Annotated in this window: 92 protein-coding genes, 1 rRNA gene, 1 pseudogene and 1 riboswitch (1 of these 95 running past the window's edge); of the genes and pseudogenes, 17 read left to right on the plus strand and 77 right to left on the minus strand. The window is 45.4% G+C overall.

Annotated features, from left to right (window positions below; translation table 11 throughout):
• A 16S ribosomal RNA gene (locus tag M1K58_RS11720) occupies positions 1 to 116 on the minus strand; the annotation flags it as partial.
• A gap of 674 nt (positions 117 to 790) precedes the next feature.
• Between M1K58_RS11720 and M1K58_RS11725 the strand changes: the two genes are divergently transcribed.
• Together M1K58_RS11725 and M1K58_RS11730 are read left to right on the plus strand one after the other, a co-directional pair.
• The gene (locus M1K58_RS11725; RefSeq protein ID WP_256759047.1) at positions 791 to 1,207 is read left to right on the plus strand and encodes a DUF4395 domain-containing protein; all 417 of its coding nucleotides are present in this window, start codon (positions 791 to 793) and stop codon (positions 1,205 to 1,207) included.
• 103 nt (positions 1,208 to 1,310) lie between these two features.
• Positions 1,311 to 1,736, plus strand: a complete 426-nt coding sequence (locus M1K58_RS11730) for a lipoprotein (protein WP_256759048.1) — start codon at positions 1,311 to 1,313, stop codon at positions 1,734 to 1,736.
• A 324-nt stretch (positions 1,737 to 2,060) separates the two neighbouring features.
• Here M1K58_RS11730 and ligA read toward each other — a convergent pair whose 3' ends face one another.
• Complete coding sequence (gene ligA, locus M1K58_RS11735; RefSeq protein WP_256759049.1) at positions 2,061 to 4,088, minus strand: NAD-dependent DNA ligase LigA; 2,028 nt, start codon at positions 4,086 to 4,088, stop codon at positions 2,061 to 2,063.
• 172 nt (positions 4,089 to 4,260) lie between these two features.
• Here ligA and M1K58_RS11740 point away from each other — a divergent pair, with 172 nt between their 5' ends.
• Complete coding sequence (locus tag M1K58_RS11740; RefSeq protein WP_256759050.1) at positions 4,261 to 4,635, plus strand: hypothetical protein; 375 nt, start codon at positions 4,261 to 4,263, stop codon at positions 4,633 to 4,635.
• A 57-nt stretch (positions 4,636 to 4,692) separates the two neighbouring features.
• On the opposite strand, the gene pcrA is transcribed toward M1K58_RS11740, so the two are convergent.
• From pcrA to M1K58_RS11800, 12 genes are all read right to left on the minus strand, one after another.
• Entirely contained in the window at positions 4,693 to 7,086 is a 2,394-nt protein-coding gene (gene pcrA / locus M1K58_RS11745) for a DNA helicase PcrA (protein ID WP_256759051.1), read from the minus strand.
• Positions 7,076 to 7,795 carry a heptaprenylglyceryl phosphate synthase gene (gene pcrB / locus M1K58_RS11750; RefSeq protein ID WP_256759052.1) on the minus strand — a complete coding sequence of 240 codons (720 nt, stop codon included), beginning with the start codon at positions 7,793 to 7,795 and terminating at the stop codon, positions 7,076 to 7,078. The genes pcrA and pcrB overlap by 11 nt, the downstream gene beginning before the upstream one ends.
• A gap of 215 nt (positions 7,796 to 8,010) precedes the next feature.
• Positions 8,011 to 8,889, minus strand: coding sequence for a UTP--glucose-1-phosphate uridylyltransferase GalU (galU, locus tag M1K58_RS11755; RefSeq protein ID WP_306220374.1), 879 nt, complete (start codon positions 8,887 to 8,889; stop codon positions 8,011 to 8,013).
• A 14-nt stretch (positions 8,890 to 8,903) separates the two neighbouring features.
• A complete protein-coding gene (locus tag M1K58_RS11760; protein WP_256759053.1) occupies positions 8,904 to 10,265 on the minus strand; it encodes a UDP-glucose dehydrogenase family protein in 1,362 nt (453 codons plus the stop codon).
• A 212-nt stretch (positions 10,266 to 10,477) separates the two neighbouring features.
• Entirely contained in the window at positions 10,478 to 13,000 is a 2,523-nt protein-coding gene (locus M1K58_RS11765; protein WP_256759054.1) for a U32 family peptidase, read from the minus strand.
• A 73-nt stretch (positions 13,001 to 13,073) separates the two neighbouring features.
• Positions 13,074 to 14,360: an ABC transporter substrate-binding protein gene (locus M1K58_RS11770; protein WP_256759055.1), complete on the minus strand. Its 1,287-nt coding sequence runs from the start codon at positions 14,358 to 14,360 to the stop codon at positions 13,074 to 13,076.
• Between the two features lie 33 nt (positions 14,361 to 14,393).
• Complete coding sequence (locus M1K58_RS11775) at positions 14,394 to 15,950, minus strand: response regulator transcription factor (RefSeq protein WP_256759056.1); 1,557 nt, start codon at positions 15,948 to 15,950, stop codon at positions 14,394 to 14,396.
• A gap of 5 nt (positions 15,951 to 15,955) precedes the next feature.
• Positions 15,956 to 17,731, minus strand: a complete 1,776-nt coding sequence (locus M1K58_RS11780) for a sensor histidine kinase (protein ID WP_256759057.1) — start codon at positions 17,729 to 17,731, stop codon at positions 15,956 to 15,958.
• A gap of 38 nt (positions 17,732 to 17,769) precedes the next feature.
• Positions 17,770 to 18,594, minus strand: coding sequence for a carbohydrate ABC transporter permease (locus M1K58_RS11785; RefSeq protein ID WP_256759058.1), 825 nt, complete (start codon positions 18,592 to 18,594; stop codon positions 17,770 to 17,772).
• Positions 18,591 to 19,472 carry a carbohydrate ABC transporter permease gene (locus tag M1K58_RS11790; protein ID WP_256759059.1) on the minus strand — a complete coding sequence of 294 codons (882 nt, stop codon included), beginning with the start codon at positions 19,470 to 19,472 and terminating at the stop codon, positions 18,591 to 18,593. Before M1K58_RS11790 ends, M1K58_RS11785 begins: the two co-directional genes overlap by 4 nt.
• A 107-nt stretch (positions 19,473 to 19,579) precedes the next feature.
• Positions 19,580 to 20,905, minus strand: coding sequence for an ABC transporter substrate-binding protein (locus tag M1K58_RS11795; RefSeq protein ID WP_256759060.1), 1,326 nt, complete (start codon positions 20,903 to 20,905; stop codon positions 19,580 to 19,582).
• Between the two features lie 194 nt (positions 20,906 to 21,099).
• Positions 21,100 to 21,309 (minus strand): hypothetical protein, encoded by a 210-nt coding sequence (locus tag M1K58_RS11800; protein WP_256759061.1) that lies wholly within the window; start codon positions 21,307 to 21,309, stop codon positions 21,100 to 21,102.
• A gap of 295 nt (positions 21,310 to 21,604) precedes the next feature.
• Here M1K58_RS11800 and M1K58_RS11805 point away from each other — a divergent pair, with 295 nt between their 5' ends.
• Both M1K58_RS11805 and M1K58_RS11810 read left to right on the plus strand, forming a co-directional pair.
• Positions 21,605 to 21,754, plus strand: a complete 150-nt coding sequence (locus tag M1K58_RS11805; RefSeq protein ID WP_256759062.1) for a hypothetical protein — start codon at positions 21,605 to 21,607, stop codon at positions 21,752 to 21,754.
• Positions 21,755 to 21,829: 75 nt separating this feature from the next.
• The gene (locus M1K58_RS11810) at positions 21,830 to 22,366 is read left to right on the plus strand and encodes a hypothetical protein (RefSeq protein ID WP_256759063.1); all 537 of its coding nucleotides are present in this window, start codon (positions 21,830 to 21,832) and stop codon (positions 22,364 to 22,366) included.
• 98 nt (positions 22,367 to 22,464) lie between these two features.
• Here M1K58_RS11810 and M1K58_RS11815 read toward each other — a convergent pair whose 3' ends face one another.
• From M1K58_RS11815 to uvrB, 4 genes are all read right to left on the minus strand, one after another.
• The gene (locus tag M1K58_RS11815) at positions 22,465 to 23,394 is read right to left on the minus strand and encodes a hypothetical protein (protein ID WP_256759064.1); all 930 of its coding nucleotides are present in this window, start codon (positions 23,392 to 23,394) and stop codon (positions 22,465 to 22,467) included.
• Positions 23,395 to 23,442: 48 nt separating this feature from the next.
• The gene (uvrA, locus tag M1K58_RS11820; protein WP_256759065.1) at positions 23,443 to 26,301 is read right to left on the minus strand and encodes an excinuclease ABC subunit UvrA; all 2,859 of its coding nucleotides are present in this window, start codon (positions 26,299 to 26,301) and stop codon (positions 23,443 to 23,445) included.
• 152 nt (positions 26,302 to 26,453) lie between these two features.
• On the minus strand, positions 26,454 to 27,437 hold the full coding sequence (locus M1K58_RS11825) for a diaminopimelate dehydrogenase (protein ID WP_256759066.1): 984 nt from the start codon (positions 27,435 to 27,437) through the stop codon (positions 26,454 to 26,456).
• Between the two features lie 107 nt (positions 27,438 to 27,544).
• Positions 27,545 to 29,545 carry an excinuclease ABC subunit UvrB gene (gene uvrB, locus M1K58_RS11830; RefSeq protein WP_256759067.1) on the minus strand — a complete coding sequence of 667 codons (2,001 nt, stop codon included), beginning with the start codon at positions 29,543 to 29,545 and terminating at the stop codon, positions 27,545 to 27,547.
• Positions 29,546 to 29,866: 321 nt separating this feature from the next.
• Here uvrB and M1K58_RS11835 point away from each other — a divergent pair, with 321 nt between their 5' ends.
• The 5 genes from M1K58_RS11835 (at position 29,867) to M1K58_RS11855 (ending at position 34,904) form a co-directional block, all read left to right on the plus strand.
• On the plus strand, positions 29,867 to 30,889 hold the full coding sequence (locus M1K58_RS11835) for an SPFH domain-containing protein (protein WP_256759068.1): 1,023 nt from the start codon (positions 29,867 to 29,869) through the stop codon (positions 30,887 to 30,889).
• 12 nt (positions 30,890 to 30,901) lie between these two features.
• The gene (locus tag M1K58_RS11840; RefSeq protein ID WP_256759069.1) at positions 30,902 to 32,017 is read left to right on the plus strand and encodes a hypothetical protein; all 1,116 of its coding nucleotides are present in this window, start codon (positions 30,902 to 30,904) and stop codon (positions 32,015 to 32,017) included.
• A 195-nt stretch (positions 32,018 to 32,212) separates the two neighbouring features.
• Positions 32,213 to 32,497: an autorepressor SdpR family transcription factor gene (locus M1K58_RS11845; RefSeq protein WP_256759070.1), complete on the plus strand. Its 285-nt coding sequence runs from the start codon at positions 32,213 to 32,215 to the stop codon at positions 32,495 to 32,497.
• Positions 32,484 to 33,173: an SdpI family protein gene (locus M1K58_RS11850; protein ID WP_256759071.1), complete on the plus strand. Its 690-nt coding sequence runs from the start codon at positions 32,484 to 32,486 to the stop codon at positions 33,171 to 33,173. The genes M1K58_RS11845 and M1K58_RS11850 overlap by 14 nt, the downstream gene beginning before the upstream one ends.
• A gap of 36 nt (positions 33,174 to 33,209) precedes the next feature.
• Entirely contained in the window at positions 33,210 to 34,904 is a 1,695-nt protein-coding gene (locus M1K58_RS11855; RefSeq protein WP_256759072.1) for an alpha/beta fold hydrolase, read from the plus strand.
• Positions 34,905 to 34,926: 22 nt separating this feature from the next.
• On the opposite strand, the gene M1K58_RS11860 is transcribed toward M1K58_RS11855, so the two are convergent.
• The 7 genes from M1K58_RS11860 to ftsE form a co-directional block, all read right to left on the minus strand.
• The gene (locus tag M1K58_RS11860; protein ID WP_256759073.1) at positions 34,927 to 35,244 is read right to left on the minus strand and encodes a DMT family transporter; all 318 of its coding nucleotides are present in this window, start codon (positions 35,242 to 35,244) and stop codon (positions 34,927 to 34,929) included.
• Positions 35,244 to 35,582: a DMT family transporter gene (locus M1K58_RS11865; RefSeq protein WP_256759074.1), complete on the minus strand. Its 339-nt coding sequence runs from the start codon at positions 35,580 to 35,582 to the stop codon at positions 35,244 to 35,246. The genes M1K58_RS11860 and M1K58_RS11865 overlap by 1 nt, the downstream gene beginning before the upstream one ends.
• A 154-nt stretch (positions 35,583 to 35,736) precedes the next feature.
• Positions 35,737 to 35,850, minus strand: a riboswitch (guanidine-I (ykkC/yxkD leader).
• A gap of 42 nt (positions 35,851 to 35,892) precedes the next feature.
• The gene (locus tag M1K58_RS11870; RefSeq protein WP_256759075.1) at positions 35,893 to 37,332 is read right to left on the minus strand and encodes a PDZ domain-containing protein; all 1,440 of its coding nucleotides are present in this window, start codon (positions 37,330 to 37,332) and stop codon (positions 35,893 to 35,895) included.
• Between the two features lie 121 nt (positions 37,333 to 37,453).
• Entirely contained in the window at positions 37,454 to 38,932 is a 1,479-nt protein-coding gene (locus tag M1K58_RS11875) for a S41 family peptidase (protein ID WP_256759076.1), read from the minus strand.
• 136 nt (positions 38,933 to 39,068) lie between these two features.
• Positions 39,069 to 40,238: a murein hydrolase activator EnvC family protein gene (locus tag M1K58_RS11880; RefSeq protein ID WP_256759077.1), complete on the minus strand. Its 1,170-nt coding sequence runs from the start codon at positions 40,236 to 40,238 to the stop codon at positions 39,069 to 39,071.
• Positions 40,239 to 40,293: 55 nt separating this feature from the next.
• Positions 40,294 to 41,211, minus strand: a complete 918-nt coding sequence (gene ftsX / locus M1K58_RS11885) for a permease-like cell division protein FtsX (protein ID WP_256759078.1) — start codon at positions 41,209 to 41,211, stop codon at positions 40,294 to 40,296.
• Positions 41,201 to 41,887, minus strand: coding sequence for a cell division ATP-binding protein FtsE (ftsE, locus tag M1K58_RS11890; protein ID WP_256759079.1), 687 nt, complete (start codon positions 41,885 to 41,887; stop codon positions 41,201 to 41,203). The genes ftsX and ftsE overlap by 11 nt, the downstream gene beginning before the upstream one ends.
• Positions 41,888 to 42,132: 245 nt before the next feature.
• Between ftsE and M1K58_RS11895 the strand changes: the two genes are divergently transcribed.
• Positions 42,133 to 43,659, plus strand: coding sequence for a VanW family protein (locus M1K58_RS11895; RefSeq protein ID WP_256759080.1), 1,527 nt, complete (start codon positions 42,133 to 42,135; stop codon positions 43,657 to 43,659).
• Positions 43,660 to 43,776: 117 nt separating this feature from the next.
• Here M1K58_RS11895 and M1K58_RS11900 read toward each other — a convergent pair whose 3' ends face one another.
• The 6 genes from M1K58_RS11900 to M1K58_RS11925 all read right to left on the minus strand — a co-directional run bounded on the left by M1K58_RS11900 (position 43,777) and on the right by M1K58_RS11925 (position 56,217).
• Entirely contained in the window at positions 43,777 to 46,845 is a 3,069-nt protein-coding gene (locus M1K58_RS11900) for a glycosyl hydrolase (protein ID WP_256759081.1), read from the minus strand.
• The gene (locus M1K58_RS11905; RefSeq protein ID WP_256759082.1) at positions 46,832 to 48,808 is read right to left on the minus strand and encodes a DUF4838 domain-containing protein; all 1,977 of its coding nucleotides are present in this window, start codon (positions 48,806 to 48,808) and stop codon (positions 46,832 to 46,834) included. Before M1K58_RS11905 ends, M1K58_RS11900 begins: the two co-directional genes overlap by 14 nt.
• A 78-nt stretch (positions 48,809 to 48,886) precedes the next feature.
• On the minus strand, positions 48,887 to 53,041 hold the full coding sequence (locus M1K58_RS11910; protein ID WP_256759083.1) for a DUF4082 domain-containing protein: 4,155 nt from the start codon (positions 53,039 to 53,041) through the stop codon (positions 48,887 to 48,889).
• Positions 53,042 to 53,084: 43 nt separating this feature from the next.
• Positions 53,085 to 53,951, minus strand: coding sequence for a carbohydrate ABC transporter permease (locus M1K58_RS11915; protein WP_256759084.1), 867 nt, complete (start codon positions 53,949 to 53,951; stop codon positions 53,085 to 53,087).
• 1 nt (position 53,952) lies between these two features.
• Positions 53,953 to 54,822, minus strand: a complete 870-nt coding sequence (locus M1K58_RS11920; protein ID WP_256759085.1) for a carbohydrate ABC transporter permease — start codon at positions 54,820 to 54,822, stop codon at positions 53,953 to 53,955.
• Positions 54,823 to 54,906: 84 nt separating this feature from the next.
• The gene (locus M1K58_RS11925; protein ID WP_256759086.1) at positions 54,907 to 56,217 is read right to left on the minus strand and encodes an ABC transporter substrate-binding protein; all 1,311 of its coding nucleotides are present in this window, start codon (positions 56,215 to 56,217) and stop codon (positions 54,907 to 54,909) included.
• A 232-nt stretch (positions 56,218 to 56,449) separates the two neighbouring features.
• Here M1K58_RS11925 and M1K58_RS11930 point away from each other — a divergent pair, with 232 nt between their 5' ends.
• Together M1K58_RS11930 and M1K58_RS11935 are read left to right on the plus strand one after the other, a co-directional pair.
• Positions 56,450 to 58,255 (plus strand): cache domain-containing sensor histidine kinase, encoded by a 1,806-nt coding sequence (locus tag M1K58_RS11930; protein ID WP_256759087.1) that lies wholly within the window; start codon positions 56,450 to 56,452, stop codon positions 58,253 to 58,255.
• A gap of 13 nt (positions 58,256 to 58,268) precedes the next feature.
• Positions 58,269 to 59,807, plus strand: coding sequence for a response regulator transcription factor (locus tag M1K58_RS11935; RefSeq protein ID WP_256759088.1), 1,539 nt, complete (start codon positions 58,269 to 58,271; stop codon positions 59,805 to 59,807).
• A 97-nt stretch (positions 59,808 to 59,904) separates the two neighbouring features.
• On the opposite strand, the gene argH is transcribed toward M1K58_RS11935, so the two are convergent.
• From argH to M1K58_RS12005, 14 genes and pseudogenes are all read right to left on the minus strand, one after another.
• Positions 59,905 to 61,320, minus strand: a complete 1,416-nt coding sequence (argH, locus tag M1K58_RS11940; protein ID WP_256759089.1) for an argininosuccinate lyase — start codon at positions 61,318 to 61,320, stop codon at positions 59,905 to 59,907.
• Between the two features lie 139 nt (positions 61,321 to 61,459).
• Positions 61,460 to 62,704, minus strand: a complete 1,245-nt coding sequence (locus M1K58_RS11945; protein WP_256759090.1) for an argininosuccinate synthase — start codon at positions 62,702 to 62,704, stop codon at positions 61,460 to 61,462.
• Positions 62,705 to 62,743: 39 nt separating this feature from the next.
• The gene (gene argF, locus M1K58_RS11950; RefSeq protein WP_256759091.1) at positions 62,744 to 63,703 is read right to left on the minus strand and encodes an ornithine carbamoyltransferase; all 960 of its coding nucleotides are present in this window, start codon (positions 63,701 to 63,703) and stop codon (positions 62,744 to 62,746) included.
• 10 nt (positions 63,704 to 63,713) lie between these two features.
• A complete protein-coding gene (locus M1K58_RS11955) occupies positions 63,714 to 64,904 on the minus strand; it encodes an acetylornithine transaminase (protein WP_256759092.1) in 1,191 nt (396 codons plus the stop codon).
• 50 nt (positions 64,905 to 64,954) lie between these two features.
• Complete coding sequence (argB, locus tag M1K58_RS11960) at positions 64,955 to 65,746, minus strand: acetylglutamate kinase (protein ID WP_256759093.1); 792 nt, start codon at positions 65,744 to 65,746, stop codon at positions 64,955 to 64,957.
• Between the two features lie 15 nt (positions 65,747 to 65,761).
• The gene (gene argJ, locus M1K58_RS11965; protein WP_256759094.1) at positions 65,762 to 66,991 is read right to left on the minus strand and encodes a bifunctional ornithine acetyltransferase/N-acetylglutamate synthase; all 1,230 of its coding nucleotides are present in this window, start codon (positions 66,989 to 66,991) and stop codon (positions 65,762 to 65,764) included.
• Between the two features lie 30 nt (positions 66,992 to 67,021).
• A complete protein-coding gene (argC, locus tag M1K58_RS11970; protein WP_256759095.1) occupies positions 67,022 to 68,074 on the minus strand; it encodes an N-acetyl-gamma-glutamyl-phosphate reductase in 1,053 nt (350 codons plus the stop codon).
• A gap of 278 nt (positions 68,075 to 68,352) precedes the next feature.
• Positions 68,353 to 69,231 carry a YitT family protein gene (locus tag M1K58_RS11975; RefSeq protein ID WP_372339159.1) on the minus strand — a complete coding sequence of 293 codons (879 nt, stop codon included), beginning with the start codon at positions 69,229 to 69,231 and terminating at the stop codon, positions 68,353 to 68,355.
• A 62-nt stretch (positions 69,232 to 69,293) separates the two neighbouring features.
• Positions 69,294 to 70,100, minus strand: coding sequence for a hypothetical protein (locus M1K58_RS11980; RefSeq protein WP_256759096.1), 807 nt, complete (start codon positions 70,098 to 70,100; stop codon positions 69,294 to 69,296).
• Between the two features lie 98 nt (positions 70,101 to 70,198).
• Positions 70,199 to 71,318, minus strand: a protein-coding gene (prfB, locus tag M1K58_RS11985; RefSeq protein WP_256759097.1) for a peptide chain release factor 2 whose coding sequence is annotated in 2 segments (ribosomal slippage) — positions 70,199 to 71,239 and positions 71,241 to 71,318 — 1,119 coding nt in all. Because the reading frame shifts where the segments join, the coding sequence is not laid out codon by codon here.
• Between the two features lie 54 nt (positions 71,319 to 71,372).
• Positions 71,373 to 73,886 (minus strand): preprotein translocase subunit SecA, encoded by a 2,514-nt coding sequence (gene secA / locus M1K58_RS11990; RefSeq protein ID WP_256759098.1) that lies wholly within the window; start codon positions 73,884 to 73,886, stop codon positions 71,373 to 71,375.
• A gap of 171 nt (positions 73,887 to 74,057) precedes the next feature.
• Positions 74,058 to 74,378 (minus strand): annotated as a pseudogene (locus M1K58_RS11995) (DegT/DnrJ/EryC1/StrS family aminotransferase); the annotation flags it as partial.
• Between the two features lie 176 nt (positions 74,379 to 74,554).
• Positions 74,555 to 75,118, minus strand: a complete 564-nt coding sequence (hpf, locus tag M1K58_RS12000) for a ribosome hibernation-promoting factor, HPF/YfiA family (protein ID WP_256759099.1) — start codon at positions 75,116 to 75,118, stop codon at positions 74,555 to 74,557.
• A 226-nt stretch (positions 75,119 to 75,344) separates the two neighbouring features.
• Positions 75,345 to 75,542: a cold shock domain-containing protein gene (locus M1K58_RS12005; protein ID WP_256759100.1), complete on the minus strand. Its 198-nt coding sequence runs from the start codon at positions 75,540 to 75,542 to the stop codon at positions 75,345 to 75,347.
• 643 nt (positions 75,543 to 76,185) lie between these two features.
• On the opposite strand from M1K58_RS12005, the gene M1K58_RS12010 reads away from it, so the two are divergent.
• Positions 76,186 to 76,353: an IS3 family transposase gene (locus M1K58_RS12010; RefSeq protein ID WP_256759101.1), complete on the plus strand. Its 168-nt coding sequence runs from the start codon at positions 76,186 to 76,188 to the stop codon at positions 76,351 to 76,353.
• Positions 76,354 to 76,401: 48 nt separating this feature from the next.
• Here the strand turns inward: M1K58_RS12010 and M1K58_RS12015 are convergent, their stop codons facing one another.
• The 3 genes from M1K58_RS12015 to fliB form a co-directional block, all read right to left on the minus strand.
• Positions 76,402 to 79,116 carry a methyltransferase domain-containing protein gene (locus M1K58_RS12015; protein ID WP_256759102.1) on the minus strand — a complete coding sequence of 905 codons (2,715 nt, stop codon included), beginning with the start codon at positions 79,114 to 79,116 and terminating at the stop codon, positions 76,402 to 76,404.
• 31 nt (positions 79,117 to 79,147) lie between these two features.
• On the minus strand, positions 79,148 to 80,860 hold the full coding sequence (locus tag M1K58_RS12020) for a glycosyltransferase (RefSeq protein ID WP_256759103.1): 1,713 nt from the start codon (positions 80,858 to 80,860) through the stop codon (positions 79,148 to 79,150).
• 104 nt (positions 80,861 to 80,964) lie between these two features.
• The gene (gene fliB / locus M1K58_RS12025) at positions 80,965 to 82,188 is read right to left on the minus strand and encodes a flagellin lysine-N-methylase (protein WP_256759104.1); all 1,224 of its coding nucleotides are present in this window, start codon (positions 82,186 to 82,188) and stop codon (positions 80,965 to 80,967) included.
• 106 nt (positions 82,189 to 82,294) lie between these two features.
• Here fliB and M1K58_RS12030 point away from each other — a divergent pair, with 106 nt between their 5' ends.
• On the plus strand, positions 82,295 to 84,166 hold the full coding sequence (locus tag M1K58_RS12030) for a tetratricopeptide repeat-containing glycosyltransferase family 2 protein (protein ID WP_256759105.1): 1,872 nt from the start codon (positions 82,295 to 82,297) through the stop codon (positions 84,164 to 84,166).
• Positions 84,167 to 84,226: 60 nt separating this feature from the next.
• Positions 84,227 to 86,188 carry a glycosyltransferase gene (locus M1K58_RS12035; RefSeq protein WP_256759106.1) on the plus strand — a complete coding sequence of 654 codons (1,962 nt, stop codon included), beginning with the start codon at positions 84,227 to 84,229 and terminating at the stop codon, positions 86,186 to 86,188.
• A gap of 17 nt (positions 86,189 to 86,205) precedes the next feature.
• Here the strand turns inward: M1K58_RS12035 and M1K58_RS12040 are convergent, their stop codons facing one another.
• The 21 genes from M1K58_RS12040 to M1K58_RS12140 all read right to left on the minus strand — a co-directional run bounded on the left by M1K58_RS12040 (position 86,206) and on the right by M1K58_RS12140 (position 103,405).
• Positions 86,206 to 86,574 (minus strand): hypothetical protein, encoded by a 369-nt coding sequence (locus tag M1K58_RS12040; RefSeq protein ID WP_256759107.1) that lies wholly within the window; start codon positions 86,572 to 86,574, stop codon positions 86,206 to 86,208.
• Positions 86,571 to 86,960, minus strand: a complete 390-nt coding sequence (gene fliS, locus M1K58_RS12045) for a flagellar export chaperone FliS (protein WP_256759108.1) — start codon at positions 86,958 to 86,960, stop codon at positions 86,571 to 86,573. The genes M1K58_RS12040 and fliS overlap by 4 nt, the downstream gene beginning before the upstream one ends.
• A gap of 8 nt (positions 86,961 to 86,968) precedes the next feature.
• Positions 86,969 to 87,349 (minus strand): flagellar protein FlaG, encoded by a 381-nt coding sequence (locus tag M1K58_RS12050; protein WP_256759109.1) that lies wholly within the window; start codon positions 87,347 to 87,349, stop codon positions 86,969 to 86,971.
• Between the two features lie 28 nt (positions 87,350 to 87,377).
• A complete protein-coding gene (gene fliD / locus M1K58_RS12055) occupies positions 87,378 to 89,162 on the minus strand; it encodes a flagellar filament capping protein FliD (protein ID WP_256759110.1) in 1,785 nt (594 codons plus the stop codon).
• A 74-nt stretch (positions 89,163 to 89,236) separates the two neighbouring features.
• Positions 89,237 to 90,283, minus strand: a complete 1,047-nt coding sequence (locus M1K58_RS12060; protein WP_256759111.1) for a glycosyltransferase — start codon at positions 90,281 to 90,283, stop codon at positions 89,237 to 89,239.
• 66 nt (positions 90,284 to 90,349) lie between these two features.
• Positions 90,350 to 91,165, minus strand: a complete 816-nt coding sequence (locus M1K58_RS12065) for a flagellin N-terminal helical domain-containing protein (protein ID WP_256759112.1) — start codon at positions 91,163 to 91,165, stop codon at positions 90,350 to 90,352.
• A 181-nt stretch (positions 91,166 to 91,346) separates the two neighbouring features.
• Positions 91,347 to 92,162, minus strand: a complete 816-nt coding sequence (locus M1K58_RS12070) for a flagellin N-terminal helical domain-containing protein (protein ID WP_256759113.1) — start codon at positions 92,160 to 92,162, stop codon at positions 91,347 to 91,349.
• Between the two features lie 182 nt (positions 92,163 to 92,344).
• Entirely contained in the window at positions 92,345 to 93,160 is an 816-nt protein-coding gene (locus M1K58_RS12075; RefSeq protein WP_256759114.1) for a flagellin N-terminal helical domain-containing protein, read from the minus strand.
• 193 nt (positions 93,161 to 93,353) lie between these two features.
• Entirely contained in the window at positions 93,354 to 93,605 is a 252-nt protein-coding gene (gene csrA, locus M1K58_RS12080; protein ID WP_256759115.1) for a carbon storage regulator CsrA, read from the minus strand.
• Positions 93,599 to 94,039 carry a flagellar assembly protein FliW gene (gene fliW / locus M1K58_RS12085; RefSeq protein WP_256759116.1) on the minus strand — a complete coding sequence of 147 codons (441 nt, stop codon included), beginning with the start codon at positions 94,037 to 94,039 and terminating at the stop codon, positions 93,599 to 93,601. Before fliW ends, csrA begins: the two co-directional genes overlap by 7 nt.
• Positions 94,040 to 94,101: 62 nt before the next feature.
• Complete coding sequence (locus M1K58_RS12090; protein ID WP_256759117.1) at positions 94,102 to 94,671, minus strand: DUF6470 family protein; 570 nt, start codon at positions 94,669 to 94,671, stop codon at positions 94,102 to 94,104.
• A 29-nt stretch (positions 94,672 to 94,700) separates the two neighbouring features.
• The gene (gene flgL, locus M1K58_RS12095) at positions 94,701 to 95,597 is read right to left on the minus strand and encodes a flagellar hook-associated protein FlgL (protein ID WP_256759118.1); all 897 of its coding nucleotides are present in this window, start codon (positions 95,595 to 95,597) and stop codon (positions 94,701 to 94,703) included.
• A gap of 26 nt (positions 95,598 to 95,623) precedes the next feature.
• Positions 95,624 to 97,180 carry a flagellar hook-associated protein FlgK gene (gene flgK / locus M1K58_RS12100; RefSeq protein ID WP_256759119.1) on the minus strand — a complete coding sequence of 519 codons (1,557 nt, stop codon included), beginning with the start codon at positions 97,178 to 97,180 and terminating at the stop codon, positions 95,624 to 95,626.
• 28 nt (positions 97,181 to 97,208) lie between these two features.
• The gene (locus tag M1K58_RS12105) at positions 97,209 to 97,706 is read right to left on the minus strand and encodes a flagellar protein FlgN (protein ID WP_256759120.1); all 498 of its coding nucleotides are present in this window, start codon (positions 97,704 to 97,706) and stop codon (positions 97,209 to 97,211) included.
• Between the two features lie 11 nt (positions 97,707 to 97,717).
• Entirely contained in the window at positions 97,718 to 97,999 is a 282-nt protein-coding gene (gene flgM, locus M1K58_RS29675) for a flagellar biosynthesis anti-sigma factor FlgM (protein ID WP_256759121.1), read from the minus strand.
• Positions 98,000 to 98,084: 85 nt separating this feature from the next.
• Positions 98,085 to 98,501 (minus strand): flagellar protein, encoded by a 417-nt coding sequence (locus M1K58_RS12115; RefSeq protein WP_256759122.1) that lies wholly within the window; start codon positions 98,499 to 98,501, stop codon positions 98,085 to 98,087.
• An 86-nt stretch (positions 98,502 to 98,587) separates the two neighbouring features.
• Entirely contained in the window at positions 98,588 to 99,778 is a 1,191-nt protein-coding gene (locus M1K58_RS12120; protein ID WP_256759123.1) for an acyltransferase, read from the minus strand.
• 171 nt (positions 99,779 to 99,949) lie between these two features.
• The gene (locus M1K58_RS12125) at positions 99,950 to 100,375 is read right to left on the minus strand and encodes a ComF family protein (RefSeq protein ID WP_256759124.1); all 426 of its coding nucleotides are present in this window, start codon (positions 100,373 to 100,375) and stop codon (positions 99,950 to 99,952) included.
• A gap of 41 nt (positions 100,376 to 100,416) precedes the next feature.
• Positions 100,417 to 100,647: a hypothetical protein gene (locus tag M1K58_RS12130; protein WP_256759125.1), complete on the minus strand. Its 231-nt coding sequence runs from the start codon at positions 100,645 to 100,647 to the stop codon at positions 100,417 to 100,419.
• Positions 100,648 to 100,818: 171 nt separating this feature from the next.
• Positions 100,819 to 102,801, minus strand: a complete 1,983-nt coding sequence (locus tag M1K58_RS12135; protein WP_256759126.1) for an ATP-dependent helicase ComFA — start codon at positions 102,799 to 102,801, stop codon at positions 100,819 to 100,821.
• A 181-nt stretch (positions 102,802 to 102,982) separates the two neighbouring features.
• The gene (locus tag M1K58_RS12140; protein ID WP_256759127.1) at positions 102,983 to 103,405 is read right to left on the minus strand and encodes a hypothetical protein; all 423 of its coding nucleotides are present in this window, start codon (positions 103,403 to 103,405) and stop codon (positions 102,983 to 102,985) included.
• A gap of 276 nt (positions 103,406 to 103,681) precedes the next feature.
• Here M1K58_RS12140 and M1K58_RS12145 point away from each other — a divergent pair, with 276 nt between their 5' ends.
• Positions 103,682 to 104,284: a DNA-binding response regulator gene (locus M1K58_RS12145; protein WP_256759128.1), complete on the plus strand. Its 603-nt coding sequence runs from the start codon at positions 103,682 to 103,684 to the stop codon at positions 104,282 to 104,284.
• 100 nt (positions 104,285 to 104,384) lie between these two features.
• Here M1K58_RS12145 and M1K58_RS12150 read toward each other — a convergent pair whose 3' ends face one another.
• The 8 genes from M1K58_RS12150 to M1K58_RS12185 form a co-directional block, all read right to left on the minus strand.
• Positions 104,385 to 104,594: a hypothetical protein gene (locus M1K58_RS12150; protein ID WP_256759129.1), complete on the minus strand. Its 210-nt coding sequence runs from the start codon at positions 104,592 to 104,594 to the stop codon at positions 104,385 to 104,387.
• A 379-nt stretch (positions 104,595 to 104,973) separates the two neighbouring features.
• Positions 104,974 to 106,470: an ArnT family glycosyltransferase gene (locus M1K58_RS12155; RefSeq protein WP_256759130.1), complete on the minus strand. Its 1,497-nt coding sequence runs from the start codon at positions 106,468 to 106,470 to the stop codon at positions 104,974 to 104,976.
• A gap of 154 nt (positions 106,471 to 106,624) precedes the next feature.
• Positions 106,625 to 107,569, minus strand: a complete 945-nt coding sequence (locus M1K58_RS12160; RefSeq protein WP_256759131.1) for a hypothetical protein — start codon at positions 107,567 to 107,569, stop codon at positions 106,625 to 106,627.
• A gap of 444 nt (positions 107,570 to 108,013) precedes the next feature.
• The gene (locus M1K58_RS12165; RefSeq protein WP_256759132.1) at positions 108,014 to 108,736 is read right to left on the minus strand and encodes a response regulator; all 723 of its coding nucleotides are present in this window, start codon (positions 108,734 to 108,736) and stop codon (positions 108,014 to 108,016) included.
• Complete coding sequence (locus M1K58_RS12170) at positions 108,726 to 109,901, minus strand: sensor histidine kinase (protein WP_256759133.1); 1,176 nt, start codon at positions 109,899 to 109,901, stop codon at positions 108,726 to 108,728. Before M1K58_RS12170 ends, M1K58_RS12165 begins: the two co-directional genes overlap by 11 nt.
• Before the next feature lie 149 nt (positions 109,902 to 110,050).
• Positions 110,051 to 112,753, minus strand: a complete 2,703-nt coding sequence (locus tag M1K58_RS12175; RefSeq protein ID WP_256759134.1) for a stalk domain-containing protein — start codon at positions 112,751 to 112,753, stop codon at positions 110,051 to 110,053.
• Positions 112,754 to 112,944: 191 nt separating this feature from the next.
• Complete coding sequence (locus tag M1K58_RS12180; protein WP_256759135.1) at positions 112,945 to 113,298, minus strand: MmcQ/YjbR family DNA-binding protein; 354 nt, start codon at positions 113,296 to 113,298, stop codon at positions 112,945 to 112,947.
• A protein-coding gene (locus tag M1K58_RS12185; protein WP_256759136.1) for a SwmB domain-containing protein crosses the window boundary here: on the minus strand, positions 113,295 to 115,343 show its 3' portion. The gene runs 1,998 nt beyond the window's last position; only the last 2,049 of its 4,047 coding nucleotides appear in the window; the start codon falls outside the window, past its right edge; it ends in the stop codon at positions 113,295 to 113,297. Before M1K58_RS12185 ends, M1K58_RS12180 begins: the two co-directional genes overlap by 4 nt.

Genomic DNA, 115,343 nt, shown 5'->3' on the forward strand with positions numbered 1-115,343 from the left:
TCACCCGTCCGCCACTAACCTCATCAGGAGCAAGCTCCATCAGAGATTCGTTCGACTTGCATGTATTAGGCACGCCGCCAGCGTTCGTCCTGAGCCAGGATCAAACTCTCCATAATAGTGAAGCCGAAGCTTCGTATTAAAGAGCCTTGAAGGCTCAATCTTTACAACTGGTTTGTCTTCCGACAGCCGAAGCCATCTTCCGACGTTTTGTTCGTTTTCTTACGCTCGATGTTCAGTTTTCAAAGAACAATTTGTGATTCGTTCGACTCGCTATTTGTCGGCTTGTCGTGCGCCCTCTTGAAGCGGCTTAAATAATATATCACAGCCACCTAGACGATTGCAACTGTTTTTATTGAGGAAATTTAATACAGTTAACATTGCATATAGCTAATTACTTTCTTTGAATGTCATCGCTATTCCACTCTAATGAAGCTATTATTCCTGAACTATCTATTTAACAGCGTAATGGTATTAAACAATCGTTGTCAGGCCTAAGAATAATTGTTTCTGTGCTATATATGCGTGAAACGCTAACTCAGATGGAATTAAACCGCTCCCAGCGGCTTAGTGCTCATCATTTCTCGACTTTCGCCCCTGCAGTTTTGAACCCGCCTATTCTAGACTTCCGGGTCATTAGTCCACTTCAGTCGGCTGAGAGTGGATTGCGTGATTTAGGCGAACACCATTCTTAAGAGATTATCCTACTTACAGCTACAATACCTATTGCCTTCCCTGTCAATTTGAATTACATTTAATACAAGTAAACTCATCGACATTGAGGTGATTCAATATGCGCGAAGTTCCAATGAGGTATGTAAAGGCGAATCAGACAGGAATCGTTATTACCGTTATTCTCTCCTTTCTATTCCACCAACCATGGATTCTGGCAGCTTTATGGGTTGTGCAGCTTGCTGGGATATTGACTGAGGGTCGTTTCAATCTATTCATACTTATTGGTAAGCTTGTTCTCAAGGGAAAGGGCGAGGAGATGCAAGCCCTTGAACTCCAACGCTTTAACAACGTGTTAGCTGTTCTATTCCTAACCCTTGCACTCCTCTCGTTTGCTTTCGAATGGCAAATTGCAGCATATGCATTCTCTGCGATGTTACTTCTCGCCGCAAGCGCAGCATTGCTAGGCTACTGTATCGGATGTACGGTATATTTCTGGATCAAGCAAATTCGTGCAGGAAGATTTACTCGAACATAATCCATCATTAAACAGGGTCACTTCCCTACTGGAGGTGACCTTTTTCATACGCAACATTACTGTCCCCCCACACGTCTTCTTACATAATAAGGAGGAATGACAATTGAAAAGAATTCGAGTGTGGATACTAGTTGCGTTAGCTATCTTCTTATTATCAGGGTGTAACACTTCTACTCCAGAGATAGATAACCCAGAGCCGTATATCATAGTAGAAATAAGCAAACCAACTTCAAACGAAATGTCCTATCAGACATACAAAACAATTAAGGATGCTGCCAAAGCTATAGAAATCAAACTCATCTTGAAGCAGGCGGCGGAGAGCAATGTAATGGTATCCATGTCACGGAATCCGGATTACAAGATAACCATCAGCAGCATTGATCCAACCGCTTCCTCTGAACCACAGATCTATGGGATTTGGCATTCTCCAAGATCAAAGCTTGTTGAAGTTGTAAGCGAAGGCTCTGGCGGAGGTTATATTCAACTGAACTCGAAAGATAGTAAGATTGTACGGGCTGCACTGGATTAAGTCCTCTGTTCGTGTAGGAAGTAACAAGCAAGCTTCACACCATAACATTATATAATTATATGAAAATATACAGATGAGTTGGGCTCACAATTCGAGTTATTACGAGTAGTTATAACGGGTACAAGCATAAACGACTAACGCCGACCTTGGGGATGGCGTTAGTCGTTTATGTCGGAGACGATTCAGTTACGGATAGCGGATTTTATACTTTCTGAATCGTGAAACAAAGGAGCTATCTCTCAAGGTCGACATAGACCCAAGAGATAGCTCCACAATAAATCATCTTATGATTTTCATGTACGCTCAATAACTAATCGGTAATCGTTAGCTCGTTCCGCCTAGTAGCCTCAGTAATTCCGACTCTTCCTCTAGAACTGGAACCCCTAGATCGCGAGCCTTTGTCAGCTTGCTTCCCGCACTTTCGCCCGCAATAACAAGATCCGTTTTCTTAGAAACGCTTCCTGATACTTTAGCTCCTAGTGCCTCTAGCTTTTGCGCTGCTTCGTCGCGTGTCATAACCGAGAGTGTACCGGTTAATACTACGGTTTTCCCATACAAAGGATGGTTTGCATCTGCGCTTGCGGCTGCAGATACTACTGCTTCTGCTTTCACGCCTCGCTCTCGCATCCGAGCGATACTTTCCAGCGCAAGTGGATCACGGAAGTAACTATAGATGCTCTCCGCAACAATACCACCAACATCCGATAACCCAACAAGTTCATCTATTTCCGCAACCATTAAGCGATCCAAATCCCCAAAGTGTTCCGCAAGCATTTTGGTCGTAGCCTTGCCCGTGTTAGGAATACCAAGAGCATTTAGGAACTGAGCAAGCTCCCGCGACTTGGATTTCTCTAATGCAGCGAGTAAGTTAGTCGCTTTCTTCTCGCCGAATCGTTGCAGCTTAACGAGGTCATCGAAGCTCAGACTGTACAAATCCGCTGGTTCACGAACATTTAATTCATCGTACAACTGTTCAGCCGTCTTCCCGCTGAAGGTCTCGATATCCATGCAATCTCGGGAAGCAAAATGCGTAATCCGTCCGATAATTTGCGGTTTGCAGCCAAGACGATTGTTACAAAACAGATGTGCCCCTCGCATTTCGAGTGGTGAGCCACAACCCGGACATGCTATTGGAACCACGATCGTACTACCTTCCTCGTCATCCGCTTTGCCGAGAATTTCAGGAATAACATCATTGGAGCGGCGAATAAATACGCGCGTTCCAAGAGCATGAGACAGATTCTTCCGTTCAATATCCCCGACATTGTTAAGTGTGCAATTCTGAACCGTCACACCAGAAAGCTCGACGGCTTCAACGCGTGCGAGTGGAGTAACCTTGCCCGTTCTGCCTAACTCCCAAGATACGGATTCCAACACAGTTGTCGTTTCTTCCGCTTCAAATTTGAAAGCGACCGCCCACCGAGGAAATTTGTCCGTGTAACCGAGAGCATTACGCGTTCTCATATCGGTCAGCTTAATCACGGCCCCATCTATGAGGTAATCTAAGCTGTCGCGCCGCTCCACAATCGAATCTAGTTCAACGATAAGATCTTCTATTTTAGAAAAATAAGCAGTGTAAGGGTTCACCGGGAACTTATTGTCGCGTAGGAAAGCAATCATCTGTCTGTGGTTCTCGAACTCAATACCTTCTGCATAACCAACATTATAGAAAAAGGCATCCAGCTTACGCGAAGCCGTAACCCGTGGATCCAGATTGCGAAGTGCTCCAGCTGCACCATTGCGCGCATTCTTGAGTGGTTCTGATGCCGTAGTGTTGTATGTCTCTAGCACAGATAAGCGCATGAAGCCTTCACCTTGCACTTCAATCGTTCCGCCGGTATACCCAATCGTCAGCGGAACAGTTCGGATCGTACGAGCCTGAGCCAGTATACCTTCCCCGATCTCCCCATTCCCCCGTGTTGCGGATTGTGAAAGCTCGCCATCCCCATAGGTCAGGTTCAAAGATAACCCATCAAATTTCAGCTCTAACACAAATTCAGGAGGAGGAAGTAGCTCATCCGGATTTTTGGCATTGTAGTCCGTAATAAGACGATTAACTCGGGCTACCCATGCGTTCAAATCCTCGATATTTTGCGCCTTATCTAAACTCCATAGCCTAGATAAATGACGATGCGGTTCGAATCCCTTAAGAATATCTCCCCCGACCCTACGTGTAGGAGAATTCGGCAATACCGTCCCACTTACCGCTTCCAAGCCGGTCAATTCATCATAAAGCACATCATATTCTTTATCGCTGATCGTAGGATTATCTTCTGTGTAGTAACGATGGCTATGCGCGTTGAGTTCAGCGACGAGCCCTTTCATCCGTTCTAGGGCTTCCGTATGCGCCATACTTACTCGACCTCACTTTATTATAATAGTAGCTAGCTTTTCCCCTAGTCTATTTTAGCGCTATACCTGTGTCAAATCGAGTGTCAGAGCCCCGTTCAAGCAGTTTGTTTGTTTCATATCACTTTCTCCCCGTTTAATGATGAATAGTCACATAAACTTGGAGGTGAGGAGTATGGATAAAGAGCGTTATTACGCTTCCGTCTCGGCAAGTATCGTAAGCAAGGAGCCCTTGTTGACGGATCAGCTTACCATTATGGCAACGGAGGAAGAACGCGATCATTTGCTCGAGCTGTTGAATCAAGAGCAAAAGGCGATAGAACAAACCTATCTACGTGCCCATCTTCCGTACAAATCGGCCGATCACGATAAATCAACAAATCAATATAACGATAAATTGATTGAAATCTACCGTTATATTTATAAGATTGGCACCATAGAGACAAAACGGCATATCGAGTATATGGATATTTTACAGGAGTTACGTACCACAGATTATTACCATCCAGGCTATGGACATCAAGATATCAACAGCCTTGACCCCAAATGAAGAAACGGGCTCTGAACGAGCCCGTAGCAGACCTCCGTGATTGATACGGAGGTTTTCTTATATCTTGGTTACTGGAGCGAATGCAGCAAGCAGTCTTTTAACGCCAGTTGGTGCGGGAAAAGCAATCTGCAATTCAGCATCGTTGCCTGTCCCCTTGACGGAAACGATCGTTCCCACACCCCATTTGGCGTGTTGCACTTTATCACCGGCAACAACTGCCATGCCTTCACCAGCAGGACTAGAGGCAGATACCGTCGCCGGACGGACAACCGCCCCACTATTCATTGGAGCTATTGTCGGACGAGCACCAAATCCGGATGGCGCATAACCCCCAGCACTAGATGCAGCAGGTCGTGCTCCGAAACCACCCGTACTGTTACTGCCACTACCGCTTCCACTAACCCGAGAGCCGTATCCTCCATAAGAACCGGAACGTCCACCACCGCTAGCTGTCTCAACGGCTTCCTTCAGCTCACTCGGAATTTCCTCAAGGAAACGTGAAGGTGCATTTTGACTCGTCCGACCATAGAGCAGTCTCATGCGCGCACAAGTTAAGTATAGCTTTTTCTCCGCTCTTGTAATCCCTACATAAGCAAGTCTACGCTCTTCTTCCATCTCCGCATTATCCATGAAGGATCGGCTACTCGGGAATAAGCCCTCTTCCACACCTACGATGAATACAATCGGGAACTCCAACCCTTTGGAGCTATGCATCGTCATCAGGACGACGGCATCACCACCATCTTCATCGTCGTCATCCATCGAGTCAATATCCGCTACCAATGCCAATTCCGTCAAGAAAGAGATCAGTGACTTATCTTCGTTACGCTTCTCGAATTCTTGTGTTACGGATAGAAACTCTTCAATATTCTCAAGCCTAGACTTAGATTCAAGTGTATTTTCCCGTTGCAGCTCCAAGCGGTATTCGGTCATCTCAAGCAGCTTCTCCGTCAGTTCGGTTACTGACAAGTATTCGACCATTGCACTTAAGTTATTGATGAGGTCTCGGAATTGGGATAAAGCCGCTTTGGCACGATTCTGAATATCCAAGTGAAACAGACCATCTCCAAGCAACCCATCTCCTTCATTCAGAAAACGGAGCATGGATACTCCTTTACGAGTCGCCTCACCCTGAACCTTAGCCATCGTTGTATCGCCTAAGCTCCGTTTCGGTACGTTAACTATCCGATTCAAGCTGTTATCATCATCTGGATTGGATAGTAAGCGCAGATAGGAAAGGATGTCTTTGATCTCTTTACGATCGTAGAACTTGATGCCCCCTACGATCTGATAAGGGATCTCAGATTTAATAAGGACCTCCTCCACTACCCGTGATTGCGCATTCGTCCGGTACAAAATGGCATGATCACTATAGCGACGAGCATTTTGACGGTTTTTGCGAATTTCACCAGCGATGAAATAACCTTCCTCATGCTCGGAATCGCCTTGATATACCGTGATTTTGTCCCCACCGTCTTGGTCCGTCCATAGATTTTTCACTTTGCGACCCACGTTGTTCTTAATAACCGCATTCGCCGCATCTAGGATATTCGATGTCGAACGATAATTTTGCTCCAGCAAAATACTATGAGCTTCAGGGTAATCGGCCTCGAAATTAAGAATATTCGTAATATCCGCGCCCCTCCAGCGATAGATCGACTGATCGCTATCCCCAACTACGCAGATGTTATGGTGCTTCTCAGCTAACATTTTGCACAGTGTATATTGCGCTTTATTCGTATCCTGATACTCATCGACATGAATATATTTGAATTTGTTCTGGTAAAACTCCAGCACTTCAGGAACATCCTTGAACAACTGGATCGTCAACAACAAAAGGTCATCAAAGTCTAAGGAGTTGTTCGCTTTCAGTCTCCGTTGATACTGTGTGTATACTTTGGCTACAATTGCTTGGAAATAATCACCCTGCTGCTGCTCATACTGAGTCGGATTCAACAGCTCATTTTTCGCCGCGCCAATCGCCCCTTGAACTGCTTTAGGTTCAATTTTCTTCGTATCAATATTGTTATCCTTCATCACATTCCGAATAACAGATAGCTGATCGGTAGAATCCAGAATACTGAAGTTGGAACCGAATCCTATCCGTTCAATATCTTTACGTAATATGCGAACACACATGGAGTGAAAGGTGCTAACCCAAATATCTCGGCCACTAGGACCTACGAGCTTAGAAACCCGATCCTGCATTTCACGAGCCGCTTTATTCGTAAAAGTAATTGCAAGGATGCTCCAAGGAGGAGCATAACGTTTAGAAATCAAGTTCGCGATTCGATGCGTAAGCACCCGCGTCTTTCCACTTCCCGCTCCTGCCATAATCAATAGCGGCCCGTTCGTCGAGATAGCCGCTTCCTTCTGCTTCGGATTCAGCTTGTTAATAGAGGCCTCAATATCTAATGAGTTCGTAGTGTTCGTATCCCGTTCAAAGAACATGATCTCGCTCCTTTATCGAAAGGTTAACCGCGCCCACCGTTGATAGAGCGGCATCCAAATTTTCATATATAATATTTCCTACAACAACCGTATCCGCTGCGAGTGCGGCTTGCGCTGCTCTCTCGGGACCATCGATTCCACCGCCATAGAACAAATGCGCTTGCTTCAAATTCGCCTTGATGCTCTTGAGTAATTCCATGTCACCGAAAGTCCCGCTATATTCCACATAGAGAATAGGCATGTTCCATAGCCTGTCCGCAACTTGGCTAAAGGCGATAGCATCACCATTGGAAATCCCCGCATCCGCCCCTGTTAGAGTAGCAACAGTAGAATCCGGGTTAAGGACAAGATAGGCTTCACCAACAATCATATCCCATGGGAGCAAATGTCCGAAATCCCTTAGTGCATCCACATGATAGCCGATTAACCACTCGGATTTCTTCGTATTCAGCACCGTTGGAATGAAGTAACCATCAAAGCCAGGCACGCCACAAGCAGGATCTGATAACTCGAATGCACATGGCACCTCGTACCTACGGATCCTCGACATTAAATCTACCGTATTATCAAATGTAACTCCACTGGAGCCACCGACCAATATCGCATCTGTTCCCGAGGTGCAAATCGCATCCAGTGTTGCATCATCAATTGGTCTTTCTGGGTCAAGCTTAAAGACATGTTTCCATGTGTTATAAAAGGAAGGGAGCATATAGCCTCCATGATTATTCTAGAGTTTATTACTTAGTTTACAGGAATTCGGCGCGTCTTCCAAGAAGGAATGAAAGGGAGTTTTGATCGTTACCCGTTCTTCCTTACGAGAAAAATAAAACGCCACCTGCTCCTAAAGAGATAAGTGGCGTGTACTTCACACAAGCATTCAAGTCGCTGATGAGCTTTCGATGATTTCTTGATCTAACACGATCATTACCGACCTAGCTTCTCTTCCAAATACGCACGTACTTCATCCTTCAAGTCAGTACGCTCGAGAGCAAAGTCAATGATCGTCTTCAAGTAACCAAGCTTTTCCCCCGTATCATAACGAGTGCCTTCGAATTGATATGCATAGACTGATTCTTGACGCATCAAACGATAGATCGCATCCGTTAATTGGATCTCTCCACCGGCACCAATGTCTTGTGTTTCTAGTATATCAAAGATAGCTGGGGTTAAAATATATCGTCCAATAATAGCAATATTAGAGGGGGCACGTTCGGGAGCAGGCTTCTCCACAACCCCGCGTACTTTCACCATACGATCACCATCGCCACCTGATGGGTCAGGATCCACGATCCCATATCGCGACACTTCTTCATTCGGTACATTTTTCACAGCGAGCACGGAGCCCTGAACTTTATCATAGACATCCATCATCTGCCTAAGACACGGAACATCATCGGATTGAACAATATCATCTCCGAGGAGTACCGCGAACGGTTCGTTGCCGATAAACTTGCGTGCACACCAAATGGCATGTCCAAGTCCACGTGGCTCCTTCTGACGTATGTAGTGAATATCGATCAGATCCGACGGCTTCTGAACTTCCGATAGGAGATCAAGCTTCCCCTTCTGGAGCAAGCTCTGCTCCAATTCATAAGAGCTATCGAAATGATCCTCTATCGCGCGTTTCCCTTTACCCGTTACGATAATAATGTCCTCAATACCAGATGCAACTGCTTCCTCAACGATGTATTGTATTCCTGGTTTATCAATGATTGGAAGCATTTCCTTAGGCATTGCTTTCGTAGCTGGAAGAAACCGAGTTCCCATTCCCGCTGCAGGTATAATGGCCTTACGAATCCTCATGATTGGCATCCTCTCTAGACTTTCGGTACATGCTCACCTGCATTTCGTACAAACTCCTTCGGAACAACAGGCAAACGTCCGACTCCAATACATACGACACCTTGGGAGTTAAGACCAGCTGCATCGAGTGTATTTCTTCCATCCATAATTATAGGGCGATTCATCCAATTTTTAAAGTCATCTGCCTGAATTTGTCGGAATTCACGCCATTCCGTCACAATGATTGCTGCATCCGTACCCGTCAAAGCTTCTTCGGCAGAATCACATATTATAACAGATGGTGGCAACAGCTTGCGAGCGACTGAGTTCGCCTCAGGGTCATATGCGGTTATTGTAATACCTGGATGACGACGGTTCAACTCCGCAACCAATCGCAAGGACGGCGCTTCACGCATATTGTCAGTACCAGGCTTAAAGGAAAGTCCAAGCAGCGCCACCTTACGGCGTGCTGGGTCAGATAGTGCCGCCTCCAGCTTACGGATCATCCGGAGTGGAATCATCGCATTCGCGCGAACGGCTGCTTCTACAAGTGTCTGAGGGGCACCTGCCTCATCCGCCATTCTAACGAGTGCCCGAGCATCCTTCGGTAAGCTGGTCCCGCCAAATCCGAGACCTGCACTAAGAAAATGGGGACCAATTCTAGGATCTAATCCTAACGAATGCGCTACGGAAGGAAAATCTGCACCCGTCTGTTCCGCTAATGCAGCGATCTCATTAGAGAAGGAGATTTTCACTGCAAGGAACGCGTTGGCTGCTAGCTTAGTTAGCTCTGCACTTCGGCAATCCGTTGACATAATAGGCCCAGGTAGCCTCTGATAGATCTGAGTTAGCCTCTCCGACGCTTCGGCCGATGCACTTCCTATCACAATTCGGGTCGGTTCGAAGAAGTCCCGGACCGCACTTCCTTCACGCATAAATTCAGGCACGGAGACTACGTCTACTGAGCAATGTTCTGGAAGTCTCCCCCTAATCCTTGATTGCACTCGTTCCGCTGTCCCTACTGGAACGGAGCTCTTGATCGCGATCATTTTTCTCATCTCAGATGAAGGCCACGGCTCCAGTTGGTCGATCACCGACCAGAGAGCAGCTAATGACATTTCATCTGCATCATCCGAAGGAGTATCCACCGTTAAGAATATAAGCTCTACATCTTGTAGTAGCCTAGATGGATCATGTCCAAAGGTAAGTCGACCAGCAGACGTATTCCTTGTAACTAATGCTTCCAATCCCGGCTCGTGATAGGGAATGATCCCCCGACATAATTGAGCGATCTTCCCTGTATCGATATCCACGCATTGTACGGTATGTCCTAAATCCGCAAACCCTGCGCCTGTTGTCAGCCCCACAATTCCCGCTCCAACGACTGCCATTTTCATAGTCTGCGCTCTCCTCTATATCGACCGCTCTCTAACTGCGGAATCGCTTTTCTCCGATTGTAGCATCGGAATGAAAACAAACTTCCTTGTTTATGTTAGAGGAACGTAAATTATCAGAAGGTTAAGAGCTACTACAAACTTTTCTACGCGTACAAAAAGCCCCACCTCCTATATCAAATAAATAGGAAATGAGGCTTCCACCACGATTACATTTATTTCACCAATTGTCCGCGAGTAACACCAAGCTGATTAATCGCTTTAAGCTTACGCCATACTTCCGATCCACCGATCTTCCCATCAATAGCTGCACGGTAGAGCGTGAGCACCTCACGTACTTTATCGGCATTTTCCTCAAGGAACTCCACTCGATAAGAACGTACGCCTAGCTCCATGAACATACTCAAATATTCAGCACCGGATTGCTCGATCGCATTGTAAACCGTGTTACGACAGCCTTCATCTACGCGAACGGGATGCGACATGCCGATACGATCCTGTAAGGAAGCCCGCTTCTCTTCACAAGGGCGACCACAGTTCGTGTAATTCGTTCCTTCGCTCATAAAGGTACAGTATACGCAATGCTCTGTATGGAACATTGGCATATGCTGATGGATGACCATCTCCAACCGAGAGGTGTCCGCACGGCTAAGCATATCAATCATCTGCTGGATATTCAGATCATAGGATGGGGTCACCCAATCACAGCCCGCTTCGCGGAAAAGGTCGACCGTCTTATGGTTCGCAACATTCAGCGAAAAATCGCCGATCAGAAGCGGATGAATTTCATCAGGCTTCTCCATGCGTTCCTTCAAATAATAGTAGAGAGCGCCTGTGTTGCGGACAAGCACGGCATCTGGCTTCAGGTTCAGGATATTGCGATGATACCCATTCTCTCCAGGCATATGAATACGTGGTGTAGCAAGAGCGATACGTTTGCCAGCTTCACGACACACTTTAATGGCATCTGGGAATTGCTTAATGAATTCAAAATCTGCATACACGAGTGATACATCCGACTTCACAACTTCTTTAACCTGCTCCAGTGTACGACAGAGAGCTGTCAGCTCAACCTCGCCTGACTGTACAGAGACGTCTTCCTTCGCAATGAAAGAATCCGCGTATTCATCTACTTGCCGCTTAATATATTGCGGTGGCTGCTCGCGAAGAATTTCCAGCTGTTCGGCAGCCTCACGACGCATCCGGTTCAATTCACGCATCGGCACGATAACTTCACCCTTAAGTGCGACCTCTAATTGATCCAAATAGTATAGTGTTCCACCTAAGCGGCCTAGTTGCTCCTGCAATACCTCATGGCCAAGAGGACGCTTCTCCGCGCGTTCTAACGGAATTTCCGATTCGATAGCTACCGTTGTTCCCTTGCCGACATCTGTCCAGATTGTACGCATTGGAACGCCTTCTTGTCCAAATACAGACACAGCGAGTGGGAAAGTACGATAAGGCTTATCTGTCTCATAGCTGCTACGAAGACGTCTGTCCAAAGCCGGGTCACTTGTTTTCCAGATCCGATCGCCTTCATGAATTCGGTTCAGATCCACATCATTGCGACCTGGGACGATTTCAATTAGCTCACCTTCAGCCGCTTCGCTTTCCAACTTCATTCCTGAGCTGCGCACATCATAAACGCGTCCGCCCTCTTCCTTCTTGGTTGGATCGCCAGCGTCGAATACGATACCATCTCCCCGCTTAAGCGGAGCTTCCAAACGGCATAGCACCGCATCACGAAGGATCTTCTCCACCTTGCCCAGGTAAACGCCACGACTCTTAGGGAAAGTGCCCTCCACGAGTTGCTTATTGTTCGTACCGTCGAGGAAGCCATGTGTGAAGCCACGCGAGAAGCTTTGCTGAAGCTCCCGCACTTCTTCCTTAGAAGGCTCTGATTCATCCCCACTGAAATACTTGTCGATTTCCTTGCCATATTTGCTTACTACGTTAGCTACATACTCAGGGCTCTTGAGCCGTCCTTCGATCTTAAAGGAGGTAACCCCGGCATCTATTAATTCTGGAACGATATCGATTGCTGCCAAATCCTTAGGAGAGAGCAAATATGCGATGTCCCCCATCGGTTGGTGCACGCCATCGACCATCAGATCGTAAGGCAAGCGACAAGCTTGAGCGCATTCCCCACGGTTCGCGGAGCGACCACCCCATACCTCTGAGGTCAGACATTGTCCGGAGTAAGATACGCAGAGAGCGCCATGCACGAATACTTCCATTGGAAGCTTCGCTTGTTCCCCGATTTTCTCAATTTGCTTTAAGTTATTTTCCCGTCCAAGAACGACCCTCTCTAATGCGAAAGGCTTAGTAAACTCAACCGCCTCCGGGGAGGTAATCGTCATCTGCGTCGAACCGTGAATCGGAAAGTCAGGGGATATTTCCCTTATCATCTTAACAAGCCCTAAATCTTGTACGATGACTGCATCCACACCCGCATCAATACAAGCCTCTATGAGCTTACGTGCTTCTGGTAGCTCATTCTCAAATACGAGTATATTAAAGGTAAGAAAGCCTTTCGCTCCGTACTTATGCAAGAAAGCCATAATCTCTGGAAGCTCATTCGTCTGGAAGTTATGTGCACGAGCCCTCGCATTAAACTTCTCAACGCCGAAGAAAACCGCATTAGCCCCGTTCGCTACCGCAGCCCGCATACACTCCCAATCTCCTGCTGGTGCTAACAATTCAATATCTTCACGCCGTAAGGCGACCTTATCATTCATCTTTACAAATCCCTCCAAGCCGCATCAAGCACGGCATTCGCTGTTCTCATTATTGCGTTAACGGCATTGGAGGTCAACTGTTTTTGTCCCAGGTGTTATCTATGTTCTCCAACATTTCTTTTGGTGTTAATGCATTTAAATAGACACCTTGCGCAGATTTGGAAATCTCGGTCGCTGTCACGTCCCCTGCGCTTGACCATCCTTGATTCAAGAAGCGATAGCTTTTACTCTTCGACAATGCTGCCGAAATTTTCGTGAAAGCCGGTGCCACGTCATTATTGCCATCCTTAATTGTCAGGAATGCCCCTTGGCTACGGGTCCATAGAGAAAGATTCTCTTCCTTGGACCAGAACTCCAGATACTTCTTAGCCGCCTGTGCATGTTTGGATTTCTTGTTAATTACCCAAGCGGTTCCAACGTCCGCAGAGACGATTAATTCTTCACCCTTGTTGTTTGCGGGCATTGGAAACATGCCGACACGAATGTCATCATTCATCTTCTGTATTCCGGCAAGCGACCAGCTCCCGTTAATCATCATCGCCGATTGCTCCGTAGCGAAATCCCTGACCGCTTGCTCTTGGCTTATTCCAACACTATCAGGAGTCAAGTATTTTAGCTTATCTAGCGAGAACCATCTATCGAGCATCTCGTCCCAAGTACCTGAAAAGTGAACTTCGCCACTCAATAACTTCCTATCATAATCAGGATCCTTAGCATAAATCATACTCGGAGCCATTGTGAATAGCGCTGCAAGGGTCATCCAACCATCATTGTTGCCGATCGCTATCGGATTAATTCCTGCTTCTTTAAGAGACTTGCAAACAGCAAGAAAAGCATCCCAATCTTGCGGAATTTGGATGCCAAGCTTATCGAATATCAATTGATTATAGTATACACCTAGTATAACCATATCATTGGGGGTGCCATACACTTGACCCTCATAGGATACCGCTTTCAATGCGTCCGGAGTAAAGCCGTTAAGCCAATCCTCATCTCCGATATCCATTAAGAAGCCAGCTTTCGCATATCTAGACATTTCTGCTCCGCTATGCAACATAACGACGTCTGCAGCATCACCGGCTGCGAACCGGGTCTCGATATAGGTATTGTATAAATTGCCGGGCATGCCCTCGTAAATGACTTTGATCCCTGGATTTTCTCGCATGAATTTGTCATTTAGCTCAGGAATCGTCCCTAGCTCGCTTCCCGACTTAAAGCCGGAAATATTAAGAACCTCCTGGGCTTCCTGCGAAGAAACCGCATTTACCGGCATTTGCGATTCCGTCTTCGGCGCACAACCGCCAACTAGGAGCAATAGGCTTACCGCTACAAGCGAGCCTATTCTAATCACTCTTTTCATGGAGTCCACCTCTGAATAAAACGGGATGTTAGATCATTTGTTGGACTTATCTCGATATTCGGTCGGAGTAGAGCCACATAGGCGACCAAACAATGTACTGAAATATTTAGGATTCGTATACCCAATCTTCAAGGCAATCTCATAAGTTTTAAGATTCGTCTCTTTTAGAAGCAGCTTAGCTGCCGCCATTCTCTTATCCGTTAAATAATCGATAAAGTTATTGCCTGTTACTTGCTTGAATAACTCGCTTAAATAATTCGTATTCATATATACAAGCCCTGCCAAAACCTCTAGTCTAAGATCGGGATCACCGTAGTGGTCATTAATGTATTGCTTAACCACTTCAATTACGCGCCTTGTTTCCGGCTTTTGTCCGGAGGAGTGCTGCTTAAGCCTCAATGCGAATTGGTCAATCGTCCCCGCGAAGGAAGCTAAGGAATAGGGGGGATAGATTCTAGAAAGCAGCCATGGGATTTCCTCTTGTAAGCTTGCGCTTAGGCTCGTATGTATTTTAGCTAAAACAGGACCTAAGACCAAAGAGAAAAAATGGAAAAAATGTAATGGATTAAATGCCGGATGGCCATTATTTGAAGGAGCACACTCCTCAGCCCAACGCTTCAATATCGCAACAACACTTGTATAATCGTTGATTTCAATCGCCTTGATTAGCCGTTCCTCGCGGTCACCCACATTAAACTGTTCTAAGAAAACGCCTTTCCGCTCTGTCCCTCCGTCTTGGACGAATAGACTAAACATCGTTTGGCGATAAGCTTCAGGCATCCTTTCGAGCTCTCGAAAAGATTCCGAGCAGCCTAGCACAAGGGAGTCGCCCCCTTCATTCCTATTCCACACGGGAATCTGGTCACACAGCCATTGCTTCATCTGCGCTTGATCGAGATTAGCGTTTCCTTGCATCAAAATCAGGCCTTGATTAGCAGAAATCTTAACTCCACAGGTTTGTTCAATATTTAGATTCCCTTCTAGGACAGCGTTACGCAAAGCGTTCATATGTCGTAGGAGCGATCCTTCCCCTTTCCCTTCGCCCCCCATCATGAGAATGACGGCATGATCCCCTAATAGATCTCTCCAGCCTATCTTACGGAGTTCGGTCTTCAGCAATACGGTATCTTTATTTTCCCCCGACAACAAATCAGTGACAGCCCTCTGAAGCAACAGGTCACTCCGTAGCATCTCCTCGCGGACGCTTTCTTCACGTAAGAGAATGTCTCGCTCCAGCTTATCCAAGCTCTGCACCAATTCTTTGCGCTGCAAGGGTTTAAGTAAATAATCATTAACTCCGTAACGCATCGCGCTCTGGGCATAGGAGAAGGAATTATGCCCTGTTAAGATGATTTTGTGGATTTGCGGATGCCGTTCCATTAAGTTGTGGCATAGCTCCAATCCATCCATTCCTGGCATGGAAATATCAATAATCATCAAATCAGGTTGAACGGAATTCACCTTATTCAAAGCTTCAACACCGTCTTCCAATAACCCAACAATTTCCCATCGAGGCGCTAGTCGTTCTACAGCTAGTCGCAAGCCTTGGCGGATAGTTTCCTCGTCGTCAACGATCATCATGGTGGGCATCCTGCTCACTCCTTGCCGAGATATTTGATGCTAATCTCCACGCACGTACCGCTTTCCGGGTCACCGGAAACCTTCAAACCGTAAGGATAGCCAAAGGAAAGCCGGATGCGATCATGCACGTTCTTCAACCCGATATGGGAAGTTTCAGCCGAAGCCTCCGACTCCAAATGTGAGCGTACCTTTTCAAGGTTTTCTAGAGAAATACCTACTCCGTCATCGACGACTCGGATAAGCACGTTCTCTCCCTCCAAAGCTCCTTTAATCAGGATTGAGCCTTCGCCCTTATAAGGAGCTAAGCCATGAACGATCGCATTTTCCACCAAAGGCTGAATAATCCAAGGTAATGTATAGGAGAGTAGCACTTCATTCGGTAATTCTATGGAAAACTCCATCTTAGGGAAACGTATTTTCTGAAGCTCGATATAGACACGAATATAATCGATTTCTTGCGAAAATGGTATTCGCTCTCGGCTAACGTTCATCGACTTGCGAAACAGATCCCCGAGCGAAGAAACCATCTCCGCCACCTCGTAATCTCTGTTCATTTCCGCCTTCATATTGATAGATTCCAGTGTATTAAAAAGAAAGTGAGGGTTGATCTGGCTTTGAAGAGCCTTGAAGTCAGCATCCTTCTTGAGAAGATTTGCGGCCATGACGTTATTCACGAGCTCATTGATCTTCTGAATCATTACGTTAAAGCTATGACCAACCTGGCCAACCTCGCTTCTGGATGGGGAAGGATACCTTACCTTGTAATCCCCCTCTTCCACTCGCCTCATCAAAGCTCTGATTTTCTTCAAGGGTCTAATCATATAAGAAGTCAAAATCGCCGAAAGACTGACTGATATTAACAAGGTCACTACCGCTAGCGTCCACAATAAGTTTCGAATGATGTTAAGATCATCCGTCAGCTCATGGATCGGGACGAGACCAACGACTTTCCAACCAGAGCTGGGAGAAGTGACATAGTTGATCATCATCGATACATCGTCTATATTAGCGGAGAAGCTGTCCTCTGTTTGTGATAATGCATAGGAGAACTTATTAGCAATTCGTTTGCTATCGGGATGGTACAGGATTTGGCCATTCGCATCCGTAACGAATAATTGCCCTCCCTTTTCCCGATTGACGTTACTCAGCACATTGGCGATTCCGTCCAAAGCCACGTCCATCATGAGAATGCCCATCGCTTCATTGTTCTCCACGTCGATTAAGCTTCTAGCATAGGAAAGGGCGTAGATCGATTTGCTGTCACTACTTCGCACGAGGTGTGAAGGGACAATCATCGGTTGTCCTGCAGCCGCCAGTACGTCTTTAAACCAAGGCTCTCCGGCTACATCGTCGTATTGTATTGGATTACCAGTACCATATTCAGTGTAGTAAACGCTTCCATCTGCTTTAAATAAATAAGCGCCCACGATATCCTTCATGGGCGATAAGAACAAATTCCTTAGCGCCTTGTCTATGTACAGCTTCTCTTGGTATTTCGTTGACGGCGTGTAGGCTTTATTTTTAAGTGCTTCTTTAAGATTATCATCCATGTAGATAGTAAGCGAGATCCGGTCCAGCTCTTCCAAGTAATTGTCTAAGTTCTTGCCGATCTGACCTAGTAGCTGAATGTCGAAGTTCGCAACCTTTGCCTTCAGGTTCTGGTTATATTTCTGAAACCCGACGAGAGTAACTGCCAATACCGGCAGCAAAATCATCAGCGTATAAGTAAAAATTAATTGCTTGCTCATGTTCCAGTGCCTGAAAGCAATCCACTTATTTCTTATGCCCATCGCCTTTTTCCCCTTGGTGCCGTAGTCTCCTCAGTATATCATTCTTTGACTGCACCCGAAGCCATGCCTTTGATAATACTAGATTGCAGGAAAAAATATAAAATAAGGATCGGTAGCATCGCCATAACGAGAGATGGGAAGATGACTCCCCAATCATTCGTGTTCTGACCAACAAAAGAGTACACGCTTAGGTTAATTGTCTGTAAATGCGATTTCTGTAAGAACAGTAACGATATAATAAAGTCATTCCATACATTTAATGAGGTAATAATAACGACCGTTGCAGTCACCGGCTTCATGATCGGGAACAAAATGGACCAGAAGGTGCGATAGATCGAGCAGCCGTCAATGCTAGCCGCATCTACCAACTCGCGAGATACGGTCCTAAGAAATCCCGTATATAAGAAAATCGTCAATGATAGATTAAAAGCAGCATTCACGATCATGACACCAAGGTGGGAGTTAACGATATGAAATACTTTCCCTACCTGATAGAGCGAGATCATTCCCATCTGAAAGGGAAGCATCGTACCCGCCAAGAACAATAGATAAATGGCCTTTGATCCTTTGGAATCGCTACGCGACAATGGAAATGCTGCCATCGCCCCGGTTAACACCAGCAATAACACGGAGCCTGCAGTAATGATCCCGGAATTAGTGAAAGCAAGCAGCAGCTTCGCTTCGGAGAAGGCATGGCTGAAGTTAGCAAAGGAAAGAGCAGAAGGCAACGCCAACGGGCTCAACGAGATTTCTTCCGCTGACTTAAACGCGGTGTTGATCATCGATAATACCGGATAAATATAAATCAGTCCTAATACCCACAGCAAAGTCTCCAACAAATAGTTTCTATTACGGGCCATCATTGTGCATTCATCTCCCGTCTACGCAAGTAAGCAAGCAGGGGTAAGGATATTAAGAGAATCAGCAGGAACAACACAATGGATGTCGCAGAACCGAAGCCTGCCTTGTTGCTGCGAAAGCCTTGTTCGAATAGCCGGAAGGTAACCGACTCCGTTGCATAGAACGGTCCGCCCTTCGTCATCAGAAATATCGGATCGAAGATCTTCATTGATCCTATCGCCGATAAAAGCAGGTTGATTGTAAGCGATGGGGCGAGCAGCGGGAACGTGACATTGAAAAAGCGTTGCACCGCATTCGCCCCATCGATAGCAGCTGCTTCTTTCAGCGACTCTGGGATCGTTTGCAAATTCGCTAAATAAATAACCATTGAATAGCCGATAAACTGCCAAACTGACATGACCACGATGGACATAAACGCCATTTTCGCGTCACCTAACCACACTTGCTTCAGCCCATCTAGATGGACCAATTCTAGTACGGCATTAATAACGCCCGAAGGATCGAGCATCCGTAACCATAGGTAGGACACAACTAATGAGCTCAGAATAACCGGTGTAAAGAAGATCATTCTCAGCACTTTCCGTGAACGAATATTCATATCTAATAATACGGCAAGCAGCAATCCAAGTACGTTCTGGATGACAGTGATCAGAAAAGCATATAACAATGTGTTCTTAATTGCCTTTAGGGAAGCGGAGTCGTTAAAAAAGGCTACGAAATTGTCCAACCCGATAAAGACAGGCTTTGTAATACCGTTCCATTCCGTCAAGCTATAGTAGGAGCTACTCAGGATGGGATAGAGCAGGAACGTGATGTAAATAAATAAGGCAGGCAACAAAAAAACCGAGAAGTAAGTTAGCTTATGAACATAATTTCGCATAGGTAGTCGCTTCCTTTCCCTTAAACTCGCTCCTTCTCTGAATCATTCAAAAATGCGGCAGCATGATTCGCCGCCGCATGGTCGTCAGAAAGAGTCAAACCGTTTACTTATTTGGATAATCCAGCAGCATTTTCTTTGTCCATATCCTGTAGGAATTGTTCCACATTGATTTGACCGCCCAATATGCCTTGGGAATTCGGTCCCATCTTATCGGCTACAGCGGTCACCTTCCAACCTTGATCAAGGAAATTCCAGAAGTGACCAGCGGCAATCGCATCGCCGATTTCCTTTAAGCCTGGTTCAAGATCCGGCTTCGCATTTTTATTCGTTGCGAACGCGCTTTGGCTCTTGTCCCAGATTTCTTGATTTTCTGCTTTAGCCCAGAATGCGATATATTTCTTTGCTGCATCTAGATTTTTGGATTTTGCATTTACAGACCATGTCGTTCCAACTGCAGCCGAAGCCCATACATCACCGTTCTTGGATGGCAGGTTAAACATCGCGAAGTCAAGCTCAGGTGCAGCTTTCTTAATGTTCGCATACTCCCAGTTCCCCCAAACCATCATCGCAGCTTTGCCTGTTTGGAAATCCTTCATTGCGGACTCGTAAGTCACGCCAACCGTTTGTGGAGTAAAGTATCCTTTTTTATCAAGATCGAAGAAAGCAGTTAGCATATCATTCCACGTCCCATTGAACTTCGCTTCCCCTTTGTTAAGACGATTGTCGAAATCCTGATCCGCAGCGTAAATCCAAGAAGGCGCCATGGAGTATAGCGCTAGCTTAGCGCCTGAACCATCGTTGTTCGTCATGGAGAACGGAATAACACCACTCGCTTTGATTTTCTCAGCTGCAGCAACAAGATCATCCCATTTACGCGGAGTTTCGATTCCAAGATCCCCAAAAATTTTCTTGTTGTAGAACACAGCTAATGCCGCCATATCGTTAGGGAGTGCATAGAGCTTGCCATCGAAAGTCGTAACCTCTTTCGCTTTGTCCGCGATTTCAGACGCCCACGGTTCATTAGTCAAATCAACAATTTGACCCGCTTCGGCGTAAGGAGCAATCTCAGCACCTGGATGCATCATGACAATATCAGCAGCATCGCCAGATGCAAACCGAGTTTTCGCCAATGCCACATATTCCGCTCCCGGCTTGCCTTCATACTCTACGGTAATACCTGGGTTCTCCGCTTCAAACTTAGCGTTCAGCTCATCCATAGCCCCAATCTCTGCTCCTGCTTTGAAACCAAACGCCGTAAGCTTGATAGTATCACCTTGAGCTTCAGGCTGAGCTGCTGACTCCGATGCTTGTTGTGTTGCGGACGGGCTAGCGCTGGCACTCGGCGATTCAGCCTCATTTTTGTTGCCACCACAAGCGGATAATACACTTAAACATATAAATGATGTTAGAACGACTGATGCTACTTTTTTCAAAATCTTCAACCTCCCTGTTGTATGTGTGTAACCTCCTCTTAATTGTAGATTCGTTCAAAGTTCACTGAAACGAGGCAAAACTCGGATTTGGTTTGAATAATCCAGTACTTAAGCGCTTTCTTTATTTTTAAAATAAAAAAAACGAGCTTTAGCCGAAGCCAAGCCCGTTTATGTATTCCATTCACTCGTTACAACTACCAGCCACTAATCATCTTATAATCCGCTAAAAGGAAAATAAGTAGCGATACCGTGGAGAATCCGATTGCAAGTACATTTTTACGAGGTCTATGCATTAATAGACGCACCAGCCCAATCGCGATTAGGATAGTGAATACAAGCATAAAAATATCAAAGTGTTCGTAAGTGCTCTCTACAGCTCCCGCTACTGTCTCTGCTAAAAACATTAAAGTGACCTCCTTTATCTGACCTAATAAACCCATCTTTATCTATGTTAGCTTCTAGACGTCGCGCTGGCAAGTCCGAAGTTCATGCCGTAACAACTTTGTCACACTTTGCCACCTTTGTTACTATGGCCGACCTACATATAGTATCCGTAAGTAGAGTGCTGCGTATTCCTGCAAGCTGCTGTATTTTTGCTTAATCCCCTTAAATTGAGTTGTACTTCTCTCATGGACTGAAGTGTTTAATTTAATGATTTAGCCGATACTATTGAACAAAACCTTGAGGGAGGAATTAAGTATGTATGAAGAATTGTACTCTATAGCTAATCTCAAGCCTGATGATGTGGAAGAGATCAAGAATATGGAGCACCGCATGTCTGAGAAGGTGGGGCATCCCATTAGCCTAATCGCTTATCAAGCTGAGAACACAAGAGGCAAATCCGATTAAGTAAGTTTCCCTAAGAATGGAAAATAAATATTCGTCCATACTAAAGGGGAATCCATGAATTGGGAGGAACCTACAATGAAAAACAGAATATTAACATTGTTCGCACTTGCAATGTTAATGATCTCAATGCCTGCACTAATCGGCGCTGCCCCTGGTGAACACCACCATTCCGATAAGAGGCCCGTTATAGACTGGAACTCTTATCCCGCTGACATTCAGGCACTCAAAATTCAGCTTGATAATATCAAAACTGAGCAGAAGAGCTTGTTCGAGCAGATGAAGGCACAGCATGATCAAATCAGGGATGCACGAAATGCACTCTCCTCTGATCAACGGAATACACTCAAGGATCCGGCAAAGCAGCTCATCCTTCAAATGAAAACAACACGAGATGAAATTCATGCTCTGCGTAGCCAGAAGCATGAAGCGTGGGACAGCTTTTACGATCATAGTGCTAAAAAGCAATGGAGCTCTGCTAAAAGTGATCTCCAAACGGTTATTAATCAAAAGCAACAAATTATCGTGAAACAGAAAAGCATCGTCAAGCTGCAGAATCAGCTGATTACTCTAATCAAACCTACTACTCAAATGCATATTCATTCTGAGGAGTAGTTAACTTCACTCCAATCAAAAATCACGATAATCCGTAGGAAAAAAAGTTGGTGCAGGAGCCTCCTCCTGTACCAACTTTTTCGTCATGTGCTTAACCTCTAACTAACGTTATCCCAACTAAAGCCTTCTGGTTTCTTATCAGCACTCTTGTGATCTGACTTAAAGACCTTAATGACCTTCTTAGCTTCAAGCTGGTATACAGCCCAACCATAATGATAATGGTCTAGACCACTACTGAATTCGTACGAAACAAGTAGTCGAGTACTGTCTGGACTCCATTCAACAACTTGGATATAAGGATCGAAACGGTCGACTTTCTGCGGATCAAAATCATATCCATTACCCGGATCTGCAATGATGGGAGCTAGAACATCCGGAAGTGAGCGCTCGCCGGTGTTCACATCAATTAATGCTAATGCTCCCCAAATACGTCCACCATATTCCGCACTGATCCATTTGCCGTCTGGGGAATAGATCATCTCTGTAATACTCCCCTCAAGCTGAGTTAATCTCTCAACCTTACCCTCGCGGGCAACCCATAGCTCTCCATCGTTGTATCGGGCTTCATGATACAGGTGGAAAGCCACTTCTCCGTTAACTGGGGACCGAACGAATTGATCTCCATCGAACTGCTCTTGAACGACTGAAAGGGCAAACAAGGCCGCTTGCTGAACTGATTGTTCGCTGTCTTTCGTCAGTTGTTCGATCTCGTCGAGGTCCTGCTGATTAAGGGAGTATTTCAACATCTTGTACACACTAAACCATCTTACCGTTGGATCTGTATGCTTCAATCCTATTCGAACATATTCGAGCGGTGGCTCTGATTCAACGAAGGGGGACATCATCAATCCTTGCTTCGCGAGGGCATTCCAGTAATCGTTGACGTTTCCTACCTCACTAGGAGAAGCTTCATCCGTAGAGCTAGCTGAACTTAACGCATCATGTGAAGGTGAATGTCTCAAGTTGTTATTCGCACATGAGGTCAGTAACACCGCTCCTAAGACGAGTATAAGCAAACTACGAAGCATCTCCAACCTCCTCCGCCCCATCTACCTGCCAGCACTATAGAATCTCCATTACACCTTCAAAAGCGCCGCTTCCGTCCGTGCGCGATCTCTTTCCAATACTGGACCTAGATATTTACCCGTATAGGAATTGCTAACCTTCGATACTTCCTCTGGCGTTCCGGTAGCCACAATCATACCGCCTCCGCTGCCGCCTTCCGGGCCTAAGTCAACGAGATAATCAGCCGTCTTAATGACATCTAGATTATGCTCAATGACAAGCACGCTTTCCCCGGAATCCACTAGTCGATGCAACACTTGCAGCAAACGGTCAATATCATCGACATGAAGACCCGTTGTTGGCTCATCTAGAATGTACAGCATCTTCCCAGTACTGCGACGATACAGCTCTGCCGCGAGCTTCACACGCTGAGCCTCACCACCCGATAGCGTTGTCGCAGGCTGCCCTAGATCCATATATCCGAGACCAACATCCATAAGCGTCTGCAATTTCCGATGAATCTTCGGAATGTTAACGAAAAACTCCGTCGCATCTTCAATCGTCATAGCAAGCACTTCAGCGATGCTCTTGCCTTTGTACTTCACTTCTAACGTTTCACGATTGTACCGCTTGCCTTTACAAATCTCACAAGGAACATACACATCCGGCAAGAAGTGCATCTCGATCTTAATGATCCCGTCCCCTTTACAAGCTTCGCAGCGACCTCCCTTAACATTGAAGCTGAAGCGACCTTTCTTGTAGCCTCTCACCTTGGATTCGTTAGTCATCGCATAGACATCACGAATATCATCGAACACTCCGGTGTAAGTGGCCGGGTTAGAGCGCGGTGTCCGACCGATCGGAGATTGGTCGATATCGATGACCTTCTCTAGGTGCTCGAGTCCGTTGATTTCTTTATAAGCACCTGGTCGTGTCTTCGCTTTGTTCAGATCGCGAGCAAGCGTCTTGTATAGGATCTCGTTGACGAGCGTCGACTTGCCTGAGCCTGAGACGCCAGTAACCGCAGTAAACACACCTAATGGGAATTTGGCATTAAGATTTCTTAGATTATTTTCCTTAGCACCCTTAATCTCTATCCAATTGCCATTTGGTTTACGCCGTTCCTGTGGTACAGGGATAAATTTACGACCGCTAAGATATGCACCTGTTAGGGAGTTCTTATTCGCCATAACTTGCTGTGGTGTTCCTTCTGCAATGACGGTACCCCCATGGATTCCGGCTCCAGGTCCGATGTCGATAATCCAATCCGCGGCCATCATCGTGTCTTCATCATGCTCAACAACAATGAGTGTATTCCCGATATCCCGCATGTGGTTTAATGTTTGGATCAGTCGATCGTTATCGCGTTGATGAAGACCTATGCTCGGCTCATCCAGAATATAGAGAACCCCCATAAGGCTCGAGCCAATCTGTGTCGCAAGCCTAATCCGTTGGGCTTCTCCCCCGGAAAGAGTGCCAGCAGCACGCGACAGTGTCAAGTACTCTAGCCCCACGTTCACGAGGAAGCCTAAACGATTATTGATCTCCTTCAAGATCAAGTTAGCTATCGTTTGCTCTTTCTCGGTCAGCTCTAGCTCAGAGAAAAATTTCTGCGACTCTCCAATTGATAACGAGGTTACATAAGCGATATTTACTTTACCGATTGTTACGGCGAGCGTTTCCTTCTTCAACCGCTGTCCGCGACATTTGCCACAAGGCTTGGCGCTCATATAAACTTCAATGAATTCCCGGATGCCGTCTGAGCCAGTTTCCCGATAACGGCGCTCCAGGTTATGGACGACACCTTCGAAAGGGACTTGCGCGTCACGCGTATGGCCAAATTCGTTCTCATAGCGGAAACGAATCTTCTCTCCTTCTGTTCCGTACAAAATAATCTGCATATGCTTGTCATCTAAATCTTCAACAGGCTTATCCGTCGCAATTCCGAAATGCGCACACACAGCAGCCAAAAACTGTGGATAATAATTTGACGTACTTCCCGCCCAAGCTTCGAATGCGCCTTCTTCAATGCTCTTGCTGCGATCTGGAATAAGAAGCTCTGGATCGACTACCATCTTCACACCTAAGCCATCGCATTCCGGACATGCGCCATAAGGCGAATTGAACGAGAACATGCGTGGAGCTAGCTCATCCATAGAGAACCCACAAATCGGACAAGCCAAATTAGAGTTGAACATTAACTCTTCTTTATCAATAATGTCGACAAGGATTTGACCACCTGAAAGCTTCAGCGCGGTTTCCAAGGAATCCGCAACCCTTGAGGCCACATCCTCCTTCACTACGATCCGATCCACAACCACTTCGATCGAATGCTTCTTGTTCTTCTCTAGCTCGATACTGTCGGCTAGATCACGAATTTCACCGTTCACGCGAACCCGAACAAAGCCTTGCTTCTGGATATCTGCTAGGAGCTTGCTGTGTTCGCCTTTACGCCCGTTTACAATTGGAGCTAGAATCTGCAGTCTAGTTCGCTCAGGGTATTCCATAATGCGGTCAACCATCTGTTCAACCGTCTGTGAGGTAATTTCCACCCCATGATCCGGACAATGCGGCCTACCTACACGGGCGAACATCAAACGTAAGTAATCATATATTTCAGTAACCGTACCCACTGTAGAACGAGGGTTGCGGCTGGTCGTCTTCTGGTCGATAGAAATGGCAGGTGATAAACCTTCAATGGAATCCACATCCGGTTTGTCCATCTGACCAAGAAACTGACGAGCATAAGCCGATAATGATTCGACATAGCGACGCTGCCCTTCGGCATAGATCGTATCGAAAGCAAGCGATGACTTACCTGACCCAGAAAGCCCAGTCAGAACGACGAACTTATCTCGCGGAATCGTAACGTCAATATTTTTCAAATTGTGGGCGCGTGCACCCTTAATGACAATCTTCTCGTTAGCCAAAACGAAAAAGCCCCTTTCGCGACAAAGCGGGGGCTTAGATGTACATGCCAGCCGCAGTCGCACACAAAAACAAGAATGTGTGTTCCCGTTCATTATACAAAACTGCGGCTGTTCATGCAAATGATTTGTAAATTATTGTTTGCCAATATTCTCTACAGCAGTTCCTTGCGAAGCTGCTCTGGGGATTTAGGTGAAAGCAAGCCATACGGGATATCGAATACAGTCTTAGCACCGGCTTGACCCGATTCAGCGATACGGTAAGCAGCACGAGCATAGGCAACAAGAACACTTGCCGTAAATTCGGGGTTACTGTCCAGCTTAAGGCTAAACTCGATCAATTGCGTATTGCTGTTGTTCGCTCCAGTTTGGCCACTGCGGATAACATTGCCACCATGAGGCATCGCTGAATGTTCTGCTTTAAGTACTTCTTCACTAATGAAATGGACAACCGTTTCATAATCCGAGAAGTAGTTAGGCATGTTCTTAATTTCATTAGCTACAGCGTCAGCATCTGCGCCGTCTTTTAATACAACGTAGCATTCCCTAAGGTGCTTTTCACGAGTCGTAAGCTCAGGGTTACTACCCGAGCGGACACGTTCAACAGCTTCGACATGAGGAATCGTATATTGAACTCCGTTGCTTACCCCTTCAACACGACGGATAGCATCGGAATGTCCTTGGCTAACGCCTTTGCCCCAGAACGTATACTCTTTGCCTTCTGGAAGCACAGACTGTGCTAACAAACGATTCAAAGAGAACAAACCAGGATCCCATCCGGTAGAAATAACACTAACATTACCACCAGATTGAGCAGCATCATCCACTTTGTTGAAATACTCAGGGATGAGTGCATGTGTATCGAAGCTATCAACGGTATTGAACAGCTTCGCTAATGCAGGACCTTGCTCCGGCAAATCCTTAGCAGAGCCACCGCATAAAATCATGACGTCGATTTTGCCTTTATATTGTTCAATATCCGAAATGGATACCATTGGTGTACCCGCTTCGATCGATCCTGGATTGCGACGAGTGAAGATCGCTTCGAGCTTCATATCCGGATTCTGACGAATCGCTGATTCTACCCCACGTCCCAAATTCCCATAACCTACAATACCTACTGTGATCGTTTTGCTCACTTCCGAATTCCTCCTAGTTATATGCACTATAGCTATTTTACAACAATCGACGTGTACACAAAAGCATATTTTGTGAAAAAATTACAAACTTCGCGCACTCAGCTGCATCAAATTCCAGCCTTCAATTCAAGTAAAGCATCGCGTAGCTCCGCAGCCCGTTCAAATTGTAAGCTCTTCGCCGCTTCCTTCATCTCGAATTCCAGACGCTCAATGATCGAAGCACGATCCTTCTTCGATAATTTGCTAAGATCCTCTGCTCCAGTGAGGTAGGAGCTCTTCGCTTCAGCAGCCTTAGTCGCTTCAATCAGATCACGGACCTTCTTAACAATTGTCTGAGGAGTGATCCCATGCTTCTCGTTGTATGCGAGCTGGATTGTACGACGACGATCCGTTTCACTGATCGCTTTGGCCATCGAGTCCGTTATTTTATCTCCATACATAATAACGCGTCCACTGGAGTTCCGTGCTGCCCGGCCAATGGTCTGGATCAGCGACCGCTCAGAGCGAAGAAACCCTTCCTTATCTGCATCCAAGATTGCAACTAAGGATACCTCAGGCAAATCAAGACCTTCCCTTAGTAGGTTAATCCCTATAAGGACATCAAATACACCAAGCCTTAAATCGCGTAAAATCGCCATACGCTCTAATGTCTTAATGTCCGAATGGAGATAACGCACCTTGATTCCGACTTCCTTCATGTAGTCGGTTAAATCCTCGGACATCTTCTTCGTTAAAGTGGTCACGAGCACCCTCTCGTCCTTAGTTATCCGATCGCGGATCTCACCTAGCAAGTCATCGATTTGCCCTTTCGTTGGACGAATCTCGATAATCGGATCGATCAGTCCTGTTGGCCGAATGATCTGCTCTACTACAGTCGGGCAAAGCTCAAGCTCGTATGGCCCAGGTGTGGCGGAAACGAAAACAAGCTGCTTCGCCTTTTCCTCAAACTCCTCAAATCTAAGCGGCCGATTATCCTTCGCCGATGGCAGACGGAACCCATGATCAACCAATACCGTTTTGCGTGCTTGGTCACCGTTATACATGGCCCGTATTTGAGGAAGTGTCACATGTGATTCATCAATAACAATCATATAATCATCAGGGAAGAAATCCATCAAGGTATACGGGGTAGCCCCACGCTCACGAAACGTCATTGGTCCCGAATAGTTCTCGATACCGGAGCAGAAGCCCATCTCGGCCATCATTTCCAGATCATAACGGGTTCGTTGTTCAAGCCTTTGCGCTTCTAGAAGCTTACCTCCCTCACGCAGCTCGGCTAATCTTTCTTCCAATTCAGCCTCGATGTTCACCATCGCCCGCTTCATCTTGTCCTCACCCGTCACGAAGTGAGAACCTGGGAAAATGATAACGTGCTCCCGTTGACCTGTAATTTCCCCCGTCAGCACGTCTATTTCCGTAATTCTCTCGATCTCATCACCGAACATCTCGATGCGGATCGCCGAATCTCCCCGAGAAACAGGGAATATCTCGATAACATCTCCACGTACGCGGAAGGTACCCCGTACGAAATTCAGATCATTACGATCGTATTGGATATCAATAAGCTTATGAAGAATATCATTTCGCGATCTCTCCATCCCAACCCGTAAGCTAAGTCTTAGATCCCGATACTCTTCCGGTGATCCGAGACCGTATATGCAGGATACGCTGGCTACGATGATTACATCTCGTCTCTCGAATAACGAAGCGGTCGAGGAATGCCGCATCTTATCTATCTCGTCGTTGATGCTTGAATCCTTCTCGATGTAGGTATCGGTAGACGGGATATAGGCTTCCGGCTGGAAGTAGTCGTAATAACTGACGAAATACTCGACCGCATTTTCAGGAAAAAACTCTTTAAACTCACTGCAAAGTTGCATCGCTAACGTCTTGTTATGCGCGATAATCAGCGTTGGTTTATTCACCTTGGCTATCGTTTGCGCGATCGTGAACGTTTTCCCCGTCCCCGTCGCACCAAGCAAGGTTTGATGCTTCTTGCCTGCTGTAATCCCTTCCGTTAACTGCCTGATCGCCCCCGGCTGATCGCCATCTGGCGTATACTCCGACACTAGCTTGAAGGATTTATGCTCTATACCTGATGCTGTCATTCCCGATATCCCCCTCTCGAATGGTCTATCTTTAATTTAATGGGTATTTGTTCAACCCAGATTTTCTGCAAACAACTTAGAAGAATTCCCCGTAAGTAGAATGTGTGTTCTCATTTATTATATCTTTTTCAACCCCTACCGTCAAAAGCAGCACACGGCATAAACCCACTCCTTATTCCTGACGTAAATATCGTGCATTGCGATAAAATTTGTAATTTAGAAAGACTCGTTTTGTGTCAGAATCAACCCATTTTCTGATATGATATGGGAAAAGGCTTTTCCGTCCGGTGGACGGTAGCAGACTGGGAGAGTGAGTGCAGCATGGGTTTGTTTGATTTCATTAGAGGTCAATTTATAGAGGTCATTGAATGGCTAGACGATAAGGGGGTTCTCGTGTATCGTTTTCCCGCTTATGATAATGCCATCAAAATGGGAGCTAAGCTCATCGTTCGTGAATCTCAGACCGCGATATTCGTGAATGAAGGGCAGATTGCCGATGTATTCGGACCAGGAACGCACACCTTAAGTACTCAGAATCTTCCTGTGCTTACAGCTCTGAATTCGTGGAAGTATGCGTTCAACTCCCCCTTCAAATCAGACGTCTATTTTCTGAATATGACCAATTTCACAGATCAGAAGTGGGGGACGACAAATCCCGTTATTATGCGTGATCCGGAGTTCGGGATTATTCGTATGCGTGGATACGGCAGCTATGCAATTAAAATCAACGACCCTGCCGTTTTCCTTAAAGAAATATTTGGTACAAAACAAGAATTCACTACCGCTAGTATTACCGGATATCTCAAGTCAATCGTCGTTTCTGGCATTAGTGACATGATCGGGGAGGCAAAAATACCCGTTGCGGACCTATCCAGCTCCTATGATGAATTGGGGCAGCTCTCCGTCACTAAGCTCCAATCCCATTTCTCGGGGCTTGGCCTAGCATTAACAAGCGTAACGATTGAGAATATATCGCTCCCGGAAGATGTTGAGAAGATGATAGATCGTAAGTCATCAATGAACATTGCCGGAAATCTGGATCAATACATGAAATTCCAAACTGCTGAGGCGATCCGCGACGCAGCTAACCAGGATGGTGGCGTCGCCGGTACGGGCGCAGGGCTTGGGGCAGGAATGGCGATGGGACAAATGATGGGACAGATGATGAACCAGATGACAAGTCGCCCTCAGGAGCAAGTCCCTGTCACTCCCCAACAGCCGCCTGTACAGCAGCCTTCAACATCCGGTCAACAACAGGCTAGTGGTAAAAAGTTTTGTTCAGAATGCGGCAGTAAGCTAGCTGAAAATGTAAAATTCTGTTCCGATTGTGGTAGCAAAGTTTAAGCGGAGGTGCCTATGAGCACACAGTCCTCAACCACCGCAATCCGATTCCCCTGTGCAGGCTGTGCAGGGCCGATGGTATTCGATGCGGAGAGCCAAAATTTGAAATGCCAGTATTGCAGCGCTGAGCAAACGATAGAGAATATGATGGAGCAACCCCAGGAGCATCCTTTCAGCTGCAGTGACGAGGATATGACTGAGCTGCAGGATTGGGGTACGGAGCAGCAAGCGATTCACTGTGAAACCTGTGGAGGAGAAACCTTGATCCCCGCTAGTCAGACGACGTCGTTGTGTGTGTTCTGCGGATCGCCCAAGGTACTTCCACAGGATGATGTTCGCAGCATTCGTCCGGAGTCGATCATACCTTTTCAAGTATCACGCGACAAAGCCTTAAGCTCCTTCGCGGCTTGGAAGAAAAAACGGTGGTTTCTACCGAATTCATTCAAAAAACAAAATGTAAGCTCGCAGCTAAACAGCATCTATATTCCATATTGGACTTATGACACCGAAACCTATTCGGTATACTCCGCTGAAGTAGGGATCTACCATTATCGGACGGTAACTCGTACAAGGGTCGTTAATGGAAAGACGGAAACCTATACCGCACAAGAACGGTATACCGTGTGGCATTCTACACAGGGCGATTATGATCGTTCGTTCGATGATATTCTCATCCCTGCCTCTGGACATTACGATTCAGGTTTACTTCATAAGCTCGGAGATTTCAACCTAAGTGAGCTTCATATGTATAAGCCCGAATATTTAAGCGGATATATCTCTGAACGATATTCCGTATCCCGCGAACAAGGCTGGGATAACGCCCAGGAAGTCGCCGACGATCAGTTAAAGACGGATATTAAACGCATCATTGGCGGCGATGAAATTCGCAACTTAAGAATCCGAACGACTTTTGATGATATTACTTACAAGCACTTATTACTTCCGGTATGGAACGCTAATTATACGTATAAATCTAAAGCTTATTACTACATGGTTAACGGTCAGACCGGTACCGTCTCCGGTCACGTCCCTCGTAGTGCAATCAAAATCACCTTGTTCACTTTACTCTGCCTAGGTATTGTTGGCGCGATTGTAGTATTGGTCATGATGAACCAGCAGCCTCAAGTTTAAGCTTATGTAGCGTGTGGTCTTACTAAAGTGAAGGTGTAGGATTTTCCTACACCTTCACTTTTTTTATTGTTGTCATTTTATTGTTGTCATTTTATGGTTGACTCGTTTTAATATTTAGCTTATCATCTAAATATAGGATTTAGACAATTAACTAAATATCAAAAGCACCCTCTTTCGGAAGGAGGAACCCATACCATGAATGATGCCTTCAAAGCACTATCCGATCCGACGAGAAGAAAAATACTTCAGCTACTGAAGGAGAAAGACCTTTCTGCAGGCGACATCGCCGATCAATTCAACATCTCCAAGCCAAGCATTTCTCACCATCTAAACATTCTCAAGCAAGCTCAGCTCGTCCAAGACGAGCGGCAAGGACAGAGCATCATCTACTCGATTAACCTCACCGTCATGCAAGAAGCCATGGGTTGGTTTCTCGGCATGATTGGAACAAAAGGAGATCTCCCCGATGACGAACGTTAATGACAATGTTAATGAAACCAAGAAAGCCGCATGGTCCAAACTAGATTGGCTACTGCTTGGAACAAATGTACTACTGCTGGTCATTATGTACCTCGTCTTTAATAACCAACTGCCAGATGAAGTAGCCTCTCACTACAATGTACATGGTGAAGCAGATCGTACGATGGTAAAGTGGAGCTTCTGGCTTATGTATGCCGGAGTTGGTATTGCCTTACCTTCGTTTCTATCGGCAATGCGGTATATCGATCCACGCAAAAAAAACTATTCCCGCTTCGAAGACTATTACAATTTAATGCGCTGGACCATTAGTCTTTTCCTCCATGCAGTATTCTTGCTTCTCATTCTTGATAACCTTGGCCACAACTTACCCACTCTAAAACTCGTTATCGGCGCATTAGGCATCCTATGGATTATCATCGGGAATCGGATGGGACAAGTACGCAGTAACTTCTTCATCGGCATTCGGACTCCTTGGGCGCTGATGAGCGAGAGCAATTGGCGCTCAACACACCGTTTGGGTGGACGATTATGGGTTCTCGCCGGAGTTATCATGTTTGCAAGCGTATGGTTTGTACCCTCAACTTGGGCTACCGGAATTTTGCTAGCTTGCACAATAAGTAGTTCAATCGTTCCAACTTTGTACTCCTATGTTCTGTATAGAAGAGCAAAGGCTTAAGTTTTTCAAAATCCATTTCGAGGAGACATCCATTCTATGAAAAAAATTGCCCTATTACTAAGCATCGCACTTCTTCTCACGACATTCCCTGCAATGGCATCGGCTGCCGGAATCAAGGTCATTGTTAATGACAAAGCCATCACATTTTCTGATGCTCAACCTTATCAAAAGGGAAATGACCTTTGGATTCCCCTTCGACAAGTTGCTCAGGCACTGGGTATGAAGATTGGCTTTACGCAAAGCACAAACAAGGTTGAGCTGACTAAAGCATCTGTAAAAATTGTATTCAAAATTGGTAGTGCTGAAGCCGCTATTAACAATGGCAAGCCTATCTCTTTTGCCACAGCAGCAGTACTTAAACAGAACCGGGTATATGTCCCGACTTCTTTCTTCTCGAAAGTACTCGGACTCACTGCCACTTATCATGCTGATCGTGCAGAAGCCGTCATTAGCGTTCCTAAAGGAGCAGATGATATCCCAACTACTATCGTTAATCAATTAACCGCGGGAGCTTATCAACAGCTATCAGATGATTATTTTGACGAATCGATCAAACCAATCCTAACCGTAAAAGCCTTGCAAACGGGCTGGGAGCAGATTGGCTCGGCGGTTGGAGACTTTGTGGGTATTCAATCGATAGAACAGAATCCTAATGTAACTGATTACAAAGAAATCAAAGTTCTTATCGCATTCTCGAAAGCAAACCTCAACCTCAATCTTAAGCTTAATGACCAAAACAAGATTATCAGCCTTATGCTTGTACCTGCTGAAACCCCTGTAACCCCAGTCGCGACTCCTGAGGGTCTGGTGGAGGAAACCGTTGTAATCGGAGCTGGAACCAAATACCCGTTACCAGGAACACTGACTTTACCCAAGAACGCAAGTGGACCAGTAGCTGCAGTCATCCTCGTTCACGGCTCCGGAGCTCAAGACCGAGACGAGACGATAAATGGAAACAAGCCATTCCGTGATATCGCATGGGGTCTTGCCCAACAAGGGATTGCCGTGCTTCGTTATGACAAAAGAACATTCGCTCACGGCCAAAGCTTTACTCCAGACATGCTAACCACATTCACCGTCAAAGATGAAACGGTCGATGATGCAATCGCTGCCTCCAAGCTAATCAAAGACGACAAACGCATCGATGCTTCCCAAGTGTACATTGTCGGCCATAGCTTAGGCGGCATGCTTGCTCCGCGAATAGATGCTGAAGGCGGAAACTTCGCTGGCTTAGTCATTCTCGCAGGTTCAACTCGTCCGTTATGGGAAATTATTACCGATCAGAACATGGATATCATCAAAACGATCGACGATAAGGATCCCGCGAAAAAGGCGAGTGAAGCGTTGGTTGCCGCCGAGTTACTTAAAGCCCAAAACCTTAGTAAATTGTCCGATTCGGAAGCGATTAAGCAACAAATATTTGGACTGCCCGCTCTTTACTTCAAAGAAATGGACGCCCATAGCACCAAAGATTTTGTAAACAAATTAACTAAGCCTATCCTTGTTCTTCAAGGTGAAGATGATTTCCAAGTATATGCGAAAGATTTCACCCTGTGGAAAGATCAGCTCAAAGGAAACGCAAAAGCGTCCTTTAAGCTCTACCCAGGCCTAAGTCACCTCTTCATTAATTACAGCGGTGAAGGTGAAAATACACTCGAAGAATATAAGCAACCTGGAACTGTCGATTCACAGTTCATTCAAGATATCGCAGACTGGATAAATAAGAAGTAAATCAACGTCTACTATACAGCTTCTAATGTTCAAGCAGCTTTAATCCAACAACCGCACTTACGATCAGACAGAGAAAGAAAATTCTTTTGGCATCGCGGGACTCTTGATAAAATAGCATTCCGACAAGAGTCCCGCCAACTGTTCCGATCGCGGTCCATACAGCATAGGCAGTGCCCATGGAGATGGACCTCATCGCAACTGAAAGCAAACTCAGACTCACTCCAAAACCGCCAACAATCATAAGAAGGTTGAGTGCATTTTTATTATTTTTCAACCGATTCATGCCAAGCACACCAACGACCTCGAACAATCCTGCGATAATCAATACAAGCCACGCCATTACTCTTCCACCTCCTGCACACCAGTTGCAGTCGTCATCTTCAGACCGACAATCCCGATGATTAACACAATGACTAATGCTAGCTTCCCTGCGTCCAATGTGATATTGAAAAAGACCGCTTCAGCAAGCACTGCCCCTGCCGCACCAATACCTGTAAAGACAGCATAAGTCGTGCCCACAGGTAAAGCTTGGCTAACATATAGCAATCCAAAAAAGCTAATAAAAATTCCGAGTACCGTTAAAGTCCATTCCCCCACACTCGTCGCGTGCTTCATACCCGACACCCATCCAATTTCACAACAGCCTGCCAACAATAATACTAACCAATACCGATTCATAGCTACACCTCCATGTTGTATTCTTTCCCTGCGAAGCAAGCATAAACAATTATGTCCGTCATATGAGGGCGGAAAACCGTTTATGAATCGTCAAAAAAACCCGAAAGCATCGCAGGCTGCGTAACGTTTAAACGTCACTTCAAGCCGTCATCGATACTCCCGGGTTTTTATCCCGCCGTGTTCATCCTCGCTTCGATGCAAAGATGCGCTCCCTCTCGGACCGAACCGATGCTCAGCAAAGCACCGTGGAACCCTAGAAAGCCTATTTACTGATGATATCCATCTAAAATACTTCACATCCGACGTGGAGTCAAGACTTGTTTCGAGATTGCGAGCTCCGAGGTGGAAGTCCAGCAGCTTTAGCCGCTTCCTCTTCTTCGATAGCCAAGGCCAGTGCAATTGCGGCCGCTTCCTCTTCTTCCGCTGCTGCAAGCTCTGCCGCCGCTTGCTCAGCTTCTTGGCGTGCTTTCATCGTCGGCGAATTCCCTAGCCTACGTGCTCCTGCTGCCCTAAGCATCTGCCAAATCGAAGCTGAGCGAGACGCTGCAACAAACTCTACGTCATCATCTGGAGCTAGGATCAAGCCAAGCTGGTAATGCTCACCTTCGTAACGCGCACGCTGTAAAAATTTGATGTGGCCATCGCGGTTAGCGACTTCTATTTTGCAAAATGCAGATTGCTTCTGAAGAGCGGCATGCAGCTCCTCCTTATTGCGAACGGTAGACCCGTTTACCTTCTTAATCAATTCACCGGATTGAAAGCCTAACTCACTCGCTGGCGTGTTAGGCAACACAGCAAGCACTTTAACTCCATTCCCATCCTGTGCGAATAAAGGACTACGCCCAGTTTCCCGCATACGGCTGACGACAAGCAAACCTTCATGCAATACAAATGCAGCTACTGCAGCAACTACACTAAGGGGTGACCAGAACTGTGCACCGATCGCGAGCGCCGCAATGGCTCCCCCGTATAGCATGAGCGTGTTTCCTGAAGCACGCGCTTTGTCTTCTGGCCAGAAGCTTGTCGTTCGATCACTGAAGCCAATCAATACAGGAAAGGCTAATATACTCCATGTAGCCGTCTCTCCTACACCCCCAAACAGGGGCATCCACGGAAGTGTAAACCCACCACCCGCTGACGGTATGAGCCACAGAAGGGGAATAGGCCATACACCAGATAGGGAGTATGCACCCAATAGCTTCCCCCTCTTTCCTTGTAGGAACAGAGGAATTGCCTGCTTAGCACCCTGTAAGCGCACCAGAAAGCCTTCCGCAATGTGCAACAGGCCGGCAATAAAGAGTAGTCCTGGAACATCAATAGCCGCAAGTGTATTCAACGCATCAGAGAATGCTCCCGGCGATGCTGTCGCTTCAAGTCCTGTCCACTCAGATAGAGCTTGCAGCAAGCCTAACACGCCTGCTGCATAGGCCAAGCACACATACCGGAGTTGAAAGATGGCAAGTACACCCATAACAATCCAAAGGAACATCAACGTTTCTGAGGTGAGTCCTGCTCCAGCACCAAGTCCTACCAAGGATAATACGATACCAACTGCAACTCCGGCTATGACCCTCGATAGCGTCAAGTACAGGGAACCATAAAGTCTGACGTGGAACAGCTTGCGCTGTAGCTTAACCCCGAGACGTGCATGCCACCATACGAGTATTACCGCGATATAAAAATACGGGAGTGTGAACAATCCAATTACAGCTTGTCCTGCTTCCCGCAATACGTTCACTAGAGGATCCAATTACCCCTCCCCTTTCATCCAGTAAACCGACTTCTTCAATTTATTGCAAAAAGGAAGTTGACCTGTGGTCAACCTCCTAAACTATTCGACAATAGGATGTAAATTCCTTCTCCGTCCTGCCCTATTGGGAATGATTAATTAACTCCCTTGCCTTAGTATGAGCTGCTTGCCATTGCTTATCATAATCTTGATTTTTCAAATTCTGGTACAACACCTCTTCCAGTCGCTGCGCCGTTTCAACATCAAGCTCCCCTGTTGCAGGTAACGATTGACTTGTCTGGAACTTCTCTACCGCTGACTTGGTCGCCAGACTGAAGTATCCATCCGTGCGATCTGCCGGGTAGCCAACCCCTTCGAGGATGTTCTGCAAATTTGTTACCGCTTCACCCGTAACATCGAACTTGAGAACGCGATCCCGTGGTAACCGCGACGCTTGAAAATAGCTTGGTTGGATCACAACGAAATCCGGTGTGATTCCCTTCCCATTAACCCAGGTACCATCAGGGAGCAACCATTTGTATACGGTCAGCTTAACAAGACTACCATCCCCAAGCTCACCATTATAGGATACCTGCATCGTTCCCTTGCCATATGTAGTCTGACCGATGAGCACCGCATCGGCAGATTGCTGCAACGCTCCCGCCAATATTTCCGCTGCGCTGGCACTGCCTTTGTCTACAAGCACAACTAGGGGATAATGCTTATTATTTTTAGCTCCGCGCTCAGCGGTATCTACCTTCTGCTTCCCGTCGCGATACTCATACTGCACAATCGGTTTGCCCTTCTCCATAAATTGATCCGCCACTTCAATCGCAGACTGAAGAAGTCCTCCCGGATTATCTCGAACGTCGATCACGAGAGCTTTTAGTCCTTTGGCTTCCATCAGCGCAAGCTCATCAGCAACCTTTACCGCCGTGTCCTCGTTAAATTGATTGATTTTCAGGTGTCCAACACCATCATCCCCAATCTCGGCAGTTACAGTTTCGCGAGTGATGCGGTCACGGACAAGCTCAAGATCTAGCGGCTGAGTCATACCTTGACGCTGCACCTTAAGCTTAGCCTTCGTCCCTTTGGGTCCTCTTATCTTGGCAATCGCCTCACTAATCGTTAACCCTTGCAAGCTCTCTCCGTTTACTGAAAGCAATATATCCCTTGGCTGTAATCCTGCTCTCTCCGCAGGCGAACCACCGATGGGTGCCTCTACCACAATAGCTCCATTTTCCACGCTTAAGTTTGCACCAATTCCAGTAAAGACCCCTTGCAGTGCATCACTGAACTTCTCGGCTTCTTCTGAGGATTTATATATGGAGTGGGGATCGTGCAACGATTCCACCATCCCCTGAATCGCACCATCGAGTAGCTTATCCCGATTCATCGGCTCAATAAAACGACGCCCAATAAGATCAATAGCTTTGTTCAGCTTATCTAACTCATCTTGCTGTAGACCTAATTTAACATGAGATGAAACTCTACCCGTTTGTTGTTCATTGGAAGACTTAAAGTCCCAATCGGGGAGCTCGAAATAAGCATACGTTGCCATACTGGCAGCAATAGCTGCAAGCACAATCATGGCCACAACGGTGCGACCTCGAAACCACACGTAAACCCCACTCCTCGAATTACCGCATATAGTTACAGTATGACAAGCTTATATCACTTATCCTCGTTTTTAGCTTTGACAAGAAAACAGCCGTCGCCCGACGAGTATGTCGGAAGATCGGCTGTCCCTCATGCTGCTACTTCAAATAAGGCGCAGGATTAACCGGTTCGGAGTTTTTGCGAACTTCAAAGTGCAAATGATTACCAGTCGATTGACCAGTTGAACCTACCAAACCGATTTTCTGTCCACGCTTGACCGTCTCGCCCTTCTTCACAAGAATTTGGCTCATATGGCCGTATAGCGTTCCTAACCCACCACCATGCTCGATAATGACGCAGTTTCCGTAACCGCTCCAAGATTGGGCGATCGTAACCACACCTGACTCCGCAGCGTAGATCGGCGTTCCTTTAGGAGCTGCCATATCCATCCCAGCATGTAGCTTCTTCTTTCCCGTTATCGGATGAGTCCGATAACCAAAAGGGGATGATAAGCGGTAATCCGACTTCAATGGCATGCCCAGCTTGCCGCCCTTGTAGTAGTCCTTAATCCGGTTTTTCTTAGCAATCAGTGCTAAAGCTTCCTTCGCGAGCTTCGTGAGCTCTTTTTCGGATTCTTCACTGATTTCTTCCATTTCTTCAATGTCCTTCGCTAGCTTGGACATCATAACTTCTTTATCGCCTTCTTCTTGCTGAAGCTCAGCCTTATGCTGCTTAGCCTCGGCGTAGAGCTTCTTCACTTCTTCGAGATCCGTCTCCCTTTGCTTTAACAGCTCGGTGACATCCTCCGTATATTTCTTCTTCTCGTCCAGAATGTTGCGATCCTGTGCCGCAATCGATTCCACGGCATCATAACGATTTAGAAAATCAGAGAAGCTTGCCGCACTAAGTAAAACATCTAGGAAAGATACGGGCCCAGCCGTGTATGCCATACGAATCCGCGAGGCCATTAATTCATCACGATTATCACGCTGCTTAATGGCTTCATCAAGCTCTTCCCCTGTTTGATACAGCACTTGTTCTGCTTCCGCTCTCTTGACCTCTGTGTTGTCCAATCTCTTCTGCACGGTTTCGATTCGAGCCAACAATTTCTCTATGTCTTCCTTGGTAGCTACCTGCTTACCTGTTAGCTCATTAATGGTCTTCTCTGCATATCTTTGATTATGCTCCACTCTATCCTTATCCTGCTGAAGCTTCTTCAAGTCCTGATCGATCTTCTCAAGCTGCGATAGAGCTTGTCCGTTATAAGGTTGAGCAATAAGAACAGTAACCATCATCATTACGATTAGAAGTAAAGACTTTCTTTTCACTGTAATCCTCCTTCAGAAACGGACCTGCCGCTTCCAAAAAATCCATTTGTGACCTTTAAACCTTCAAATATCTGCGGACTGAAATCGTACTCCCCCAGACACCAAGAAGTGTCCCAAGTATAATAATCGTTCCTCCAACGAGCGTCCTTACTTCATCTAACGAGGAGAACTCTAGCATGTATAAGCCTACTGTAGTGCTTGTTGTCCGAACGAGCTGAGAATAACCATATAGAAGAAGTGCCGAACTGATAAACGATCCTCCAAAGCCAATAATTGCACCCTCTATAAAAAACGGCCAACGGATAAAGCTATTCGTAGCCCCAACCAGCTTCATAATTGAAATTTCACGCCGCCGAGCGAGGATTGTAATCTTGATTGTCGTTGAAATCAGGAACATTGCCATGATGGCAAGACCAATAACAATAAAAAATCCGATATTACGTACAGCGTTCGTAATACTGAACAGCTTCTCTATCGCATCTTTCCCGTACTTCACTTTGTCGATCGGAGCTGACGGGTCATTTAAGTTAATCGCTGAGATTTGCTTAGCGACGTATGCGATATTTTGCGGGTCGAAGGCTTCAACCTCAAAGGCATCCGGTAAAGGATTATTCTCATTCTCATAACCATCTAGCGCTTCCTTGCCTTCTTCTCCCATACTATCTCGGAACCGCTGCAAGCCTTCAGCCTTAGGGATGTAAGTAACCGACTTTACCTCGGGAATCCGTTTAATTGTTCGTTCAATCTCTTCCGCTTTCCCCTTCTCTATATCGAGCTGGAGATAGACATTGATTTGAACCTGACTATCCAACTGATCCGCGAGCTTGTTAACGTTAAGAGCTAGCAGCATAAATACTCCGAGAATAAATAAGGAGACTGCGATGGAGCTCATCGAGGCGAATGTCATCCACCCGTTACGACCCACATTTTTAACACCTTCACGGAAATGACGGAGGAGGGTACTAAATTTCATAGCCATACTCCCCTCTCTGCTGATCACGAACGATACTGCCCCGTTCGATAGCGATCACTCGCTTACGCAGAGTATTCACGATTTCTTTGTTGTGGGTGGCCATTACGATTGTCGTACCACGGAAGTTAATTTCTTCAAGCAAATTCATGATGCCCCATGATGTTTCTGGGTCCAAATTCCCTGTTGGTTCATCCGCAACAATGACAGCAGGATTGTTAACGATAGCACGAGCAATAGCTACGCGTTGTTGCTCTCCTCCAGAGAGTTGGGCAGGCAAGCTGCTTGCCTTATGCTTTAAGCCGACAAGCTCCAACACTTCCATCGTACGACGCCTTATTAAGCGACGTGGTGTTTCGATGACTTCCATGGCAAATGCGACATTGTCGAATGCCGATAGCTTAGGTAATAGCTTATAGTCTTGAAAGATAACTCCGATATTACGACGTACATACGGAATTTTGCGATGCTTCAGCTTGCCTATATTGAAACCATTAACGGAAATTTGTCCTTTGGTCGGTACTTCTTCACGGTAGATTAACTTCATGAACGTAGATTTACCTGCACCAGATGGACCCACTATGTATACGAACTCATTACGATCAATTACGACGTTCACGCCTTGCAAAGCGGTTGTACCATCAGCATAGGTCTTCCAAATATCCTGCATTTCAATCACGGTATCACTTCCTGTTAAGATTCAGACTTTAGTTACTTCGACATCATGCATGATAATCCTCTCCATGTCGATGATCTGTTCGGGAAATATGTCGATTCTTAGCCTGTAAAGCTAGGCTAGGCTTGCCCTTTAGGTATTTTTTAAGAATTTTTTAATTTTTGATGAAAACGAACTGCAAAAATTGAAGTATAACTATTTAGAAATATTTGTAACTTAGAGATAACGAACTGGAGATGAATTCCCGAATGAAAAAGGGTTGGTTAATCACGGTCCTTCTAGCTCTTGTAGTCGTAGGAGTCGGGGCTGGTGGAGCAATGAGTTACGGTAGTGATGATACACTCCCCGAGGACTTCAAGGTCGGTGATTTACATGTTGGGGGTCAATCTCCAACCGATGCATTAAAGAAGATTCAGCAGCGTGTAGATGATGCTGAGAATATCAAGGTGACCGTTCAGGGGTTAGATGCTTCTGCTACGGACGTTCTATCTGATCCTACATGGACACTGAAGCAACTCGGCATGAAGGTTGATGCTTCAATTGCTTTGAAGGCAATTCAAGATTATGAGGATGCCTCTTGGTGGGATCGTGCAATGCTGCGATATCGTAGTAACATACAAACGAACTATGAGTATACGGTGACCTGGGATGACCAAATGTTGCGAAAGGAAGTCACTGCGTCATTAAACTCTTCTACGGGGACAACCGCTAAAGAAGCTACCCGAACCATTAATGATAACGATGAAGTCGTCTACACATCTGAAGTAGTAGGTACGAACCTCGATCTTCCTTCGCTGCTCGCTACGATAAAATCATTTGAACCTAAGAGCTTGACCAGCGAAAACAACAAGGAATCCAATGGCTCGGGGCAATCTACACCTGAAATGTCTGGGGCGCCCCATACTATTGAACTCCCTCTAATTAGGACTGTTCCAGAAGTGACATTAGCCTCATTAAAAAATGAAGGTATCGATCGTAAGATTATCGAATTCACAACTTCCTTCGCCACAAGTGCTGAAGGGCGTTCCCATAACGTAACGGTTGCCGCCCAAGCGTTAAACGAGACGTTACTCATGCCGGACGAAATATTCGAATATGGAAAAATTGTCGCCAAGGCGGAAAAAGAGTACGGCTATAAAGAGGCACCCGTTATTCTAAAGGGGAAGTTAGTTCCCGGGATGGGCGGTGGGATTTGCCAGGTATCCAGCACGCTGTATAATGCAGCTTTGTTGACGGGGTTGGACATCATCGAGCGGCGCAACCATTCTCTCGTCGTCAGTTATTTGCCCAAGGGGCTGGACGCGACCTTTGCGGATGGTTTCGTGAACTTCAAGTTTCGCAACTCCACGGGCAAGCAATTATTAATTCGTACTGTCGTAAAGGACAAAACCTTAACTGTGAAGCTTTTTGGGACGATGCCGGGCAATATCACTTACCAGACGGAATCCGTGCAGGTGAAGGTCAATCCTCCGAAAATCGTCTATGTCGCCGATGAGAACATTACGCTAGGTAAACAGAAATCCCTGCAGAAAGGCGATTCAGGCTATGTGGTCGAATCCTTCTTGATTAAGAAGATAGACGGAGAATTCGCCGAACGGAAGAAGCTCTCCAAGGATACCTACCGCACACAGGATTCCTTGATCGCGGTAAACCCTAGTGATCCGAGGCTACTCCCTGAGGGCACTACGCCGGTTCCTGGGGTAAAGCCGGGGACAACGAAGGAGCCAAGCAAGACTCCCGCTCCAAGCGGCGAGGAGATCGTTGAGCCGGTGTAAGAGGAAGAAAGGAGGACAGCGTCAACAGACGCTGTCCTCCCCCTCGATTCGGCGGTGATACTTTCGATCGGCACCTTTATTCCCTATGCCAAGGACTTAAACGGTTGTTCCTTCTGCCTAATCTCGGATTTCCCGCAATATTTCTAACACAGGGCTATGGCCGGTTCCGAAAGGCACGAACCCGTAACGTTCCCTCCACATGACTTCCGGATGCGCGTACCCAGTCAACGCGTCTTCCCATCCCCGTCTCCCCTTGAAAGTGCTGGGCCCGACAAAGAAGGGGTCCCCCATATAGTGGTGGTGCGGCCCTAACAGGTTGCGCAGCGTTCCCGTCAAATGAAACGTTATCGTGTTGACGCCAACTTTCATTGTGTCCGAGAGATCCCATTCATACGGTTCCCACGCGATTCGCCCGGCGTTCATACCGTTCACGTCGACGCGAATGACGCACGATGCGGGCTCCATGAGTCGCAAGATCGCGCGTTTGCCCGAACCGTCCCACATGAATTCTTTTTCCAATGACACAGTTCCCTGAAAAAAGTGCAAGCCTTGGGAGGTTAACTCTTCGATCAGGTATTCGGTACTTTGGCTTCTTATCACAAACGTCTTCGCCGATACTTCAACAATGCCTTTCGGACTTGAATAGGCCGTCACAGTATTCTCCGCAGCCGTTTCGAAATAACCCAGCAAATACATGCTCTCTAATTCAGTTTTATGGACAAACCGGTTTCTCTCCGTCTCGAACGCGCCAGCATCGTCCAGATAACGGTGCTCCATCCTCCCTTCGAACGGTCTTCGGACGACGATACTATTCCTTCCGCAACGAACGTACGGGCTGATCTCGATCTTCTCGATCGACGGGTCGAGCCATTCTCCGCCCATCCGTCCAGAAATCGCTTGGCCGTTAACGGAAAGACTGCAGGACCGCAATTCCTCGCCCGCCAAGAACAGTGCTTGCTTCGGTTCGTAATCGGATTGAACCGCAAAGGAAAACTCCATTTCGATATCGAGTCGTTCTCTTCGGGCGGCAAGAAGTTCTTGTAAATGCAGCACGTCGTAGGGATCGCTCCACGCCTCTTCCCCGGCTATTCGATACCGGCATCGATCCAGTGTCAGCGCGTTCATATACTGTTTAGCCAATCTCCAAGTTCCTCCAAGCTCGAACGAACTTCGGAGAAATTCGGGCTTCCGGTTCGTTGCAGGCATGGCAAGCGCTTCTCGCTTCCTTCTAGCAATGAACAATACAGATTCTCCCGGTCTCAATGTGAAGGTGTGCAGCGTCCTTCCTTCTTCCATCGTCACAGAACAATTTATCCGTTCGCCCGAAATAGCATCCACCGTCCACACTTCGTATGCTCCATCCCATGAAAGAGACATATTTCGGTACGCGTTATCCCTTTGCGAATGAAAAAGAAAGAGCGTTTCTTCGTGTTCCGCCATGCGATGATGGGCTATCACATCTTTTACTTGTCGTCCTCTGGCGTCCGCAAGCCGATAAGTTGACGGCACACCCGCAAGCGCGCGCTCGAATGTTTTGTACGTCGGCATCATCTGCTCGACATGCTCATCGCACCATTCTTGCATCTCCTTCGATGTTACACCCTCGATGCACTTAGGGTAATCCCCCGCGCTAATGACTTTGCCTCCTTGCGCGGCGAAACGTTTCAGAAGCTCGAAGGTACTCTTTTCCAATGAAAATAATGCAGGCAAAATCACGAGACCGTAACGGCTCTCTCCCAGCTTCAACCAGCCTTGTTCCACCACGCCGTACTTGCTTAGCAGCATCTCGTCTCCGTAGTCGAACTCCCGCTGCATGTCCAACAGCAATTGCGATAGGTCTCCGAACCGCCGATCGAGTTCCCGCACGGAATGAAGACGATCGGGATCATATAGGCACCATGCACTGGAGATCGGGTGAATGATCAGAATATTCGCCGCAGCCGTCCCCGAAGTCAGCGCATTTTGGCGGTTCGTTACATATTGATTAAACAGATCAAAATCACGCCACCAGGGCTGATGCCAGGAAAGAGACGGCGGGTAGTCTCTTTTGCGCGCTCCCCGCAATGAGTACGAGGCTAAATGCTGGCATTGCACATTAACTCCCAACGCCAATTGCCAATCGGTGATCCATTTCAGATCCTTGAAATCCGCTCCCCAGCCACTGCAACCGAACGTTTCCGCCAACACCTGCTTCCTTCCCAACTGGCGTGCCACGCTGGCAGCCTGTTTGATCAAGACGGGACGGGTCAGCCGCAAGCCGAGGTGATCGATACCCGGCATCTGCATCCATTCGTAATGAGGCATCGCCGCACCGATCTGCGAGATTTGGAAAGAGAGCGTATCCTCGGCGGCCATATGCCCCGTAAAGCACAAACCGTTCTTCTCGCACCATAAGCCGATCTGAGCGGTGAAGGAAGATACAAATTGCCGCGTGACCGCATGCCAGTAATCGTGCTTCGCTTTCGTTGATCCTTCCTGATCAAACCAAAGAGCCGGGAGAATCGATAATAAGCCATATCCCCGAACGGCCTCAAAGGTCGCGGCCAACGCCGGGGACCACGGCCATTTTCCAACGGCGTACTGGGGCTCATCGGTAAACACGCCCCGAATCGTCCGCCCGAACTCTTGCCCGAAGCGTTCCTTGTACTTCTCATGAGTATGTCCGATAAAACAGGCCACCGCATCGGGATCCAGCAGATCGGTATAGTACGGATTCGTGTCGTAATAAACATGAAGAACTTGCGATTGCTCGTTTACGCCGGTCTCCATGGGGATCTGCTGCCATCGGCCATCAGTTGCATCCCAGATATAGCAGGCAAGACTTCGGTCCGTGAGTTGAAGCCGCTCGGAGTCGACCGCTTCATGGCATAACCACTTTTGCTGATATCGCTCTCCTTCACTAGGTACCTTGCCTCCGCAAAATCCGCTAGGCCATGCATCCTCGTCATATAGCCAAATTTCCATATCCATCCGCTTGGCTTCCTCGATCGCCGATTCGACCGCGTCCATCCATTCTTCTCCCATATACGGCGTTTGCAGCCCACCTCTGGCGTGAATGAATACCCCGTGAATGCCCACCGTCTTGAATTCGCGTAGTTGCCGTGCGATTTCCGTCTTGTCCAACTTATCGTTCCATGACCAGAACGACAGATTCCCTCTCGTCCAAATCCGGTTACTCGCGATCATGCGACACTGCCCTTTCCAGCCATTCCCGGCATATTTCCCGATCCCAACCGTTTATTTCGTTCTCCAATCGCAATGCCTCTTGCCAATGGCTTGCGGCTTCATCCCTTTTATTGTCCATATAGGAAAGCTGACCGAGAGATTGCGCGAGAATGGATTTTAGTTTCGCGACGATGAATTCGTAGTAGGACAATAGTAGCGCTGCGTTGTTTCGCTGCTCGTCCGGCTCCGTCTCGCCGCCTGTAAGCGGTACGTTTGCAAAGCCGTAGCCGTTGTCCAATATTTCAAGCGCCCGCTTGCATTCGGCGGCTCTTTCCCTTGGGACCGAACCGTCGTCCGACGAAGGATCCCAGTTCTCGATCTCCTCGGAATCCATCCGTAACCATGTATCCATGAATCTTAATTTGAAAAACTCCGTGTTATACGCCGAGAGACCCGCAAGCGCGATCGATAGACGATCCAGCATTCCCCTGCACAAACTCGCGTGCTTGCCATAGAAGAGCTTGCAGAAGCGATCGGTAATGCTATCCGCATCTTCTCCCCCTTCCCATGTCATTCGGGAAAATACATAAAGATTTAGCCACATCGCGACGTTCTCCGAATTCATTTCCCGTCCGTCGATGGCTTCGGTAATCGGCTGGCTGCCTATGTCCTCCCTTATAATTCTCACTGCCTTGGAATAAGGCAGAATAAGGCTCATTACGCCTTTCGCTCCGACGCTACGATAATAGGCCATATCCTCCGCTATCGTTTGGAGCAATGGAGGGAACAAAGAGGTCAACATCCAATAGTCGGAATAATACTCGAAAACGGTCAAGTTCGTTCCGAACCTGCCACACGCATCCGCCCATTTTTCCGTAACTTTCTTAAACCGGGCGTCGCGCGGCCGATTCGGCGACGCTATCGAATCTTTATAGTCCCGTCCCCAGCAAGCGATCAAGGTATCCAACTCGCTGCATTCCGGAACTTCCTCCAGCATGCTCCATTCCAACTGCGCGTTATAGGCGATGTGCTCCACGTTCACGCTTATGCCCTTCGAAGCGAAGGACCGGCGAAGCCGGCTAAGAAAACCGATATAAGTAGACATAAATCCGGCTTCCCGGCAAGCCGGGCAATTACATACGTGCTTGTTGTCATTAGGCCACAAGGAGAGCGTCGCCAGAACGGTCCCTCTACGGATCTCCCTCTCTACGTAACGAACGACGTTATCGACCATCACTCCGACGCCAGCTTCATGCGAATAACAAGGCTGATCAGCTATTCTTCTCTCGCCTTCACCCTGTAACGCAAACCACTCCGGATGTTCCGTATAATGCTCCCCGGACGGGAAAAACATCCCTAGATTATGGCCGCCCAACGTCAGCCTTAATTGCCGCTTCGCGAGCTCCGGTCTTAGCTCGCCTTGATATCGCTCCCACAGATCGAACGTAAAAAACAGATCGTTCAAGCCGTTCTTGGCAGACCAGTCTATCATGCCCATCGCGTATTCAGTCGTCTCCGAGCTTTCCAGCACGAGCCCCCTTCTGGCGAACGTCGCCTTACGGGTTGTCCTGCCGATAATCGGCACGCTTACCGGCGTTGCGGGAATATGACGATACGCGGGAGTCGGCCATGAGATTCCCGCATGCTCCTCTAGGAAACGGTATGCTCCGAATAAGACGGCTCTTGGGCTTGTAGCGACAATGACCGCGTTGCCGTTCTCGGCGCGAATCTCGAATTCGTCCAAATCCTCCGAATCGCCGTCGTTTCCTTGCGGATGGGACAATCTCAGAACAATAGAGTTTCCCCCTGCTTCCGCTTCCCCTTCTGTAATGAAGCAATCGGCATGGCCGACGAGAGACAGGGTTGTCTTAAGCTCGTTCGCTGCAAAACGAAAAGCTTCATGCGCAGACGCGGGAATACAAATCCGTAACGCTGATTCAATAGTTTCCATTAAATTAAAGCTGTCTACATTGCTCTTGCTCATTGCGGCAATCCCCCAAGTCATAATTGTGCGGTATAGGGAAGGCACGGCCCGCAATAAGCGCCGTGCCTTCCCGTATGTCTATTCTTCCGGCACGAACAGGACGTCCCGGAAATAGTTCGTATTGTTAAACGTGTAGGTCGGCATTGTTCCGATCGTGGTCGTGCTTACCCCGCTACCCGAATAGGTAACTAGATTTTCGTTCAAGATCGGATTGGCGAAGCCCTGCGGGGTGGCCGCGTAATAATAATCCGACGGACCGTTTGTAATCGAGACGATATAGTCCGTCCCAGAAGTCACGCTAATCGGCTCCGGAAGAATAAACTCGCGCCAGCCGTAATGTCTGGTCGACAGATTCCAGGTATACGGACCGGCGATCCGCTGACCGTCACTTACCCTCCATAGTGAAACTACGTGGGCTCCTCCTTCGTCCGGATGGGCATAGAGTCGAACCCCGACGATACGACCGTCCGCCGTCGTTTGGAATTTCGTCCCTAGCTCATAACGCCGATCGTTGGAGAAGCTCTGCGGAACCAACGTATCCATGACGTTCTGTTCGGTATCCGGAACGAAAACGACATCTCGGAAATAATTCGTATCGTTATTCGAATAAATAGGCATTGTTCCGATCGCGGTCGTGCTCACACCGCCGCCCGCGTAAGAGACCAACCGTCCGTTCGAGATCGGGGCGGAAAACCCTTGCTCGGCAACGGCATATTGCTTGTCGTACACGCTGTTCGTGACCGACACGATATACTCCGTTCCGGCCTTGAGCCTCGCAGGGGACGGGAGAGAGAATTCCTTCCACCCGGAAGAGCCGGCGTTTACGTTCCAATCGTAAGGCCCTGCCAGCAGCGTCCCGTCGCCTGCTTTCCATAACGAAACGCGATGGATGCCCGATTCGATCTCGTGTGCGTAAATCCTCGCTTTCGTCACGTATCCGTCCGTCAGCACCGTGAAACGGTTGCCCAGCTCGTAGCTCGCATCGTTGTCGAAGCGCTGCGGCGTTTGCGAGGAGAGCAAGCTCCTGCCGTTATTCGGCACGAACTCGATGTCCCGGAAATAGTTCGTGTTGTTAAAAGAATAAGTCGGCATCACTCCCAACTGGGAAGAGTTAACGCCGCTGCCCGCATAAGTGACCAGATGCCGGTTGTTCAAAGGCTGGGCAAAGCCTTGCGGGGTATAGACGTAATGTTTGTCGGTCGCGCTGTTCGTGACCGACACGATGTAATCGGTATCGGCTTTAATCGACAGCGGCGAAGGAAGCTCGAACAGCTTCCAGCCCGGGGTTCCCGCAGGGAACGTCCAAGTGAAAGGACCGGCTACACGTACGCCGTCTCCGACTCTCCAAAGCGATACGCTGTGCTGGCCGCCTTCGTTCTCGTGTGCGTAGAGCCTCACTTTGGTAACCGTGCCGTCCACGGTCGTCTTGAATCGCGTACCCAGCTCGTATCGGGCGTCGTTGCCGGCTGCCGTCGGCGTTTCTCCCGCGAATATCGATTCGCTTCCAAACTCGGGTTCGTCAGCCGGAATCGCTACCGTAGGAACGGATGCCGTGACGAAAGCGTCCGCGATCGCGGCGGTGCCCGAGGATAGGCGATGCTTGTTTCCGGATACGGTCAACGTGACGGTATGAAGCCCCGCCGGTAAATCCAGTGCCAAAACGAACTCCTTGCCGTATTCGGTTCGAGGTGAATACAGCTCGACGTAAGGATACGCAAGTCCGTCGACCTCGACGTCTATTCGGCCTAGATCCGGGCCCGTAGACGCGATCAACGAAAGGTACGGTCCTTGGAAGGAATACGATAGCATCGCGCCTTGCGTATTCGATTTCAACGCCGATCCGCCGGCGTAAGATGCGTGGGCTTCCTCCCCCCACGATCCGGTGCGGACGACCTCGTTGTCTTCGGCTTCTACATTCTCCGTATCGTTAGGAACGATGGCGAACAAGGACGTCGATTCGGCTTCCATGTCGTAGCGGAAGGAAGTCACGTTCTTCCCTACCGTCGCCTGATTCAGCACGTCAACGACTCTCGACGGATTCGGTAGCCTTATGGATTTCATCCCCGCGTTCCCGGAAGCCGAATGGATCATTAGCAGCTTGTCGTCGGTGCGAATATTGTCTTTGCCGTCGTAAGAATAAACATGTGAGCCGCCGAGATTGCTTGCGATCGAGCGGACCAAGCCAGCTTTAAGCGGACCTGAGCCGCTGAAGATTGAAGTCCACGACCCCATATTTTTCCTTGTAAAGGACGTTTTGCCCGGATCGGCATCGTAATATCCGAGCCTTACCGCGTTAGGATCGGTCACATAAAAGGATGGGGTATGCGCATATTCCGCTTCTACTCCGCCACTGTCTTCTCCGATGACCCATCCGCCGACGGTCGTCGTGCCGCTTCCTTCGGTCGCTGGATCCGAAAAATTCGAAAGAATCGTCGCGGCGCTGGTATATTCGGCTTTAGCCACGGTCATCCCGATCAAGTCCGAAATATGGGTCGTATCGGAACCGGATTCGTCGAAATAACCGGGAGCTCTCAGGAATACCAATACGTTGTCATCTTTCTTTAAGCTGTTGATCTCCGCTCTTTGAGCCGATGTTGCCCGGTAGGCGTTCAGGAACACGAACGTCTTCACCGAATCGGGAATGTTCAGTAGATCGGACATGACGTAATATCCGAACTTCACGCCGCTTCGGGCCATTTCCCGCTGTTGCTGCTCGAACAAATGAAAGAATCCGTAATCCAGGTAACCCGCGGGTCCGTATGGATTATTGGTCGGCGTATTCTGGTTAACGTTAAGCGTATGGTACGGAAGCGAATCTTCGTCCACGATCACCGCCACGTCCGGCCTGAACTGCCTATCTTGGCTTTGAAGGTAACGGCTAGCCTGGACGGATAGAAGCTTCTGGTACTCGTCCCAAATCTCCTCCTGCTTGAACCACCCTTTGGAGTTAATATCCATCAAGTATTGCCCACCACCGGTGACGATTTGATTGCCCGTCTCCCTCCTTAATGCTTCGAGCGTTTCCTTCAACGAATACGTTCTCGGAGTAAATAAGATATCTTCCGGGTAGGGCAAGGCGTCTACTAGATGAGTACGTGTATCGTTTTCCAATAGGAACATCTTGCCATGCAAAGCCAATGAATCGAAGGAGCCCATAGGGCCCGCGTTGATCCCCATTGCCCGATCCCCGTATTTGACGGGAGCGCTATAGAAATCCACGTTGGGAGAATCCAGAAGATCACCAAGCGCGTAATGGCCGTTATTGGAAGGGCGAGCATAGTGGGCCGCGACGTAATGATAACCGTACATCGCGCCAAGCAGCGTCTGCCCGCCGGTCGCTTGCTTGAACAGTCCCCCTGTGAAGTCGATCGTCTCCGCTATTTTTTTACTGTAGAACGTCTGGTAATCGATCGCTTTACCCTCGGTTTCCATCGAACGGAAGAAGCGCTCGTCCGAATGGTCCCTCTCGGCCAGGGTCGGAATGCCTGCCGTAGCAAGCGTTACGCTGGCATTGTTCCAAGCCGCTTGCAGAGCCGCGTCCGTCGCGTATTTCTGACTAAGCCATTGCCGAAATGCTGCGACCATCGGAGGTGAATAATCATCTCCTGCCCCAATTCGCGCCTCACTATTGGAGTCGAAGTACCACTCCCCGCTATCCATATTCATAATCTGAAAGCCCAAAATCCGATCCGAATAGGGCTGCTGTTTCAGCCATGCGATATAACCGGTCACCAAGTCGCTCAACTGATTCCGCCAGTCCGCGGAAGCCAAGGACGGCCACCCGGAACGAAGCCCCCGTTCCGTGACCGCGTATTGGTCGGCCGACAGATCGAACAACTGCTCGTCGGCGATGCCGATTCTCAGAATGCCGTAAGCGCCGGGATCACGCAGGAACACGTCATCGTTAACTTGTTCATTCCACGCCATATCGTCAAGCACGTTAATCCAGAACTTCACGTGCACGTCGCGAGAATTAGCCATGTCGATCGTGTCCAGAAAAGGGACGTAGTTCGCATGTTTTTTCATCGTGCTGCCATACAAAAATTGCGGTACGACCGGAGTTCCGTTGATCTTGAATACCGTTCCACCGTTCTCTTTGCCCATCGTTGCGGTCACGGGCCAATTCGCAGATGCGTAAGCCTGTGAAGATTTATCCAGAGAAAACTGCACAACCCCGGTCATGCACAATACGATTGCCAAACAGAAGCGAAGCGTCGATGATACGCGGTTCATGTTTATCCCATCTCCTCATCTTCTTGTCGTATTAGAAATCCCCTTACCCTTTAACCGCGCCCGACATTAGTCCAGACACGAAGTGCTTCTGTCCGAATATAAACAACACAACCACAGGAAGCGAAACTATGATCAAAAAGGCGTATACCAAGTTCCAATTTCGGACGTATTGGCTGATAAAGTTGTAAACGAGCATTGGAAGCGTCCATTTGCTGCTGTCGTTCAGGAAAAACAACGGCATGCTCAAATCGTTCCACACCCCGACGAGAGACAGTATCGCTTGAGTCGTAACGACCGGGGTAAGCAAGGGCAGGATGATATGCAAGAAAATTCTCGTCGTGCCGAAGCCATCCACGAAAGCCGATTCGTCCAATTCTCGTGGAATGCCCTTAATGAAGCCGGTAAAAAGAAAGACGGCGAAAGGAAGATTCGTCGCGACAACGACTAGAATCAATCCCGTGAGCGTATTCATCAAACTCAGAAATTGCAGCGTTTTGATCGTCGGAATGTACATTAACGGAGCGACAAGGCCCGCGATAAACAGAAAATATGCACCGGACGAAAATCCGCTTTTCCTTCTCGCCATGACGAAAGAGGCGATCGCCGCCAGCACGATGGTCAGGAAGATCGAGAGAAAAGAGATGAAGACGCTGTTCCGCAAAGCTTGCAGGATTCTATCGCCGGACAGCACCTGCCGGAAATTCCCGAACTCCCACACCTCGGGCCAGAGCTTGTTAAAGGAGGCTGCCTCCATAGAGCTCTTAAACGAGCCGAGAATCATCATCAAGATGGGAAAAAAATAAAAGAACGCGGCAACGGCAAGCACGATCTCCAGAAGGAGTTTTCCCTTCCCCTTCGCCAACCTGGCTAGTCCGTTTCGGGCCGCGCCGGAGCTTGTATCGGTCGTCATGCTAGATGTCCACTTCTTTTCTTTTGAAATAGGTCAGTGTCAAGAAAGAAATTGCCGTAATGAGCAGAAACAATACGAGATTCATCGCGGTGCCGAGCCCCCATCTACCGTCGCCGAACATCTGAAACGCGATTGAATTCAGCACGGAGGAAGCATAGCCCGGCCCGCCGTTCGTCAGCACGAACACCTGCTCGAACACTTTGAATCCTGCTATTAGGCTGAGAACGATGTTGACGCTGACGGCTTGCATCATCAATGGCAGCTTAATGCGGAAAAACTCCTGTAGCGCATTGGCTCCGTCAATCTGGGCAGCCTCACCGTAATCACGTGGAATGGCAAGCAGACCCGCCATGAAAATAATCATGTGAAAGCCCGTTCCTTTCCACACGTCAACGAAGCTGACCGTAAACATGACGACGTTCCGATCCACCAGCCACTCTTGCTGCAGCCATCCAAGCCCGACGTGCCCCAAGAACTGGTTGAGGAATCCCTCCGGGTGAAGCAGCGCCGTAAACAATACGCCGACGACGATAAAGCTGAGCACTGTCGGAAGGAAAAATACGGTACGGAATAACCGCTTCATTCCGATCCGGCTGCACAGGGCTACCGCGAGCAGCATGCCGAGCACGTTTTTCCCGATGCTGGTCACGACTGCGAAAAGCACCGTATTGCCGATTGACAACATCAGATCGCTGTTGCTTACGATTTTCACGAAGTTGTCCAAGCCCGTAAACCGGATAGTGTCGCGATAGGCGTTCCAATCGGTAAACGAGTATACGAAGCTGAACAATGTCGGGCAAATAAACAGAACCAAATACACGATTAGTGCCGGATAAATAAAAAAATAAGGATAAAGCTGTTTGCCCTTCATGGAGCCATTCCTCCGAACCGTAGATATAAAATAAGAAGAGGCTTCCTTGCGTCGGCCTCTTCTTCGGCGGCTATGCCAAGCGACTTACCATCCCGGTATTTCAGCGGCTTTAGCCAACTCTTCGACTTTCTCGTCCCATGCTTCCAACACTTGTTTCGGCGTTTTTCCTTTGCCGAACATGTCTTGATAGAGCCGGAATAACTCAGACGTATCCACGGCAATCAAATCGTTGTACTGACGCACGACTTTTCCTTGGGAGATGTACTCGTCGTACTCGCCCTGCATTAAAGGATTAAAGCTCACTTGGATGTCCTTGAACGCCGAGAACCTCGGATCTTCCGCGTATTGGATGCTCATGATGTCCGGTTGGCTCCAGAAATCAAGAAACTTCTTCGCTTCCTCGATGTTCTTGGAGTTTTTCGAGATGAACCAGCCCGTCACGGTGCCCACGGTCAAGTCCGGCTGATTCACGCCCGGCGTAGCGAAAATGCCATAATCGCCGACCTTATCTCCCGCTTCGAGGAAGTCTCCCAGCACGGTCATCGCCGCTTTGCCTGAGTTCATCGCCGCTCCCAAGCCGTCGAAGCCTACGGAGAGATGATCCTCGTTCACGTAGCCTTTCTCGAACAGCTGCATCACTTGTCCCAGAGCTTCCTCGAATCCCGGAACGTCCGCGTGCTTGAGCTGGTTGGAGTTAATTTTGTCCATGATGTCGGTCCCCTTAATGACTTCCGAGAACGTGGTCAGGCCCCAGATTTGCGCGACCCACCCATCTTTGTTCCCGAGGTAGAACGGGGTAATGCCGTTCGTTTTGAGGGTCTCGGACACTTGGAGCAGTTCATCGAACGTCTTCGGCACGCTCAGGTTCAAATCGGCGAACATTTTTTTGTTATAGACGATGCCGAGGGCCGAGCCGGAAGCAGCGAACGGCAAGTTATAGATGCTGCCGTTTATTTTGATAATCTCCGGATTTACGAGTCTCGCGACCCATGGCTCGTTGGACAAATCGACGAAATTAGCCGCTGGATTGTATCTTCTCGCCATATCGGAGACGTTGTGTCCGACGATGTCCGGCAAGTTTTTCGTTGCAATGCGCGTCCTTAGCAGCGAATCGTATTGGCTTCCATCGACGGTTTGAAGATCGAAAGTCACATGCGGGTTCCGCTTGGTGTACTCTTTCGTAATTGTTTCGTAAAATTTGTTGTTGCCTCCGACCATCAGAGAGAGCGTAACTTTCTCCGGCGCGGGATCTTTAGTTTCCGACGACGTCTCTGTCGCGAGCTGCGTGCCGCTGTCGGACGGCTGGGCCGTCTTATCGGATCCACATGCCGCTAGCAGGATTAGATTGATACACATCAGGAATACAATTACGGATTTCTTTTGGCGCAAGTTCACTTGCTTATTCCCCCGTTCGTTTTCGTTTGGTTGACTGTTTCGATTCGTAGCGACGGACATGTCCTGATTTCTATTGTAAACGCGTTCATTTTCGATAAGAATAGATCAATTAGGAAAGTTGCATGTACGATTTAGCACAAAAATCTTTTCTCGCGACAAGGTTTGACGGATTCCCGATCCATTTGGTACATTATGCTGAAAAGCATGATCATCCAGAAGTGGGGTCGGCCGGATGCTACAGAACTGGAGCCTTCAGAAAAAAATTTTCGCGACGTACTCGATCATCATCGTGCTGATTATCGTCTGCTTCGTCGCCACTTTCGCGGTATACGCATCGAAAATGATCCAGAATAACCTCTATTCCGGCACGGAACGCCTGCTTCAGAAAATTACGGAACAATTCGACGGCTTGATCGGAGACATGGAAAGAATCAACGTTAGCCTTCTCATGGACGAGAACCTGAACAAGCATCTCTACAACCCCGGCAGCATCCCCAGCCTCGGCGTGCAAGAAACAAGAAAACTGACAAATTCCATCTTCTCGATCAACGGCCCGTTCAGCTCCGCCTATAAGATCGTCGCCTTTAATTTCGAACACAAATACGCTCTCTCTCCGCAATCCGTCGATAATGCCGATACGCTGTTTAAAGCCGGAATCGACGGCATTCCGATCTTCGAATCGCTAGCGATTAGCGACGGAGGCTTCAAGCTGCTTCCCCCGCACCTCGACAATTGGTCCCAATTGCAAGTTCCCGTATTCTCTCTAAGCCGTAAAATCATGGACGCGGCGGGTAAGGAATACGGATATATTGAAGTTCAGCAAAGATATAGCGAACTAAGCAGGCTTTACGATCCCGATCCTTCCATCGATTCAGAGTTCTATATTTTCAACGAAGCCGGAAATCTATTTTATCCACAGCCGATTATAGATCCCTTGAAATCTCTCGAAGACGCCGGTTTATATCAAACGTCTATTTTCGACGGAAAAAGCGGTTCGACCACTGTACGGAACAGCAAGGGTGAAGCCCGACTTCTCACGTATCGTCAGTCCCCGCTTACCGGACATGTTATCGTCATCTCGCAATCTCGGCAAGAAGCCCTTGCCTCCGTGAATCTGCTCAGCACCCTGATTCTCGGCGCCGGATTGCTAATCCTGATCGTCACCTTAATCATCCTTTACAGCAGCTCGAAGAGATTGACCCTCCCGCTTCGTACATTAGGGAGTTCATTAAAACAGGTTTCCTTGAGCAATCTTGCCTTGAACATCGAAAATACGGACAAGAACAACGAAATGCAGCTTCTCGACCGAATGTTCAAAAAGATGTTTTCGCGTTTGCAACATTCGATCGAACAAATTACGGAAGCCAAGGAGCGAGAGGCGAAGGCTCAACTGCTCGCGCTGCAATCCCAGATCAATCCCCATTTCATTCATAACACGCTAGCAACGATCGGAGCCGCTGCCAAACATGCCGATCAACGCGAGAAAGTGGTTGAAATGTGCAGACAACTCTCTTCTTTGCTACATTACACAACGTCTTCGGCCGATTGTGTTCGTGTCGAAGACGAGCTACAGTATACGAAAAACTATCTGAATCTATTGAAATACAGATACGAGGAACATTTCAGCTTCGCGATCGACGTCGATCGCGAGCTTCTGAATATCGAAATCCCGAGAATAACCATTCAGCCTTTTGTCGAAAACGCGATGAAGCATGCTTTTAACACCGTTCCACCTCCATGGCACATTCGTATTTGCGGCACGTTTAGGGAGAATAAGTGGGAACTATCGATAAGCGATGACGGGGCAGGCGCTGACGAGAGCCGGCTGAACGCCATCCGCGAACGGGTCGATGTCATTATTGCGAACCGCGAACAGTCGGAAGACACCGCCTCGGAGGAGACGGAAGGGGAAGGGTTGGGCATCGTGAACACATTTGCGAGGCTCGTGCTTCTGTTCGGAGAACAGACTTGGATGACGATCGAAAACCTTCCCGAACGGGGGCTGCGCGTCTCATTCGGGGCGACGATTAAAAAATGAGCGGAGGAACAGCATGTACAAGGTGATGGTGATCGAAGACGAACCTCCGTTAATTCGAGATATCCAATACGAGATCGAGAGAATCTCTTCGGACTTCATAGTCGAGATGACCGCCATCAATGGCGCCGAAGCTCTGAAGAGATTGGAAACGGAAACACCGGACGTTATTTTCACGGATATTCGGATGCCGGTCATGGATGGACTTCAACTGATCAAGGAAGTCCGCAAGCGCGACTCCCACATTCCTTTCGTCATTCTGAGCGGATACCGGGATTTCGGCTATGCCCAAGAAGCGCTGAAATTCCAAGCCTATGATTATTTGTTGAAGCCGGTCTCCGCGGAAGATCTGCAAGAAGTGCTGTTTAAGCTTCGCTTGAAGCTGGATAGCCGAAAGGAAGAAAAGGTTAGGGCGGCATTGGCCTCAGCACTGCATGGAGAAATGCGCGAGAACGACGTCGACGAACTCTTTGTTGAACACAGAACCGCCGTGTTGCTGGTTGCACAATGCGGAGGAACGCTTAATGGGGAAACGAGTGGAACGATCCAACCGATGGCCTTGCCTCCCAACTCGGAAATCGAAGCTGGACTGGTTGACATGCTTGGACCCGGAAAAATAGTCCAGGTTTTCAACGGAAGCCTACCCTTGGAGAAAATCGCGATTATCGTCTGCGGCGTAGAGGAGCCGCAGAAAACGGAGGAGTTGGCGGTAGCCCTGCGAAATTCGCTGAGCGCGCAGTCAAGGACGACGGTCAACATCGCGATCGGCGAGCCTATTGCCCGATTGCGCGACATCGGCGATTCTCTCCTCTCGCTTAGAAAGCTGCTACGCCAAAGATCCGAGTTCGGCGTATCAAAAATGATTTGGGAAGATCCTACTTATCAAGAAGAAACGAGTTATTCGGTTGCAATTGTGTCCAGTGAACGTTTAGACTCGTTACGGACGATGATCCAACTGCAACAAAAAAGCCTGTTCAAAGCCGAAGTGTCTTCTCTCCTCGAATGTTGGCAAAGTTCCCGTCTTCATGCCTTAGACTTTGCCGCGCTCATAAAGAGATTGCTACACGCCTTAGGCGACGCTCAATGGCGGATATCAACCGAAATCGATCCCGTCGTCGACGCGATGATGGAGAGTTATCCTTCCTACGAAGCCGTCCGAGATGCGCTATGGCAATGGCTTGAAGGTGCTTTGTTCGAGAACGGCACCCCGCGGAATTCTCCGGAAAACGTTGTGGACATGCTGGATGAGCACTTAAAAGCCAATTGCCACTCGGACATCGACCTCAAGCGGTTGGCTTCCAGCGTCGGACTTACCGCCCCATACTTGAGCAAACTATTCAAGCTCTACAGGGGAATGCCGTTAATCGAATATGTGTCCTATCTCAAGATCGAGAAGGCTAAACATTTGATCCGCTCCGATCACAGTTTGCTCTCGAAGGAAGTCAGTGATCTGCTCGGTTTTGCCGACCCGTTCTACTTCAGCCGACTCTTTAAGAAGTTCGAAGGATGCAGCCCCTCGGAATACCGAAAGCTCTTGGGTGTTAGCGAAAAGTAAACCCCGAAAAAGGAAGTTTGAATAAAAAGAAGCGTCCTCCTTGCATCGCGCAAGAGCGGTACGCTTCTTTTTGTTGGATTTTCATTAGCTTGTTATCTTACTGACTCTTCGCTTCGTACTCAGCAACCCATGCTACAGTAAGACCTAGTTCGGCTTCCGCACGCGAGATGGCGGCTTCCACTTGTGGTGTTGCCGTTCCGCCGTAAACGTTACGAGCGTTAACAACGGCTTCCGGCTGCAATACAGCATAGATCCGATCGTCGAACAGCTCGGAAAATTGCTTGAATTCTTCTAACGTGAGATCGAGCAGGAACTTGTTTTGTTGGATACAGTAGAGCACCGTCTTGCCTATGACTTCATGTGCTTGGCGGAAAGGCAAGCCTTTGCCAACAAGGAAATCGGCGATGTCCGTAGCATTGGAGAAATCTTGGTCCACAGCACGGCGCATCTTCTCCTTGCGAACCTTCATCGTTTCGATCATTGAAGCAAATAGCTGTAACGCTCCCTGCATCGTTTTAACCGTATCGAACATTCCCTCTTTGTCTTCCTGCATATCTTTGTTGTAGGCGAGCGGAAGCGACTTCAGAACGGTTAGGAGACCGATTAGATTGCCATACACGCGACCTGTTTTCCCACGGACGAGCTCGGGTACGTCAGGGTTCTTCTTCTGTGGCATAATGCTGGAGCCTGTGCAGAAGGCATCATCTAGCTCAACGAATTGGAACTCTGTGCTGGACCAGAGGATAAGCTCCTCGCTCAAACGAGACAAATGCATCATGATCAGAGAAGCACCACTAAGGAATTCCACGATAAAATCGCGATCACTGACGGCGTCTAAGCTATTCTCATATACACGTCCGAAGTTCAATTGCTGTGCCGTAAAATGACGGTCGATCGCAAAGGTTGTACCCGCAAGTGCACCCGCACCTAGAGGCAACGCATCGATACGCTTATAGCTATCCTGAAGGCGCTCGATATCGCGTCCGAACATCGACACATAAGCCATGAGATGATGTGCGAAAAGGATCGGTTGGGCACGTTGAAGATGGGTATACCCTGGAACGATAGTGTCCAAATTCTGTTTGGCTTGTCCGATCAATGCCGCTTGCAATTTATGTAGCTGATCCACGAATTCTACGACCCGTTTACGCAAGTATAAATGCATATCCGTCGCAACTTGGTCGTTCCGACTACGCCCAGTGTGAAGCTTACCGCCAACAGGACCAATCTCATCGATCAAAGCCTTCTCGATGTTCATGTGAATGTCTTCGTCACCGATGAGAAATTCCTGTTCGCCGCTCACGATACGCTCACGGACTTTCAACAAACCCGCCTTAATTGTTTCAACATCCTCAGCAGGTAATATTCCACATTGTCCTAGCATAGTGACATGCGCCAGACTACCTTGGATATCCTCCATGGCCAATTCCTTGTCGAACGTAATCGATGCTGTATATTCTTCAACTAGTTGGTCCGTTTTTTTCGTGAAACGGCCGCCCCATAGCTTACTCATGATCGTTATACCCCTCTCTTGTCTCTCATGCTAATAACGACAAAAGGGGAGCCCTGGCTAGCAAAGGTGCCTCCCGCATTGCCCCGCCAGGCGGAGGATGGTTCGGCAGGCTTCGCGCCCAGATCTCCCTAATTGTCTTCTATCCCTTAATGCCGGAAGCGCCGGTAACACCCGAAGATACCTTCAGGCGCAGCGCGTTCAGGCGGATAAAACCGGTAGCATCGCCTTGATCGTACGCTTGCGTAGGGTCCGCCTCCATCGTTGCGATGTGCGGATTATATAGACTTACCGGACTCTTAAGACCAGCAGCCATAATATTCCCCTTGTAAAGCTTCAAACGAACGGTTCCCGTCACGTTCTTCTGGCTTTCATCAACTAAAGCTTGAATGGCCAGACGTTCCGGTGCAAACCAGAAGCCGTTGTATACCAAAGTGCTATATTTGGAGATCAGGGAGTCGCGCAAATGCATAACATCGCGATCCATGGTCAACGATTCCATTTTACGATGAGCGGTGAACAATATGCTTCCGCCTGGAGTTTCGTACACGCCACGGCTCTTCATGCCAACGAAGCGGTTCTCCACCATATCGACGCGACCTACACCATGTTTGCCGCCGATTTCATTCAGCTTCTCCATGATAGCTAGTGGGCTCATGCTGTCGCCATTAATCGCGACGCAGTTGCCGCCTTCGAAATCGAGCTCGATGTACTCAGCTTGATCCGGCGCTTTCTCAGGTGACACGCTAAGTACGTACATCTCTTCAACGTCGGCTGCGCTGGAATCAAACCAAGGATCCTCAAGCATGCCGCTCTCGAAGCTAATATGAAGGAGGTTACGATCCGTAGAGTAAGGCTTGGAAGCTGATGCTGTAACCGGGATACCATGCTTCTCAGCATAGGCGATCATCTCAGCACGGCCTGGGAATGCTGCGCGGAACGCTTCATCACGCCAAGGTGCAATCACTTCGATATCCGGAGTCAGTGCCGCAGCTGTCAGTTCGAAACGAACTTGGTCATTTCCTTTGCCTGTTGCGCCATGCGCGATATACGTTGCTCCTTCTGCAATCGCGATTTCGACCATACGCTTCGCGATCAAAGGACGAGCAATACTCGTGCCTAGCAGGTACTGACCTTCGTACAAAGCGCCTGCTTGGAACATTGGGTAGATGAAGTCTTTCGCGAATTCAGCGCGCAAGTCATCGATGTATACTTTAGAAGCGCCCGTTTTGAGTGCTTTTTCTTCCAAGCCGTCCAATTCATCCTTCTGACCGATATCGGCAGTGAAGGTGATAATTTCGGCATCGTATGTTTCTTTCAGCCAAGTAAGGATAACTGAGGTGTCGAGACCTCCAGAATAGGCCAGAACGATTTTATTTTTTGCCATGGGGATGAAAACTCCTTTAGATTTATAATATGCCCAAGCCTACATAATTGCGGCCATAACCGCTTTCTGAGCGTGTAGGCGATTCTCTGCTTCGTCGAAAATAACGGAATGCTTGCCGTCGATTACGCCCTCGCTTACTTCTTCCCCGCGATGCGCAGGCAAGCAGTGCATGAATAGATAATCTGACTTGGCATACTGAACGAGCTCTTCGTTTACTTGATAGTCCTTAAACGCCAGCTCGCGTACCTTCTGTTCTTCCTCAAAGCCCATACTCGCCCATACATCCGTATAGATGATATCAGCACCTTCAACAGCTTCTCGTGGGTCCCGCAAGACATCTACGCGTCCACCTGTTAGTTCGGCTGCATCCTTGGATAGCTGCACGATATTCTCTGCAGGCTCGTATCCTGCCGGTGATGCTGTAGTGAAATGCATGCCGAGCTTAGCTGCACCCATCATCAAGGAGTGCGTCATGTTATTACCGTCTCCGATGTAGGCAATCTTCAAACCTTCCAGCTTGCCCTTCATTTCGAGCACAGTCTGGTAATCCGCAAGCGCTTGGCACGGATGCGATTGGTCAGACAAGGCATTAATGACGGGTATCGTAGCTCCACGCGCCAAATCGACCACGTTACGATGGCCAAATGTGCGGATCATAATGCCGTCTAAGTATCTCGACATCGTTTGCGCGGTATCTCTTATCGTTTCTCCGCGTCCCATCTGAATGTCATTTTTGCTTAAGAATAACGCCTGGCCACCCAACTGATACATGCCAACCTCGAAGGAAATACGTGTACGAGTAGATGATTTCTCGAAAATCATACCCAGAGATTTGCCCTTAAGCGGCTGATAGATTTCTCCCGCCTTCTTCTTGCGTTTAAGCTCAATCGCTAAATCTAATAAATAACGGATCTCTTCCGGTGAATAATCGCTAAGACCAAGAAAGTCACGGCCTTTCAATTGTAACGCTATATCTTCCACATTTGCTGCTGAAGTCATGTAATCCCTCCTAAATGCTGACTGGCTTCGCTGCCGCCTGCTCCGTTAGTACGGATGCGATCAAACTAACTGCTGTATCGATGTCCTCATGAGTAATGAGTAGGCTTGGGAGCAGACGGATGACATTCGGGCCCGCAGGCACGATAAGCAATCCTCTCTTATGTAGCTCCGCAATAGCATCTGCAACCGGTCCGTTACAAACAATTCCGATCAAGAGCCCTTTACCTCGGATATCCACTACAGTTGGCAACCCGTTCAGCTTTTCTTGTAGCTGTGCCATCAGATAGACAGAGGCCTCTGCTCCCCGCTCAACGGCTTTCTCCTTCAGCATCGTCTCAATCGTAGCCGCAACAACCGCCATCGCAATCGGAGTACCTCCGAACGTTGTAGCATGTGCACCAGGGACGAACGCCGGTTTGACGTGCTCTTTGGCAAGCATTGCACCCACTGGGAATCCGCTTCCGATCCCTTTGGCCAAGGTGAATACATCCGGTTCAACATCGTAGTGTTCATAGGCAAATAGCTTACCCGTACGTCCCATCCCTGTCTGAACTTCATCCAGAATGAGCAGGATACCATGTCGATCACACAATGCCCGTACTTCTCTCAAGAAGTCCGGATCGACGGGGATAACGCCACCTTCTGCTTGAACGAGCTCCAGCATAATGGCAGCTGTTTTGTCGGTCACTGCTGCTTCGAGAGCTGCAATATCATGAAGTGGCACATGCTTGAAGCCTCCTGGCAACGGCAAGAAGCCCTCTTTCACTTTATCTTGACCCGTTGCAGTTAAAGTCGCCAAAGTCCGGCCATGGAAAGATTGGTTGAAGGTGATGATCTCATAGCGATCATTCCCTAGCAGCTTCTGGTGATAACGCCGAGCGATCTTGATCGCCGCTTCGTTCGCTTCCGCGCCGCTGTTGCAGAAGAATACTGCGTCAGCACAGCTATTATCTACGAGCAATCTTGCTGCTTTCTCTTGATTCGGATTGCTGAATAGATTGGACACATGCCATAGCTGATCTAGCTGCTGAACAAGGGCGTTCTTTACTTCGTCAGGAACGTGACCCAGATTCGTTACAGCCAAGCCGCTCATGAAATCAAGATACTCTTTCCCTTGATCGTCCCATAGACGGCTTCCTTTCCCCTTCACCAAAGTAATAGGAAATCTCGCATATGTCGAGAACAACGCGCTGTCACTCATTCCAATCTCTCCTTTTTTACCCGTTTAATTGTTACGACCTTACGATTACTTTATGTTCTAACGATCCGGGTTCCTATATTGCCTTCCGTTACCGCACGACTAAGCACACGTTCCGTGGAGCCATCAACGATCAGGACTTCCTTGACGTTACCATGCAGACAGCTCATCGCTGCTCGCACTTTCGGGATCATGCCCCCGTATATTTCTTCGCTTTGAATCATTTCCTCTATGTCTGCAAAAGTAACCTGAGGAAGAACAACCTTCTCCCCATTCACTGTTCGCATAATACCGGGAACATCTGTTACGACGATCATCATATTTACGCCAAGCTCAGAAGCAACAGCGCCAGCAGCTGTATCTGCATTGATATTGTAGCGTTGACCCGCTTCGTCGATCCCGATTGGAGCGATGACCGGAAGATAGCCTAGCTCGATAATGCCTTCCACTAAGCTGGCATTCACTCCGATAACGTCGCCGACAAGGCCAACTTCACTCGCATTGGATACTGGTTTAGCTACGATCAGCTTGCCGTCCGTACCGGATAAGCCAATGGATTTAGCGCCATTCTGTTGCAGCTTACGTACAATTTCTTTATTGATACGCCCAGCCAGCACCATCTCAACTACGTCTAGCGTAGCTTCATCCGTAACCCGGAGTCCGCTAACGAACCGACTTTCAATGCCAAGCTTACCGAGCGTCTCGTTAATCGCAGGACCGCCACCATGAACGATGACAGGCTGTATTCCACCAGCTTGCAAATCGCGCAAATCCTCAAAGAAAGCATCCGGTAGTGCAGCCAGTGTGCTGCCACCACATTTCATCACAAAACGTTGATTGTTCATAAGTGTCCGATCTCCTTACGTTCGATAAGCGGCGTTAATGCGCACATAATCGTACGTCAGATCACAGCCCCATGCCGTTGCTTGCCCGCTACCCATGTTCAGGTTGACGTTAATCCCAACGGTATCGCCTTTTAGATACTCTAATGCTATCGCTTCGTCAAAAGGAATCGGCCGTGATTGCTCCAGCACGAGAATATCTCCTAGACGGATGTCTACCGTTCCAACATTAACCGGCTGTCCTGCCCGACCTACTGCCGCGATAATTCGTCCCCAGTTCGCATCAGCGCCAAACACGGCCGACTTCACTAGGCTAGAACCGATAATCGTCTTCGCGATCGCTTGAGCCGCATCATCACTAGCAGCGCCGATGACAGTCGTCTCGATCAGCTTCGTCGCACCTTCTCCATCGCGTGCGATCGCCTTAGCCAGCTCCGAGCATACATGCCGCAAACCGTCCACGAATGCATTGAAGTCTGGGTGGCTACGAGTCAACTCTTCATTTTCCGCTAAACCACTTGCCATAGCGACTAACATATCATTCGTACTCGTATCGCCGTCGACTGTAATCATGTTAAAGCTGACATTCGTCACTTCTCGCAAAACCTCTTGTAGAAGAGTAGCCCCGATGTGTACATCCGTCGTAACAAAACCGAGCATCGTCGCCATGTTCGGATGAATCATGCCCGAGCCTTTGGCTGCTCCCGCAATTGTGACTTGCTGTCCGTCTACAGAGAGACTCACACAGCTCACTTTCTTAACGAGATCGGTTGTCAGAATCGCTTGGCAGAAATCATCTGAGCCTTGAACATCACTTCGCAGCGTAGCAGGAAGCTTCTCAATGCCCGAGCTCACTCGGTCCATCTTAAGCAATTCACCAATAACACCCGTGGATGCTACTGCAACATGATCCTTACTTACCCCAAGAGCTTCCGCTGTGTTCGCTTGCATCGTGCGTGCATCCGCTTCACCTTGCGCTCCTGTACATGCATTAGCGTTTCCGCTATTTACGATAACAGCACGAAGTACGCCACCAGCGCCTAAAGCTTCTCGAGTCACCTGTAGTGGTGCCGCTTGAAATAGATTCGTTGTATACACGGCAGCTGCAGCTGCAGGAACCTCGCATAGGATAACGCCGAGATCATGACGATCTGTTTTTTTCAAACCGCAGTGTAGTCCGCCAGATTTGAAGCCTTTAGGCGTCGTAACGCCTCCGCCCTCTATAATTTTATAGCTCAGATTCCCCATAGTAATCGGTTCTTTCCTCTCGTCCGTAGATTAAGGATACACTGGAGTGAATTGAAGCCCCAGCGTCTCATCCCAGTTCATCATCAGGTTTAAGTTTTGTATGGCTTGACCTGCCGCGCCTTTAACCAAGTTGTCGATGACGGATATGAAAGTAATACGTCCCGTTCTCTCGTCAACAGAGAAGCCGATGTCGCAATAATTCGTTCCGAATACTTCCTTGGTCGCTGGCCATTGGCCTGCCGGACGAATGCGGACGAATTTGCGTCCTTCGTAAAATTGTCGATACAGCTCAACAAAATCCTCGCTCGACCGTTTCTCTGTGAGCGTCGCGTACATGGTACACATAATCCCCCGCGTCATTGGCACAAGATGTGTCGTGAACGTCGTGATGACCGGTTTCCCTGCCGCTTCAGTGAGTACTTGCTCGATTTCGGGAGTGTGCTGATGTTTATTTATTTTGTAAGCTTTGAAGTTTTCGTTAATTTCCGAATAGTGAGCGCTTAGGTTCAAGCCTCGTCCTGCTCCCGACACGCCAGATTTGGCATCGATAATAAGGCTATCCGTATTGATCCAACCCGCTTTCACAGCTGGATATAAGCCAAGCAATGCCGTGGTTGTGAAACAACCCGGATTAGAAATGAAATCAGAGCCTGCAACTTGTTGCCCATATACCTCTGCCAGACCATAAACCGCTCGCTCTACTAGAGCCTGATCCGCCGGTTCATGTTTGTACCACTGCTTATACACTTCGCCGGATTTCAGCCTGAAGTCACCGGATAAGTCGATGACTTTGAGACCTGCATTCAGGAATTCTGGAGCTAGCTTCATACTGATTCCATGTGGAGTCGCTAGAAAAACGACATCCGCCTTAGAACGGATCAAATCCACATCGACACCATCAAGAAGATCCATGCGAATTTCCGTCAAATGAGGAAAGCCTTCAGCGATCGGCGCTCCCGAAGCAGATGAAGAAATAACCGACGTAACAGTCACCTTCGGATGGGATTGTAGCAAACGAATGAGTTCGACGCCGCCATAGCCGGTAGACCCGACAATCGCTGCGCGGATTTGCGATGAATTCATATTGATTCCTCCATGCATAACGTTCATATGGCTTGAGTCAGACTTTTGGCAAAACCATCCTCATTGTACCGAATAACTTGTATGATTGAAAGATAGAATTGATGCCTGGGCACGATATTGTGCTGAATATTAAATCGGATTCGATCGTCTATAGATTATTGCATTATTATACATCGAAAGTATTATTTATTCAATAGTTAGATGCACCATTGTAGTCGAATGTGAATACTGACAAGACTTTCGGGATAACCGCTCTATGCACATTATGCATAAAGCTGTCACAACTTATCACGATCGTCGTGAAACCCTTCTCCCAACACCTCTGCCGCATCCGTAATGATGACGAAAGCCTCTGGATCCGCATCACGAACAAGTAGCTTCAGCCTAACAACCTCATTTTGGCCGACAACGGTAAGGAGGACAGGTCGGTCGTCACCGGTATAACCACCCACACCTTGCAGCCTCGTCAGCCCCCTGTCCAATTCATGCAATATCGTGTCTGAGACACGATCCGGATGCTTTGAAATAATAAAGGCTGCTTTAGAGGTTTGGAAGCCAGACTGAATAATATCAATTGTTTTACTTGTTGCGAATAGACCAATTAAAGCGTATAAAGCGTTCTCCGCTGAGATGAACAAGCCTGCCGAGAGGATAACGAGACCATCCATAGCAGCAACCGCGAGTCCCAGTCGAATGCCCATGACGCGGTGAATAATCTGTGCAGCAACGTCAAGTCCACCCGTGGAGCCTCTCCCTCTAAATACGAGACCCAATCCAAGCCCAACCCCAAGTCCACCATATAATGCGGCGAGCAGAGGATCTTGAGTTGGAGGTGTCCAATGCTGGGTTAAGAGCACGAACAACGGCAGTACGATGGAACCTACCGCAGTTTTAATGCCGAACTGTTTGCCAAGCACCAGAACTCCCGCAATAAAGAGAGGGATATTAAGCGCCCATTGCGTGTAGGCAGGGGGAATCTGGGTCAGTGTATTTAGAATAATAGATATCCCCGACACTCCACCTGAAGCAATGCGATTAGGCAGTAGAAATAGATTAAAGCTAACCGCGATGGAAAATGCTCCAAGGAGCATGGCTAAATAACTGAACAGGATTCGAGTTTTAGGGCTGAACCGTTGGGTTGTTCTCTTGTTCAGTATTGTTGGGATAGATGGAATTGTATGATCTTCTTTGGTCACTGGTATTCCTCTTTCCTGGTCTGTTATGCTCTGCAACGGTCACAGCCCGCAAACACTTTAATAGAGCCTATATTTCTGGAAAATTCTCTTCCTAGCAAGGCTCCTTCGAAGGAAATCTCCTTTTGGTCACCTGGTCTGATCCTTTCAGGCTTATAGGTAATCCTTTGTTCCGTATCTCCACCAATCAGGTTTTCATTTTGATCATAAAAATAGACAACAAACTGAAGCTCTGTCGTATCTACATTGTTCGAGGAAGGATTGGAAAAGGTCGCATCTATCATTAGATACGTATTTCCAGGGTCAGCATCTTTAAATCGATAGCTCGTACTTATTGTATCCAGATTGGTATAGGGCACAAAGTTTCCCTCGTTTTTGTATACTTCAAACTTCGCTTCACTTGAACCATAATCTTCGCGGAAGGAAATTTTACTCAGGTAATTCACATCCGCAATTCGAATCATTTCTCCAGGTGCGATCGTGCGACGAGGAACAAATCCAAACCTATCCTCTGAGGAAATTAAAGAAAGAGATGTATCGTATGTATCATTGGATACCCCCCCGATTGTGACCGGGAAGTCATGCGGGTTTATTATCGTAATCGCTTTCGTTATATGTACAGTTTCGCTTTCACCTGGAGGTGTTTCTCCAACGCTAGTGTATCCAAAAATACTCTCGGCTTGTTCTACAATTTCAACGGAAGGCTTAACAACGGGAACTGGCTTGGGTAGATCTGAGGTTACCACTTCTTTATTTCTGCTTACCATGACAAAAATAAAGGCAATAACCGTTAATGAAAACAAAAACAAATTAAACTTTCCGACCCTAGACACTTATGTTCCCCCTCATTCTCCTGGTGTATTTCCTGTCTGACTCAAGAAAAAACTCCCTACCCTAAAAGGGGTAAGAAGTTTCGAAAGCTATTATGCATTTACTGTACTTCCTGCTTTATCTGGCTACGCAAGTATCCGTCGATAAAGGAATCAAGATCGCCGTCCATAACCGCACCAATATTACCCGTTTCCACGGAAGTACGGTGATCCTTGACCATGCTGTACGGGTGGAATACGTAGGAACGAATTTGGCTTCCCCATGCGATTTCTAGGTGTTCTCCCCGTACTTCTGCGAGTTCCTTCTGTTGCTCTTGGATTTTCAGCTCGTAGAGCTTAGACTGGAGCATCTTCATCGCCTTATCACGGTTCTGAATCTGAGAACGCTGGGTTTGGCAGGCCACGACTATCCCCGTTGGGATATGCGTAAGTCGGATGGCTGAATCCGTCTTATTGATGTGCTGTCCACCTGCACCACTTGCTCGATACGTATCGACTCGCAAATCTTCAGAACGAATCTCAATCTGGATATCATCGTTAATCTCTGGCACGACATCACAGGAGACAAAGGAGGTATGCCGTCTACCCGAGGCATCGAATGGGGAAATCCGCACGAGACGGTGAACACCCTTCTCCGCTTTAAGGTACCCATAGGCGTTATGTCCTTTGACGAGAATCGTAACACTCTTGATCCCTGCTTCATCACCTGGTAAATAATCGAGCAATTCGACCTTGAAGCCGCGCTTCTCCGCCCATCTCGTATACATCCGGTATAGCATTTGAGCCCAATCCTGCGATTCAGTGCCGCCTGCCCCTGGATGAAGCTCTAAGATAGCGTCAAGTTTGTCATAAGGTTGATTAAGCAGGAGCTGAAGCTCAAAGGAGTCTACTTTCCCCGTAAGCCCCTTAACACTCTCTGCCCATTCAACAGCCATGGATTCATCCAATTCTTCCTCGAGGATCTCTAGCATATCCACCAGATCCTGGCACTCGTTCTCCAGACCTTCGAATTGGTCCACAACTGCTTTAATGGCATTCATCTCACCAATGACAGACTGGGCCTTCTCGTTATCGTCCCAGAAATTAGGGTCACTCATCTTGACTTCGTAATTCTCGATCTGTTCTTTCTTCAGATCTAAGTCAAAGGGACCCCCTAAGTTGCTGAAGTCGCTTCGCATTTCCACGAAGGTCTTGCTTGTCAGATACATCGAGCTCGAACATGTTGAAATCACCTCATAAAATCTTATGCGTTCAGCCGCGTTCAGTACGCGTTAATCATCCTATGCGACCGTGACACAATTTGTATTTCTTCCCGCTTCCACATGGGCATGGATCGTTCCGACCCACAGCTTCAGCACTACGAGTTTTTGGCTTCTTCGGACCTTCTTCCGCTTTCGAATCGACAGCTTGACCTTCTGCTACCGCTTCGCGCTTAGGTGTCGTTTGTACCTGAGCCCTCATGATATACATCGTGATCTCTTCTTCGATCCGTTCGATCATGGAGAGGAACATATTATGTCCTTCGAATTGATATTCACGAAGCGGATCGTTACCGCCGTATGCACGTAAATGAATACCTTGGCGCAAATGATCCATAGAGTCGATGTGATCCATCCACTTACTATCTACTGCACGAAGAACAACCACTTTCTCAAATTCGCGCATGGTATCAATGCCGATAGATTCCTCACGCTCATCGTATAATTTCTCAACGCCCTCGATGAGGAACTCGATCATTTCTTCTTTTTCCTTGCCCCACAAATCTTCTTTGCTTAAGCGATCTTCCGGTAAGAAATGTGCATGAGCAAAGGTAACTAAGCTATCCATATCCCAATCTTCAGGCACATCATTATCCGAGCAGTGGCTTTCTACCGCACGAGTAATAACGGAACGAATCATCCCCGTGATTACATCACGGATATTGTCGGAGCTCAGAATCGCACGACGGTCTCCATAAATTTTCTCACGTTGAAGGTTAATAACATCATCGTACTGAAGAACGATACGACGAGTATCGAAGTTACTACCCTCAACACGTTTCTGTGCGGATTCGATCGCTTTCGAGATTAGACGACTTTCAATCGGTGAATCCTCATCAAATCCAAGCTTCTCCATCATCCCCATGATGTTATCCGCACCAAAGCGGCGCATGAGCTCATCTTGCATGGAAAGATAAAATTGTGAAGAACCCGGATCCCCTTGACGACCTGCACGACCACGCAATTGGTTATCGATCCGCCGGGATTCATGGCGTTCCGTACCCATGATGTGAAGTCCACCAATTTCCGCTACACCCGATCCAAGCAAAATATCTGTACCACGTCCGGCCATGTTAGTCGCAATAGTCACCGTGCCGTGTTGACCAGCGTTAGTGATTATCTCAGCTTCTTCTGCGTGATACTTGGCGTTCAACACCTGGTGGGCTACGCCCTTCTTCTTAAGCAATTCCGAAATTCGTTCAGAGTTCTCGATAGAGACCGTACCCACAAGTACAGGTTGTCCCGTAGCGTGGCGACGAACGATTTCTTCAACAACTGCACGGTATTTGCCGTTCTCGGATTTGTAGACGACATCAGGAATATCCGCACGAACCATTGGCCGGTTAGTCGGTACTTGAATAACCTCCAAACCATAGATGCGTTTGAACTCCTCTTCCTCTGTCTTCGCTGTACCGGTCATACCCGCTAGCTTCTGGTACATCCGGAAGTAGTTCTGGAATGTGATTGTCGCAAGCGTCATGCTCTCGTTCTGAACCGTGAGCTGCTCCTTCGCTTCAATCGCTTGGTGGAGACCTTCACTATAACGACGGCCAGCCATCAAACGGCCAGTAAACTCATCAACGATTACGACTTCGTCTTCTTGAACGACATAGTCGACATCGCGTTTCATAATATATCTCGCGCGGAGAGCCTGATTAACGTGGTGATTAATCGTGACGTTCTCGTGAGCGAATAAATTCTCAATATTAAGAGCGCGTTCTACCTTCGTAATTCCCGCTTCAGTCAAAGCTATGCTGCGCATTTTGATATCTACTGTAAAATCATCAGTGTCTGTTAAACGGCTCACCAAACGATCAGCGGTATAGTAGAGCTCTGTAGATTTCTGTGCTTGTCCAGATATAATGAGCGGTGTCCGAGCTTCGTCGACGAGAATGGAATCTACTTCATCGATGATGGCATAGTGCAACGGTCGCTGAACCATCTGTTCTTTGTAAAGAACCATGTTATCGCGCAAGTAATCGAACCCGAATTCGTTATTCGTACCATAAGTAATGTCGCAAGCGTAAGCTTCCTGTTTCTCTTCATGGGTAAGACCATGTAGATTACAACCAACAGTCATGCCTAAGAAAGAATAAATTTGTCCCATAAGTGCGCTATCGCGTTGTGCAAGGTAATCATTGACCGTGATAACATGTACGCCTTCACCTTTCAAAGCGTTCAAGTATACCGAAAGTGTACCTACTAGCGTTTTACCTTCTCCGGTTCTCATCTCAGCAATTTTACCGTGATGAAGAACCATACCACCAATAAGCTGTACGTCGAAATGACGCATGTTCAGTGCACGTTTGGACGCTTCTCTTACAACTGCGAACGCCTCTGGAAGAATATCATCCAGGGACTCGCCTTTGGCGATGCGGCCACGGAATTCATCCGTCTTCGCGCGAAGCTGATCATCGCTCAGTGGGGCGACAGAAGACTCTAAACCGTTAATTTGTTCAACAGTCTTTTGGAGCCTTTTCACCTCACGTTCATTGGCATCTCCGAATATTTTTTTGACAAGTCCCAGCATTTAGGATGTACCCCTCTCTCTCGGGTCTAACAACATCTTCCCATTTTATCAGTTTGCTGAAAATGGGGCAAGGAAGGGGTTTTGGAAAGTGAAAAAACTGCCACAAGGTTAGGATAATTAAGGGATCCTAATTGAGGCAGTTTGTTAATAATTTCTATTTTCCTCGCAAATTCATTCCGGAGTCCTCTGCGACTCAACAAAGTTGCTAACCGCATTAGCCTTATAATTAATCATCTCTTCTGTAAGTCCGGGGTATACCCCTAGCCAGAAGGTATGCTTCATAACAATATTCGTATTGGTTAGCTCTCCAACAACGCGGTATCCCTCTCCCGAGGCTCTCATCTCGTCAAACAACGGTTGTTTGAGCAGATTACCAGCGAACAACATGCAGGTTTGGATACCCTTGCTATCCAAATGACGAACGATTTGCTCCCGTGTGAACGAAGCATTGTCCCTGATCGTCAGAAGGAAGCCGAACCAGCTTGGATCAGAATCCTCTGTCGAGGAAGGTGAAAGATGTGAGAGAGATCTTGTAGTTGATCATATAGCCTTTGCCAATTCCTTTTACGGGCTTCCACTATTATCATCAGAATCTCCTTACTTCTCAAGTAATAATACGTCAAAAAAGCCCCGACTGTCATAGCCGAGGCATTCATATTTAGTATTATTTATTCAGCGGATTCAATCAATCCGTATTTACCATCATTCCGCCGATATACAACACTTACTTCTTTGTTCTCGGTATTCACAAATACGTAGAAACTATGTCCTACTAAATTCATTTGAAGGATTGCTTCTTCTACATCCATTGGTTTTAAGTTAAAGCGCTTCGTACGAACAAGCTCCAGATCGTCCTCTTCATCTCTGGCCAGTGTCGTTACACCTTGACCACTACCGAAGTCTTCTTTGAAGAGCGCTCTTGCTGAGCCAGGCTCACGGAAATTGCGGTTTATTTTTGTTTTGTGTTTGCGTATTTGTCGTTCTAGTTTGTCAACTACGAAATCAATAGACGCATACATGTCCGCTCTCTTCTCTTCAGCGCGTAATAGCGCTCCAGGTAGCGGGATCATAACCTCAACAGCCTGTTGGCCTTTCGTAACACTCAGGGTTACAGTCACATCTGATTGGGGAGGTGCTTCAAAATAACGCTCCAGTCGACTTAGCTTCTTCTCTACATACTCTTGAAGAGCATCTGTCACTTCCATACGCTGACCGCGGATGTTGTATTTCATGGGGCCTTCCTCCTTTGCTGGTTACACCTACATCATAGCATATTCGAAGCTATCATTTCAAAACATTCCGATAATATTATTGAATTATTAGAATATTTGGATTATTTGTTACAGATTCGTAAACTGCAATAAAAAAACCCCAGATTTCTCTGGGGCATGTGGCAGATACTAATAATAATGTAAACCACATCTTGTATGATTGTTCGACGCGATTGCGTCGGTATGATTACACTCTAGTAACGTTAGCTGCTTGAGGACCTCTTGCACCTTGAACGATATCAAACTCAACTGTTTGGCCTTCTTCAAGAGCCTTGTAACCGTCCATTTGAATAGCTGAGAAGTGAACGAATACGTCACTGCCTTCTTCAGACTCGATGAATCCGTAACCTTTTTCTGCGTTGAACCATTTAACTTTTCCTTGCATTGTTAAACATTCCCTTCATATTCAAATGACGTTAGACGTAAGCGTTTGCGCCTAGCCCACAATTCGAATATAACATTAGGTAAAGTTTGGTGTCAACGATTTTTTGTAAGCGGATACAGAGTAACTGCAGCACCCTTTTATGTGATACTAATAGAGCTATGGTATTTACAGCGTCTGACTCCTTTCAACTTCAACACATTTACAGTTTCTTTGGGAAAAATTCCATGTACGAGAACGCCCCCATATCCTAAGGAGAACTGTTCTGTTTATAATACTCCGAAATAAATGGCAACTGATATCTTCATAGCTTTATATAGGACACCCATGGACCAGTAGGGAATCTATTAATCTCATAACGTTGTAGATCTAGCATTTCCAATAAAGCCATCGTCTCACCTGGGTAACTAGGACAGTTTAGCTCATCGAAACAAATAATAGCCCCCTTACTCATGTGAGGCAGGAAAACTTCAAGCGCTTTTTTCGTAGGTTCATATAGATCGAAATCCAAAACATCCACCCAGAGGCAATTATCCATTCAGATCAAGGTGTTCACTACACGCATTCTAGGTTCCAGACACTGGTTAAAGAAATGGGCATTCAGCAATTTATGTCCCACAAGGGGAATTGATGGGAAAGCGCCTCGATGGAGTCTTTTTTTGGCCAAATGAAGGATAAATTAGATTATCGTGACAATTTAACTTTCAATGAGTTACGGGAACGTGTTGATAATTACATCAATTACTACAACAGTGATCGTTATCAATGGACATTAAAGAAGATGACCCCTGACGAATACAGGAGTCATCTCTAGACAGCTTAATCTAATATCTTTTCTTTTATTAATCGGCTTCGGCCATGGTTAGGAAAACTGCTCTCTAATAGCCAATATCATTGTTCTAACTTCTTCAAAGTACGTTTCTTCATGATAATATTCTTCAAAGAACTTATCAAAATCTGATATATCAGTTCCAAGCTTAAACTCATAAACTCGCTTAAACCAAGGAATGATCGTTGTACTCAGGATACGCTTTTTATCCTCTTGGATAAGCCCCACATCTAATCCACGGTTTTTGAAATAGTTTAGGATAGTAATATAATTTTTAATAAACACTTCACCAAGATTATAACCTAGTGGCTCATTCCCAGCATACGTGAACGAACTATCATTTATAAGGCAAAAATTCGGGTTATTCTCCAATATGGAATATTGTAAATAAATTTGATTAAATGCCAAATCTATGAATTTAAAGGGATCTTCCAGCTTGTCGAATTCTTCTCGCGACACAATAATAGATGATATAAAACCAGAACTAATAGATGTTTCTTCCAGAAACTTATTCATCCCTTTTAATACTTTTATTTCGTTATTGTCGTTTAAAACATTCAAGAAAAATAATCCACACTCGCGATACGAAATTATTGAGTGCACAATTTTTCTTATAACATCTGGCTTAAAGAAATCATCGTCCCCATGCATAACCATATATCTTCCCTTAGACTTCTGCATAGTTAATGCTATGTTCTTGTCAGCCCCGATATTTTCTTCGTTTTTGTTATACGTAATATTTCCGAATATAGCTTGATACTTCAATACAATATCCTCTGTATGATCGGAAGAATCGTTATTTGAGATATAAATCTCAAATAACGAATGGTGACCGATTTCAGAATATATCGATTCCAAGCATTTTTCTAGGTCTTTGGCTCTATTAAACGTTGGTATACAGATGGATATCAACGGATTATCGATACGTCTTTGCAAAATAAACTGAACTTCTTTTTCATTACGAACATGCTCCCAGTTAAGGGTAACAGGATCAAACATCTTGATAATTTTAGCAGGATTCCCGGCAGCCACACTAAAGTCTGGGACGTCTTTGTTTACGAAAGTATTAGCGGCTATTACACAACCTTTTCCAATACGAACGTTTCCAACAATTACACTATTAATGCCTAGCCAAGAACCTTCACCAATTACAACTTCATTCGTCGTAGAAGTAACTCCTTGGTACATAATAGGTAGAGCAATATTGTCATAGACATGCCCACAATCTGCTATGTATACATTAGGACCAATAATGACATGTTTTTCAATAACTGCTTTGTTCGCCACTGATATCGAAAAGTTTTTACCTATTTGACATCCGTTATTAATAACGATTCTGGGTTTACCCTCAAAATTGTTTAATGCAATATTTAACCAACTGTCTTTTTTAATTACGACGTTATCTCCAATTGAAATGGCTTCGGCATCTACAATTTCAGCATCTGACCAAATGGTAGAATTCTGACCAAATTGGTAGAACAAAGATTTTTGTGATTGAGTGATTACCCTTTTCGATGAGATTTCCTCTACACGATCCTTCGACTGAGAAACAGGAGTTTGTTGCTGCTTGCGCTTCTTTCTGCAGACAGCGAGTACATACATGGGCTGTGCATCCTTTATCTCACTTAAAGAAACTAGCTCATGCCCTCTAGAGCTGTAACCTGGACCAGGTATGAACTGTGTATCCATTTTCCGTGCTTGTCTCATCGCTTGAGAAAAATAGGATTCATGATCATTCGTGAACGTTTGTCCATAGAGTTCCAGAACATCATACTCTTTAGTTAATTCCGCAACGAATTCGATGACTGTATATTCATAACAATGGTGAGGATTTAGTGGCTGCTCTATAAAATAGGTACCTGGGTTTGTAACGGAACGGTTAGGAGTCGAGACGAGGAATATCCCATCGTCTTTCAATACTCTGGCTGATTCCTTTATCCACCTAGCACCGCTTTTAATATGTTCAATCGTTTCAAATGAGACAACAACGTCGAAGCTCTCATCGTCAAGTTTAAGATTGTTTACATCACCGTATCCAAAATTGACATTATCGGAACCGTATGTCTTTTTCGCGCTTTGCAAGCTTTCCTCTGAAATGTCGACTCCAAGCACATACTTAGCTCCTGCTTGTTGAATCATTTTTGACCCATATCCAGCACCGCAAGCCGCATCTAGCACAACTTTCCCTTGGACGTAGCGACATGCAAGTTCGTAACGGTGAAGATGTTCTTCCAACACATTATTATAATTTTCTTTGACTTCTTTATTGATAACTAATCTCTCGCCTGTAAATTCAACATCATTTTGTTCGAGATTCAGGATGTTATTATCTGCAACACTATTATTCTGAGGGTCCAGTTTTTTCAACCAATCCCGAACATCCTCGCTCTTATCTTCTATTTGGTTGGCATATTGAATAGCAATATTTGTCTCCCCAAATTGAGCGAGTATAATGCTTAAATTCATTAAAGTGTCTTTATGGCGCGCATCATATTCAAGTGATTTTTGAAGCAGTGGGATGAGTATGTCAAAACTTTCAATTTGAAACCCAACAACTGCCAAAGTGTTGCAAATTTTGTTTTTATTTAAGATAGACTCATCATCTAAAATTCCGATTATCTCTTCTAAAAGTTGATCATGATCATTAAATCTTCGTAAGATCTCTTGAGAACTCTTAATCGAGTCATCATCATTATCAATTTTTAATAACAGATCTCTTAAACTCAACTCTATACTATCTGTTCCCATGTATGTTTCCCCCAAACAAGCTTATTTCCCACTAGACTTGAACAGCAATTTCGTGGCGAATTTGACTCATCCAACCTAGAACTTGCTCATTCTTCTCTGGTAACAATTCGAACCAATCCAAAGCCAACACGAAATGGCCCATTCGGTACATCGTAAGCCCCAAATTAAACACAGTAGTTGAGTTGCCCTGATCTAACTCAAAAGCAGCTTTCAAATAAGCAAGTGCTTGATTCAAATACTCTTGATCGAGTAATTGAACCGCTAAATAGTTAAACATTTCAACGACTTGTCCCGCACCGGAGTTTTCAACTAATTGCCTAATCTTTTGTTCATCACATGCAGCCAGTCTTGGTACATAGTATACCAAGTCGGCTTGAGAGACGACTTGATTGATTATGTATTTCATTTCGGTAACTTTGTCTATTCGCTTTGCCTTGACCATCATTCCAATAACTTCATTTATTTTTGAATTGTCCCTTTGCACGATATCAGTTAATGAGTTAAGAAACTGTTTATCCGCATTCGATAGATAATCTGTTACTATCCCAGTAATTTCGAAATTATCAAAGGAAATTCCCCTAAAAATTTGTTCAACCTCGACAATTGTTAAAGCTTGAAGTTGTTGTCGATTAATTGCACCTGAAATCATATCCCTTATGACATTGTGATGGAGTAGATGTGGATAAATCGTAATTAATGTGCCATCTTCCTTCAGCATCTCCATCAAAGAAACAACATTGCTTACAAGAGGGTCCTGAACAATGATGTAGTCAAAGTAATTTTTCTCAAGCTGATCTTGAATATGTTCGATATCCATTAGTGATATCTTCACTGATTTCGTCGCGGCTTGAACAATGCTTTCGTTGATCTCATATCCAAAAACTTCTGCATTAGGATACGTGTGCTTAATCTTTAATAGAGTCCCGCCGAGTCCGCACCCCATATGTAACACACGAAAGTAAGAGTTTTTCGGCCTGTCGATCGCATTTATGTAATTTAAATCTATGGGGTTGGCCTCATCCGGTTGAAAGCCCCACTTCTCCGTATACTTATTACTATTTCTTTGCATCAATTCTTTGTAGCTATGTGAAACTTCTCTAAATGAAACACTGCCATAATGGTGGATGAATGTATCCTTGCAGAGCAGTAACTTAAACCCTGCCTGTCTAATTCGCATAGAATAGTCATCATCTTCGTAGTTGCCCGGTGTAAATCTCTCATCTAACAGTCCTATTTGATCTATTATAGATTTCTTAATTAGCATACAATAACCGATTAGTCTTAACCTTTCTTCCCACATTGTACTAACCGACTGATTAATCCGCGCGGCAAAAACTTGCATTTCCTCTATCGTTGAATAACTTACTGGGATCGTTTGTAAATTCGAGCAGTTATTCGTTATAGCACCGACAGCTCCAATTTCAGCGGAACTATGTAAACTAACGACCAGATTGGAGAGCCAATTTTCCGTTACTACAGTATCATTATTCAGTAATAAAACATTGTCTCCTATTGCAATCTCTATCCCCTGGTTACACGCCTTAGGGAAGCCCAGATTCTGATCATTAAATATAGTCTTAATGTCCTCTTGGAGACGCAACCAATCTACTGTACCATCTGTTGAATGATTGTCCACAACAATGAGCTCATAACTTCCCGACTCCGTGTATTTTCTGATACTTTCTATACACTGCTGGGTATACTCCAGTTTATTAAATGTTGCAATAACGATACTGGTTATCACCAAATCTTCCTCCAATACTGAAACACAATTTAATACTTTCAATGTAATATTTATCGACATTTGCCGCACAGTTTATTAACTTATACAGCAGGAAAATAAAACCGTTATCTTTTGATTATTGTAGCTAGCTGCTCCATCTGATCTAAGCCACTTTCTTTTAACTTACTCAGTATTCTAGTTGTGAATGGCTCGTCTCTTTCATTGTTCTTCGTATAACTATAAATAAGCCTTATTGCAATTTCATTCGTCAATCCTCCAGTAAATGAGCCAAGTCCGGATAAATGTGTCTGAATGAAAAAGCAATGTAACAATAAAACTTGATACTCTTCTGCCACACTCACACAGCGTGTCAATGGGAACAATTTATTAAACACGTAACTCACCGCATAGTTTTCCATAATATACTCATGCTCATCCAAGTATGCACCTAAGTATTGATCATTTGCTTCTCTCATCATTTTAATAACATTTTCGGGGTCCGCATTATTCGTATAATTTAAACCCTCTAAACTATTAATAAAACACTCGTGATAGTTCTGATTCCCAATCCCGTACTCAATCTTATCTTTTACAAACTCATTAAACAGAACTAACTTGGAAGTCCATTGAATTGGAATAACCGTCAAATATTCCTTAAATTCTCCATTGACAATCGAATGTGTAATATCTTCTATTAACTTTGGGATCCGATTCAATTTACCCTGATTGACTATACTATTTAACTCATAAGAAAACAGCCCTAGCAATATTAGCCGGTCCTCAAAAGAATAGTCCCTATTCTGAAGGGTTTGAATGGTAAATACCCGAATAGGCCAGAAATAGGTAGAGAGTGTCTCTGTTTCGTTAGTTATATTATCAATCTTACCTCCCAAAAAAAGTTTCGTATCCACTTCGGCTTCAACAAACTGTATCCCATTTTCGTTCAGTAGCGCTATACGTGCAGCTTCAGGACAGCCCAAATCAAAAGACAATTCGTGCTTACCATTGACTTCATTAAGAGTCCTTGGAAAAGTCGTGCAGATAGTCGGTAAATAATCCTCGCCCAGCTCCGCTTGAATCGAACAAAGCTTAGTTTCAGTTAACATAGGACAAAGGCCATCATCTAACATTCGAATAGTGCCATACCAATAACTCTGAATATCAATATTCAATGGATTAATGCTATTAATAAATTTATTCGCAACAGGTTCATCAGACAGTTGACTGAACTGTTCATAGATATCCTTTTCCACGAATATTTTCCATTTACCACAACAAGTATCCTCGCATTTCGATCCTATACAAGTGAATTTTTCCATGTAAGAAGGGACGATTGCTTTATTCTCCATACTGTATCCCACCCTTATAATCTCTGATATAATCCATATAACATACATCGACAAATTGTATGCTTAATTGAAGTAATTGTAGACACTATTTCTCAAGGGGTTAACTATGATGACACCTTCTATAAGCTTGTGCATGATCGTCAAAAATGAAGCTAAAAGTCTAGAAAAATGTTTACAAAGTGTCACTTCTATTGTTAATGAAATCATCATAATAGATACCGGCTCCACCGATGATACCAAACTAATTGCATCCCATTTCACGTCTCAAATTTATAATCTGGAGTGGACGCAGGATTTTGCAGCAGCACGTAATGCATCCATAGCAAAAGCTACAAGTGAATGGATTCTTATTCTTGATGCCGATGAGTATCTAGATTCTGGGAAATTACCACTTCTTAAATACTTCCTACATAATCATAAAAGTAAAGAACCAACCGGGGTCATTCTACCTATCTATAATTTTGTCGGAAACCTTAGTTCAGGTAAAGTATCCCAATCCAAAGCAATGCGCTTATTCACTAGGCATCCTGATCTGTCATTTATCCGCCCGATCCACGAACAACTACAATCCAGCACAGGCTCATTAATTGAATTAGAATTAGAGATGCCAATCTACCACACAGGATACACCGCGGAAACTATCGAGTATAAACAAAAAATAAAACGGAATGAAGCGATATACGAACAAATACGTAAACACGGCCAGTTTACTCCTTACGATTCTTTTACACTCGGTAACGAATACTTAGCCCAAGATCGATATCAAGAAGCACTTTCCTGTTATATTGAAGCGGAGCAGTTCACAGAGTATAACAAATCATGGTTCCCTCTCAGCATAGGCAACCGAATCAACTGTTTAATGAACCTTCATAAATATACTGAAGCATTTGAACAGATCAAACTCGCGAAATATAGGTGGTCTGATGTATGCGACTTCTATTGGTTAGAAGGATATTTGTTTGCTCAGTTAGGTATGGATAACGAAGCTATTAAGTCTTTACACCATTGTATCCAGATCGCTGAGAAGAAGTCAGCTCAGCCTACTTATCTAATAAGTCCGAACTATGGTAGCACGTTACCTCTGCAACAACTGTATATTATTTACTCGAGACTTTTCGATTCGCAGAAAGCGGTTTTCTATCTAACCAAGCTATGCTACGCAAGTCCAAATAATCAAACCGCATTCCTTCGGCTTATCAAACTTATTGCGACAACAACTGAGCAAAGCGATCAATTAGAGACATTCATACATTCTATGTATCCCAATCCAACACCCAGTCAATTAACGATGATTCTAGATACTTATATTCAATTAGGTAATAAAACTGCCTCTAAACTTTACTGGGAACGCTGCAACAATATAAACATCGAGCTATCACATGAGATCATATTGAAATATTCCATACTACAAAAGGACGGAGCGCTTCTTCAACAAACAATTGCTGGGTTACCTGATAAACATAACGCAATATGGGATATCCCGATATATCATGCCGCCTTGGTATATCCTCAATACGAATCCCAACTATTAGCACATCTATCACCAGAATTTAATATTGACTCAGCTAACATTGTCTCCATTTGTTTAGAGCTATTCCGCACCGGAAACTACGATCAATATGATACATTCATTGGGAGACATGAAGAACATTTCGAAGAAGTTGCGAATGAATTAGCGAATATCTTCTTTGCAGATCGCCAGTATGAACTGGCACTAGATTACTACTCACTTATGCTTAAACGCGGAGCGCTAACTTGTCAAGGTTATGAGAATCTAGCTCGTCTTTACATAATGCAAGATGAGATGGCTGAGGGCATAGCATTTGCTGAAGAGGCACTAGAACTATCCCCAGAACGAATCGATCTATCGATGCTGTTGCTGCTGAATATGAGTGAGTCTTCGCGTAAACTAGACATTAAATCTAATTTACTGTTACGTTTTCCTGGTCTTCAACATTTTCCTGTTTCTCCACTGTAAATGATGCCAAGTTAGATGCCGATATTACTTAGAAGAACATACTTATTTGCAGGAGGAATTATGGACAAGCTGTTATCCCTTTGTATGATTGTTAAGAATGAAGAAAAAGTACTTGCCCGCTGTCTGGAGAGCGTACAAGGCTTTGTCGATGAAATCATTGTTGTTGATACTGGATCGACAGATCAGACCAAAGCTATTGCTTTGCAATATACCGATCATATTTACGATTTCGAATGGATTAACGATTTCTCCGCTGCCAAAAATGAAGCTATTCGTAGAGCTACTTCACAGTGGATTTTGGTCCTTGATGCTGATGAATATTTGGATACAGATCAGAAAGATGAACTTAGAACCTTTTTGTCCAAAACCGACTCCGATCTACCCATCGGGTATGTATTACCTATTTATAACTTTATAGAAACTATTCAATCAGGCAAGTTTCTTGAGTCAACGGCCGTACGTTTATTTCCTAATAGCCCTAATCTCTATTTTGAACGACCCATTCATGAACAACTCGTTTATCGAAATGGCGAGATTATAAACAAGAATTATCCTCTAACCTTATTTCACACCGGATATTTAGCAGAAACACAACTGGAAAAAGAAAAGTCTTCTCGGAATCTCAATATTTTTAAGGATTTGAAATCTTCCAAAAATTTTACCGAATACGATTATTTCACATTAGGCAATGAGTACTTAGGCATAAAAGATTACAAGAAAGCTCTATATTACTATGAGCGAGCATTAACCAAAAATGCAGAAACGCTAACGATCTTTCCCTTCTGTCGATACCAAATTGTGCTTACACTTATTGATTTACGACGCTATAAAGACGCTCTAACCTACATTGAAGATAATATAAAAAGATGGCCACAGCACCCCGACTACTACAGTATAAAAGCTTCCGTATATGAAAATTTGGGACTTTACGAAGAATCTATCGATTACTATCTCACAGCCATTCAGAAAGCCGAAGATTATAAAGGTAAGGATGATCGATTTTGGCTCATTACTCCTACCTTGGGGACACACACGCCCTTAAGCAGTCTCGTTAGATTATATCAAAGGGCACAGAACATCCCGCAAGCGGTATATTATTTAACTAAACTTGTTAATCTGAATGATAATGATCACTTATCATTGTTCCGACTATTAAATTTGTTAATACAAAATGAATCTACTCCATCTATTCTAACTTTCTTAGGAAAAATATTTAATTTCGAACTTCCACAGCATTTGAACAAACTTCTTCATGTCAGTCTCCTTCTTGGTCATAAGGAACTTTGTCAATTCTTCTATCAGGAATGTGCTAAACATAATATAGCGTTACAACCTTATCAGGTTTTATATTATGCAGTTATTTTCAATGATCAGGAAAGATTCAATAAGATTCTAACCGATAACAAGGAACTTACGAACTCGGGTCAAGTAAATAAACTGCTCTTTTACGCAGCCATTCTGTGGCAAGACAATACGTATGGTCATTACTTGTCGGAATCCTCCAATGAAGATGATCTATCTCTGCTATTACTCCAGAATATATTTAATACTCTATTCGATTCACACGAATCGGATGAAGAAATTATATTTGATATCAACTTTATCGTCACTTTGCTTATCGATCTATTTAAAATGGGTTATTACGATTCCTATGACTGGCTCATTCAACAATACCCTCTATACTTTAATATTCTTGCTAATTTGCTGGGAGACTACTTCTACAATCATAATCAGATTCAGTTAGCGGTGGACTATTACTCTCTACTTCTAAAGAATAACCAATTAAGCGGCCCTGGTTATTATCATCTATCTTTAATTTATTTGAATCAAGGAGAAACTACTGAAGGGTTATCGTATTTGCAAACAGCGATCGAACGCTGCCCTGAGCAAGCAACATGGTATATACTCTATGCGAATTACAGTCCTTCATCCGCTCATAGAGATACAATATTGCAAAAATACCGAAATGAATTTCACCAATATTGTCAAATCGAAGTTATTCAACAGAAAATAAAGAGCTAAGGCTAAGCCTTAGCTCTTTATTTTCTGTTGTCTACAAAGTATCCTTCAGCTTGTGAATACGCTTGATGATAAGCAGTCTTCATTCGGTTACCCTCTTGCACTTTATTCATTTGAGAAGTGATAAAGTCTTTAAAAGCTCTTAATTTCATATTGACCTGCATTTCAGTATCATAGGCCATACGTATCAATCTCTGATTATTCACATTCTTTTTATCCGTTAAAGACATTAGTTCTTCTATTCGGTGTTTTAATTCCTCTTGAGCAAGTTGAAGCTGCTCTAGCATTGTAATATCATTTTCCATTTCTAAATCCAAAGTAATGATTTGTTCTGAGATGGCAACAAAGTGCTGCAGGGATACTTCGAGATCTATATCAACCTGGCTCATATCTGTGCCTTAGTTGCCGCGTGATATTGTTTCATAGATTGAACCCAAGTATCTCTTAAATCCGTCATAAGCTCGATACACTCCGTTAAGCTGTCCGTATCCAACTTCATATTTGCCACAAACAATTTATTGTTCATATATTCGTACAGTGAATTTAATCCAAGAGAAATTTCATATTGTTTATCCAAAGTAAATGAAAGCTCATTAATAATATCCGTTGCTCTTTTGATATTATAATTTTTCGCTTCAAAGTTATCATTTTGTATAGCATTCAATGCTTGCTTCATAAATTTGATACAGCCATTGAATAGTAACGTAGTCAATTCCCATGATGATGCAGTATTAACTTGCATTCGGAGATATGTGTCTTGGGCTTGTTGATTCATATCAAGATTTACCTCTTTTCATCAATATTCAATCCGATAAGCTCTTGAAGCTTTGCCATTAAATCCAGAAATTTTTCATTCGGAATTTCACGGACTATCTCGTTGCTAGTTTGATCAATTACTTTGATCATAAGTTCACCTGTCTTCGAATGAACACTATACTCACACCGACGTTCCATACCCGATAAAGCTCTATTAGCTTTCTCAAGAGCATTAAGGACGGCCTGATCTGACACACTCAACTCAAACTTATCCTTTTTAAGTAATTCGGATGCTGACTGGTTAGAATTTCTAGGTGTTGATACTGCTACTGTGCTGACTTCACTTAGCTGCGAAATGTTACTAAACTCAGGAGATTTTAAGCTTGATGATATCGCTCTAACATCCATAGTTTCTGATTCCCCTCTTCGCCTATTATTATTGCTGGTTAAGCCAAGCCAGTACAGAATTACTCTTCCCTATAGCCGTATCCATTGTGGAAAACATTTTGTAATAATTAGTTTCTTTTTTTGAAAGCTTAACATCAAAATCCGCAATTCTTTGGTTCAATTTACCGATTAAGAGACCTATGTCGGTCGAGGCACTTTCTACAGGTACGCCTGCTCCTCCTGCCTTCTTGACTAGTGCGTCCATAGTCTTGTTCGCTTGTTCATACATTTTCTGGGCAATGCCATCCGGTTGGTTTGAGAACACCGCAGCAACATTAGCAGGATCTTCAGTCAATGCTTTACGAAGTTCAGTTTCATCTATAACTAGCTTTCCCGCATCTTGAGGGTTCTTACTATCGTATGGCTTGGTAGAAATGCCTACTTTAAATAGGGCGTTGTAGTCGGAAGAAGCCGAACCTACTGATGATATTACAATATTTCTGAATTCACTTATTCCTGATTTTAGAATGTCGTCATTGCGCAGGAGCCCACTCTTTGCTTTTTCCTCCCATATTTTAATTTCCGATTCTTCCATATCTTTTTTCTGAGCATCCGTTAATGGTGTATAACTTCTGAACTTCGCCTCTTTCACTCGTTGATTTAATATGTCGAGCATCTCGTTATATTTCGTTACAAAATCTTTAACTTTATTAACAGTACTCTCTATATCTTTAGATACCGAAACGGAAACTGCTATAGCTGTCGTTTGTTTGAGGTTATACGTTACACCATTAGAAATGAATGTATTGCTATTTCGATACGATTGTACACCATCAATCGTAACATTGGCATCCGTTCCAGCTACAGAAGCAGCAGATAAGTTCGCTGCTGCAAGGAAGTTGCCACTACCAGCTTGCAAATTTATTACCGCAGTGCTTCCCGTATCCTTAGTGCTAAACGTAAATTTATCAGAAACACTGTCGAAATTCATAGTAACTCCAACATCTGAATTATTCACATTGTTCATTATGGACCTGAGGGTATCCGTAGCAGAATAAGTAAACGTCTTGCCATTGATCATAAAATCCCCAAAATTTAATTCTGTATTGAACTGGGAGGAAATAGACCCCAGTGTTGCGTCTAAGTTAATCCGATTGGACTGCTTATCTGTAAACCCAAGATCAGCTAATCCCGTATTACCCACTACGGCCCCCAAGACAACGGTTGGTTCATATGTACCTGCAATCGAAGCATCGTCAATCGACTTAAATTCTAGGTTTCCTGCGTTCGAAGAAACCGCCAATTTGTTTGTGCCAAACGCGTTGTTTACTTGAGTTTGAATTGCCGCAGCCAACGAAGTCGCATCTAAGGGACCACCGGCAGCTAGGGTAATCTTCCGCGTCACCCCACCTAAAGTAACATTAAATTGATCGTTAACTCCAGCAGTTATGGTGGTAGCTGGCGCAGCGCCCGCCAACACAGAGTTTTTAGAAACGGCTCCTGAACTATTGGTAGTAGCTCCTGTTGCCAAGCTGGTTATTAAAATCGAATGGTTTGCGTTATTAGCAGTTCCATCAGCACTTACAGTTACAGCATTTTCATTAGATGATTTACCCGAGCTCAGTTTCCAATCACCCGATAGTCGCATGTTGTCGAGAGTAGTTTTGAAACTAGCCAACTTCGTGTTCACTTCACGATATAAATCTGTTTGCCAGGACAAAGTCATTTTCTTCTGCTTTATCTTATCTAACGGCATCCGTTCAGCTGCCATTAATTTACTAACCATGCTTTCGATATCGACACCTGAATTGAGCCCCGCGATTCTAGTTACCATTGTTGCACCCCCGAATTTATTCCTTATCCTATTTATCGTATATTTTCAATTGTTTTTAAAGAGCAATCTTCACTTTATTTTAATCGCTGCAAAGCAGGTTCATATGCATATTCAGCAGCAAACTGATAACATTGTTGTGATAAATTCACATTACCCGTAAATTCATAGTATAACCCTAGATTATAAGCTGCTTTAAATGTACCCACACCATAAACAGATGTATACTTCACTGTATCTCCAATGGCAAGAGCTTGAGAGAAGTTTTGTTCTACCTCTTGCATATCTCCGGAATCCATCGCAAGAAGACCTAGTAGAAAGTATAAATCCGGGAAATCTGTGTAAACGGATTCAAAGGATTTCAACAGTGTTAACGCTTCTTGTGTATAATTCTGCTCCTTTAAAACATATCCCAGCATAACTAGCATAACTGGAAAATACAAGCGATTACGCTGCATCTGATTATAACTTCTCCACAGATATTGTTCTGCTTCTTCCCATTCGTTCAATGAAAAGTATAACTTACCCATTTGGTACAGCATATACCCGTCGTCTGGATGCTCTGCCAAATGTGCTTCATACATGGTTTGGTAACGCTCTGCTTTATTCTTGGTCACATATTCCCCTGGCTCATAGCCATAGTGCAGAACTTCTAATGGTAACATTTCAAAAACCGCTGGTTCACCTGATTCATATATTTGTTCATGTACTCTGCCCTTAAAATAATACGCCGGAACATTAGGATAAAACCTAACCATCTTATGTTTCTTTATTTCTCCGCTCATTACATTATTAATAATGACACACCCAGCAGCTCGAGGATGACACGACACGAAGCTCTGGATCTGTTCATCGGTATCTATCGGAAGTACTTCGTCAGCGTCCATAACTAGAATATAATGACCGTTAGCCTTTGAAGTACAAAAGTTCCTTGCTGCTGCGAAATCATTATCCCATACATAATGATAAGTCTTAGCACCACATTGTTCGGCAATTTCAACTGTAAGATCATCCGACCCTGTATCTACCACAATGATTTCATAGTTCTGCGGCACACTCTGCAATGCTCTATGTAAACAGTCAGCTTCATTTTTTACAATTAGACACACGCTTATCAATACCATAACACCTCGGTAATAAGAAAGAACCCATTACTGCGTAATGGGCCCTTCCTAATTTGTTCTGCGAAATTAACGAAGCAGTTGCAGTACGCTTTGCGGCGCTTGGTTGGCTTGTGCCAACATTGACGTAGCTGCGGATTGCAATATGTTCAATTTCGAGTAAGTCATCATTTCTTTGGCCATATCTGTGTCGCGGATACGGGATTCAGCAGCTTGCAGGTTCTCTGTTGTTGCACCTAAGTTATTGAATGTGTGCTCCAATTGGTTTTGCGTAGCACCAAATGCAGAACGCAATTTATTGATCGTTCCGATATCTTGATCGATTTTACCAAGGGCAATGGAAGCACCTGCTGCTGTTCCAAGTGTTTGAGTGTTAATTTGCAGCTTAGCCAGTGCGATATCTTGTAACGAGATCGTTACCGTGTTCTGCGCAGCTGTGGAATCACCAATTTGGATACTGATTTTAGCGCTACCATTCAGTACAGTAATACCGTTAAAAGTCGTACCTTTTGCAACGTTATCGATTGCAGTACTAAGTGCTTTGAACTCCATATCAATCGCTTCCAAATCAGAAGCATTATATGTTCCGTTTAACGCTTTTACAGCCAATTCCTTCATACGTCCGAGCATGTCGGATACTTCATTCATTGCACCCTCAGCTGTTTGCACAAGGGAAATCCCATCTTGTGTATTTGCTTGAGCTTGATTTAATGAACGGATTTGTGCGCGCATTTTCTCGGAAATCGAGAGACCCGCTGCATCGTCAGAAGCACGGTTCACTTTGAAACCTGAAGACAATTTCTCAGATGATTTGCCTTGAGCTATGTTGTTCGTCAACAAGTTGCGGTGTGCATTCATTGCGTTAAGATTGTGGTTGATAATCATTTCTAAATTCCTCCTTGGATGTGTAACGGCCCACTTCCTTGTGAGCTCTCTATACATATATCGGCAAAATTTCCTGTGACTTTAGAGGTATTTAAAATTTTATTCTTTTTTTTGCATCTTGGCTATAAAAAAGAACCCATTACTAAGTAATGGGCCCATTCATATCTACTCAATAGCGAAATTAACGAAGCAGTTGCAGTACGCTTTGCGGCGCTTGGTTGGCTTGTGCCAACATTGACGTAGCTGCGGATTGCAATATGTTCAATTTCGAGTAAGTCATCATTTCTTTGGCCATATCTGTGTCGCGGATACGGGATTCAGCAGCTTGCAGGTTCTCTGTTGTTGCACCTAAGTTATTGAATGTGTGCTCCAATTGGTTTTGCGTAGCACCAAATGCAGAACGCAATTTGTTGATCGTTCCGATATCTTGATCGATTTTACCAAGCGCAGCGGAAGCTGCAGCTGCAGTACCAAGTGATTGACCAGTAATTTTCAATTGCGTCAGTTGGATATCTTGTAATGAGATCGTTACCGTGTTCTGCGCAGCTGTGGAATCACCGATTTGGATACTAATTTTAGCACTACCATTCAGTACAGTAATACCGTTAAAAGTCGTACCTTTTGCAACGTTATCGATTGCAGTGCTAAGTGCTTTGAACTCCATGTCAATTGCTTCTAAGTCAGAAGCATTGTACGTTCCGTTCATTGCTTTTACAGCCAATTCCTTCATACGTCCGAGCATGTCTGATACTTCATTCATTGCACCCTCAGCCGTTTGCACAAGGGAGATCCCATCTTGTGTATTTGCTTGAGCTTGATTTAATGAACGGATTTGTGCGCGCATTTTCTCGGAAATCGAGAGACCCGCTGCATCGTCAGAAGCACGGTTTACTTTGAACCCGGAAGACAATTTCTCAGATGATTTGCCTTGAGCGATGTTGTTCGTCAACAAGTTGCGGTGTGCATTCATTGCGTTAAGATTGTGGTTGATAATCATTTCTAAATTCCTCCTTGGATGTGTAACGGCCCACTTCCTTGTGAGCTCTCTTTACATATATCGGCAAAATTTCCTATGACTTTAGAGGTATTTAAAATTTTATTATATTTTTTTACAGCATGGCTATAAAAAAGAACCCATTACTAAGTAATGGGTTCTTCCATATCTGCTCAATAGCGAAATTAACGAAGCAGTTGCAGTACGCTTTGCGGCGCTTGGTTGGCTTGTGCCAACATTGACGTAGCTGCGGATTGCAAGATGTTCAATTTCGAGTATGTCATCATTTCTTTGGCCATATCTGTGTCGCGGATACGGGATTCAGCAGCTTGCAGGTTCTCTGTTGTTGCACCTAAGTTATTGAATGTGTGCTCCAATTGGTTTTGCGTAGCACCAAATGCAGAACGCAATTTGTTGATTGTTCCGATATCTTGATCGATTTTACCAAGCGCAGCGGAAGCTCCAGCTGCAGTACCAAGTGATTGACCAGTAATTTTCAATTGCGTCAGTTGGATATCTTGTAATGAGATCGTTACCGTGTTCTGCGCAGCTGTGGAATCACCGATTTGGATACTGATATTAGCATTACCATTCAGTACAGTAATACCGTTAAAAGTTGTACCTTTTGCAACGTTATCGATTGCAGTACTAAGCGCTTTGAACTCCATGTCAATTGCTTCTAAGTCAGAAGTATTGTACGTTCCGTTCATTGCTTTAACTGCCAATTCTTTCATACGTCCGAGCATGTCGGATACTTCATTCATCGCACCCTCTGCCGTTTGCACAAGTGAGATACCGTCTTGTGTATTTGCTTGAGCTTGGTTCAATGAACGGATTTGCGCGCGCATTTTCTCGGAAATCGAGAGACCTGCTGCATCGTCAGAAGCACGGTTCACTTTGAAACCTGAAGATAGTTTCTCAGACGATTTACCTTGAGCGATGTTGTTCGTCAACAAGTTACGGTGTGCATTCATTGCATTAAGATTGTGGTTGATAATCATGATGTATTATGCCTCCTTGGATTGTGTATGAGCCCACTTCCTTGTGAACTCTCCCTATATATATCGACTGAAATGTTTAAAAATATAGAGCAAAGTTAGTCGTTTTCAAAATAATTTATTAATAATACAGTCTGATCATATATTTTAAACTCATCTTTTTGCATTGTTTGTTATATTATTATTTTTATGAATTTTATTCCATCGTTTTCAACTTTTTCGCTGCATGAGCTGCAAGATCTTTAATATTCTGCATTTGGAGTGGTGTAGCGATCGCTTGTTGATTATTTTCTCGTATCGCATCCATAACTTCTTTACGATAAATCTTCACTTGTGACGGAGCGTTAATTCCGATCCTAATCTGGTCACCTTCAGTACCCATAACAAATACTTCTATATGATCATCTATGATAATGGACTGCCCTTTCTTACGCGATAAGATCAGCATCCTTCACCAGCTTCCTGTTCTGAAGAAGAACTAAATAATGGCACTTTAGTTGAAAAGCGTGAATCATTAGACATTACGAACTGCCTTCCTGTCATACTCCGTATACTAATTAGTAATGGTGCGAGAAGATTTAACGTGGAATTGTCAAATGGTTCAGCTAATGTAACGATACATAAAACAATTACGTCATTAGGGTCCGAAGTTTCTAATGCAGCTTTTTCATCCTCTTGGACTTGCACCTCATAACTCGGAATAAATGTGAATGGATTGGTTACTAGAAAACCTAAGCTTTCTTCTTCAGTACTTTGCAAATATGCAAACGGAGATTGGGTGTTCGTTTCGTCAACGGGAATAAGTACAAAGGAGTTCAAATTCTGAAATCCCAATATACTACCTTCCATTAAAATCGTCTTGCCATATAGATCATTAAACATAAATAGTCTCCTCGCCAATATAAAATGAAAACGAGCTACTAGCGCCGAAAGCGCTCATAGCTCTATGCATAAAGATCATAACTACTGACCCACATTTTGATGGAATTCATTTGTTCCATATATATTTTTGCTCTTTGCGGAATATAGTTGATTTCCGGTTTTGATACATGATAATTAATTTCTGGATGTCGCGGTGTCGTTTCAATCTCTACTGGACGTGGAGTGTACTGTATTTTTACGTTCATATTCGATGCACGACCTGACACTCGAAGGTAATCTTGTTTATTCGTCATAGCTTGAGCAGCGAGGTCCGCAATGGCATTAGAAGAATTAGATATTTGTTTCATTCTGTTACCTTCTTGAGCAAGCTTTCCAATTGTCTGCATTATTCGTTGTTCATATTGAGCAGTCAACATCCTTGACGTCTCAAGCGTACCACCCTTCGCCAACGCAAACCAAGCTGCTGAAGAATCAATTGATAGTTCTCCTTGCGGTTGCCTGATCTGCAGGTCTGCTCTGGGAGAAACAATATCCAATTGGCCCGGAGGGGACGTTATATTGTGCTTCCCCCTCGGGCTTTCTATTCCTATCTGGCCTTGTGTTGATCGAATAGACAACCTGAGCAATTCCATGGTTACACCCAGCTTTCCTTGTAAGTTCCTTATCTCAAGTAATCCACAAGGCTTGGTTGAATAATCTTAGATCCAACGGAAAGAGTGGCCTGGTAAACATTCTCGTCTCGTTGGAGATTCATAATCGATTGTGCAATGTCGGCATCTTCCGTCTTTGCACTTAAACCGTTTAGCGATTGATTAAGATCTTCATTTCTATTACTCAGCATTGTGATCCTATTAGCTCGCGCACCTACCTCAGAACGAATACCTAGAAAAGTATTGAATCTAGTATCTATTTTTTCCATAGCTGTACGCGCAGCAACGCTATCATTCGCATTCATGGAATCTCGTAATTCCTTAAATATAGTAAACATATTATCTGGGTCTGTCGAATTACCAAATACAGCGTTACCTGAAATGTTAGTCTCTAATTCAATCCCAGGAGCCAATGGTAATAAAATCATGGCATCATCCGTATTTGTTGTACCTGCTGTAGCGATATCGTAAGGTTGGGTTGTCGTCATTTGACCATTAAAAGTATACTTCCCGTTCAATTGATCATTACCCAACGTTACCGCTTGCTTAAAAATCCCATCCATTTCCTTGCCAATCGCCTCTCTAGCTTCCTTAGAACTAGAATCACTAATACCGCGTACTGCTAATTCTTTAGCTCGTTGCATCAGTTCATTAATTTGGTTTAGTACCGTATCCACGTGTTCAACATTTCCAGAGGCCGTTGTAATGTTGCGCATGTATTGATCATTCATGGATAACTCACTGCGATAACGCAATGCATAGGTAATGCCTACAGGATCATCGGATGCACGATTTATCTTTCTCCCAGTCTCGATCTGCTCTTGAGTGGCACTCATCCGATTGTAGTTATTATTTAAGTTACGGATTAATTGACTGTGTATCATGCCTGATGTTACTCGAGAAGTCAAATAAATCACCTCATCATCTTTATGAATTACCTTCCAACTACACCCATGCCATTAATGACCTTATCAAGTAATTCATCGACTGAGGTCATTACTCTGGCTGACGCATTGTATGCATGCTGGAATTTTATCAGATCTGACATTTCCTCATCCAATGAAACTCCGCTAACGGATTGTCGACGACTATCGACTTGAGCAACAATTGCATCCTGATTCGTTGCCTGACGTTTCGCATCCTGCGATTGAACACCCAATTGCCCAATAACCGAACGATAATAATCATCTAAAGTTCCATTACCAATAACGGGTGCTAATCCATCCGGACTTACGAAATTCATTTTGGTATCCTTTATGTTAGCCATCAGTAATGCCAATGTGTTGTTCCCTGGAACGACCTGCTCTGGAGTCCCGGCAGTACGCATGGAAGTCGCGATCGCATCTGGTGACTTTTCAATAACAGGGTTTAATCTAATTGTCGCCGCAGTAATAGGTCCCCCATCACTGGATGTGAAAAAGGGTACTCCTGGTGTTGGTGGTTGTTCTAAAGTGTAACCTAACGTATGCAATTGATTAATTCCATTAACAGGAACTGTAAGAGCAGTTGCCAACGTTCTCGATGCGCCACTATAAGTCACACCATTAAGTGTTACCCCATCCGGAAGCACGCTACCGGCAGGAATGGTAATTGTGAACTGACCATTTGCCATACTGTTTGCAAACGTATTTAGTTGACTTTGGTAATCTCTCACATAACTATCCCGAGAAGTAATCATTCCGTATACTTCACCGCTTGTTAAGGCAGTACCGTATGCTCCTTGTAAACCCGCTGCATCAACAGGAATAAACGTCTGGCCTGTCACAAGTGCATTGCCACCCATACTAATATCATAACCTTCTGGTGTATCCGTCACCGTAATGTTAACAATTTTAGATAATTGGTCGACTAGCAGATCGCGTTGATCTTGTAAGTCATTTGGGTTATCACCATATGCGGAGATGCGGGTTATCTCAAGATTAAGCTTAGATACATTATCGAGAATGGTATTAATTTGATTTGCCTTAACCCCAATATTGTCCGTCAAGTCCCGCTCCAGATCTCCTAGCTGTTTGTTCGATAGATTAATCGCATCCACAAGAGCTAAAGTATTCTCACGAAGAATCTTTCGACCAGTAATATTCTCAGGATCTTGAGCCAAATCAGACCAAGATTTCCAATAATTATTAACAAGCGTTCGAATACCCGTTTCGCTTGGCTCGTTAAATATCTCCTCAAGCTTATTCAACGTATCCGTTTGTATCGACCATTTGCCTTGGTCTTGGCTGTTATTACGATACTGGCTATCTAAAAAGGATTCTCTTATCCTGGTTATCGATGAAAATTCAACCCCCGTACCGAGTTGACCAGGAATCGTGGAGTGTGACATACCGATAGCTTCAATAGGACGAGTAGCTTGCATATTAACTCTCTGGCGGGAATAACCAGCCGTACTGGCATTGGCGATGTTATGACCTGTCGTCTGTAACGCTGCCTGTTGGGTGAATAGTGCGCGTTTGGAGGTTTCTAATGAATGGAATGTAGATCTCAAGGATTCACATCTCCTTGTTTCAAGTTGGTCAAGCTCTCGTATCGAAAGTCCTTCTAGGTGTACCTGCGTTCACGGGACGTTTTGGAGAATAAGTCATGTCTTCGTCGTAAGGAGCCGACAATAAATCAATTTGAAAATCAATAAATTCTAAGGATTGTCGAACTAGTTGCTGATTGCGATCGTTCTGCTCTTTGAGAAGCCGAACCTGTTCCTTTAATCGATCGCCTGCCAACATTAAAGCAGATTTCTGATCAGCTCGTGGGAATGCTTGAATTAAATCCGCTAAAGTCGATGCAGGTTTCGCATTAAGTCCTAGATCTTTCCAGCATTGTATCGAGTATTGGGTGATATCTCTGTTCAGTTGCTCCATAGACGATATCGCCTTTGATTCCTTCGCTGTAAAAGTCATTAGCTGGTCAACGCGATTGTCGATGACTGATCTCTGCTTCTCTCGAGCCAATAGAAGCAATTCCTCATGTATATCTGATAGGTTGCTCAATGTGTTTATTACATTCTCAATACTCAAGGAGGATCACCTCATTCTTTACTTGCGACAGGACGGAAAAAGGGCAGAAGTTTCTCAACTAGTTCACCAGAATCAACTTTATAAGTTCCTGATGATAATTCATTCTTCAACGTCTCAATTCGTTCCGCACGATTCGGATCCTCAGAGCGCTGTGCACCTAATAGCTCCATAGCCTCAGCGGAAAACTGCACCTCGTCCTTGCGGCGATTACCAGTAGTCTGGCTCGTACGAGTATCCGATTGCTGTTGATAAGTACGATAGGCACCAATACGCTGAGTATCATTAATCTTCACGTTAATCACCCCAATATTTAAAAAACCGATAATAGTATATCCCTATTATCGGTTACGATTTATAAAATGTTTAGAGTTACATTTATTAACTCCGATCATGAATATTATCACCGATCCGATACGTACCCGATCTGCCCTTATCTTCGGGATTTTGTTGAAGCATACCACGCGAAGTTGCGTTCTTCACATCCTTCTGAAGACGTTTCTTACAGGACTCGCACAAGTGATTCTCGCGAATGAGTATTCCGCATGACTCGCACGGATAGGACATATTCGGAGCGTTAAGCAAAGAAATTCGCCCTTCGCGTATCCAACGTGTAATTTGTTTTATACTAACTTCCATTTCCTCAGAGAGCTGTTGGATATCCAGCCCTTTGTTCTTACGCAAATGCTCAACGCATTTCTCGTATTCTTTCTCTAGCTCCTGATGGCAATTATTGCAGACATCGCGAAAATTTCTAGAGAATAACTTGCCGCACTTAGGACAGTAGGATAAATCCACTACAATCATCTCCCGATTTCCGACATTAATCGACCACATCTGACTTTAGTGTACTAAATATTTCTAATTCGTGCTATTTTTTTTGTTTATGCGGAGGCGGATGGCTTGTTAGAAGGAGCCTCCACGTTACTCTTTGGCGTTCCATAGGCAGACTTCAATTGGGCAGGTACGCTACCGAACAGCAACCAAGACCAACTCGTCATTTTACAAATGACCGTTACGACAATCCAAGAAATAACCAAAGCACTTACATATCCACCCGCATACCAGGCATGATGAATCAGTGTGCCTCCGCCATCTAATGGAAACTTACGATATACCAATAGAACAAGAGGATGGAATAAATACACACCAAAAGATACGATACCTAAGTGACGAAGCTTACCAACCCAGAACGAGCTATTCATCCGTCCACCGATTAAGAATGCAATTTGCAAGAGCACCAAAGGTGTCAGCATCGTATAGATATCCCATAACCCATCATACAGCGCATTGGAATATACCGTCTTGTAGACGCGAACATTGTAGTAGATGGTCACATATGAAATCCCTGCTGCGAGCCACGCTGCCCACAAGCAAATCCATACGGCAACCTTACTTTTCGTTACATTTTCTTTAGCAATAATAAGCCATGACTTAATCCGATCGAAGTAAATCCCCAGCCACGCTCCGAGAAAATATTGTCCGAAGTAGGAAGGAGACCAGCTCCCCCGATTCTGCACTTGCCAATATTCCCTATTATAGAGGAAGAATGCCCATTGCAGCGCGACTCCGACTATTACAGCAGATGCCGCCAGCCACTTGAACCTTTTCATCAAGTACAACAAAATCGGAAACAGTAGGTATAGCTGTATGCTAATGAACACAAAATATAAATGAGTGTAGGCCTGACCCTTCATTAGCTTGCTCCAGAAGCTCGGCCACATCTGGGAAATATCCCATGCGAACCCATTCTGATACCAACGTATGACAAAATACAAGGCGGAGAACAGGATATAAGGAATCACGATATACGTCAGGCGATTGCGGTAAAACTTCTTAAACCGTTGTACCGTCAGTGGTTGAGGGTAATAGTTATAGAACAACACGAAGCTGCTAAGCAGGATGAAGGATGTTGTCCCTATTTTGAAGAAAATATTTAGAAAGTTATATACGCCATATAAGCTCGCGCCTTTCATATCCAGTGTTGCAAATGAGGTGGAATGCACCATCAATACACCAAGGATAGCTAATCCGCGCACAATATCGATTTCGTTTAATTTGGCTCGACGTTCCATGATGCCTCCTTCTGGCAAGACTGCACCATTTTATTATTTTTCTACTATAAACATAAGTCTACCTATCATAGCACAGGAGTAAATAGGTCGAAAAGGATATTTCTTTGTCACCTATGACTGAATTTGCTATGGAGATTTAACCAGATCAAGGTAGTCACCTTCCAAATTCCGCTATGAACGCGCCCATAATAATCCATAAACAGTCGTCTTAGCTTCTATCTGGTTCGCTTGCTGTAATACTCGTGCACACTCATCCAATGTACTACCTGTTGTATATATATCATCTACTAAAATAATTGTCGGAGAAAATAGAGCTGTAGATACAGCCGCAAAATTGCCTCTCATATCGACCACGCGACTGCGACGAGTTTTGAGACTTTGTTTCTCGGTGTGACGCAGACGTTCGAGCATCGGACTGTAGCTCAGTCCATACCAATTGGCTAACCTTATAGCTAATCGTTCCGCTTGGTTAAAGCCTCTATCCAGCAGCCTCTCTGGGGCTAACGGGACTGAAGTGATCGCATGGAAATCAGGCTGTATAGCCTCACAAAGTCGTTCATAAGCAAATGCAAGCATTGCTGCCAGCACTAATTCCAACTGCTCGTTCCCCCTATATTTATAGAGGGCCAGCCAGTCCTTCATAGGTTTATCGTATCCGACAGCGCAGCGGCTAATGGAAAAATGCCGTACTTGCCTACGTATACAGTCCTCGCACCTTTCCGCTCGACCACATATTCTGCATGTCGGATAAGCAATCCAAGGAATGGCCTGTCTACATGAGCCGCATAGTGTAGCCATAACTTGCCGTGGAGCCGGGTGCTTAATCGGAATAGGGATACTTTGCGAACCTTGCGACGAGCCCCGTCCACAGATCGGACATGCTGACTTTACCGAGGCAAACCATGAGTTTATATTTACTCGCATCCAAAGATCACTCCTATCAGACGAGGTATAGGTCAGAAAAGTTTTAAATTGGTAAAGTTACTCAGTTGTTGAAAGAGCTTGATGAGAAGCCTTTCTACACGAATGAACATTTTGAGTTAGTCCTTCTTCTTTAAATATCCATGTTTGCTAGCCAAGGAGTTCATGCTGCGGATTTGACGTACTGAGCCTCGTTGTGACTTCGTCCATACAGGAGCCCCGAAGAAAACAAAGCCAAATGGATCGTTTGCTGATCGACCTGCCCTCCCCGCCATCTGAACCAATGATGCAGAATCAAATAAAGCATTGTGCGCATCCAAGATAAATACATCACTCTTCGGTATTGTGACTCCACGCTCCAGAATCGTTGTTGTAACCAAGAGACTAATGGAGTGATCGCGGAAGGAGCTTACTTTATCTGTACGGTTCGAATCCTTCGATGAGGTGCCTGCTATTGTCTCTGGTTGGATGCTAAGTGATTTCGCACAACGCTGAAGAAGCTTAACGAAGGGCTCAACCTGGCGTACATAAGGAACAAAAAGAAAAATTTGCGCACCTCTCTGAACAGAATGCTGAAGTGCCTTTAGCAGTTTAGCTGGGATTGTAGATTTACGGAGCAATTCTGATACGGTTGGAATAACCAGACGTTGAGGAACTGGCAAAGGGTGCCGGTGATATCGGACTGGAACCCGTGCACAAGGGAGTCTTCTGCGTGAAGCTGCTCGTTGCATATGCTGTGGTGGCGTTGCGCTTAGTAAGACGGTGGAGCCCGTTTTCTTACGGCATTTGTCAGCGGCATAATGCAGCACCGGATCATTGTGGTAAGGAAATGCGTCCAATTCGTCAATTAATACAAGGTCGAATGCCTCCTGGAAGCGAATGAGTTGATGCGTAGTGGCGAGAGTTAATGCCCCATTCTCCCATCGATCAAGGCTTCCACCATAAAGAACAGTTCGCTCGTAATGGGGAAAAGCTTTGGCTAACCTCGGAGCAAGCTCAAGTACCACATCTCTGCGGGGAGTCGCTACGAGAGCCCGCCCCCCTCTAGAGAGTACAGCTTCCAACAAGGGGAAAATCATCTCTGTTTTCCCTGCTCCGGTCACCGCCCATAGTAGAAAAGAGCTGCTTTCCTGCCGAATGTTGCCGCGTGATTCATTTAAGAAGGATAGTGCAGTAACTGCCGCATCGCTCTGGGCAGGGCTTAGCCCCCAGCGCTTGGTTAACTCCTCTGGGGTTGGAGTTGCAGATTGAGTTGGTTGTGATGTGGTGTTTAATGGGACGCCAATGATTAGCAGTTCGCATTCGCGACTGCGTCCCATTGTTAGGCAGGCCTCACAATATGCGCAGGCTTGCCCGCACGCGGCGCAAGGTGTGCGCCGCAGCTTGTCCTGGCCGCTACCGCAGCGGCGGCAAGCAAGCTCTTGGGACCGGCGAGGCGAAGTCGCCGGTCCCCGAAGGCGAGCGAGGCGTAGCCGCTCGGCCCAATAGCGGAAGCCGCGCTGCGGCGGAGCGACTGGCTTGGGGGCTACGGCAGCGGTGAGCTGCAGAGCCCCGGAAAGCGCCGCTAGCTGTAGCGCGGCGAGGGGGCTGGCGGAATCATCCGCAGGGATGACGTCGGAAAGCAATTGAACAGCTTCCTCCCGTAAAAGGGAGCGACCCGCAAGATGGACACTCGCTAACCGGGCAACCTCCTCCAAGTGTCTGCTATTTCCTCTAATGTGCCGAACTCCCTCTCGGCTCCACATTTTCTCCATACCACGACTGTGTTCGTTTATTCCCAGAGCCACATGTTCTACCCTGAGGGGAATAGGAGCACCCAGCTTTCCACACACGAGATGAACAGCCTTTCTCAAATCCTCCACCCCATCTGAGGTTGAATGAGGCTCGGTTCTCTTTTCCCCGCCAATGTCACTTCTTCCCTTAGTCCATTGCTCCTTCAAGTATTGGCAGACACTGACCGCGATTCCGAGGGGCACCTGCTCACTCAATCGAAACATCCTACAGGCCGTATTCTTCCAATAAACTTCATCCACTTCCCAAGCCACTGAAAAGAATGCTTCATAGTCTTTCTCGAATTTAACGACATAAAGAACGACCTTCATCCCTTCCACTCCCCCCAGTTCGACGCCTTACATACCAAAAAAAGCACACTCCAATCACCGCAAACGGCGATTCTAGAGTGTGCTTCACCCGAACTCTTATTCAAATCTTATTGCCATGATTATATGATAAAAGTATCGAAGCTGCAATTCCTTCTCATAACGTCCATAATCCACACATTAATCAGAGGGGTAATCGAGCCACCTCTTCACTTCGTGCCAGCTCCACAAACACAACCTTCTGCTTGCCTTCCTGATCACCGTTATTGCCACTACCCAATCTTTCATAATTCACTGCATCTTCAGTTGAATTAGCCGTACATTTCCTTACCCATTCTATTCCCGTATCACTCCGAGCAAAACGCTCCAAGATTTTCCCTGTATCATCCGTCGACTGATCAAGTACAACCGTTATCCCAATCTCTGTACCGGTTCTTCTGGAAAATTGCTGAAGCGCCCGAATGTACCATTCAATCTGCATTTGATGATTACCCGCTACTAGCACATAGTGACGTCGATCTTCACCTGAGCCACGCCGAATCATCCAATGAACAATTGCAACAGCTGCTGCATAAAAACCTATTATCCATAATATTTCGGGAATCACGGCGGCCACCTCCTTTTGTCTGAGGGGGAGTGACGATTGCCCAAATACACGATACCTAAGTGTATTCCATGCAATCCTTCTACTCGTTCAACAATATATGCCATGAGCGGAAGGGGAGTTCCGATCCCACGAAAAACTAGATATTTACATTATTTTGAATAAGGACTACAATAAGTACAATTTCATTGCTATTCAGGTCGTGAAGCACACGCCACTTTCTCGTCAGCTAAAGCTGAACGGGTGAGTGGCTATTTCATTTTCAGGGAGGAATAATCGATGGATTTGGAGATGACTTATACGCCCTTTATGGAGAAGCACAAGAAAGCAAAACGTGTAGAAAACTTCGATAACCTAAATTCCTACTTTGAGATGTGTGACTCTACGGAAGGTTCAAGCTCCTTGGATTATGCTTTTCTAATAGGTAATGTGGTGCTAAATGTCGATTGTGATGGCATCGATTCGCACGCCAAGGAGATCAATCGGACCAAATTCGTAGATCACCTCGTGCGTCAAAATCATCTCATTCTTGACGGCTGGAAGGTCCACCGATATTCCTATGACGATGCAATGGAAAGTCCAAGAATGTGTCGGCAAATCCTGATGCAATTCATGGAAAGATGGGTAACGGGGAATAAAGCCAATCAAGTCGCCAAATTATCTGCTGAGGAACGAGATATTTTATGCTTGGCGTTAAGACGTGGGTACATAGTCCGTGCCAAAGATGTCAGTCAACTGCTTGCTGTGGACAATCAAAAAGCCAGAAAGCTCCTTCATAACCTTTGCACAAAAAAGATGCTTTCATCTTCCGGTGAGGGTAATGATCTAGTGTTTAGCTATAAATTAAATAAAAATGTGACGGCTGATGACCTTGGATTATGAGTGCTATGAAATACATCACTATTCCTCACATCAACTGTAGGATAGAACAATATAAACCATCGCACTTTCACTTTCGCTACCATACATATAAAAATCGCAGCTACATCGGTCGGTGAGAGACCGTGTAGCCGCGAATGGTTTGCGCTTCTTGAGATGAGGTTCCAGAATAACCTGCAACTAGGAAACGAATGATCTTCTCCCCATCTTCCTCTTCCATCTTTGGTTTTAATCCCTTCTTAAATAGATCGATTTGAAAGCCTTCTAACTTCTTTTCGCACCTATTATCAAAGTTACCAATCTTCTCAAACATGTATGAAAGTATACCGTCAGGATCGATCCTAGCGTGCTCAGCGATGTCGCTCCATCTCTGTGTTCCAGCATAGAATCACCACATCGATTGAACAAGCTTAAGCCCACCATCCTTTCGAAATTCCGCGATTATTGGTTTCCATGTTCCATGTACACGAATCGGTCTGAATACTACCTTTCCGTCCGTTGGCTCATGCATCTACTGGATGTACTCATTAAGAGTAAACCTTCGGCAAACTGCAAAATATGATACCTAATTGGGAATAAATAAAAGCAGGCTGCGCTCCCAAGGGCGCGTTAGATTGGGGCGCTACCCCATTGATGTAAGAACGATTGTTCCAATTTTAGTTAGTGAACATATTCGTCCTACTATTCACTAATTACATTCTTTTTAATATCGAGGTTCTTTCATCTATTTTATAGACCTCAACATAATCGTTGCTAATATACTCATACAACCTGGCTGCAAAATCTTTAAACATCTTGCCGTCAATATAATTGTGCTCATCATAGATTAGATAATCTACATTTTTCAAATCATTGATTATCTCATTAATAATATCCTCATTGATTGCCCCTGCCATTAGCTCACTGTATCTAGTGGGGTTTTGTTTATCTAAAACAAAATACAACATTGGATTACAGGGGTAAATAAATACTTCTTCATTTTTTGGAATAAACTTCTCAACTGCATTAAAAAGATCATTGTACTTTACAGACATTTCCTTTGTGACATACACCTTTTCTTTATACGGGAATAATTCTGTGTATTGCTTATAAACTATAAATCTCGACTCTATCCCAAATACAGATACAACCAGCAAAATTCCGGTAATAACCATGGAAAACAATCTCGTTGACTTCATTTTGTATAATTTATAGAGCAAGTATATTAATAAAATTAAGATCATAGGGAACGTGGTTCTAACTTTCAAAAAACTCGCTCTTTCATAATTATGCAAAAAAGTTGTGCAAGCGAATATAAATACAATAAAAAAATTAAAATCAAAGCTTTTATTAATAATTTTTTTCGCAACCACCACAGCACTTACGATAAGTATTATTAGCTGTACAAAATATAAATAAGCAAAAAAATTCCACGGCTTGAAGTCTTTAAAAATTGTATTTAGATCGACCCAAGTCGGCGGGGGAAGTTTCGCTTCTTTAAAGTCTGTTAGTGGAAGTATTAATGCATCTGTAAAGAAATCATTGATTGTATGTTTTGAAATTAAATAAATAAAAAACACGATAGCCAATGAAGCTGCGGATGAAATTAATACAACATATCTTTTTGAAATATCAATTTTGTAATATTTGAAAAGTACGAAAGCTATGCAGTATCCGATCAAAAAATAGAAGCCGATAGTCTGTTTGAACAACCCCACTAGACATAAGAGTAAGCCCGAAAGCACCATCCATTTAACGTTATTTTTCTCTATGCTTTTGATCATACAAATCACACTAGCGATACCCAACAAAACTGCATTCCATGAATAACTCGGACTTATTTGTGTCATGCTCAACCCAAAAATAATGCTAACCATAAACCCCAGCAAGGAAAAATACGTGTTCGTCATTCTTTTTAAAAAATAATACACAATTAAAGAAAATAGCGAAGAAGTGATTGCTGTAAATATTCTCATCAATAATATTGACTTTCCAAATATGGACATTAAAACCGATCCTAGATATAAATGCCCTGGAGTTTGTAGCAGAAAGAAATCCTTAAATGGAACAAGTCCTTCTGAAATTTTTTTCATGGAATTAAGATTAAAACCTTCATCAATAAAGTTAATTCCATAATTATAGTATAAGGAAGAATATACAAATCCAATAATAAAAATAATCACATATTGATACTTAATTAATAGCTTCATTTGCGCATCCATTCCTAATGTGTTTTCACCGAATTTTATAATTTACCATGCCTACAAAGAACACTTCAACGCCAAGTAGACATGGTAAATTATAAGTCTTGTAGGTATACAATAGCATAATCAGGGCAGCTTGAGTGCTATTCACAGGATTATTTTACACCAATTCTGTACCATCTGGATCAGCTAAAAAACTAATTCCATCTAAACTCACCCATGTCGCACTTGTGCCTTCTTGAGGAACAACTTGTCCAGCAGCTTGAGCCGATAAATTTCCTGTAATTGAAATTCTCGCAAATGCTGCATTAGAAACTACTGCAAAATTCAACGAATACTTGGGCCGATAACCACGTGGCAGTTGAAATATTACATGGGTAAATGTCGGCCCGTAAGACGAATCAGTGTTTTTGCACATCCCCGAAAGATGCACCCTTCCTGTTTCATCTTTGTAATAACGCGGCCTGCGATCGTATGTCGTATCGAAAATCTCCCAACGATTGATTAATGTTGCGTTAACCAATCGTTGTTTCGGAGTCCTTAGTACTTCGGCTTTTACTTTCCCTGGCTTCAAAGAGTTACATATGATTATTCTATTCTCTGCTCGATCATTAAATAAATAGATACCATTGTATTTTTCCATCCCTTGTGAAGCACCAAAGCTTGGAGGATTAAAGGACTCTACAAAAGTAAACGTGCTACCGTTGAAAGAAAATTTATCAATGCCACCTTGAAAATCCTGCCCCTTCTCATTAGGCCCATGCATATTTGCGTATAGATAACCATTTTCCCATATAATTCCTTGGTAGCTGCCGTATGCTTTCGCAACAGTCGGTAGATTATATTCTGCTTTTTGTACCCAACTCGCATCAAACCTACGGATTTTTTGAATATTATGATAGCTGACCCAGTTATCGTCTAAATGCTTATCAATCCCCTCCGCTACTCCAGTTCCAATATTGTTAACAGTGATCTGATTAAGTCCGTTATCTTGCGTATTGTATTTGACCACGTGAGACTGATATGGCGAAGGGCCACCCGAATTAGCGTTATATGCTGTAACGAATAAGAAGCCGTCTATATAGCTGATATCTCCAAACGACATAAACCGACCGCCTGAATCAGTTCCTGTATAAGCATTACGTTTTTTCTGATAAAAGATTACCATCCAAGGTATACACGGAAATAATATTTTCGAGAGCAAAAGCATCATTTCGATCAGTTACAGCATAAATATATTTCCCATCCGTGCATACGCCTTGCCACGCTCTAAAAGGGGCATGACATTGAAACGAAACGATACTCGAAATACCAGAACTTTTAAGTTGCGTATAATCCGCCTTATGCGCAATAAGCGCATTCGCATTTCATTCTGTTATCCGACCAGTTCCAGTGATATTAAAACTGCATTAAAGATTATTAAATGCACATAATAAAAAACGGACATTTTGATGAGGTATGATCACATTCCTCTAAAGTGTCCGTTTTTTACAAACTATAAATTTATTCCTTTTTAGACTTAATAATCCTGTATATACATCACTGTCAGTTAAAGTGTTACCCAACCGCATTTGATGGCGTTGATTACGGCTTGCGTGCGGTCATCTACTTCCATTTTCTGCAGGATGCTGCTGACGTGGTTTTTAACTGTTTTCTCGCTGATGAACAGGTTCTCTCCAATGGTCTTGTTGCTCTTACCTTCAGCCATCAAGCGTAGTACTTCAGCTTCACGACGCGTAAGTGGATTGTTCCCACGAGGGATAAATTTCGTTATCGTCTCCCGGCTAGCCGCCGCACCTGAGGTTGCGCCGATCTCATCCAGATAGGTCATCCTACGAAGCTGGTTAATTAACTTACCTGTTACTTTAGGATGTATGTATGCATGACCTTCCGCAACAGTACGTATAGCATTGATAAGAGATTCTGCTTCCATGTCTTTCAACAGATACCCTGTTGCACCCTTACGCAAGGTCTCAAACACGTAGCTCTCATCATCATGTATAGATAATATAAGAACTTTAATTTCTGGGAAGATATCGCGCAGCCGCTCAGTCGCTACAACGCCGTTCTCTGTTGGCATATTAATATCAAGCAGCACTACGTCCGGTTGCACGCGATTACAGAATTCGAGCACCTGTATGCCATCGCTACATTCTCCGATGACCTCTAGATCGCTCTCCATGTTCAGAATACGCTTTAACCCTTCACGAAAGAGCTGATGATCGTCAGCCAACAGTACTTTAATTTTAGCTGGCGCTGGCTTATTCTCCATGTGCGACTAACTCCTTTTCTGACTCCGCTTTTATCGGCACTTTGATCTTTATTTTCGTGCCGTGTCCAATTACAGATTCTATATTGATTTCCCCTTGCAGAAGCTCAACACGTTCCTGCATTCCGATTAAGCCGAAGTGCGAATGCTTCGCCCGAGATCCCAAAACATCCAGATGAAATCCAACTCCATTGTCCTCAATAAGCATTTGAACAGTTTCATCTTGAAAGGTCATTTCGAGCGATACAAAGGTCGATTGAGCATGCTTCAGAGCATTATTGAAGCCTTCTTGAGCAAGCCGGAACATGGCCGCTTCCATTGCGCTAGGCAATCGTTTTTCCTTGCCAGATGTATCGAATACAGCTCTAATCCTCGTCTTTTCCTCAAAATCCTGCACGAACTTACGAAGGGTGGGTACTAATCCCAAATCATCCAATGCCATCGGGCGGAGATTAAAAATAATTTTGCGAATATCTTCAAGTCCAAGACGAATTTGTGATTTCAAGTCAATGAGCTCATTACGGACAACTTCCAAGTCATGTGTGCCAAGTAATCTCTCTGCGATTTCCGTTCGTAACACCAGATTCGCTAGGGACTGCGCAGGACCATCATGAATTTCTCTAGCAATGCGTTTACGCTCATCTTCCTGCGCCAGTATAATTTTCAATCCGATTAGCTGGCGATTTTTGGCTGACTCCAATATACGCGTCACCTGAGTCAGGTCTCCGGATAGATAGTCTAGCACAACACTCATCTGTAAACTAATCGTATCCGCGCGTTCGATAGAAACCTCTACGTTCTTCACACGTTTCTGCAGATCATCACGGCGTGTTTTCAGGTAGCCTTCCTTTTCCCGATAGACCATAAGATCCAACTGCATCTGTGTCGCTTTCTCATAGGCAGATTTGATATCATGCTCAGAGTAACGTACGAAGTCTCGGCTCACCTCTGTCAGTCGGATCCTCGCAAGGCGATAGTCCCGCTCCAAGCGATCTACCCTATCAATTGTATCCGTTGTTTCCTGCAAGACGGTTTCCATCTCATTCGTAAGAGTTTGAAGCTCACGGCGGGCAACCTCACAAATCTCGAACACCTGAACCTGGCTATCTTCCATAACAGAAATTGCATTCTGGATTACCCGATCTATTTGGTCCACATGATAATCCATAGTTACAACTCTCCTATACTCAATAACACCCGTTAGTAAATCTTACTTCCTTCATCACAAGGGGCCTCTCGGCGTTTGCTAGCATTGTTTACATCATACCATATTTCTTCGTTTTATTGAGCGAGAGAATACAGTCTTTGATATAAAAATTAACGAATTGTAATGGTTTGGGTTTTATTTTCCCAATCTACAATTTGACCCAATTGCTCAGATATGACACGAACCGGCACATATACGCTACCTTTAATAATGACAGGAGCGACGGAAATCGGCTGGCGAACACCATTCACGATCATTTCCTTACTACCGACCCACAATTCTAGCATTCTATCCCCTCTAAATACGGTCACTCGCTTCTCTTTATTGTTCCATACCACTTGTGCTCCCAGGCTGTCCCCTACAAATCTCAATGGTAAGAAGTTCGTATTCGTTCCCTTCTGAACGAATGGTGCTCCAGGAAGAGTAACTTTCTTCCCATCCACTGTAGCTTGCTTGGATCCAACTTTCATCACAATCGTCGGATGAGCAACTACGATCTGACCCGCTGGATACTGCAAAGCAAGATTGTCAAAAGCCAACTCCCCTACCATTGCGCGTTCATCCTGATCTTCTTCTTTGTTCACAATGTAGAGCTTAGTTAGCTTAGCAGAACCTTTAAGTCCTGAAGCTGCCAGATCTATGCGTAGGTTCTTCCAACCCGTCCAGTCGATCTTGTTAGCAATGTCAGCATATACGGTTTTGCCATCACCGTTCGTAAACTCCGCTCTCAACCAGTGCATACTTTGATCCCCAAGCACATCAAGAGTTATCGCACTTGGTGTTCCGTCAATCGTAATTCCTTTGCCATCATTGAGAACGGCATTGGCATATCTTTTACCCGAACCGATTGTAAAATCATACGTCAAGGACAATACCTTAGAGTTTTCGCGGCCAGGAATACCCGTAACGATCGAAGAGGCTCCTAACGTCTCAATAGGCGTGGCGCTAAACCCAACGTTGTAAGCTACCTTCTCGAAATCCTCCAAAGGTTGCTCCGTCCCTGGTGATAACACAGCTACCGCACCGTAACCATCATATCTTGCAATCGCATAGCCCGCAGCGATGTTGTTCTGAACTTGATTGACCGTTATCTTCCCATCAGACGTGGTTGCTGTGAAACCGCGGAATTCCCATGTTACTGATGAAGCAGGGACGGATAATTGCCTACCGTCTATCAGTTGGATTTTAACCGGCATGTTGATAACAGCTCCGGGCTTTAACACAGTTGAGTTAGGTTCGACAGAAAGTTGCTTCACTTGATCTTTACCGATGACCTCGACTTTAATTGAGTCAGAAGCACTTCCCGACTTAACTTGAAGCGTCGCAGAGCCTGATTTAGAAGCTTGGAATGTACCGTCGACTAATGATCCTAGTTGATTATCAACACTCCATGTCGGTTGTAGGCCAAGTGGATCAATTGGATTGAAATATGTATCGTAAGCCTTCAACGAGAAAGTGGATTGCTGACCAATGAACAATGTTTTCGACCCGCTTGCAACAATACCCTTAAGCGTTCCTTGAGGAGCTGTCGTATACACACCTATACCGTTCGTGACGAGACGTTGAGTTGTTCCATAAGAAGTTGGGTGAGTAAGCTGTGTTTGGAAGTCACCTAACGGACGAGATACCATCGTGGTCGAACCACCCCCATCGAGATTAACAGCCTTCCATACCCCGAGCTCTACTAGCATTTGTTGTAATTCTTTAAGGGTTACTCCTTCGCGACCGCCATTCTCCTCAACCGTTAGGAGATATGCCGTGGAACCATCCTTCGAATAACCAACTGCCGTACGCGCACGATCTGCATACCCACTTAGACCGTTAACGTCCCTTGTAAAAGCTACGGATTTACCGTTATCCAGCAACAGGGTATGTCCGCTCACCATCATCTGGAAGTTGGCAGGATCATAGGATCTCCCATCATCGGTTTGTAGGGAATAGTTCGATTTAATTGCGTCACCCACAACAAGGCTCTTCGTAATGAAGTTAGCAGCAGTACCATGACCCCGCAAAATATATCCGTTAGCTGGAATCGGTGTCGTTATTGCACTGCCAGCGGAAATCTCAGCCACTATACCATCTACGACCAATGCCTCCGTCGGCGTTGTCGCACTGTTGGCCGGACGCTGCGAGTTTGTCCAAGCATTCGTATACATGTACAACGCATTGACGTGGCTATAGGCTTTGTCCGGCTCTAAGCGGTAGCCCGTTTTATTTAGTCCAGACAGCTTGAATGTCGTGATTCCATCTGCAGCTGTAACCGTACCAGAAAAAGAAAACTTATCGATGAGAGGTTTGCGATCCGTAGTCACACCAAAAGCATACATACCCTCTAGCTGCTCGGTACTCACTTGGAGCTGTCCAGAAGTGATCTGCGCCCCCATCGGAATACCATCACTGCCCGTTGCCGTTCTGAACACATCTCCATTAATACCCGCAACTGCGCCTGTTTCCTTGGTCATCGCGCCAACAGATTGCTTCGCCGTAACACTGCCTTTCGGACCTCCCATCGCATTTAATTGTACATACGGATTGTTGAGGTCAACTTGCAGTAGGTGAAGCATTTCCGTTTGCTTCGTCTTATCGGAGGGCACCCATGCGTACGTTAATTGGCGAACGCCTGAGGTAACGATCGACTCGGATTGTTGAACTAGCTTGTAGGTTACTGCGGCTTTGACATCTGCAGCATGCGCCGTCGGAATGATTCCCGTGTTAATCGGAGCGGTGAAAACGAGTACACCAGCTAATAGCGGTAAAATTAAACGAGAACGTTTATGTCTAGCTTGTTGAGTTTGTCGTATTTGCTGTGTCATGTAAGTCTCCTGTAAGTCTATTAGAATTTGGTGGGTGTATCACATCTCTGAAATATCCCTATTCTATTAGACTCTAAAAGAGGCGAAAAGTTACACCTATATGAAAATGTCATCAAAAAATAATAGTTTATCCAGCAAAGGAAAAAGCGACCGAATTGGTCGCTTCTCCCCTTACTATTGTTTGTGTCCACTTACTTCAGTTCTGCCCGCTCCCGTTTGGTCATCTTGCTCCATGCGAGTTGATAGGATTGCTCCAGCATGACAAGCACCTCGTCGTCTGGGACACTACCGTCCAGCACAACTGTATTCCAATGCTTCTTGTTCATATGATATCCCGGAAGCACGGAGCCAGGATATTGCTGCCGCAGCAGCCAGGCTTCTTCCGGATCCACTTTTAGATTAACACTCTCGTGCTCACCCGTCCTACCGAGTAGAGCAAACATTTTACTGCCCACGAATAATACCGGTAAGTTCGGATCAAAGGGATATTGCAAGCTAGAACCGATCCATTCCAATCCGAGCTCGGTCAACTTCTTATGGTTCATAGGTACTCCACATACTCCAAGAGTCTCTTAATCATTATCGCAGCTTCAGCACGTGTAGCATTACTTTGCGGACTAATCGTGCTCGCTGTTGAGCCTTTAATGAAGCCCACTTCGACACTAGTCGCTACTCCATCCTTCGCCCAGCTGCTCACTTTGGACTTATCTTTAAACCCATTAAGTGCTGAGCTCGAAGCTGTTTTCTGAACACCCGCGAACTTCATTGCTCGGACAAGCATTGTTGCCATTTCCTCACGGGTAATTGAAGCATTAGGACGGAATTTGCCATCCGTGCCCCCTTGTACAATTCCTGCATCGCTAACCGCCCCGATATAAGAGGCTGTCTTGAAGCTTGCTCCAACGTCTTTGAACTTCGAAGCCGAAGCGCTCGCCCCGTTAAGCCCTAGCCCTCTAGCAATATATTCGGCGAAATCCGAACGTGTAATATCTGTACCAGGTGCAAAGGTAGTAAGTGATGGTCCTCGCACTATGAATCTAGAAGCCAATGCTAAAACATCATTCTTGGCCCAGTGCGTGTTCATGTCCGAGAAAATCGCCGAGTAGCTGATAGGAGCATAAGTACTGTTGCCTTTGTGCTTGAACACAACACGGACATCACTTCCACTATTATTCACTTGAGAGGGCACATAAGTCGTTTCGCCCGAATCATTGTCGATGCGGACAACGGCTATTCCTGAGCTATTTGCAGCATAAGCGGACGAGAGCACAAATGTTCTATTGATATCCATATCATATGCATCAATTTCACGTTCTTTTCCACCTGCCAATAAGCTTGCGGTAAATTTAGCAGGCGTAGCAAGCGTCTGCGCACCACGACCTCGAAGTGTAGTGACGAGTGGGGAGTTATCAACCTTCTCAATATTTAGTAGTAAATACGCCGATGATAGGTCTCCACCTGTGGATTGAAGCTGCTTATTATAGTTAATTGCTTTCAAAGGAATCGTGAACTGCATATCCCCATATTCTAGACGGAATGATGCGTTTGAAAATTTGGATGCAGCGTCCATGATCGTCCGTAGAGGAATACCGACCAACGCTGCTGCTTCCGTCGCCGGAACTTTGAAGGTAACCATCGGAACAGTGACTCCACTACCTTGTTTAACACTATTGTAAGCGACTAATAGCTTGTCTCCGTTAACCATATATCGATTAACTGTACGTCCGGTAGAAGTTGCTGCCGAAACAGCGGTCGATGCTTTATCGCTGATGAACCGAAGTCCACCCGCTCCATCAGATTCTAAATATTCCGGTAGATTACTTACAGTAGTAGGGTTGCCTGCACCGTTCATATTAGTAACAACCAATTCACTAAAGACGGATACTGCCTGATTTAAAGAGTCTTTCAACGGAACCCCAGTGCTATTGTACGACACCGTCACTCGTTGACCTGAGCCAACATTGGACGCCAAGGTCAGAATGACTTGCGTGCCAGATACAGATACTACCGTTACAGGAACAGTTACACCATCATATTTCACACTAAATTGAGTAGCGTATGGAATAGAACTCGTATTCATTGTCGAAGTATAGCTCAGTGCGATCTGGTTATTGTTAATATTTTGCGTAGATAGCTTAGCAACTGAAGCCGACCCTGTGGTAAAGCTGTGACTTACAATCGCTGGTGCCGCATTCCCAGAGAGGTCGACGACTGCTGGGTTCGACGGATAATAGTATAGAAGCACAGGCACATTCGCTGCCACACTTGATGACAACGTTAACTCAACCGTGTTATTGACCACTGCAACCGTCGTAATAGACGGCAATGTGGTCGTGTTTCCGCTGGCCACAATAGAGTAACTATTTTTAAGTGGAATACTCACTGTATTCAGGCCCTCATTGTAGGTCAGGAGGATTTTGTTCCCATTCAGTACAGCAGATACTAATGACGGCGGAGCATTGTCATAAACATTACGCACATATAAGTCCGTAAACGCCGGCACCAGATTCCCAGCTTGATCCCGGAGAGGATTCGCACCAGGTGTATAGGTTATCGATACAGGATCCGGACTGGTTGAATTTGAACTCAG

This window comes from Cohnella sp. WQ 127256 (assembly GCF_024519285.1).
Lineage (GTDB): Bacteria > Bacillota > Bacilli > Paenibacillales > Paenibacillaceae > Cohnella.

Coding starts and splice junctions, on each gene's coding strand:
- M1K58_RS11805 (WP_256759062.1), top strand. CDS start 21,605: ATGTATGAAGAATTGTACTCTATAGCTAATCTCAAGCCTGATGATGTG.
- argJ (WP_256759094.1), bottom strand. CDS start 66,991: ATGGGGAATCTGAGCTATAAAATTATAGAGGGCGGAGGCGTTACGACG.
- M1K58_RS11930 (WP_256759087.1), top strand. CDS start 56,450: ATGCTACAGAACTGGAGCCTTCAGAAAAAAATTTTCGCGACGTACTCG.
- M1K58_RS12090 (WP_256759117.1), bottom strand. CDS start 94,671: ATGGAATTGCTCAGGTTGTCTATTCGATCAACACAAGGCCAGATAGGA.
- M1K58_RS12065 (WP_256759112.1), bottom strand. CDS start 91,165: ATGATTATCAACCACAATCTTAACGCAATGAATGCACACCGCAACTTG.
- M1K58_RS11910 (WP_256759083.1), bottom strand. CDS start 53,041: ATGAACCGCGTATCATCGACGCTTCGCTTCTGTTTGGCAATCGTATTG.
- uvrB (WP_256759067.1), bottom strand. CDS start 29,545: ATGACAGCATCAGGTATAGAGCATAAATCCTTCAAGCTAGTGTCGGAG.
- M1K58_RS11840 (WP_256759069.1), top strand. CDS start 30,902: ATGAGCACACAGTCCTCAACCACCGCAATCCGATTCCCCTGTGCAGGC.
- M1K58_RS12010 (WP_256759101.1), top strand. CDS start 76,186: ATGGAGTCTTTTTTTGGCCAAATGAAGGATAAATTAGATTATCGTGAC.
- M1K58_RS12165 (WP_256759132.1), bottom strand. CDS start 108,736: ATGGAGAATAAGCCAGCGCCAGCTAAAATTAAAGTACTGTTGGCTGAC.
- M1K58_RS11845 (WP_256759070.1), top strand. CDS start 32,213: ATGAATGATGCCTTCAAAGCACTATCCGATCCGACGAGAAGAAAAATA.
- M1K58_RS12015 (WP_256759102.1), bottom strand. CDS start 79,116: ATGGGAACAGATAGTATAGAGTTGAGTTTAAGAGATCTGTTATTAAAA.
- M1K58_RS12175 (WP_256759134.1), bottom strand. CDS start 112,753: ATGACACAGCAAATACGACAAACTCAACAAGCTAGACATAAACGTTCT.
- ftsX (WP_256759078.1), bottom strand. CDS start 41,211: ATGAAATTTAGTACCCTCCTCCGTCATTTCCGTGAAGGTGTTAAAAAT.
- M1K58_RS11855 (WP_256759072.1), top strand. CDS start 33,210: ATGAAAAAAATTGCCCTATTACTAAGCATCGCACTTCTTCTCACGACA.
- M1K58_RS12120 (WP_256759123.1), bottom strand. CDS start 99,778: ATGGAACGTCGAGCCAAATTAAACGAAATCGATATTGTGCGCGGATTA.
- M1K58_RS12135 (WP_256759126.1), bottom strand. CDS start 102,801: ATGAAGGTCGTTCTTTATGTCGTTAAATTCGAGAAAGACTATGAAGCA.
- M1K58_RS11775 (WP_256759056.1), bottom strand. CDS start 15,950: ATGCCCACCATGATGATCGTTGACGACGAGGAAACTATCCGCCAAGGC.
- M1K58_RS11785 (WP_256759058.1), bottom strand. CDS start 18,594: ATGATGGCCCGTAATAGAAACTATTTGTTGGAGACTTTGCTGTGGGTA.
- argB (WP_256759093.1), bottom strand. CDS start 65,746: ATGAACAATCAACGTTTTGTGATGAAATGTGGTGGCAGCACACTGGCT.
- M1K58_RS12075 (WP_256759114.1), bottom strand. CDS start 93,160: ATGATTATCAACCACAATCTTAATGCAATGAATGCACACCGTAACTTG.
- M1K58_RS12145 (WP_256759128.1), top strand. CDS start 103,682: ATGGATTTGGAGATGACTTATACGCCCTTTATGGAGAAGCACAAGAAA.
- M1K58_RS12070 (WP_256759113.1), bottom strand. CDS start 92,162: ATGATTATCAACCACAATCTTAACGCAATGAATGCACACCGCAACTTG.
- argF (WP_256759091.1), bottom strand. CDS start 63,703: ATGACTTCAGCAGCAAATGTGGAAGATATAGCGTTACAATTGAAAGGC.
- M1K58_RS12180 (WP_256759135.1), bottom strand. CDS start 113,298: ATGAACCATAAGAAGTTGACCGAGCTCGGATTGGAATGGATCGGTTCT.
- pcrA (WP_256759051.1), bottom strand. CDS start 7,086: ATGTTCTTTGAACGGGATACGAACACTACGAACTCATTAGATATTGAG.
- M1K58_RS11850 (WP_256759071.1), top strand. CDS start 32,484: ATGACGAACGTTAATGACAATGTTAATGAAACCAAGAAAGCCGCATGG.
- pcrB (WP_256759052.1), bottom strand. CDS start 7,795: ATGCTCCCTTCCTTTTATAACACATGGAAACATGTCTTTAAGCTTGAC.
- csrA (WP_256759115.1), bottom strand. CDS start 93,605: ATGCTGATCTTATCGCGTAAGAAAGGGCAGTCCATTATCATAGATGAT.
- M1K58_RS12160 (WP_256759131.1), bottom strand. CDS start 107,569: ATGTCGTTTGGAGATATCAGCTATATAGACGGCTTCTTATTCGTTACA.
- M1K58_RS12150 (WP_256759129.1), bottom strand. CDS start 104,594: ATGTTTGAGAAGATTGGTAACTTTGATAATAGGTGCGAAAAGAAGTTA.
- secA (WP_256759098.1), bottom strand. CDS start 73,886: ATGCTGGGACTTGTCAAAAAAATATTCGGAGATGCCAATGAACGTGAG.
- M1K58_RS11900 (WP_256759081.1), bottom strand. CDS start 46,845: ATGATCGCGAGTAACCGGATTTGGACGAGAGGGAATCTGTCGTTCTGG.
- M1K58_RS11810 (WP_256759063.1), top strand. CDS start 21,830: ATGAAAAACAGAATATTAACATTGTTCGCACTTGCAATGTTAATGATC.
- M1K58_RS11945 (WP_256759090.1), bottom strand. CDS start 62,704: ATGGCAAAAAATAAAATCGTTCTGGCCTATTCTGGAGGTCTCGACACC.
- M1K58_RS11770 (WP_256759055.1), bottom strand. CDS start 14,360: ATGAAAAGAGTGATTAGAATAGGCTCGCTTGTAGCGGTAAGCCTATTG.
- fliS (WP_256759108.1), bottom strand. CDS start 86,960: ATGAATCAACAAGCCCAAGACACATATCTCCGAATGCAAGTTAATACT.
- M1K58_RS11740 (WP_256759050.1), top strand. CDS start 4,261: ATGGATAAAGAGCGTTATTACGCTTCCGTCTCGGCAAGTATCGTAAGC.
- fliB (WP_256759104.1), bottom strand. CDS start 82,188: ATGGAGAATAAAGCAATCGTCCCTTCTTACATGGAAAAATTCACTTGT.
- M1K58_RS11915 (WP_256759084.1), bottom strand. CDS start 53,951: ATGACGACCGATACAAGCTCCGGCGCGGCCCGAAACGGACTAGCCAGG.
- M1K58_RS12050 (WP_256759109.1), bottom strand. CDS start 87,349: ATGGATGTTAGAGCGATATCATCAAGCTTAAAATCTCCTGAGTTTAGT.
- M1K58_RS11905 (WP_256759082.1), bottom strand. CDS start 48,808: ATGAGCAAGAGCAATGTAGACAGCTTTAATTTAATGGAAACTATTGAA.
- M1K58_RS11920 (WP_256759085.1), bottom strand. CDS start 54,822: ATGAAGGGCAAACAGCTTTATCCTTATTTTTTTATTTATCCGGCACTA.
- M1K58_RS12030 (WP_256759105.1), top strand. CDS start 82,295: ATGATGACACCTTCTATAAGCTTGTGCATGATCGTCAAAAATGAAGCT.
- hpf (WP_256759099.1), bottom strand. CDS start 75,118: ATGAAATACAACATCCGCGGTCAGCGTATGGAAGTGACAGATGCTCTT.
- fliW (WP_256759116.1), bottom strand. CDS start 94,039: ATGTTTAATGATCTATATGGCAAGACGATTTTAATGGAAGGTAGTATA.
- M1K58_RS12005 (WP_256759100.1), bottom strand. CDS start 75,542: ATGCAAGGAAAAGTTAAATGGTTCAACGCAGAAAAAGGTTACGGATTC.
- M1K58_RS11800 (WP_256759061.1), bottom strand. CDS start 21,309: ATGTTTTTAGCAGAGACAGTAGCGGGAGCTGTAGAGAGCACTTACGAA.
- galU (WP_306220374.1), bottom strand. CDS start 8,889: ATGAGGATTCGTAAGGCCATTATACCTGCAGCGGGAATGGGAACTCGG.
- fliD (WP_256759110.1), bottom strand. CDS start 89,162: ATGGTAACTAGAATCGCGGGGCTCAATTCAGGTGTCGATATCGAAAGC.
- M1K58_RS11780 (WP_256759057.1), bottom strand. CDS start 17,731: ATGGGCATAAGAAATAAGTGGATTGCTTTCAGGCACTGGAACATGAGC.
- M1K58_RS11895 (WP_256759080.1), top strand. CDS start 42,133: ATGAAAAAGGGTTGGTTAATCACGGTCCTTCTAGCTCTTGTAGTCGTA.
- M1K58_RS11865 (WP_256759074.1), bottom strand. CDS start 35,582: ATGAATCGGTATTGGTTAGTATTATTGTTGGCAGGCTGTTGTGAAATT.
- M1K58_RS12155 (WP_256759130.1), bottom strand. CDS start 106,470: ATGAAGCTATTAATTAAGTATCAATATGTGATTATTTTTATTATTGGA.
- M1K58_RS11765 (WP_256759054.1), bottom strand. CDS start 13,000: ATGAATGATAAGGTCGCCTTACGGCGTGAAGATATTGAATTGTTAGCA.
- argH (WP_256759089.1), bottom strand. CDS start 61,320: ATGAGTAAGCTATGGGGCGGCCGTTTCACGAAAAAAACGGACCAACTA.
- M1K58_RS11935 (WP_256759088.1), top strand. CDS start 58,269: ATGTACAAGGTGATGGTGATCGAAGACGAACCTCCGTTAATTCGAGAT.
- M1K58_RS11790 (WP_256759059.1), bottom strand. CDS start 19,472: ATGCGAAATTATGTTCATAAGCTAACTTACTTCTCGGTTTTTTTGTTG.
- M1K58_RS12170 (WP_256759133.1), bottom strand. CDS start 109,901: ATGGATTATCATGTGGACCAAATAGATCGGGTAATCCAGAATGCAATT.
- M1K58_RS12060 (WP_256759111.1), bottom strand. CDS start 90,283: ATGGTATTGATAAGCGTGTGTCTAATTGTAAAAAATGAAGCTGACTGT.
- M1K58_RS11835 (WP_256759068.1), top strand. CDS start 29,867: ATGGGTTTGTTTGATTTCATTAGAGGTCAATTTATAGAGGTCATTGAA.
- M1K58_RS11955 (WP_256759092.1), bottom strand. CDS start 64,904: ATGAGTGACAGCGCGTTGTTCTCGACATATGCGAGATTTCCTATTACT.
- M1K58_RS11815 (WP_256759064.1), bottom strand. CDS start 23,394: ATGCTTCGTAGTTTGCTTATACTCGTCTTAGGAGCGGTGTTACTGACC.
- M1K58_RS12035 (WP_256759106.1), top strand. CDS start 84,227: ATGGACAAGCTGTTATCCCTTTGTATGATTGTTAAGAATGAAGAAAAA.
- M1K58_RS12040 (WP_256759107.1), bottom strand. CDS start 86,574: ATGAGCCAGGTTGATATAGATCTCGAAGTATCCCTGCAGCACTTTGTT.
- argC (WP_256759095.1), bottom strand. CDS start 68,074: ATGAATTCATCGCAAATCCGCGCAGCGATTGTCGGGTCTACCGGCTAT.
- M1K58_RS11760 (WP_256759053.1), bottom strand. CDS start 10,265: ATGAAAATGGCAGTCGTTGGAGCGGGAATTGTGGGGCTGACAACAGGC.
- ligA (WP_256759049.1), bottom strand. CDS start 4,088: ATGGCGCATACGGAAGCCCTAGAACGGATGAAAGGGCTCGTCGCTGAA.
- M1K58_RS11725 (WP_256759047.1), top strand. CDS start 791: ATGCGCGAAGTTCCAATGAGGTATGTAAAGGCGAATCAGACAGGAATC.
- M1K58_RS11860 (WP_256759073.1), bottom strand. CDS start 35,244: ATGGCGTGGCTTGTATTGATTATCGCAGGATTGTTCGAGGTCGTTGGT.